The organism is Novosphingobium sp. JCM 18896, from assembly GCF_025938095.1.
In the GTDB taxonomy this organism is placed as follows: Bacteria; Pseudomonadota; Alphaproteobacteria; order Sphingomonadales; family Sphingomonadaceae; genus Novosphingobium.
In genome coordinates, this window is record NZ_JAPCZF010000004.1 from 217,362 (window position 1) to 326,245 (window position 108,884).

The window sequence follows — 108,884 nt, forward strand, 5'->3', positions numbered from 1 at the left end:
GCGGGCGGCATTGCGCCCGACTGGCGCGCGATCTCGCGGCCCCTGTGGAACAGGATCAGGGTCGGGATCGAGCGAATGCCGTAGCGGCCCGCGATCGCCTGCTCGGCCTCGGTGTCGAGCTTGCCGAGCCGCATCGCCGGTTCGAGCTCACCCGCCGCCTGGGCGAAGGCCGGCGCCATCTGCCGGCAGGGACCGCACCAGGCGGCCCAGAAATCGACGAGCAGCGGCAGGTCGCTCTTGCTCGCATGGGCATCGAAATTGGCAGCGGTCAGAACCACCGGCGCGGCCTGGAACAGCGCGCTCTTGCAGCGCCCGCAGGTGCCGCCGGTGCCCAGCTTGGCGGCCGGTACCCGGTTCAGGGTCGCACAGCTCGGACAGGCCACGATCTTGGAATCGCTCATCGATCACCTCCGCTGCCGAGATAGGCACGCAGTGCGCGCAAAGAAGTCCCGAAGGTTTTTTCCACAAGATGCGTTGAGTCGGGGAACCGTTTCGTCGCGCATGACGTTCGGTTCATCGAAGGAGCTTCGGCATGATCTTCGCGCTTATCCTGTTTGGCTGCGCCGACGACGGCACCCAGTGCCATAAGCTGGCGACGACGCCCAAGCATTACGAAGCGCGCGTGCTTTGCGAGGCCGATGCCGAAATGGCGCTGCAGAGCGACATCGCATTGAGCGCCGACTATCCGACGGTCGAGGCACGCTGTCAGCCGATCGGCGCCAATGTGGCGCTGAGTTCGGGTGAGCCGCGCGAAGACCAGCCGGTCGCTTCGCTGCGTCTCGCCTCGTTCCAGTCCGGCCAGCCGGGTCAGCCGCGCCCGCGGTAGGAGGCGACGCCCTGGTCGGGCACCCATAGTCCTGCTGGCGGCGCGTCCGACTGCCAGAACACGTCGATCGGAATGCCGCCGCGCGGATACCAGTAGCCGCCGATGCGCAGCCACTTGGGCTTCATCTCGTCGAACAGCCGCTGGCCGATGCCGACGGTGACGTCCTCGTGGAAGCCGCAATGGTTGCGGAACGAGCCGAGGAACAGCTTGAGGCTCTTCGATTCGACGATCGTCTCGCCCGGCGCATAGTCGAGCACGAGATGGGCGAAGTCGGGTTGGCCGGTGACCGGGCACAGCGAGGTGAATTCGGGCGCGGCGAAGCGCACGAGATAGAGGCTGCCCACGCGCGGATTCGGCACATAGTCGAGCACGGCCGCCTCGGGCGAGGCGGGCAGGGCGGATTGCTGACCCAGGTGCAACGGAGTCGAATTTTGTGGCGTATCGCTCATCCTAGCCTCTTGCCGTCATCGCGCCGCTCGCACAAGTCGCCGGCCAGGCCGCAAGGGTTCACCCAGCGTTCACGCGCGCGGGACTTGGGCAGAGACACGGGATCGCATCGGGGAACATGACCAAGACAGCAAAGAGAACATCGGGTAGATTCGCGCGCCGGGCGGCGCTGCCCGCGCTGCTGCTCGCTCCGGTCGCGCTGATAACGGTCGCACAGGCCCAAACCCCGGGATCGGTGCAGGACTTCCAGCTTCCCGCCGCCCGCCCTTCGCCGACCGCGACCGCCGCCGGCCCGGTCGACAGCGAGCACCCGACTGCCGAGGCCACGCGTCCGGCGCCCGAGGCGGCAGCGCCCGTGACCACGCCGCCCACGATCGTCGTGCCGCCCGCAACCACCGCACCGACGCGCGAGGCCACGAGCCCGCGCGCGATCGAGCGACCGAGCCCGGGCGTGGGCGCCGGGATCGAACTGCGCCGCCCACCCGCAGGAAGCGCGACGCCGACCCCGGCACCGCCAGGTGTCGAGCGTCCCGAGATCACCACGGTACCGCTTCCCGCTCCCAGCGCGAGCGCACCCGCGGTCGAATCTCCGGCTCCCGCGGAGAGTGCAACCGTCGCGACGGGCTCGACGCCGTGGCCCTGGATCGCGGGCGGTGCCGTGCTGGCGCTGCTCGCTGGCGCCTGGTTCTATCGACACCGTTCGGCTCGCCCGGCCGAGGCAGAGGACTTCGAGGAGCCCCAGGTGCCGAGCGAGGCGTCGGCCGCCGCGCCCGCGCGGCCCGAGCCGAGCCCGCCCGCCGTGCTGCCGCGCCCGCAGGAGCTCAACAAGGCGCCGCCGCCGCCTGCGCCAGAGCCCGCACCGCCGGCGATAGCCGCGGGGCCGCTCGAGATGGAGTTCGAGGCGCGCCATCTCAGCCGCGCGATGGTCAACGCCGCGCTCGCCTATCGCCTGACCCTGACCAACCGCGCCGATACAGAGACCGGGCCGCTACGGCTGGCCGGCGACATCGTCTCTGCCCACGCTTCGCTCTCGGCCGAGGAACAATTGTTGCCGGTCGACGCGGCCCTGGCGACCTTGCACGAGGCGACCAATCTGGCGCCGGGCGAGTCGATCTCGCTGGCGGGCGAATTGCGCATGCCGATCGCCTCGATCCTGCCGATTCATCGCGGCGGTGCTCGGGTCTTCGTGCCCTTGGCACGCTTCCGCGCGGAAGCCGGGAACGGGACCGTCGCCATGCGCGTCTTCGTCGTGGGCCAGGCCAGCGAGCAGCCGGGCGGGGCGCTGAAGCCTTTCCCGCTCGATCGTGGACCGGGGGTCGATCGCGGCCTGGGGCAGAGAGAGCTCGGTGTCCCGGTATGATTGGCCCGCATGATCGGGCTCGACGCCAGCCCACCCACGGAGTAGTCGCAGCGGAATAACAAAGGGAACGCAATGGACAGCCTGGTCTCGACCGAGTGGCTCGCCCATGAGATGGGCGCGAGCGATCTGAGGATCGTCGATGCAAGCTATCATCTGGCCGACGCCGCGCGCGACGCGCGCGCGGATTACGAGGCCGGCCACATTCCCGGTGCGGTGTTCCTGAACCTGGCCGAACTCGTCGATCCCGCCTCGCCGGTCGACAACACGCTGCCCCCGGCCGAGAAGTTCGCCAGCCGCATGCAGGAACTCGGCCTCGGCGACGGCAGCCGGATCGTCCTTTACGACGACAGCGCGATCAAGACCTCGGCGCGCGCTTGGTACATGCTGCGCCAGGTGTTCGGTGCGCACCACGTCGCCGTGCTCGACGGCGGCCTCGCCAAGTGGAAGGCCGAGGGCCGGGCGATCGAGACCGGTCGCAACACCTTGCGCGCACGCCACTTCACCGCCTGGTCTGACAGCAAGCGGCTGCGCACCAAGGACGACGTGCTCGCCAACCTGCGCCATGCCGAAGAGCAAGTGGTCGACGCCCGCGGCGCGCCGCGTTTCACCGGCGAGGAGCAGGAGAGCCGCCCGGGCCTCGCCTCGGGCCACATCCCCGGCTCGCGCAACGTGCCCTACAAGGCGCTGTTCAACGCCGACGGCACCTACAAGGACAAGGCCGCGCTGACCGCGGTGTTCGAGGAGGCCGGCGTCGATCTCGACAAGCCCGTGATCGCCACTTGCGGCAGCGGCATGACCGCCTGCGCCGTGGCTTTCGCGCTCCATCTGCTCGGTAGGGACAAGGTGTCGCTCTACGACGGCTCCTGGAGCGAATGGGGTGCCGATCCCGAAACGCCGAAAGCGCTGGGACCGGCCTAAGGCGCGTGAAGCGCCATCCAGGCCTGCTCTTCCGTCACCCCGGACTTGATCCGGGGTCCCGCTTATCGCGGCAAGCGATACGCTCGGACCAATAGCGGGACCCCGGATCAAGTCCGGGGTGACGAAGAATGCGATAAGCCCTGCAACCTGGCTCGATCGGCGAACTGCCGCTATCAACAAGTGATGGATGATCTCTTCGCCGATCGCGCGGTTCGCAACCAGACCCTGGCGCGTGCCGACATCGAGCGACTGGCCGGACGGCCCCAGATCTTGATCGACTGCGATCTGGAGGAGGCAGATCTCTCGGGCCTCGACCTTGCCGGCTGGCGGTTCGAGCGATGCAATGTGCGACGAGCCGATCTCAGCCGTGCCCGCCTCGAAGACACGGCCTGGCAATCGTGCCGCGGCGCTTTCGCCAATTTCACCGGCTCCGACCTGGGCGCCGCGACCGTCGTCGCGAGCGATTTCAACAACGTCTCGTTCAAGCGCGCCAACCTGCAGGCGGCCACGTTCGATCAATGCAAGCTGACCGGGGCCGATCTGTTCGAGGTTAAGGGCCTCGAAATCCACTTCGCCGAGACGCTGCTCGTCAACGCCAAGCTCGCCGGCCGTTCATTCCGCAAGGTCACGCTGAACCGCATCGACTTTTCGCAGGCCGATCTGCGCAAATGCGATTTTCGCCAGACCACCTTCGTCGAATGCAGCCTGCGCGAAGCCAATATGGACGGCGCACGCTTCGACGGCGCCGACCTGCGCGGCGCCGATCTCGGCGGGCTGCAACTGTTCGACGCGACGATGTTCCGCGGTGCGACGATCTCGCGGGACCAGGCCGCCCAACTCCTTGGCCAGCTCGGCCTGAACGTGCGCTAGAGGCCGATCGTTCCTCGCCGCGCTCAAACGTCGAGGCGGTAGCGGAACAGGCGGCTCGGGCCGTCTTCGGGAACGACGTAGAGATCGCGACCGTCGATCGTCATGCCTTCGCCCGTCAGCGGTCCGCCGCGACCGAACGGACGGACCGGGCCGATGGCGCCCGCCCGCAAGGTCCGCCGCAGTCGCATCGACGGCCAGTCGATCCAGTCGACGGTGCCGCTCCACAAGCTCAGATTGCCCGCCGCGACCAGCTGATCGCCGACGAACTTGATGTCCTGGTGATGCGTCGGCGACGGATTGGCCAGCTTGCGCACCCGTCCGGGCGCGGCGAGATCAATGACATAGAACATCCGGCTGTCCCAGTTGCCCGCGACCAGGATATGTCCCGAGGCCGCGACGCAGCCGAGATGATCGGCGACGCGGATCTTGCGGCTTAGGCGCAGACTGTCGGCATCGAGCTCGATCAGCACGGCCGAGCTGTCGGGCCGCATCTCGGCCACCGGAATCCACAGCGACCGACCCGAGCGCGAAATGCCGCCCGGATGATAGCGCGCGCCATCGGTCAGTTCGATGCGCCGTAGGAGCTTGCCGCTGGTCCGGTCGAACAGGTGCAGGTAGCCTTTGCGGTTCGCCTGATCGACCGAGGTCAGCCATATCCGCCGCGCGTCGAGCTCAAGCCCCTGGACGTGGAAGACCTCGCCGTCGAGCTTGAGCGTGCCTTGCAGGCGGGCGTTCTCGATACCGCTGCCCGCCCAATCCGCGTCTGGTCTGTCGGGCGCCGCCGCGACCGATAGACTCCACAGCACCAGCAAGAGTGCCGTCGCACCGAATTTCAGAGGGTTGCGCGTCATCGGTCGTGCCCTTCGCCGATCGTTTCGGTCCTCGCGCGATGGCGCAGTTCTGTGTCAGGATGATTGCTGCGATGCAGCATTGGGGGCGGGAAGCGCCGCGATTTCGGAGCCAAGTCCTTGCCCTGCCGCGCGTCGCGGCGGTAAGGCTCGGCCAATGGCAAAAGGTCCGAACGACAAGCAGAACATCGCCACCCGCCTCGTGTCCGCCGGGCGGCGGCCCGAATGGACGGGGCCTGTGGTCAATCCGCCGATCTGGCGCGCCTCGACGCATCTCTATCCCGACATGGCCGCGCTCAAGGACGGGCCGCGCCGCAACGAGGACGGGCGTTTTTTCTACGGCCGCCGCGGCGCGCCGACGCAGTGGGCCCTGGCCGAGGCGCTGACCGAGATCGAGCCCGGCGCCGCGGGCACGATCCTCTATCCCTCGGGCGTCGCCGCGCTCGCCGGGGCGCTGATGGCCGTGCTCAAGGCCGGCGACGTGTTGCTGATCACCGACAACGCCTATGACCCGACGCGCGCGATGGGGCTGGGCCTGCTGACCGACTTCGGCGTCGAGACGCGGTTCTTCGATCCGCTCGATCCGGCCTCGCTCGAAGCTGCGATCTGCGAACGCAGTCGCGCGGTGCTGCTCGAGGCGCCGGGCAGCCTGACGATGGAAGTGCAGGACGTGCCCGCGCTCGCCACGATCGCGCGGCGGCACGGGCTCGTCTCGGTGTTCGACAACACCTGGGCCAGCCCGCTCGGCTTCCCCGCGCTCGAACGCGGCGTCGACATCACCGTCATGTCGCTGTCGAAGCACGTCGGCGGCCATTCGGACCTGATGATGGGCGCCGCATCGGCCGGCGAGAAATATTACGCGCTGCTGCGCAAGCGCGCGCAGCAGCTGGGTCAGGTCGTTTCGCCCGACGACGCCGCGCTCGCGCTGCGCGGGCTGCGCACCCTGGGAATCCGGCTCAAGCAGGAAACCTCAAGTGCGCTTCAGATCGCCGAATGGCTGCGCGCGCGGCCCGAAGTTGCGCAGGTGCTCTGCCCGATACTGCCTGGCGCGCCGGGGCACGAGATCTGGGCGCGCGACTTCACCGGCGGCTGCGGGCTGTTCAGCTTCGTGTTCAAGGGCGGGGACGCTCAGGCGCGCGCGCGCTTCGTCGACGCGCTGACCTTGTTCGGCATCGGCTATTCGTGGGGCGGCTATGAGAGCCTGGTCGTGCCCGTCGATCCCGCACCGATCCGCGCGGTCACGCCCTGGCCGCCCGCGGGCTGGGATCCGGCCGACCGCTTCGGCCTGCGCCTGGCGATCGGGCTCGAGGATCCGCGCGACCTCATCGCCGATCTCGAACGCGGCTTCGCGGCCCTATGACCTGGGAAGCCGGCCTTTCCGAAGTCGTCCGGCATCTCGACTCGATCGGCTTCGACGTCGGCTCTTCGCGTATTTCGATATATCGGGCGATCCTGATCGTCCTCGTCGTCGCCGGGGTCTTCGTCGCCGGCCGTCTTGCCAGCGGGGTGTCGCGGCGGATCATCCACCGCATCACGCCACTCGACGCGGCCGAGCGGCTGATCGGCGAGAAGATCGTCTCGATCATCGTCTGGGTCATCGCGATCCTCGTCGGGATCGACCTGCTCGGCATCAACCTGACCGCGCTGACCGTGTTCTCGGGCGCCTTCGGCCTCGCCATCGGTTTCGGTCTGCAGAAGACCTTCGGCAACCTGATCGCCGGAATCATCCTGCTGATGGACCGCTCGATCAAGCCGGGCGACGTCATCGCGGTCAACGACGGCGTTTCGAACACGGTCGGCCAGGTCAAGAAGATCGGCATCCGTGCGGTCTCGGTGATCACGCGCGACAAGAAGGAATACCTGATCCCGAACGAGAACCTGATGATCAATCAGGTCGAGAACTGGTCCTATTCGAGCCGCGACGTGCGCGTGAAGGTGCCCGTCAGCGTGACCTACGACACCGACATCGCCTTCGCCGAGGCGCTGATGCTCCAGGCCGCGCGCGAGACCGACCGCGTGCTCGACAATCCTGCGCCCTCGGTCTGGCTGCACACGCTCGGCGAGAACGGCATCCAGTTCGAGATCCAGATCTGGATCGACGATCCCGAGGAGGGCATCGGCAACGTCCGCTCGGACGTGCTCAAGCGGCTCTGGGCCCTGTTCCGCGAGAACGGCCTGCGCGTGCCGGCGCCGCAGCGCGACATTCGCCTGCGCGACTGGCCCAACGATCCGCTGCAGGTCGACCGGTAGCATCCGGCGCCGCGCGGCCTGGCAGAGGGGCTGCAGAACACCCCCCGAGGCGCGCTAAAGTTCTCCTAGCCCCATCCCAATGCAATCTGACTGGTACGGCTGGCCATTCGTCGCCAAATGCGCCTCCATGAGCGAATCCCCGTCATCATCGGCCGCCAAGCCCGGAACCGTCCATCTGGTCGGCGCCGGCCCCGGCGATCCCGACCTGCTGACCCTGCGCGCCGCGCGGTTGATCGGCGGTGCCAAGCTGATCGTGCACGACGGGCTGGTCGATCCGGCGATCCTGGCGCTCGCGCATCCCGCCGCCAAGCTGGTCTCGGTTGCCAAGAGCCGCGCACGCCACACGATGAAGCAGGAGGCGATCAACGCCCTGCTCGTCGCCGAGGCGCTGGCCGGTCACGACGTGGTCCGGCTCAAGGGCGGCGATCCCTTCGTCTTCGGTCGCGGCGGCGAAGAGGCCGAGGCCTGCCGCGAGGCCGGCGTGCCGGTCGAGATCGTCCCCGGCATCACCGCCGCGACCGGCGCTTCAGCCGCCGCGCAGATCCCGCTGACCCACCGCGACAGCGCCTCGATCGTCAGCTTCGTCGCCGGCCAGTGCAAGGGCCTGACCGAGCAGGACTGGTCGGGCCTCGCCGGCAAGGGCCGCACCCTGGTGATCTACATGGGCGTCGCCACCAGCGAGGCGATTTCCGAGAAGCTGATGGCCGATGGCCTCGCCCCCGACGTGCCCGTCGCGGTGATCGAGAATGCCAGCCGGCCCGAAATGCGCGTTTTGCGTGGACCGCTTGCGGGTTTGCCCTCGCTCGTTGAAACGCATCGGGTTAAGAGCCCCGCCCTCATCGTCATCGGCGACGTCACCGCCGAACCAGAACAAGAACTGCGCAAGATCGCGCGGGAGGTAGCAAAGTGAAGATTCTAACGGGCAACGACCTGAAATCAGGCGCGGTCATCTGGTGGGACGGCCAGGGCTGGTCGCTCCATGTCGACGACGCGGTCGACGCCAGCGAACACGCCGACGAGATTCTCGCGCGCGAGGAAGCCGCACGCCACGTCAACTCGTCCTACGTGGTCGACGCCACGCAGACGCCCGAAGGCGTCCGCCCGAACCACATCAAGGAGCGCATCCGCGCGCTGGGCCCCACCGTGCGCCCCGACCTGACCCTCAAGCCCGCCGATCCCTCGGCGATCAACTGGGTGATCTGAGATGTACAAGTACGACAGCTACGACCAGGCCATGGTCGACACCCGCGTCGAGGAATTCCGCGACCAGACCCGTCGCCGCATCGAGGGCACGCTGGCCGAGGAGAACTTCCGCCCGCTGCGCCTGCAAAACGGCCTCTATCTCCAACTGCACGCCTACATGCTGCGCGTCGCCGTGCCCTACGGCACCCTGAGCTCGGCGCAGATGCGCATGCTCGGCGACATCGCCGACAAGTACGACCGCGGCTATGGCCACTTCACCACCCGCCAGAACATCCAGTACAACTGGATCAAGCTGGACGAGGCGCCCGACATCCTGGCCGACCTCGCCAAGGTGGAAATGCACGCCATCCAGACCAGCGGCAACTGCATCCGCAACATCAGTTCGGACCAGTATGCCGGCGCCGCGAAGGACGAGCTGATCGACCCGCGCCCCTATGCCGAGCTGCTGCGCCAGTGGTCGAGCTTCCACCCCGAATTCCTGCACCTGCCGCGCAAGTTCAAGATCGCGGTGATCGCCTCGAAGACCGATCGCGCGGCCATGCGCCTGCACGACATCGGCATCGAGATCGTCAAGAACGATGCGGGCGAGATCGGCTGCGCCTTCTACGTCGGCGGCGGCATGGGCCGCACCCCGATGATCGCGCCGCTGATCAATCCGTTCGTGCCGCTCGACCAGCTGATTACCTATTCGGAGGCGTGCCTGCGCGTCTACAACCGCTACGGCCGGCGCGACAACAAGTACAAGGCGCGCATCAAGATCCTGGTCCACGAAATGGGCAAGGACGAGTACACGCGCCAGGTTGAGGAAGAGTTCGCGCACCTGCTCACGCAGGGCATCGAACCGCCGATCGCCGAGCTCGAGCGGATCATTCCCTACTTCGCCGATCCGGCCTTCGACGCCGCGGCTTCGGACGATCTCGACCTGTCCGATCCCGACTTCGCGGTCTGGGTGAAGAACAACACCGTCGCGCACAAGGCGAAGGGCTACGTCATCGCCGTCGTCAGCCTGAAGCCCGTTGGCGGCATCCCCGGTGACGCCAGCGCCGACCAGATCCGCCTGATGGCCGACCTGGCGAAGGACTACAGCTTCGACGAGCTGCGCGTGACCCATGCGCAGAACATCGTCTTCCCGCACGTCAGGAAGTCCGATCTCTACACGCTGTGGCAGAAGCTCGACGCGGCCGACCTGTCGACCGCGAATCTCGATGGCATCGGCGACATCATCGCCTGCCCGGGGCTCGACTATTGCAGCCTGGCCAACGCGCGCTCGATTCCGGTCGCGCAGAAGATCTCGGAGCGCTTCGCCGGCAAGCAGGAAGAGCTGGGCGAGCTCAAGCTCAAGATCTCGGGCTGCATCAACGCCTGCGGCCACCACCACGCCGGCCACATCGGCATCCTGGGTGTCGACCGCAAGGGCGTCGAGAACTACCAGCTGCTGCTCGGCGGCTCGGAAGGCGCGGACACCTCGCTCGGCACGATCACCGGCCCCGGCTTCTCCGAGGACGGCATCGTCGATGCGGTCGAGAAGGCCACCAACGTCTACCTGGCGAACAAGGAAGGCGAGGAACGCTTCCTCGATACCTACCGCCGCATCGGCATGGCCCCGTTCAAGGAAGCTATTTATGGTTGAGACCCAGTTCCGCTTCCGCGACGACGAGCCCGTGGGTGACCCGGCCGTGACGGTCGACGCTTTCGGCGAGCAGACCAATGCCGCCGCCGTGCGTCTGGAAACCGGCGAGGACGCGCGCGTGCTGCTGCCGTTCCTCGATCGCATTCGCCTCGTCGAAGTCGAATTCCCTGGCTTCATGGACGGCCGCGGCTACTCGGCCGCGCGCATCCTGCGCGAGGCCGGCTACGACGGTGAGCTGCGCGCGATCGGCTCGGTCTTCGTCGACCAGCTCGGTCACCTGCGCCGCTGCGGCTTCGACAGCTTCGCACCGAACACCCCGCTCGATCCCGTCGATGCGGAGAATGCTTTCAACCGCTGGCCCGACGTCTATCAGGCGACTGGTGACGGCCGCCAGCCCATCTGGGCCAAGAGGCATGGCTGACGTACAAGTGCGCGCCGTAGACCGTATCGACACGGGCCCGCGTTTCACCGAGGCGGATGCGATCCGCCTCAACCGCATGTTCCGTGGCACCGAGACGCTGGAAATGCTTTCCAGCGTGCTCAAGAGCGGTGCCGCGGGCGATGTCGCCGTGGTGTCGAGCTTCGGCGCCGAGAGCGCGGTGCTGTTGCACCTCGTCTCGCGGATCGATCCGGGCATCCCCGTGCTGTTCCTCGAGACCGGCAAGCACTTCCCCGAGACGCTGGCCTATCGCGACGAGCTGATCGCCCGGCTGGGCCTGACCAACGTGATCAACCTCACGCCCGACGAGGCCGATCTGGCCAAGAAGGACGAGAGCGGGCTGCGCTGGTCCTACGACCCCGACGGCTGCTGCGAGATCCGCAAGGTCAAGCCGCTGGCCAAGGCGCTGGCCGGCTACGACGCGACGATCACCGGTCGCAAGGCGTTCCAGGCGGCGACCCGCGCCAACCTGCCGCGCTTCGAGATCGACGTGACCGACGCCCAGGGCCGGCTCAAGATCAACCCGCTGATCGACTGGACCGCCGAGGACCTCGCCGCCTACATCGCCGAGCACGATCTGCCGCCGCACCCGTTGGTGGCCGAGGGTTATCCCTCGATCGGCTGCTCGCCCTGCACGACCAAGGTCGCGCCGGGCGAAGACCCGCGCTCGGGCCGCTGGAAGGGCTGGGACAAGACCGAATGCGGCATCCACGTCCCCGGCAAGCCCGACGCCGACGACGGCGAACTGCCTCCGGGCTACGATCCGGTGTTCTGATTATCGCCGGGCTTCGGTCGCCATTCTGACCGCGAGCCCGGCGAGCACCGTTCCCATCAGCCAGCGCTGAACCGTCGCCCAGGTTGGGCGCCGCGTGAGGAACCCGGCGATCGATGCGGCCGAGACCGCGATCGCGGCATTGACCATCACGCTGATGACGATCTGCGTCGAGCCGAGCGCCAGCGCCTGGCTCAGCACCGAGCCGCGCGCGGGATCGATGAACTGCGGCAGCAGCGACAGATACATCACCGCGATCTTCGGATTGAGCAGGTTGGTCAGGAACCCCATCAGGAACAGCTTGCGCGGTCCGTCGACCGGCAGTTCGCGGACCTCGAACGGCGAGCGGCCGCCAGGGCGCAGCGCCTGCCAGGCCAGCCACAGCAGATAGGCCGCGCCGGCCATGCGGATCGCGTCGTAGGCATAGGGCACGGCCAGCACGAGCGTGGTGATGCCGAAGGCCGCGCAGAGCATGTAGAACAGGAAGCCCAGCGCCACGCCGCCCAGCGAGATCAGCCCGGCCAGGCGGCCCTGGCAGATCGACCGCGAAATCAGGTAGACCATGTTCGGCCCCGGCGTGAGCACCATGCCGAGCGCGATCAGGGCGAAGGCGATCAGATTGGCGGTGCTCGGCATCGGCGGTCTCCAGCAGGCTCGGCGCGAAGACCTACCCCCGAAAACCTACCAGAGCACGCCGTATTTGTCCGCCTGCAATGGCGGGCGTGGCTCGTCGCCGATCGCCTGGAGCAGATCGATCTCGATCGTGCGGCACATCGCCGACAGCGGCAGGTCGTGGACCTGGTTGTCGAACGGCTCGGCCAGATCGTCGCCGATCGCCAGCACCGCGAGGAACATCAGCCCCGCCACGGTCGATCCCAGCGGCGTCGCGAGCCCCAGGGTCTCGACCAGGCCGAACGGCAGCAGGATGCAGAACAGGTGGGTGAACAGGGTCGGGAAGAAGCGGTAGTGCACCGGCAGCGGCGTGTTCTTGATCCGCTCCATGCCGCCCTGGGCATTGGCGATGTCGACCAGCACCGCCTCGATCTGCGCCTGCTGGATCGAATCGATCCAGCCCTCGGCGCGCGCATCGGCGACCCGCCGGCCGGTGCCGTCGAGCAGGCCGTTGGCGACGTTGGCGCGGGCCAGCGCCAGGTCCTCGACCGGATCGTCGATGAAGCGGACGACCTCCTCGTCCATCGGCTGGCGGCGAAGCTGGCAGCGCAGCGCGTTGACATAGGCGATCTGGCGCCGGACGATCTCGCGCTTGAGCGGCACCGCCGCGGCATCGGGCATGAAATTGCGCACGCTGCGCGCCAGGCTGCGGCTGGCATTGATCATCAGCCCCCACAGCGATCGCCCCTCCCACCATCGCTGGTAGGCCGAATTGCTGCGAAACCCGAGAAACAGCGCCAGCACCGAACCGAACAGGGTCAGCGGCAGTTCGGGCGCGGTGAAGCTCGGGCGGAAATAGGCGATGGTCACGAACACGTCCCAGACGAACAGGATCGTGAGCGGCCGCCAGACCTCGCGGACGATCTGCTTGAGGCTGGGTGTCGCCTTGACGATCATGTCATCGCGCCTCCTTGGCATGATCCGAAGCGTTGGACACCGCGATGGCGCCGGCGCTGATCGGACGCAGGTGGAACCACTCCTCGTGGTCGATGGCAACGAGAAAACAGAGCGTGAGGAAGCCGAAAATCAGCATGGCGATGTTGGAACGCGCCGAGGCCGAAAGAGCTTCATCGGCGTCTTCACGCGGGTTGCGATCGGGCTTGGACATTTGTTGCTCCTGCGAAATTGAGGGGCAAAGCTAGGAATAGAAGGCTGATTTTATTCGTCTTGTTCGTAAGAAAATTTTGCTGCGACGCAACATTGGGGTGAGGCGTGACTGAGCGACGGCCAGTGACGTCGGCGCGCACACGGTCGAATATCCGCCGGGCAAGCGTCGTGCGGAATTGCGCAGGCGCATGCTTCGCTTCGCTCGCAATGATGGGACGAGTGGGATAGTCAGGCGCCGATGGGGCTGTTTTCACCCGAAGAGTGGCAGATCGTCGCGCTGTCGCTGCGCGTCAGCGGCGTCGCGATCCTGCTCGCCTTGCCGCCGGCCTTCGCGCTGGCATGGCTGCTCGCGCGCGGGCGCTTCCCGGGCAAGGTCCTGCTCGACGCGCTGGTCCATCTGCCGTTGGTCCTGCCGCCGGTGGTGACCGGCTGGATGCTGCTGCTGGCCTTCGGCGCGAACGGGCCGGCGGGGCGCTTCTTCGCCGAGACCCTGGGGCTGACCTTCATGTTCCGCTGGACCGGCGCCGCGCTGGCCGCCGCGGTCATGGCGCTGCCCTTGATGGTGCGCGCGATGCGGCTGTCGATCGAGGCGGTCGATCGCCGGCTCGAGGGCGCCGCGCGGACGCTGGGGGCGGGGCCTTGGCGCACCTTCTTCACCGTCACCCTGCCGCTGACCATGCCCGGCGTGCTTGCGGGTCTCGTGCTCGGCTTCGCGCGCTCGATCGGCGAATTCGGCGCGACGATCACCTTCGTCTCGAACATCCCCGGTGAGACGCAGACCCTGCCGCTGGCGATCTATGCGGCGCTGCAGGTGCCCGGCGGCGAGGCTGCGGTGACGCGGCTGGCGGTGATCTCGGTGCTGCTGTCGCTGGCGGCGCTGGTCGCCTCGGAGATTCTGGCACGGCGCAGCGGGCGGGGGCCGGGCCATGTCCTTTGAGATCGACGTCGCGATCGAGCGTGGCGAAGCGCGGATCGTGGCGAATTACACCGTGCCCAAGGGCCTGATCGCGCTGTTCGGCCCCTCGGGCGCGGGCAAGACCTCGATCCTCGACGCCGTTGCGGGGCTGCTGCGCCCGGTGCGCGGGCGTATCGCGGTCGGCGAGACCGTGCTGTTCGACAGCGAGCGCCGGATCGACCTGCCGCCCGAGCGCCGCGCCTGCGGCTACGTCTTCCAGGACGGCCGGCTGTTCCCGCACAAGTCGGTGCGCGACAATCTGCTCTACGGCTGGCGGCTCGCGCCCGCCGACCAGCGCTGGATGGGGCTCGACGAGGCGGTCGACTTCCTCGGCATCGGTCACCTGCTGGGCCGGATGCCGCGCACGCTCTCGGGCGGCGAGGCGCAGCGCGTGGCGATCGGCCGGGCCCTGCTGCGCGGGCCGAAATTCCTGCTGATGGACGAGCCGCTGTCCTCGCTCGACATGCCGCGGCGCGAGGAGATCATGCAGGTGATCCTGCGTGTGCGCGATGAACTGCGCCTGCCGATCCTCTACGTCAGCCACGACCGCGCCGAGGTCGAACGGCTGGCCGACACGGTGATCCCGATCGGGGGATAGGTTCGCCAGGTTCGTCCTTGTCCGACCTCTTTCTCGTCACCCCCGCGAAAGCGGGGGCCCATCTCCAGAGCTGTCGTTTCACGCAACGGCCGTGTGTGCCGCGGCCTTAGGAGATGGATCCCCGCCTTCGCGGGGATGACGGAGTTTGGTCGGAGACACGTCGATTGTCGATATATTGCGCCTACCCGCCTCAAACCGCCTTCATCAGCCCCGGTACCTGCAACAGCAGTTCGCGCGCGAGGAAGCCCAGCGGGCCGATCTCAACCGCGCAGCGGCGGCCGGCCTCGCCGTGGAGCCACGAGGCCCAGAGCGCGGCCTCGAGCGGCGGCGCGCCGCGCGCGGCCAGCCCCGCGGCGATGCCGGCGAGGACGTCGCCCGAGCCGCCCGTCGCGAGGCCGACGCCGCCGCCGGCATAGGCGAACAGCGCGCCATCGCGGTCGGCGACGAAGCTGGTCGAGCCCTTGAGCGTCACCACCGCGCCGAAGGTTCTCGCCGCACGGCGCACAGCGGCGGAGCGATCGGCCTCGATCTCGGCGGCATCGCAGGCGAGCATCGCCGCCATCTCGCCGATGTGCGGGGTCAGGATCGCCGGATTCTTGCGCGCCGCCAGCGCCGGCGCGCGCGACGGCAGCTCCATCAGCGCCGCGGCATCGACCACCAGCGCGAGATCGTCGTCGGCTTCGAGCAGCCGGTCCAGCGCCGCGCCCGCCGCCTTGGCGCCGCTCATCGCCGGGCCGACGACCACGGCATCGCTGCGCGCGATGAAGTCGTCGAGCCCTTCGTGCAGACAGGCGATCTCGCCTTCGTGGTCCTCGTCGATCGGGAAGACCGCGATCTCGGGCATGGCGATCCCGAGCGCCAGCGCCGTGCTGCGCGCGGTCGCGACCTGGACCTTGCCCGCGCCGGCGCGCAACGCCGCCTCGGCGGTCAGCAGCAGGCCGCCGGGCACGCGCGCGCAGCCGCCGATGATGAAGACGCGGCCGCGCGCGTTCTTGTCGGCGTGGTGGTCGGGATCGGGCAGGGGATGGTCGCGCAGCCAGTTGCTGTCGAGCGGCGTCGCGGCGGGCGCGATCGGTTCACCCACGCGCCGCGACCATCTGGTCGGGCTCGGCCGTGACGGGGGTATCGTCCTCTTCGAGCGGAGCCGTGACGTTGTAGCGCGACAGCATCAGCCCGCCGTCGCGCCCAGCCGCGGGATCGAAGCTGTATTCGGTGATCGCGCAGTTGGCGACATCGCCCTGCTTGTCGATCGCGAGGATCTCGGCCTCGGTCAGGTTCTCGATGACGTAGCGCAGGCACAGCACGACGACCTGGTGTGCGACGATCATCACGCGGCGGCCGCCATAGTGAAGCGAGACCGTGTCCATCAGCGCGCGCAGGCGGAAGATCACGTCGGTCCAGGCCTCGCCGCCGGGCGGGCGGTGGTAGAACTTGCCGAGCAGCTTGCGGAACTCGGCCTGGTCGGGCTGGAACTCGTGGATGCCCGCCACGGTCAGCCCGTCGAGCACACCGAATTCCTTCTCGCGCAGCCGCTCGTCGAGGCAGATCTTCTCGTCGGCGGGGCAGCCGCCGGCCGCACGGAAGATCTCCGCGGTCTGGACCGCGCGGACATAGGGACTGGCGAGCAGGATCTCGGGGCGCTGCTCCTCGTGCCACGAGGCGAACCAGCGGCCGAGCGCCTGTGCCTGCTCGCGGCCGAGATCGGACAGCGGCACGTCGACGTCGCGACTGGTCAGGGCGATGCGCGCGAGACCGGCCTCGGTGGCCGCATCGCGCGCGACGTTGCCCGCGCTCTGGCCGTGGCGCACGATCCACAAGGTGGAGGGCCAGCGCGGGGTCATGCCTGTCGGTTTCGAAGTTGGGTCATGCGAGGGAAACGGCCGCCGCAGCGGCCGGTTCCGCCGGTCACGCGGCCGCTATGACCTTGACGATCTGCGGGGCGGGCATGTTCGTCACCTGCTTGTCGAGTTCGCCGAGCAGCGCCGCCTGGGTTTCCTTGTGGTAGTGCTTGCGCATCTCGCCGAGCGTGTTGGGGTCGGCGACGATCAGCAGGCTCTCGATCTCGCGCTGGAGCACCTGGCCGTTGAGTCAGCCGGCCACCCCGGCGGCATGGGCGAACTTGGCCATGGGCTCGGTCGCGGCATTGTCGGCCAGGTCCTGGTGGCGCACGCCCGCGCTGTAGTTGGTTTCCGCGATCTCAGGTTCGCCCTGGAATTCGAGCACGGGCTCGGCGGCGGTGCCGGTGTTGCGCATCAGCAGGAAGCGCTCACCGTCGACGATGGCGACGTGGGTCTCGGCGGGCAGTTTCATGGGCGATCTCCTCTTGTCCAAGGGACACAACGGCGCGGCGAAGGCCGGGTGCCGACGCCGCCCACGAAGCGCGCGCCATTCCGGACGAACCGTCGATCGGCGAATCGTCAGGGCCGGTCTGCGCGGCTCCGGTCGCTGCGCGCGAGCCGCGTGTCGCCGCCGAGCCGGTCGCGCGCGTAGACGTCGTCGCGGAAGGCGATGCGGCCGCCTTCGGGCATGGCGGTCAGGTAGGTGATGTAGACCGGCACCAGTTCGGGCAATGCCAGTCGCTGCTCGGGATCGCCGCGCGGGCGGCGCGGCAGCGGGCGGTTCATCAGCCAGCGGCCGAGCCGCGGCGCATCTTCCAGCCGCACGCAGCCCGAGGAGAATTGCCGCGCGTCCTTGCGCAGCAGGTCCTTGTCGGGGGTGTCGTGCAGGTAGATGCCCTGTTCGTTGGGGAACATGAACTTCACCGTCCCCATGAAATTGCTGCCACCGGGAAGCTGGCGCACGCGCGGCGGCGCGCCGTCGCCGGCCTCGACCGCGCGCCAGTCGATCCGCGTCGGGTCGATCGGCCGGGCCTGATCGGTCCAGTCGGACATGACCTGATAGCCACCGCTGCTCAGATAGCCGGGGCCCTTGGTGTTGACGTTCCAGGCGACGCGGCTGCGAACCAGGTCGGGCGGCACGTTCCAATAGGGATTGATCACGGCATAGCGGATGTAGCCGGCCATCGTCGGCGTCTGCATCGCTTCCTCGGGCTTGCCGACGACGACCCGCATGGTCGCCGCGGGGCGACCGTCCTGATACATCCACAGGCGCGCGCTGGCCGTATCAACCAGCACGTAGCGGCGCGCCGGATTGGCGGGGATCGCACGCAGCCGATCGAGGTTCAGCGCGATCTGGCTGCGTTGCTGTTCGCTCAGGTTGTCATCGTCGAGCGCCTTGCGCAGCGGCGCATAGAGCGGGTGCATCCAGGCCATCGTGCGGACGTGGGTCTCGAGCGAGCCCGCGCGGGCCGCGGTCTGCAGCGCGCTGGTGGCCGTGGGCAGGGCAGGGCGCAGCGCCTCGCTTTCGTAGATCATCGCCGCGCGCTTGCCCGAGCGCAGCGCCTTCACATAGGCGACATAGCTATTGGATGCGGCGATCTCGGCCTTGGCGACATCCTCCGCCGAACCGCCACGCGCGGCATCGAGTGCGCGTTCGAGCGCCGAGGCCTTGACCTTGCCCGGGCGGATGCGGTCGCGCTCGGCGCTTTGCAACTGGTCGAGAAGCAGCCGTGCCGCCGGAGCCGCGCCGTCCGCCGCGACCCAAAGCGGCCGATTGCCGCGCGCCGCATAGAAGCCGCGCAAGTCCGAACCCGCGCGCTCGGCGATCTCGGCGCGCAGCGCGGCCGATGCGCTCGGTGCGGTGGGGGCGGGCTTGGCCAGGAGCGGGGCGGCGCCGGTCGGAACCAGCGCCGCCGCGCCCAGCACGAGCAGAATCCCGCGCGTCACGCTCAGCCGCGTTCGCCGCGACGGTAGGGGCGCTCGATCGTGCGGGCGGCGCCCGGCTCGCCCTCGTAGTAGCGGCCTTCGCGGATATAGCCGTCGGCGCAGCCGTCGTTGTTGGCATCGGCCCAGACCGCGCCGGCAAGGCCGCCCACGGCCGCGCCGACCAGCGCGCCGCCGAGAACGCTGATGCCGCCGGTCACCGCGCCGAGCGCCGCGCCGCCGGCACCGCCCACGGCCGCGCCGGTCAGCGCCGTCCCGCCGACCGAGCGGCAGTCGCGCGGAGCGGCCGCGGCGGCGGTGTAGTCGGGCGCGGTGGGGACAGGTTCGGCGCTCGCGAGCGCGCTGTCATTGGTCGAGGCACAGGCGGCCAGCGGCAGGGAGGCTGCGGCCAGAAGCATCAAAACGGAAGGTTTCACGGTCCATCTCCTTCAGGCTTCGCGCGGCCAGCCTTTCGCCGTTCCGCCGAAACGTTTCCCCCGCGAGGCAAACGCCGGAACTTCGGCGCTGTTCCGAAGGGTGCCACGGCTCGGCGCGCGTGAAATTCGGTTAACCGTGTGGGGAAACTCACAGACCCGCCGCCTGGGCGCGGCCTAGACGGGCTGCGGCTCAACGATTGCGACCCGTTGATAGAGCCGCAACCTCGAGCCCCCGCTTCGGCGGGGGCATCTTTTTGCAAAAAGGATGGGCTTTTCGCGAAAGGGCTGGGAACCGGGCGAAAAGCGGCTAAGGGCGCGGCAGCAAGGGGACCGCGCATGGATTTCGACGATCAGCTCCGCCGCTATTTCGCCACGACCGACCTGACCACCGTCCCGCCCGAGGCGCTGGCGACCGGGGTCGAGAAGATGCGCGTCGACTTCGGCATGGAAAAGGACCGCGCGCGGCGCTTCGCGCTGTGGACCCTGCTGCACATGTTCGGCGCCGCGCCCGATCTCGACGTCGCCTTCGAGGAGGCCGCCGACCGCGACGCGGCGCGCGATTTCATGGAGATGATGGAGCGCGCGGCGGGGGAATAACCTTTCCTCACATCGCCTGACAAAACCACGGTCATCCCCGCGAAGGCGGGGATCCATCACCTGGGCCTTCGTATTGCACCGCCGTGCCTTCCGAGAGCATCGGAGTTGGATCCCCGCCTTCGCGGGGATGACGGATAGAGGCTAGGACAACGTAGGGGCGGCTATGCCCATCACCTCGATCGCATCCTCGCGGTCGTTGAACTCGACGAACTCCCCCGCCTCCGCACCGATCATCGCGCGGGCGAGCGGGGCGGTCCAGCTGACCAGACCCGCCGCCGGATCGGCCTCGTCGTCGCCGACGATCGAAAGTTCGCGCGTCTTGCCGGCGAGCTTGAAGGTCACCGTCGTGCCGATCTCGACCGTATCGCCATCGGGCGTGGGCGCGAGCTCGGCGGTGATCTGGCGGGTCTGCCAATAGCGCAGGTCGCGCTTGGCCGCTTTGATCTCGCTCTCCTCGGCACTCTCGGCCTCAAGCTGCGCGATCCGGGCTTCGAGTTCCACCACCCTCTCGCCGATCAGCCGCAGCCCGCGCGGCGTGACCAGGTTGGGGCCGGGCGGGATCGGGATCTCGAACTTGGGTTCCAGATGTTCTTCGTCGCCTTCGCGGCGAAACGCTACGCTCATCGCATGTCTCCTATGCGTTGAACGCTTCGATCGCCTCGTTGGCTTCCAGCCACTTGGCCTCGGCCTCGCCGATCGAGTCCTCGACCTGGGCGCGACGCTTCATCAGGTCGGTCATGGTCAGCTTGGCCAAGGTCTTGTCGGCCGAAGCCGGATCGAACATCGCCTGGTCGATCAGCTTGCGCTGCGCCGCCAGCTTTTCGAGCTCGGTCTCGAGCGCCTTGGCCTGCTTGCGCAGCGCCTGGCTCTTCTCGCGCGCTTCGGCATTGGCCTTGCGCTGGTCCTTCTTGTTGACCCCGCGCGACGCTTCGCCGCCGCCGTCCTTCTTGAGCGAGGCCGGCTCCTTGGCGAGTACGAAGGCGATGTAGTCGTCGATCGAGCCGTCGAACTCCTTGGCAACGCCGCTGTCGACCAGCACCAGCCGGTCGGCGGTCATCTCGAGCATGTGGCGATCGTGGCTGACGATCACGACGGCGCCCGAATAGTCGTTGAGCGCCTGGATCAGCGCCTCGCGCGCGTCGACGTCGAGGTGGTTGGTCGGTTCGTCGAGGATCAGCATGTGCGGCGCGTCGCGCGTGATCAGCGCCAGCGCCAGCCGCGCGCGCTCGCCGCCCGACAGCTTGCCGACCTCGGTCGTGGCCTTGTTGCCCGAGAAGCCGAAGCGACCGAGCTGGCCTCGCACCGCCGATTGCGTCGCGCCCTTCATCAGCTGGGTCATGTGCTGCAGCGGCGTCTCGCTGCGATCGAGTTCCTCGACCTGGTACTGGGTGAAGTAGCCGACGCGCATCTTGCCGCTGGCGTTCATCGCCCCGTCCATCGGCTTGAGCTGCGCGGCCAGCAGCCGGGCCAGCGTGGTCTTGCCGTTGCCGTTGCGGCCGAGCAGGGCGATGCGATCGTCGGGATCGAGCCGCAGGTTGAGCTTGGTCAGCACCGGCGTCTCGCTGTAGCCCACGCTTGCCATGTCGAGCGTGATCAGCGGCGGGCGCAGTTCGTCGGGATCGGGGAACTCGAAGGACAGCGAGGGATCGTCGATCAGTTCGGCGATCGGCTGGAGCTTGGCCAGCGCCTTCTGGCGTGACTGCGCCTGCTTGGCGGTCGAGGCGCGGGCCGAATTCTTGGCGATATAGGCCTGCAGGTGCTCGCGCTGCGCCTGCTGCTTGGCCTTGGCCGATGCGAGCTGCGCCTGGCGTTCCGCGCGCTGGCGCTCGAAGGCGTCGTAGCCGCCTGGATAGAGCGTCAGCTTGCCGCCCGACAGGTGGAGGATGTTGTCGACCACGTTGTTGAGGAAGTCGCGCTCGTGGCTAACCAGCACGATCGTCGCGGGATAGGACTTGAGGAAGTCCTCGAGCCACAGCACGGCTTCGAGATCGAGGTGGTTCGACGGTTCGTCGAGCAGCAGCAGGTCGGGCTGCGAGAACAGCAGCGCGGCCAGGGCCACGCGCATGCGCCAGCCGCCCGAAAAGCTTTCGAGCGGGCGGTGCTGCGCCTCTTCGTCGAAGCCGAGGCCGACGAGGATGCGCGCCGCGCGCGACGGTGCCGAATGCGCGTCGATCGCTATCAGCCGCTCGTGGATCTCGCCGAGGTGGTGCGGATCCTCGCAGGTCTCGCTCTCGATCATCAGCGCCGCGCGCTCGGTATCGGCGGCGAGCACGGTCTCGAACGGGGTGGCATCGCCGCCCGGGGCTTCCTGCGCGATGTAGCCGAGCCGGCTGCCTCGGGGCATCGAGACCACGCCGCTGTCGGGCTCGAGCATGCCGGCGATCACGCGCACCAAGGTGGACTTGCCCGCGCCGTTGCGGCCGATCAGGCCGACGCGACCCCGCGGCGGCAGCTTGGCGGTGGCGTCGTCGATGATCGTGCGTCCGCCGAGGCGAACCGTGATGCCGGAAAGGTTAAGCATGGCGCGCGCCTAGCAGGCGGCGCGCGCGACCGGAAGCGGGGAAGATACTAGCGGAAGAACACCAGCCACAGGATCAGGATGACGGGGATCGGAACGCCGACCAGCCAGAGAAGCAGAGCCTTGCCCATGATGTAACTCCTTGATTTCGGTTTGGCAGGGAAACCACCGGCCTCGCCGAAGGTTGCTGAGGTCTCGTGCCGAACATGCAGGATTTGCCGCGATGGACCGTCTCTTCACCCGCTTCTCGACCCTGATCTCGGCGGCGGCCGGCCAGCCGCTGGCCTTCGTCCTGGCCTTTTCGATCGTCGTCGTCTGGGGGGCGAGCGGGCCGCTGTTCGCCTATTCCGACACCTGGCAGCTCGTGGTGAACACGGGCACGACGATCGTCACCTTCCTGATGGTCTTCCTGATCCAGAACAGCCAGAACCGCGATGCCGCGGCGATGCAGGCCAAGCTCGACGAGCTGATCCGCGCGGTCGAGAACGCGCGCGACCAGTTCATCGCCATCGAGCACCTGACCGACAAGGAGGTCGAGGATATCCGCAAGGCGCTGGAGCAGGAGGTCACCTGCGAGGACAGCGAGCGCAAGGCTGCGACCCATTCGCTGGAACACCTGCTCAAGCGCCACTGACGCGCTAGTGTCACGCCGATGCGGCAGGTCGGGCGCGAAAGGAACGCGCGATGAACCCGCCCAGCAGCCCCGCCGACCTCGAACGCATCAAGGAAGAGATCAGCGACGATTTCGACGAGGAGCTCGAGCTCGAACTCGAAGACGCGCGCCTCGAGGACGTCGCCGGGATCGACGATTTCGAGGAAGGGCTGGAACTGCCGCGCGGCCGCCGGCTCGATCGCCGCGCCTATTTCCGCGAGCTGTTCCGCCTGCAGCACGAACTCGTCCGCCTGCAGGACTGGGTCGTCCACCAGGGCCTGCGTGTCGTGGTGATCTTCGAAGGCCGCGATTCGGCGGGGAAGGGCGGGGCGATCAAGCGCATCACCCAGCGGCTCAACCCGCGCGTCTGCCGTGTCGCGGCGCTGCCGGCGCCAAACGAGCGCGAGCGTACGCAGTGGTATTTCCAGCGCTACGTCCAGCACCTGCCCGCCGCGGGCGAAATCGTGCTGTTCGACCGCTCGTGGTACAACCGCGCCGGCGTCGAGCGCGTGATGGGCTTCTGCAGCGAGGACGAGGTCGAGGAGTTCTTCCGCTCGGTCCCCGAATTCGAGCGCATGCTCGTGCGCTCGGGCATCGTCCTGATCAAATACTGGTTCTCGATCACCGACGAGGAACAGCAGTTCCGCTTCGCGTTGCGCATCCATGATCCGCTCAAGCAGTGGAAGCTCTCGCCGATGGACGTCGAATCGCGCCGCATGTGGGAGGACTACACGCGCGCCAAGGAAGCCATGCTCGAACGCACGCACATCCCCGAGGCGCCGTGGTGGGTGGTCGCCGCCGACGACAAGAAGCGCGCGCGGCTCAACTGCATCGCGCATCTGCTGTCGCAGTTCGACTTCAACGACGTGCCCAAGGCACCGGTGATGCTGCCCGATCGGGTGCGGCACGACGACTACATCCGCCATCCCGTGCCGGACGAGATGTACGTGCCGGCGAAGTTCTGATGGGTCGCTAACGGAGCCAATTCTCTGGCGCCATTTCCTGCTGCGAGGCGTTGGTTTCCTGAACCCGGGAGATTTGCACGCCATGCCGGCCATCAGGACGCTGCTCGTCGAAGACGAAAAGGACATCCAGTTCATCGTCAAACTCGCGCTCGAACGCAGCGGTCGGTTTGAGGTCACGACCTTCGACAATGGCGACGAGGCGCTGGCGCATCTGTCGACCACGCCCGACCGCTACGATCTCGCCCTGACCAATTTTCGCCTGCCCGGAATGCACGGATTGGAATTCATCCATAGGATGCAGAGCATCCCGCCCTTTGCCGATCTGCCGGCGATCGGCATCTCCGCCGCGCTGCTCGATCGCGAGCTGACGGCCTATACCGACGCAGGTGTTCTCGGGGTGATTTCCAAGCCTTTCGACATTCACGGACTGCCCCAGCAGGTGCTCGACCTTTATACTAAGCAAGGCGGCTAACGGCTGTCGTCGGCAACTTTTTCGATGTATCCTGCGTTTCTTCGAACAGACCGCGATCTTGATCGAGCGAGGGTGCCATGCAGGATCGGACTGCCAATGCTGCCCAGCCCGCCAGGATACTCGTCCTGGAGGATGACGTTCTCAACGCGATGCTGATGGAGGAGGCGCTCCAGGCGGCTGGTCACGAGGTCGTCGGCCCGGCGCTGACGATACCGCGCGCGATGAAGCTGCTCGACGACGGCGCGGTCGATGCCGCGGTGATCGACCTGCAGATCGAGGACGACGTCTCGTTCGACGTCGGTCGCCGGCTCGACGAGTTGCAGATCCCTTGGGCGATCACCACGGGCCACGCCCCCAACGCGATCGCGCCGCGGTTCTCGCATGTGCGGGTCCTGCCCAAGCCCTTCACCGTGGCCTCGCTGCTCAAATTCGTCGATGCCACCTTGCAGAGCCGGCCGGGCTGACACCGGGCATCGAAGATCGTACCGGTTTGATCGTGACCTGCGATAAAATCCCTTGTCACCGGGGCGATAGGCGTGCTTGGACGCCGCACCGGAGTCGTCGGGGGAAGCCATGGCCGATCTGTATCTATCGCTGGGCGCTGCCGTGGACGGCGTGAGCTTCGTCAACGTCCAAGCGCCCGACACGCCGATCAATCCGATGCCGATGTTCGTCCCGGCCGCTTCTGCGCCGGTCTCCGTCGGTGATGAAGACGCGGTCGAGCTCGCGGTGCTGCAGGGTCAGATCGTCACTTTGGTCGGCTTCGATTCCGTCGGCGGCATCTTCACCATCTGAACCGGCTTCGGCGTCGCCCGTCAGCGCCTGATGAAGCCCATCCAGCGTAGCAGCGCATAGGTTCCAGCCGCGGCGGCAAGCGCCAGCAACACGGCGATCAGCGTTCCGCCTGGGCCTTGCAGGCCCATGCCGCCGGTGTTCATGCCGAACACGCCGGTGACCAAGGTCGTCGGCAGCATCAGCGCGGTCATGATCGACAGCAGGTAGAGGTTCTGGTTGGTCCGCTGTTCCTGCTGGATGTCGATCTCGTCGCGCAGCACGCGAAGCTGGCCCTGGATCGACATGATGTCGCCGTCGAGGCCGAGGAGGCGTTGCGACAGGTTCTCCATCACCGGCTGGAGCGTGGGCGGCACGTCGCTGTCGCGCTCGAGCCGCTGGAACACGCTGCGCATGCCGTCGAGCAGGCGATGGATCTGCGCGAGGCGGCGGCGCAAGGTGATCAGTTCGCGGCTGGTCGGCGTATGGTGACCGTCGAGGAAGGCGTCTTCCGCGGCCTGGACCTCGCGTTCGAGCGAGCGGGCGATGTCGCCGATGTTCTGGGCGATGGCGCCGACCATCAGGTCGAGCGCGGCGGCCGGGCTTTCGGGATGGGCGCCGGCCTCGATGCGGCGACGGGCGATGTCGGCCGAGCGCACGGGGTGGAGCCGGGTGGTGATGACCAGGTCCGCGCACAGCGCGATGCGCACGGCGCCGATGCGGTCGGTCTGGGTGCGTTCGAAATCGCGCTCGAAGTCGTGGATGACGCAGCCGACGCAGTCGTTCTGCGCGACCGAGCGCTGGTGCTGGTCCGAGGACAGCAACAGCTCGCGCACTTCGGGCGGAATTGCCGCCGACTGTTCGAGCCAGCGGCGCGTGCGCAGGTCGGCGAGGCTCAGGTGCAGCCAGCGGAAGCCAGTGCCTGAGCCGCCGGCATCGCCGTCGTCGCACCCAGCCAGTTCGCGCGCACCCTCGGCCGTGAAGGCCATGCCCCAGATGAGGGCGGGGCCGAGGGGGTTTTCCGCCAAGCCGGTTACATCAGCGCCGAAAACAGCGCGTAGAGCCCGCCCGAGAGCAGGATCGAGATCGGCAGGGTCAGCACCCAAGCCATCAGCAGGTTGCGCACCGTGCTCATCTGCAGACCCGAATTGTTCGCGGCCATCGTGCCGGCGACGCCCGAGGACAGGACGTGGGTGGTCGAGACCGGCAGGCCGAGGTGGTCGGCGCCGAAGATCGTGCCCATCGCGACGAGTTCGGCCGAGGCGCCCTGGGCATAGGTTAGGTGCGACTTGCCGATCTTCTCGCCGACGGTGACGACGATGCGCTTCCAGCCGACCATCGTGCCGAGGCCGAGCGCGAAGGCCACGGCGATCTTGACCCACAGCGGGATGAAGCGCGTCGCCTGGTCGAGGTCCTTCTTGTAGCTTTCGAGCACTTCGGCCTGCGGTTCGGCGATCGCGGCGGCCTTGTCCTTGCCCAGCCGCTTGATCGCCTCGGAGGCGAGGTACATGTCGTTGCGCATGTTGTTGACCGCGGCGCCGGGCACCTTGGCCAGCGAGCCGTAGGCCTGGACCTGGCCGTCGATGTCGCGGATCAGCGTGGCCAGCGCGGGCTTGGTCTCGGGGCGATAGGTCTTCTCGGCGATGTAGCGCGTCACCGCCGCGCGCGCGGCGACCGGGTCGGTGCCGGGCGTCGAGGCAGGAGCGGGGGCGGGATCGAGCAGCGCGCTGGCCGCGGCCGAGTTGATGTGGAACTCGCTGACGTACTGCGCCGGCACCGCGCGGTTGAGCGCATAGGCGGTGGGGACCACGCCGATCAGGATCAGCATGATCAGACCCATGCCCTTCTGGCCATCGTTCGATCCGTGCGCGAAGCTGACGCCGGTGCAGGTGAAGATCAGCAGCCCGCGGATCCACCACGGCGGCGGCAGGCCGTCCTTGGGCGCCTCGTAGAGCGCCTTGTTGCGGATCAGCACCTTCATTGTCAGCAGCAGCAGCGCGGCGACGCCGAAGCCGATCAGCGGCGAGACCAGCAGCGCCTGGCCGATCTCGGTGGCCTTGGTCCAGTCGACCCCGGCCGTGCCCGAGCGTCCGTGAAGCATGGCATTGGCCACGCCGACGCCGATGATCGAGCCGATCAGCGTGTGCGAGGAGGAGGCGGGAATGCCGAAGAACCAGGTCGCGAGGTTCCACATGATCGCCGCGATCAGCAGCGCGAAGACCATGGCGAAGCCCGAGTTCGAGCCGACCTGGAGGATCAGCTCGACCGGTAGCAGCGAGATGATGCCGAAGGCGACCGCGCCGGTCGACAGCAGCACGCCGAGGAAGTTGAAGAAGCCCGACCAGACCACGGCGACGTGCGCGGGCAGGGCATTGGTGTAGATCACCGTCGCCACGGCGTTGGCCGTGTCGTGGAAGCCGTTCACGAATTCGAAGCCGAGCGCGATCAGCAGCGCGACGAACAGCAGGATGAAGGGCAGGATCACCGTCGTGTCGACGCCGGCGGCGCTGGCATCGCCATAGACGCTCCAGACGACATAGAGCAGGGCGGCGAGGATCGCCGCGCCGAAGCCGACGAAACCGGCGCGGCCGAGGCCGCGGTCGAGGTCCGGACGGCCGGTATCGGCCCCGTCTGTGGCGATGCCTGCGGAAATGGTTGCCATGGTCGATTCGTCCCTTCGACCAAGGGCCTAGAAACGGACTGTTACACTCGCATGTCCATGGCTGGATCCGTAGTCCTTGCGGGCTTGGCTTCAGGATGCGTTTACCATCTTGCGGCTATGAAAAGCGTCATGTCGCACCCGATCACCCCACGCCGTGACGAACGTCGTCCCGTGAGGATGGCGGCCACCTGCCGCACGCAGAGCGGGATGCGCGACAACGGCTATATTTCCGATATATCGCAAAATGGTTGCCGCCTGACCACGAGCACGCTCGCGGTGCGCGTTGGTACGCGCATCGTCATCCGGCCGCAGGGGCTCGAGGGCGTCAGCGGCACGGTCCGCTGGATCGAGGGTGCCCATGCCGGCATCCAGTTCGATGCGCCGCTCTATGGCCCCGTGGTCGATCATCTCAGCCAGCTCCACGCCGCCAATCAGCCCGTCGGCATCTCGTCCTACTGATCCGATCGGCCGCACGGCGCGCCCACCAAAGAATTGGCACAACAAGCTGCTGGTCAAGCCCGCGGCCAACTGCAACACTCCCGGCAAATGCGGCGCCGAAGCGCGCCCGACGGGAGATCGAATCAGTGACAGCCATGAGTTCCGAAACGGCGCAGGACGCGCCAAACCATCCGCTCGCCGTGCGCATGGGCGTGATCGCCTGGCTTTCGCACAACGTGCTGATCGGCTCGATCTTCGGCACGGCGGGCATCCTGCTCAAGCCGATGCAGGAACGGCTGCAGGTAACGCCCGAGCTGGCCTCGGCCGGCGTGCCGATGGTGATCCTCGGCTCGGCGATCCTGGCCTCGGTCGCCGGCGTGCTCGCCTCGCGCTTCTCGCTGCGCAGCCTGATCGCGGGCAGCGCGGTCGCCTCGGCGCTGGCCTGGCTGCTGCTGGCCTTCACCACGAGCTTCGTCGCCTATCTGGTCGCCTTCGGCCTGCTGCTCGGCCCGGCGATGTCGCTGGCCGGCGCGGTCGTGCCGCCGACCCTGGTCACGCGCTGGTTCAACCGCAACCGCGGGCTCGCCATCGGCCTCGTCCATCTGCCCGTGATCGTGACGATCATGCCCGTCGCGGGGAACTGGATCGTCGAGCATCATGGCGTCGAGACGCTGTTCCTCGCGCTCGCGGCGCTGTCGGGGCTGGTGCTGCTGCCGGCGGCGCTGCTGGTGATCGACCATCCGCCGGGCAAGACGGCCAAGCAGGCGGTCAGCACCGGCGATCCCGCCGTCGCCGATACCGGGCTCGGCCTTGCGCAACTTCTCAAGCATCCGGTGTTCTGGGGGCTGGCGATCGCCGCGGGCTCGATCAACACCAGCTCGGTGCTGCTCGGCGTCCATCTCGTGTCGATGGGCGAATCCTGGGGCTTCACGCGCGACCATTCGGCGCTGCTCGCCTCGATCATGTCGATGGTCGGTATCGCGGGTTCGATCCTGTTCGGCCTGGTCTCCGACCGCATCGGCGGCGGGCGCACGCTGGCGCTGATCACCTTCGATGCCGGCCTGCTGTGGCTGGCGCTGCTGCTGGGGCTGCCGTTCCCCGTCGTCGCGGTCATCGTCGGCCTGATCGGCATGCACGGATCGGGCGCGATCCCGGCGCTCAGCCGCGCGATCCCCGATGCCCTGGGCGCGGCGAGCTTCAGCCGCGCCTATGGCCTGGCGACGACCTTGACCCTGCCGCTGATGGTCATCGGCGTGGTGGGAACGGGCACCGTCTACCGCCTCAACCAGAGCTACGCGATCACGATCCTGGTCATGGTCGCCTATTTCGCCGTGTCGGTGCTGTTGGCGCTCTGGGCCTCGCGCAAGCGCGCGGCGCCGGCAATGGCAGCGCCCGCCGCGGTCTAGAATCCGCGCTGGACGGTCTCCATCGGCTGCCCGGTGACCGGGTAGCCGTAGTCCTCGGGGATCGTCAGCCAGCGCTCGCCGTCGCGGTCGACCTGGCGCGGGGTGATCAGCCGCACGGGGATCGCCTCGGCCTGCGCACGGGCTTCGGCGAAGCTCGCGAACAGCGCCAGCCGGTCGAGATTGCGCCGCGTCGGGAAGATCACCTTGATGTCACCTTCGTCGGCGAGGCGCAGGGCCTCGGCGGCGCTGGCCCAGAACAGGCGGGTGTTCTCGGTGGCATCGACGGTGACGTCGACCGCGCCGGTGCCCAGGTCGGCGAGGAAGAAGCGCGTGTCGAACGAGCCGTCGCGCATCGGGCACCAGTGCGCGAAGGGCACGAGCCGGTCGAGATCGAGCGTCCAGCCGAAGCGATCGAGCACCGGCGCGAGTTCGCCCGTCTCGAGCAACAGTGCGCGCGCGGCCACGGCGTCGGCCACGCTGACGGTCTGCTGGACTGCAATGGCCAGGCCTGTCTCTTCCAGCGTCTCACGCATGCCGGCGACGCGCGAGGCGGCAATCTCAAGATCGGCCTGCGGTGCGAGCTGCGCGGCGAGCACACGATCGGCCTCGTCGACGCGCCCGCCGGGGAACACCGCGGCGCCGCCGGCGAAGCGCATCTCCTTGGCGCGCTGGACCATCAGCAGCTGCGGCGGCCCGCCTTCGGGGCAATGGCGAAAGATCACGACGGTGGCGGCCGGGATTACCTTTGGCGGAGCTTCGGCGATGCCGTCGGATTGCGCGTTCATCGGGGCATTCTCCGGCGCTGAGGCAGGTGTGGCAAGGAAAAAGCGGTGATGTGAACCTGGCGCATGCTGTCGGAAAACCTTACAGGTGGCGCGTGGTTGCCAGCGCGTTCAACACCGAAAACCGCGCAAATTCGCCGTTTCCGAGAATTGGCACGCCTCGTGCTATGTATGGGATACCCCAACGTAGTCTCGAATATGAGGCGGGGCCGGATCTAGTCTCCCCGGCTCCGCCTCCTCCCCTCCGAGGCCGGGTTTTCCAAAATCGCCACCCTCATCCAAGCTCTGCTAGCGTCTTACGGACGCAAGCTTCGCTATCCTTCTCCCGCCAGCGGGAAAAGGTGCGCTACCCAAACCCTCTCCCGCTGGCGGGAGAGGCGCGAGACTTGCTGAGCGCAGCGAAGCTAGTCGCAGCGGTGAGGGTGGAGGGCCTCAGCCCTCGGCGAACAGGCCCTGCAGTTCGCCGGCCTCGAACATCTCCATCATGATGTCGCTGCCGCCGACGAACTCGCCCTTGACGTAGAGCTGGGGGATCGTCGGCCACTCCGAGTATTCCTTGATACCCGAGCGGATTTCCATGTCCTGCAGCACGTCGACGCTCTCGTAGGTCACGTTGAGGTGATCGAGGATCGCGACGGCGCGGCTCGAGAAGCCGCACTGCGGGAACAGCGGCGTGCCCTTCATGAAGAGGACGACGGGGTTGGACTGGACGATTTCGGCGATGCGGCTCTGGGCGTCGGACATGATGAATTGGGACCCTGGTTATGCGGTTCCTAGTTGGGAACCTCGGTCTTGAGTTGCAAGGCGTGGAGCTCGCCGCCCATGCGGCCGCCGAGCGCCTCGTAGACCAGCTTGTGGCGCTGGACGAGCGGCTTGCCGCGGAAGCTTTCGGAGACGACACGCGCCGCATAGTGATCGCCGTCACCCGCGAGGTCGGTGATCTCGACCTCGGCATCGGGCAGGGCGGCGCGGATCAGCGCCTCGATCTCGGCGGCGGCCATCGCCATCGGTTCAGGCCTCGCCCATCAGCGCGCGGCGCGCCTCGACCGCCTTGTCGGCGAGCGCGGTGCGGACTTCGGCTTCGCTGGCATCGACGCCGGCCGAGACCAGATCGCCGAGCAGCTTGCGGATGACGTCCTCGTCGCCGGCTTCCTCGAAGTCGGCCTGGACGACGCCCTTGGCGTAGGATTCGGTTTCGGCCGCCGAGAGACCCATGCGCTCTGCCGCCCACTGGCCCAGCAACCGGTTGCGGCGGGCCTGGATGCGGAACTGCATTTCCTCGTCGTGGGCGAACTTGGCTTCTTCCCCGCGTTCGCGATCTTCGAAGGTCGTCATCTCGGCTCCTTAGGTCGGTTCACCGCCGCCCCTAGGGCGGCGGGCTTGCGCATTCAATACCACTTGGCAATACCACTTGGCGATCGCCAGCGGCTGGTGATCAGGCGGCCTGGCGTCCGGGATGAGCCAGGAACGGCAGGTCGCTGTCCGCGCGCTGTTCGTAGGAACCGATGGCATCGGCCTGCGCCAGGGTCAGGCCGACCTCGTCGAGCCCGTTCAGCAGGCAGTGCTTGCGGAACGGATCGACCTCGAAGGTGAAGCGGTCCTGGAACGGCGTGGTGACGCTCTGCGTCTCGAGATCGACGTCGATCGGATCGGTCTTGGCGACCTCCATCAGGCGGTCGATCGCTTCCTGCGGCAGGACCACGGCGAGGATGCCGTTCTTGAAGGCGTTGCCCGAGAAGATGTCCGAGAAGCTCGGCGCCAGCACGCAGTTCACGCCCATGTCGAGCAGGGCCCAGGCGGCGTGCTCGCGGCTCGATCCGCAGCCGAAATTGTCGCCCGCGATCAAGATCGGCGCGCCGGCATATTCCGGGTCCTCGAAGACGTTGCCGGGTTCCTTGCGCACGGCCTCGAAGGCGCCCTTGCCGAGGCCTTCGCGCGTGATCGTCTTGAGCCAGTGCGCGGGAATGACGACGTCGGTGTCGACGTTCTTGCGGCCGAAGGGGATCGCGCGGCCGTGGACGTGATTGATCGGCTCCATCAATCGGTCTCCGGCGTCTCGCTCGTGGGCTTGGGCAGCGCCTTCTGGTTCCGTTCCTTGCGGCGCGAGGCGTAGAGCAGCGCCGCGGTCAGCGCGGCCGAGCCGATCGCGGCACCCGCGAGCGCGGCCTTGCCCGTCCAGCTCGATTTGTCGGTCTTGTCGGTCATGAGGCCTCCTATGTGCATCCCGGCGCGCGCATGCAAGCACTCTAGGGCAGGAATTCCCGCAATTCGAGCCAGCGTTCGCGCTTCGCTTCGAAGCGCATGGCCGCATAGGCCGGGCTGCTCGACGGCAGATCGACCAAGCGGACTGTCGCGTCGGCCAGCAGCTTGCGTCCGATCTTCGCCGAGGTGGCGCCGTTGAAAGCGACCGCACGCAGCGCGGGCAGGCCGGCGACGAGATCGGCCAGCGGCGCGTGCCGGGCCTCGCGGATCGCGGCGTCGAGGCTGCCCTTGCGCACGGCCGAGGCGATCGTGTCCCACAGCCCGATGCCGTGTGCGCGCAAGGTGCCGCGCCGCTCCTCGTACTCGAGCGCGGGCAGATCCTCGCGCCCGATCACCGCGCCGGTGAGCCGCCAGAACTGGTTCTGCGGATGGGCATAGTACCGCTGCTCGCGCAGCGAAGCCTCGCCCGGCAGGGTGCCGAGGATCAGCACGCGCGTATCGGGAAAGACGAAAGGCGCGAAAGCGGACTTGCGCGCCTCTGTCAGGTTTTCGGCCGGATCAGGCGGGTTCGCCAACGAGCGTCCGCACGTCGGTCAGCTTGCCCGTCACCGCCGCCGCCGCGGCCATGGCCGGCGAGACCAGGTGCGTGCGCGCGCCCGGGCCCTGGCGGCCGGTGAAGTTGCGGTTGCTGGTCGAGGCGCAGCGTTCGCCGGCGGGGACCTTGTCGGGGTTCATCGCCAGGCAGGCCGAGCAGCCGGGCTCGCGCCATTCGAGGCCGGCCTCGGTGATGATCTTGTCGAGCCCTTCGGCCTCGGCCTGCTGCTTGACCAGGCCCGAGCCGGGAACGACGATCGCCCACTTGACGTTGTCGGCCTTCTTGCGGCCGCGCAGCACTTCGGCGGCGGCGCGGATGTCCTCGATGCGGCTGTTGGTGCACGAACCGATGAACACGTTCTGGACCTCGATGTCGGTCATCTTGGTGCCCGGCTGCAGCCCCATGTAGTCGAGGCTGACCTGCGCCGCCTGCTGCTTCGAGGCATCGGCGAAGCTCTCGGGCGCGGGAACCACGCCGCCGATCGGCACCACGTCCTCGGGGCTGGTGCCCCAGGTCACGGTTGGCTGGATGTCGGCGGCGTCGATGTGCACCGACTTGTCGAACTTGGCGCCGGGATCGGTCTTGAGGCTGGTCCACCAGGCCACGGCCTTGTCCCAGTCGGCGCCCTTGGGCGCATAGGGGCGGCCCTTCACATAGGCGAAGGTCTTGTCGTCGGGGGCGACCAGGCCGGCGCGGGCGCCGCCCTCGATCGACATGTTGCAGACGGTCAGGCGGCCCTCGATCGACATGTCCTCGAAGGTCGAGCCGCAGAACTCGATGACGTGGCCGGTGCCGCCGGCCGTGCCGATCACGCCGATGACATGGAGCACGACGTCCTTGGGCGTGACGCCCGGCGCCAGCTTGCCGTCGACGCGGACCTCGAAGGTCTTCGACTGCGACAGGATCAGCGTCTGGGTGGCGAGGACGTGCTCGACCTCGGTCGTGCCGATGCCGAAGGCCAGCGCGCCGAGGCCGCCGTGGCACGAAGTGTGGCTGTCGCCGCAGACGATCGTCGCGCCTGGTAGCGAGAAGCCCTGCTCGGGGCCGACGACGTGGACGATGCCCTGTTCGACGTCGACTTCGCTGATGTAGCGCACGCCGAATTCGGGCGCGTTCTTCGCCAGGGTCTTGAGCTGGTTGGCGCTCTCGGCATCGGCGATCGGAATGCGGTTGCCCTGCGCATCCTGGCGCGGGGTCGTCGGCAGGTTGTGATCGGGCACGGCGAGCGTGAGATCGGGGCGGCGCACCGGGCGGCCGGCGACGCGGAGCGCCTCGAAGGCCTGCGGGCTGGTCACTTCGTGGACGAGGTGACGGTCGATGTAGACGAGGCAGGTGCCGTCGTCCCGGCGTTCGACGACGTGGGCGTCCCAGATCTTCTCGTAGAGCGTGCGCGGTGCAGTGGTCATGACGGGCAGCTAGGCCCGTCGCACAAGCATTTCAAGCGTCTTGCAGATGCGCGAAAGCGCGGCGGTCCTTGCGGGCCGCCGCGCTCCCGGAGATGCCCCGAGGGGCAAGGCGACTTAGCCGCGGCGACCGTCCCAGTCGCGACGCTCCATGCGGAGCGCGACGCGGACCGAGTTCACGCGCTGCTGCAGATTGCTAACTTCGCTGCGATCGAGGCCGTTGCGCGCATACTGCGCATAGAGGCGCTTCACGTCGGTCGCCTGGCGGCGCAGGCCCTGGGCCTCGCGCGGCGAGATCGTGCGGCGCTGGGTGGCGCGGGTGATCGCCGTGTCGAGCGAATTGATGTCCTGGCGGATCTCGTTGTTGCGCGCCGGCGTCAGGCGCCAGGCGTCGTTGCGGACGTCATGGCGGGGGCCGCCATAGGGCTGGGCCTGGGCCGCACCGGCCATCGACAGGGCAGCGGCGGCAATCGCGAGGGGGGCGGCGAACTTCTTGAAGGTATTCATGGTCTTTCTCCGTTTCTCCCGGGGGGGCGGGGAGGTGTTCAGGAAACACCTGAAAGGCCAAAAAGGCTCGTTTCAAACTGTCGCAAATGGTCGCCAGGTGCCGCGGACATGGCCAACCGATGAACTTCGGATTAAAGGGCGAAGCCATGTCCAGCCTGGCCGCCGTCCTGATCGTCCTCGCCACCGTAGCCGCGATGGAATTCGTGGCCTGGGCCAGCCACAAGTACGTGATGCACGGCTTCGGCTGGGGCTGGCACCGCGATCACCACGAACCGCACGACAAGCTGCTCGAGAAGAACGACCTCTATGCCCTGGTCGGCGCGGCCATGAGCATCGCGATGTTCGCGCTGGGCAGCCCGCTGGTCATGGGCGCGGGAGCCTGGGAGCCGGGCACATGGATCGGCCTCGGCGTGCTGGTCTACGGGGTGATCTATACGCTGATCCACGACGGCCTGGTCCACCAGCGGTATTTCCGCTGGGTACCGCGCGGCGGCTATGCCAAGCGGCTGGTCCAGGCGCACAAGCTGCACCATGCGACCACCTGCAAGGAAGGCGGCGTCAGCTTCGGCTTCGTGATCGCGCGCGATCCCGCGGCGCTCAAGCGTGAGCTGCGCGAACAGCGCCAGGCCGGCGTGGCCGTGCTGCGCGAGGCGATCGAGGACTGAAGGTTCGGCTTTTCCGTCCTTGGCCTCCCCACTTTCGTCGCCCCTGCGTAGGCAGGGGCCCAACCAAGCTCTCTTCCTGATGCGAACGGCGCGGTGTTGCGACGTCAGCTGGGCCCCTGCCTACGCAGGGGCGACGGTGAAGAGGTGGTCACGACCTTGGGAAGGGTCAGCCAGGCTGACCGGGATCGAGGCGATCGAGCCAGGCCTGCGCCTGCTTGGGTTCGCCGACCGCTTCGGGGCCGACCGGACCGCGCGCCGCGAGGAATTCGCGGTGGAGGTCGAACGGCGGCATGGCGAGCTGATCGCGCGCCTTGTCGATCTCCTCAGCCAGTTCGTCGAGCTCGGCGAGGACGGGGGCCGCGCGCTTCTGCGCCGCCTTGTCGCGCTGATGGCCGAACAGCCCCCATTTGCCCGCGGCGGTCGCCTGCAGCGCCGCGACGAGCGCGGTTAGATATTCGGCTTCCGCTTCGCAGCGGCGATCATCGAGACGGGCGAGACGGTCGGCTTTGGCCATCGCCGTGCCTTATCGGGCCTTGGATCGGCGTGCAAATCGCGCGGGGCCGGCGCGAAAATGTCCCTTTCCTGCGCTGTCGCCGGCTTCGCTGGCTAGGCACCCGCGCGGCGCCGACCGATGCTGCGGTCAAACAGGATGCGAAAGGGAAGAGGCATGGAACGGCAGAAGGAACAGGATCTCACCGGCAAGGTCGTGATCGTCACGGGCGCGAGCCGCGGCGTGGGGCGGCAGGCGGCGCTCTATTTCGCGCAGCGCGGCGCCAAGGTGGTGCTGGCGGCGCGGACGGTCGATCCCGATCCCAGCCTGCCGGGCAGCCTCGGCGAGGCGTTGCAGGCGATCGAGGCCATGGGCGGCGAGGCGCTGGTCGTGCAGACCGATCTCGCGAACCAGGCCGACCTGCGCCGGCTCGTCGACACGACGGTCGAACGCTTCGGCGGCATCGACGTGCTGGTAAACAACGCCGCCTCGACCGTCGGCTCGGTCTGGCAGAAGAAGTTCCTCGACCTCAGCTTCGACGAGTGGAGCAACGACTTCGACATCAACCTCCACGCGCCGTTCATCCTGATGCAGCTCGTCACGCCGATCATGGCGGCGCGCGGCGGCGGGCGCATCGTCAACGTCACCACCGGCAGCGGCGAGGTGTTCCGCATGCCCGAGGAGCACGTACCCCCGGCCGAGGTGGTCGGCCGCAATCTCGTCGTGCCCAGCTATTTCGCGAGCAAGCGCGCGCTTGACCGGCTCGGCAACGTGATCGCGCCCGAACTGCGCAAGCACGGGGTCTACGTCATCGGCATGCATCCGGGCTGGGTCGCCACCGAGATCGTCAGCGCCCGGCTCGAGGCGCAGGGCTTCGACCCCAAGGAGGGCGACAACCGCCCGGTGCCGCCCAGCGTGCCCGCGCGGATGATCGTCTATTTCGCGAGCTGCGCGAATCCCGAGGAATATACCGGCCGCCTGTTCTGGGCCGAGCGCGAGATGGCCGGCCTCGGCGTGCCGGCCGACGTGACTGAGACGGAACGGACCGCCGAAGACCGTCTCATCGTCACCACGAAAGTCTAGAGCCTGCCTGCGATCGTGATAGAATCGGTGCCGCGCCGACCGAACGGCGCCGGGACAGGCAGGATGACGACAGGGCAGATCGGCAGCGATCCGGCAATGGCCCAGCGCAAGCGCGAGCTGGCGAAGTGGGTCAATATCGAGAAGTCGATCGTCGATCAGGTCGATCGCTTCACCGCCGAACATCGCCTCGACTTCGCCGGCGGCGCGGTCGAGGTGCGGCAGTTTTCGTGGTCGAAGCCGGTCGAAAGCGTCTGGACCACCGAGAACCACTGCTACCTGCTGCACCTGTCGCTCGACGGGAAGGGGCCGTCGAACGTCGTCACCAATCTCAGGTCGGGGCGCAACGCGGCGAGCAGCATGGGCGCGCTGGCGCTGGTGCCGCCGGGGCAGGCGCTGTCCTGCCTGAGCGATGCGGGGTCGTCGCGCGCGATCCGCTGCCTGCTCGACGCAAGACTGCTCGAGAGCTTCCTCGCGGACCTGCCCGAATGGCACGACGGCCTGCTGCACGAGGCCTTCAGCCTGTCGGGCGGGCAGATCGAATGGCTGATCCGGCGCATGTACCGCGAACTGTCTTCGCCCGACTTCGGCACCGACGCGATGCTCGCGACCTTCGCGCAGCAGCTCGCGGTCGAAATCGTCCGCAAGTTCGAGCTGCGCAGCGTCGCCGACTTCCGCCGCGGGGGCATGGCGCCCTGGCGTCTGCAACGGCTGCGTGACCGGCTCTATGCCGACGATCCGCTGCCCGATCTCGCCGAGCTGGCCGAGCTCTGCGACATGACCGTGCGCCACCTGGCCCGTGCCTTCCGCACCGAGACCGGCCAGACACTCGGCAAGTACCGCGAGACGGTGATGGTCGAGCGTGCGACGCCGATGCTCCGCGAAGGCGCCTCCGTGGCCGAGGTCGCGGGCCGCCTCGGCTTTTCGAGCCCCGGTGGTTTCCGCTCGGCCTTCCGCCGCGCGACGGGCATGCTGCCGAGCGAGATCAAGGCGGCGAATTGAACGCTCCGGATCGGATTTGAGCCGGAATGATTCCTTCTGCCGTCACCCCGGACTTGATCCGGGGTCCCGCTATCGATCCCAGCGTATCGCTTGCCGCAAAAAGCGGGACCCCGGATCAAGCCCGGGGTGACGAAGAGTGGTGAGAGGCGCCCCTATCACCCGGCGCCGCAGCACTTCTTGTACTTCTTGCCCGATCCGCAGGTGCAGGGATCGTTGCGGCCGATCTTCGTAGGCCGCGGCGTATCGGCCGAACCGGCGGCCGCGCCGCGGTGTTCGCGGCGCCAGGCGTTGAGCCGCAGCGTCCATTCGGGGATCAGCGCGGGCGCCTCCAGGGTCAGCCGGTCGATCTCGGCGCGGTCGAGATCGCACTCGTCGCGGGCGATGCGGACGAGCGTGTCCATTCCCGCCATCGCCGCCACGGCCTCGGCGTCGCCGCTTTCGGCGATGGCGCCCCAGGCCAGCGGGCGCAGGTTCACCGCCGCGGCGAAGCCTTCGATCCACAGCTCCCACATCACCTCGTCGTGCCGCGCGTCGATCTCGAAGAACGGCGCGTGGCGGCCCGTGTCGAGCGCCTGGCGCAGCCGGTCGTGGTGGTCGAGCACCAGCTCTGCGTACCAGCGCGCCTCGTCGTCATCGACGAAGGGCGTCGCGGTGCCGTCGGCGCTCCACACCAGCGGCAGCCATTCGTCGGGCAGCACTTGGTCGGGGCAGACGATCACGCCGGCCAGATAGCCGTCGAGATCGCTGAGCAGCATGGCCTCGCTCTCCTCGGGCAGGTTCGCGAGGGCGCCGTCGAGGCGACGGAGGCGGGGGGACGATATACGCATGGCTCGCCCCCTAGGGCGATCACAGCCTCAGGTGAAGCGGGCGCGTCAGCCCCAGCCGCGGCGCGTGCCCTGTTCCCAGGCGCCGGCCGGGGCATAGGGCAGGCCGATGTCGTGCAGGGTTAGCACGCCGGGCTTGGCCGCGACGATCTGCGGGATCGCGTTGATCGTCGCGTAGGAGGTGGTCGCGGTCGGGCTCCAGGCGCCGTCGACCGGCGAATCCGCGGGATTGCTGAAATGCATGTGCAGGTCGACGCTGGGCGCGCCGTCGACGACGAGGTGATATTCCTTGTCGTCGATGTCCCAGTCCTCGGCGATCTTCTTGGTCAGGTACCAGGTGATCTGCGCACGCACGCGCGTCTCGCCCTTGATCTTGCCGTTCCAGCCCGCGCGGACCGCGGCGTTGGTGCCCTTTTCCATCAGGAACCAGCCGAGGTCGACCCTCTCGGCGGCCGTCGCGTAGTCGCAGTAGAAATCGACCTCGTCGAGTTCGAGGCCCAGACCTTCGGCGACTCTTTCGGCGGCGTCCTTGAACATGACCAGCCAGGTCTTGGCCGCCTCGATCACCTCGTCGGTGACGCCGTGCTGGCCCATGCGGAAGAAGTTCCAGGTCTCGGGCGATTCGTAGCCCGAGCAGTCCGCGGATTCGTAGATCGACACGCAATCGACCCGCGCGCAGACCGCGGTGATCGCCGTGGCCAGCGAGTTGATCCAGCCGGGGTTGATGCCGGTGATGTAGAGCGAGGCCTGGCCGCGCTCGCCCGCCGCCTGGAGCCGATCCTTGACCGCGCCGCGGATGCCGCCGACGTGGAAGAACAGGTTGGTCGAGAGCACGTTGATGCCGGCTTCGAGCAGCTTGGCCACCTCGTCGACGTCGCCGGTAAAGGCCGTGTAGATCACCGCGTGCGGCTTTGCCGCGATGATGTCGTCGATCGAGTTGGTGGCCTTGATCCCGGTGTCGGGCCGGCCGCAGAGCGCGCCGGCGTCCTGGCCGACCTTCTCGGGCGAATGGGCATAGACGCCGACGAGTTCGAGCCTGGGATTGTCGAGGATCCCCTGCATCGCGAGCTTGCCGACCTTGCCCGTGTTCCACTGGACGACGCGCAGCTTTTCCATCCGACTCTCCCGTTCTTTGCTTGGGGAGGATTACGGACCGGGCGGGGATCGCGGGTCAATCCCCGCTTGGGGACTCTGATGTCCCTGCCACCCTCACTGCTGCGACTAGGTTCGCCTCCGGCTCACCAAGTCTCGCTGCCTCTCCCGCCAGCGGGAGAGGGTTTGACGAGCTCTTACCTTCTCCCGCTGGCGGGAGAAGGATAGCGCAGCTTGCTCCGTCAGGAGCTAGCGAAGCTTGGATGAGGGTGGCGCGGCACACGCTACTCCGCGCGCGTCGCGATCCAGGTGCCGGTGCACAGCAGCACGCCGGTGACCACGGCGGCCCAGTGCCAGCCGATCGTCAGCCAGGAGACCAGCGCGCTCAGCGCCATCACCGCCAGGGCGGAAACCTTGGCCTTGCGCGAGATCGCCTTGCGGTCGCGCCATTGCTGCAGTGCCGGGCCATAGCGCGGATGGGCATAGAGCCGCTCGGCCCATTCGGGGCGGCTGCGCGCGAAGCAGAACACCGCGAGCAGCAGGAACGGTACGGTCGGCAGGACGGGCAGGAAGGCGCCCACCGTACCCAGTGCGACGCAGAGCAGTCCGGCGGCCAGGTAGAGGTGCCTGGCCATGCCCGGCTCAGCCCGCCGCGTAGCGCGCGGCGGTTTCCCGGATCAGCGCGATCATGTTGGGTACGCCCTGGGTGCGGTTCGACGATAGCTGGTTCTTGAGGCCGAAGGGTTCGAGCAGCGCGGCGATGTCGGTCTCGGCGATGTCCTGCGCCGGGCGGTCCTGCACCGCCGATAGCACCAGCGCGACGATGCCCTTGGTGATCCCGGCATTGCTGTCGGCGAGGAAGTGCAAACGGCCGTCGTCGAGCTGCGTCGGATAGACCCAGACAGAGGCCGAGCAGCCGCGAACCTTGGTCGCATCGGTCTTCAGCGGGTCGGGCATGGGATCGAGCTCCCGTCCGAGTTCGACCAGCATGGTGTAGCGATCGTCCCCTTCGAGGAAGCTGTATTCTTCGAATATGTCGTCGAGCGTGCGCATGGCGGGTCATCTAGTCGAAGCGCGCGGGTGCACAAGCCCCGCGCGCTCGATCATAATGGTCTCCGGGCCCGCTCAGGGCCGCTCGCTCGCCCGGGTTTCGACGCGCTGGGTGTCGCGCAGCGCCTCGATCTGCGTGGAGATGTCATAGCCGCGGTCGGTGACGATACGTTCGAGCACGCGCACGCGCTCTTCGAGTTCGCGGATGTGGGTCGCATATTGCGCGGCCTTCTCCGCGGTCTCCATCGTCGCACCCTTGAGCTGCATCTCGGCCAGCTTGGTCTGGTGTTTCGACCAGACGATGAAGCCAACCATGATGAAAGGCGCGAGCGGGATCAGGATTTCCAGGTTCATCGGTGATTCCCCCGTTCCGCCGCTCAGCGCAGCCCGTCGATTTCGCGCGAAAGGCGCGGGTTCGACGTGGAATAGTAGGTCTCGACGTCGCCGAGCGGGCTGTCGGCACGCCAGTGACCACGGCTGCCGTCGAGGCCCGAGCGTGGGCTATAGTGGTCGTCCAGCCCCGCCGGCGCGGGATTGGCCACGAAGCCGATCAGCAGATAGACGAGCAGCAGCGAACCGACGCCGGCGAGGAACAGCACGGCGGTGGCGATGCGGATCCACAGCACGTCGATGCCGGTATAGTCGGCCAGGCCCGCGCAGACGCCCATGAGCTTGCCGTCGCGCTTGTTGAGGTAGAATTTGCGTCGCATGACTTGCCTTTCACGCTTGCGTTGACGGGGCTCAGTTCGACGTGTCGCCGAGCTTGCGCTTGAGGGCTTCGAGTTCGCGATCGACCTTGTCGTTGCTCTCGAGCGCGGCGATCTCGTCGGCGAGCGAGGGCTGGGCCTTGCTGCCGAGATCGAACGAGTCGGCACGACCTTCGGCATAGTCGACGCGGCGTTCGAGCTGGTCGAACCGCGCCATAGCGGCGTCGACGCGCTCGCTCGACATCAGGGTGCGCATGCGCACGCGATGTTCGGCGCTTTCGAGCCGGGCCACGATCGAACGCTGGCGCTGGCGCGCCTCGCGCAGGCGGTTCTGCAGCTTGTCGATATCGTCCTCATAGGCGCGCACCGACTCGTCGAGCGTGGCGATGTCGCGCTCGAGCTGGCCGACGAGATCGGCCGCCTTCTGGCGTTCGAGCAGGGCTGCGCGCGCCAGGTCCTCGCGGTCCTTGGACAGCGCGAGCTGCGCCTTCTCGGTCCAGTCGGCCTGGAAATGCTCGAGCTTGGCGATGTGCCGGCGCATTTCCTTCTGCTCCGCCAGCGAGCGTGCTGCGCTCGAGCGGACCTCGACCAGGGTTTCCTCCATCTCGAGGATGATCAGGCGGATCATCTTGGCCGGGTCCTCGGCCTTGTCGAGCATGTCGGTGATATTGGCGGCGATGATGTCCCGCGTGCGCGAGAAGATGCCCATGCGGCGTACTCCGGTTTGAGACTTGGGATAGAGCCGAACGCGATCGATTTCCATATCGATGCGCGAAGGCGGCGGGCCGAGCCGCGGCGGCAGCGGCCTGACGGCGGCGGCTTCGGGCTGGGGGGCGGTATAGGCGCCGATGTCGGCCCCGATGTCGCTGGCCCCAATATTGTTGGGGGTGGGGGTCTGGTGTTCGATCACGGTCTGGCCTCTCGTTGCAGGGTAAATTGCGGAATGTTGGGGCAGCGCGATCCGGCGTCCCGCTGCGGCGGCGGCTCGCAGTGGGCGGCCGACGGCGGCGCAGCCGTTGCGGTTAGCGCGGCCAGGGCGAGGAGGACTTGCGGGATCATCGCGGGATCCTTTGTGGGTGGTCAGAGCAGCGGCGAGAACAGCGCGAAGACGCTCATCGCGCTGATGCTGGCGAAGATCGCGCGGTCGAGCAGGCTCAGCGCCGGGAAGGCGGCGGAGCGGGGCAGGGTGTGCTGAGGGCTCATGATTGCATCCTTCTTGGAGTGACTGCCCAAGGAATAGCAACGGCCGTGCCAGTTTGATTTTATGACTTTAAATCAACGCCATGTGCAAAAAGTATATGGTGCTGTCCGCTAAATGAATTGCCATGAATTGGTGAAATACGCTAATTATTGGGAATGGAGCGCGAGGTTCAGTTCATCGGTGAATCGATCGCCTTTCTCGACGCGCTCGAGCGGGCGAGCCGGGCGGCGGCGCTCAATCGGCCGGTGCTGGTGATCGGCGAGCGCGGCACCGGCAAGGAACTGATCGCCGAGCGCCTGCATCGCCTGTCGCCGCGCTGGGGCGAGGCGATGATCGTGCTCAACTGCGCGGCGCTGCCCGAAACCCTGATCGAGGCCGAACTGTTCGGACATGAGGCGGGCGCCTTCACCGGCGCGACGCGGGCGCGGGCTGGGCGCTTCGAGGAAGCCGATGGCGGCACCCTGTTCCTCGACGAGCTGGCGACCCTGTCGGCCGCGGCGCAGGAGCGGCTGCTGCGCGCGATCGAATATGGCGAGGTCACGCGCATCGGTGCCTCGCGGCCGTTGCGGGTCGACGTGCGCATCGTCGCTGCGACCAACGAGAACCTGCCCGCGCTCGCCGAGCAGGGGCGGTTTCGTGCCGATCTGCTCGACCGGCTGAGCTTCGAGGTGATCACCCTGCCGCCCTTGCGTGCGCGCGGCGAGGACGTGCTGCTGCTGGCTGAGCACTACGGCCGCCGCATGGCGACCGAGGCCGGCTGGGACGGCTGGCCGGGGTTTGCGCCAGAGGCGCGGGCGGCGCTGGCTGCGCATGTCTGGCCCGGCAACGTGCGCGAACTGCGCAACGTCGTCGAGCGTGCGGTCTATCGCTGGGATTCCTTCGAGGGTCCGGTCGCGGACATCGTCTTCGATCCGTTCGAGAGCCCCTGGCAGCCGCGCGGCGCCGTGGAGCCGGTGGCGGCGAAGGTGGGGCCGGCGGCGGCTGCGACTCCGCTGCCGTCCGAGCGGGGCGACCTGCGTGTCGCGGTCGATGCCTACGAGCGCGGTCTGATCGAGGCGGCGTTGACGCGCCATCGCTGGAACCAGCGCAGCACCGCGCCCGAGCTGGGCCTGAGCTACGATCAACTACGCCATGCGATGAAGCGGCACGGACTTATCCAGCGCGCCTGATCGTGCTTGCATTGGGGCGGCTTTGCGCCTATCTGCAGCTCATCCCGACATTGTTAGCAAGGTCAGGGCCGGCACCGGAAGGTGGCGGCGCCCTAAGGCCTTGCTCGCATTCCGGGCTTTTGGAGTTTTCATGGCGGATATCGCGCGCATTACCGAAGTGATCGAACCCGAGGTCAAGGCCCTGGGATTCGAACTCGTGCGCGTGGTCTATTTCCGCGGTGGCGAGATCGGCCCGCTGGGCGAGGCCGACGAATATACGCTGCAGATCATGGCCGAGCGGCCCGAGACTGGCCAGCTCGTGCTCGACGACTGCGCCGCGCTGTCGCATCGCATCTCCGACCGCATCGACGAACTCGAAGCCGCCGGCGAAATGCTGATCGACGATGCTTACCGACTCGAGGTCAGCTCGCCGGGCATCGACCGTCCGTTGACCCGCGCGAAGGACTTCGCCGATTGGATCGGTCACGAGGCCAAGGTCCAGCTGGCCGTTCCGGTTGCCGACAACCGCAAGGCGCTCCAGGGTGACCTCGTCGGCATCGAGGGTGACGTGATTGCCTTCGACGACCGCAAGAGCGGCCGCGTCAGCTTTGCCTTTGCCGATGTCCAGTCCGCCAAGCTGGTCTTGACCGACCGATTGATTGCCGCCACGCGCCCGCTCGAAACCGAAGGCGCCGAAGAGATTTTCGAGGAACAGGAAGACTCATAATGGCCAGTGCGATGTCCGCAAACCGCGCCGAACTGCTCGCGATCGCGAACTCGGTCGCCACCGAGAAGATGATCGACAAGTCGATCGTCATCGAGGCGATGGAAGAGGCGATCCAGAAGTCCGCGCGCAACCGCTACGGTGCCGAGAACGACATCCGCGCCAAGCTCGACCAGCGCACCGGCGACCTGCGTCTGTGGCGCGTCGTCGAAGTGGTCGAGGAGGTCGAGGACTACTTCAAGCAGGTCGATCTCAAGGCCGCCGAGAAGCTCGACAAGAACGCCAAGCTGGGCGACTTCATCGTCGATCCGCTGCCGCCGGTCGATCTCGGCCGCATCGACGCGCAGTCAGCCAAGCAGGTGATCTTCCAGAAGGTCCGCGATGCCGAGCGCGAGCGCCAGTACGAGGAATTCAAGGATCGTGCGGGTGAGATCATCACCGGCGTGATCAAGTCGGTCGAATTCGGCCACGTCATCGTCAACCTCGGCCGCGCCGAGGGCGTCATCCGCCGCGATCAGCAGATCCCGCGTGAAGCCGCCCGCGTCGGTGAGCGCGTGCGCGCGCTGATCCTCAAGGTCGAGCGCCAGAACCGCGGTCCGCAGATCTTCCTGAGCCGCGCGCACCCCGAGTTCATGAAGAAGCTCTTCGCGCAGGAAGTGCCCGAGATCTACGACAACGTCATCGAGATCAAGGCCGCCGCCCGCGATCCGGGCTCGCGCGCCAAGATCGGCGTGATTAGCCGCGACTCGTCGATCGACCCGGTCGGCGCCTGCGTCGGCATGAAGGGCAGCCGCGTCCAGGCCGTCGTGCAGGAGCTGCAGGGCGAGAAGATCGACATCATCCCCTGGAGCGAGGACACCGCGACCTTCGTCGTCAACGCGCTCCAGCCCGCCACGGTCAGCCGCGTCGTCATCGACGAGGAAGAGAGCCGCATCGAGGTGGTGGTGCCCGACGATCAGCTGTCGCTGGCGATCGGTCGCCGCGGCCAGAACGTGCGTCTGGCCTCGCAGCTGACCGCCTCGGCGATCGACATCATGACCGAGGCCGAGGCTTCGGAGAAGCGCCAGAAGGAATTCGCCGAGCGCTCGAAGATGTTCGAGGAAGAGCTCGACGTCGACGAGACCCTGTCGCAGCTGCTGGTGGCCGAAGGCTTCAGCGAGCTCGAGGAAGTCGCCTACATCGAACTGTCCGAGCTGGCGACGATCGAAGGCTTCGACGAGGAACTGGCCGAAGAGCTGCAGAGCCGCGCCAGCGAAGCGCTCGAGCGCCGCGAGGAAGCGCACCGTCAGGAGCGTCGCGGTCTGGGCGTCGAGGACGCCCTGGCCGAGCTGCCGCACCTGACCGAGGCGATGCTGGTCACGCTCGGCAAGGCCGGCATCAAGACGCTCGACGACCTGGCCGACCTCGCCACCGACGAGCTCATCGCCAAGAAGCGCCAGGAGCAGCGCCGCCGCGACAATTCGCCGCCGCGCCGCGACAGCCGCCGCGAGGAAGACAAGGGCGGCGTGCTCGGCGAGTACGGCCTGAACGAAGAGCAGGGCAACGAGATCATCATGGCCGCGCGTGCGCACTGGTTCGACGACGAACCCGAAGGCGACAATGGGCCGGCAACCGAGGAGGCCGCCGATGCGGAATCCTCACAATGAGCGCCTAGGCTCCGACAGGTCAGCGGCTGAGCCGGAGAGGAAATGCATCCTTTCCGGCGAGCACGCGGCGCGGGATGCGCTGATCCGTCTGGCGATCTCGCCGGACGGATTGGTGCTGCCCGATGCGCTGGCGCGCGCGCCCGGGCGCGGCGCCTGGATCGGCGTTTCGCGCGCAGACCTTGAAATCGCACTGACCAAGGGCAAACTTAAGGGAGCGCTGGCGCGCGCCTTCAAGGGTGCTGCGCTGACCATTCCCGAAGACCTGGCCGAACGGATCGAAGCCGCGCTCCTGCGCACCTTCACCGATCGCCTGGGGCTGGAGATGCGCGCGGGCAAGCTGCTCGTCGGCTCCGATCGCATCGCCGAGAACGCGCGGCAAGGCAAGGTCGCCTGGCTCGCGCACGCGGCCGACGCGGCCGAGGACGGCTCGCGCAAGCTCGACCAGGCCTGGCGCGTGGGCGAGGAGGCCGAGGGCAGTGGTCTGCGTGGCGTCACCTTGCCACTGGACCGGGCGGCTCTGTCTGTGGCATTGGGCCGCGACAACGTCGTCCACCTGGCGCTGACCGACAAGAAGGCGGCCGAAAGGCTATCGGACCCGCTGCAGCGCCTGCTTCGTTACCTCGGGACCGCCGGTATGACGGTGGCCGAAGCGACTGGCACAGATGAAGGCTTGCAACCGGCGGATTCCGCCGCGCCGCTGGCCATGACGACGAATTTGGACCGAAGGGCATAAGTACACGTATGAGCGATACCGACAACAAACCGACGCTGGGCCGCAAGCCGCTGGGACTGAAGCGTTCGGTCGAAGCGGGCGAGGTCAAGCAGACCTTCAGCCACGGCCGCACCAACAAGGTCGTGGTCGAGGTCAAGCGCCGCAAGCTGATCGGCAAGCCCGGTGCCCCCGAGACGGCCGCGCCCGAAGTCGCTGCGCCGCCGCCGCCCCCGCCGCCGGTCCAGCAGGCCCCGCAGCCCGCGCCGCGGCCGACCAATGTCGCGCCGACCGGTGAGACGCGCCAGGAACTGCAGCAGCGCCTGCTGCGCGAGGCCGAGGAAGCTCGTATGGCTTCGCTCGAGGCGGCCAGCCGCCGCGAGGAGGAAGAGCGCGTGCGCGCCGCCGACGAAGAGCGTCGTCGCGCCGAAGCGAACCAGGCCAAGGCGGCCGAACCCGTCGTCGAGAGCCCGCCTGCGCCCGAGGCCGCTCCCGCCGTCGAGGCTCCCGCCGCGCCCGCAGTCCAGCCCGAAGCCGCCGTCGAGGCGCCTGCCGCCACCGCGGCTGCACCCGCGAGCAGCGCGCCCGCGACGACTGCTGCAGCGCCCGCGCAGGCCGCCGCGCCCGCACCGCGCCGCTTCACCCCCGTCGTCGCCCCCAAGCGTCCAGAGCCGCCGGCCAAGAAGCCGGCCCATGCCCGTGACAAGACCGGTGCCGGCGATCGTCGCCAGTCGGGCAAGCTCACCGTCACGCGCGCGCTGAACGAGGACGAGGGCGCCCGCGCCCGCTCGCTCGCTGCGCTCAAGCGTGCCCGCGAGAAGGAACGTCGTGCGCATTACGCCGGCCAGTCGCAGCCGCGCGAGAAGCAGGTGCGCGACGTGGTCGTGCCCGAGACGATCACCGTCGGCGAACTCGCCAACCGCATGGCCGAGAAGGGCGCGGACCTGGTGAAGGCGCTGTTCAAGATGGGCGTCATGGTCACCGTCAACCAGACGATCGACCAGGATACGGCGGAGCTGCTGGTCGAGGAATTCGGCCACAACATCACGCGCGTTTCCGAGAGCGACGTCGACATCGACCATGCGGCCGACGTCGATGCCGAGGACACGCTGCAGACCCGTCCGCCCGTGGTCACGATCATGGGCCACGTCGACCACGGCAAGACCAGCCTGCTCGACGCGCTGCGCGGCACCGACGTGGTGCGCGGCGAGGCCGGCGGCATCACGCAGCACATCGGCGCCTATCAGATCAAGACCAAGGGCGGTGACCTGATCACCTTCCTCGACACCCCGGGCCACGAGGCCTTCACCGAAATGCGCATGCGCGGTGCCAATGCCACCGACATCGTCATCCTGGTGGTCGCGGGTGACGACGGCCTGATGCCGCAGACGATCGAGGCGATCAACCACACCAAGGCGGCCGGCGTGCCGATGATCGTGGCGATCACCAAGAGCGACAAGCCCGAGTTCAAGGCCCAGAAGATTCGCGAGCGCCTGCTCGAGCACGAGATCGTCGTCGAGGCGATGTCGGGCGACGTGCAGGACGTCGAGGTCTCGGCCAAGACCGGCGCGGGCCTCGACGAACTGATCGAGAAGATCCTGCTTCAGGCCGAACTTCTCGAGCTCAAGGCCAATCCCGACCGCGCGGCCGAGGCCACCGTGGTCGAAGCCAAGCTCGACAAGGGCAAGGGCCCGCTGGCGACCGTGCTGGTCAATCGCGGCACGCTCAAGGTCGGCGACATCTTCGTGGTCGGTACCCAGTCGGGCCGCGTCCGTGCGATGCACGACGACAAGGGCCGCCAGATCAAGCAGGCACCGCCCTCGCTGCCGGTCGAGGTCCTCGGTCTCGGCGGCGTGCCGATGGCCGGCGATACGCTGACCGTCGTCGAGAACGAGGCGCGTGCGCGCGAAGTCGCGGGCTACCGTCAGGAGCAGGCGACCGCGAAGCGCACGACTGCGGCGCCGGCCAGCCTCGAGAACATGTTCTCGGCGCTCAAGGACAAGCAGACGGTTCTGGAATACCCGATCGTCGTCAAGGCCGACGTTCAGGGTTCGGCCGAGGCCATCGTCAATGCGCTCAACAAGATCTCGAACGACGAGATCAAGGTGCGCGTGCTGCATTCGGGCGTCGGTGCGATCACCGAGAGCGACGTGTCGCTGGCGCAGGCCGCCGGTGCGCCGGTCGTCGGCTTCAACGTCCGTCCGAACGCCAAGGCGCGCGAGATGGTCGAGCGCTTCAAGGTGCCGATGAAGTACTTCGACGTGATCTACCAGCTCACCGAGGAAGTCGCCAAGGAAATGGCGGGTATCTGGGGGCCGGAGCGCATCGAAACCGTGGTCGGCCGCGCCGAGATCAAAGAGATCTTCCCGGCCGGCAAGAAGGACAAGGCGGCGGGTCTGCTCGTCACCGACGGCTATATCCGCAAGGGCCTCTACGCCCGCGTCACCCGCGACGACGTCATCGTCTCGAAGACGACGATCGCCTCGCTGCGACGCTTCAAGGACGACGTGGCCGAAGTCCGCGCCGGTCTGGAATGCGGTGTGGTCCTCCAGGATACGAACGACATCAAGCCGGGCGACATCCTCGAGACCTTCGACGTCGAGATGCGCGAACGTACGCTTTGAACGAGAACGGACGCTGTAGCGTTTCTGTATCGCAAGCATGAAGACTATCGCTTTCCTGCCGCAACTTGCGGCGGAAAGGCGGTGGTATCATGTGATTATAGAAAATGTGGTGATTCTGGTTCTCGGCGTCGCGACCTTCATGGTCGGTCTCGTCGGTTTGGTGATCAAGCTCATAGAGCTGGGTCGCAAGTGAACTGGTGAGGGAGCCGGCACTGGAATGCCGGCTCCCAATACGATTTGAGCCCGGATGCTGGAACATCCGGGCTCAGGCGATGATCATGTGAACACGTCAAATGTAGTGATGTGTGTAATCTATCACACGGCCGGAAATTTTCAAGATAGGCGAAGCATGATGGATATGTGCGGATCGCTTATCCTTCGGAGCTTCTACTACATCGAGGAATCGGCAAGGCAGGTTTTGAAATGAAGCGGCGCGACGCCACTTTCCTGTCAGTCTGCCTCGCGACGGTGGTCGGCATTCTCGTTGTCGGCCTCGTCATTGCCTTGGGAGTCAGGCGAAGCGCATTCGATCAAGGCGTGAAGGCTTGTGTTGCAGCCATATCCCAGCACGATCCGCGGCACGATGCCTTGGTCGACTTAGGTCGCGGCGAGGCGCGGTTTTTCTTCGACATGAAAAATGAATGGGACTGGATGCAGCGAGTTGCGGAAGGCGCGATACCTTTCCGTGATGCTGCAGGACGTGTGTCGCGGCAATGTTGGCAAGATGATCCGAAGGTGTGGCGTGAGCTGCCTTTTCAAGTTTTTTCCGTCCACATGCTCGTTCGGAAAGGTGACCACTATACGGGTGCGGCCGATCCTGTCAATTCGCCCCGAACTGCTTGTGGACAGGCAGAGGAAGACTACATCCGCGCCTACAACGCCGAGATGGCGCGCCTAAATCCCCGCTCGATCGTCCGGTACTGCAAGTGATGCCCCGCTACCTCGCCTTGTTCGACAGCCTTCGCGTCGGTGCCAAGCGCCTGACCATGGCTGAATTGCGTGCGGCGCTTGAAGCTGAAGGTTTCTCGAATATCGAGACCGTCGTCTCCGGCGGAAACCTGCTGCTCGATCACGACGAGCGCCCGGACGAAGGGCTCGAGGAAAAGCTGCGCCTGATCATGCGCCAGCGCTTCGGCATGCAGTCGCCGGTGCTGGTCCGCTCGCGGGCCTCGCTGGCCGCGGCCATCGCGGAAAATCCGTTCGCGGGCGCCTATGAGGATGCGATCGTCCACACGCTGTTCCTCGACGGGGCGGTCGATGCCGATGCCTTCGCGCGGATGGAGAACGGACGCCAGGGTGCGGAACGGCTGGCATTCGGTGACCGGGCACTCCATATCGACTATTTTTCCAGCGTCGCCGAGGGCAAGCAGGTGGCATCATTCATCGAACGCCGGCTCGGCCAGCGGGGCACCGCCCGGAGCCTGCAGACGATGAAGCGCATGCTGGCCAAGATGTCAGACGCCGCGATCGCAACAGATTGAAGACGAAAGTTCGAACAGGATGGCCCGCCCCACTACCACGCCCGAAACCCGCAGCGTCCGGCTTCTCAAGGTCGGCGAGCAGGTGCGGCACGTCATCTCCGACCTGCTGACGCGGCAGGAGGTGCACGACGACGTGCTCTCCGCCCACGCGGTCAGCGTCACCGAAGTGCGCATGTCGCCCGACCTGCGCCACGCCTCGGTCTATGCCAAGCCGCTGCTCGGCGCCGACGAGGAGGTCGTGCTCAAGGCGCTGCGCACCAACACCGCCTTCTTCCAGCGCGAGGTCGCGCAGCGGCTCAAGCTCAAGTACGCGGCGAAGATCAAGTTCCTGCCCGACGAGAGCTTCGACGAGGCCAGCCGTATCGACGCGTTGCTGTCAGATCCGCGCGTGGTGCGCGATCTCGAGGCGGGCGAGGGCGATTGATTTCGGATCGGGTAAGACGTATCTTACTACTGTGACCGCGCAGACCAAGCTTTCGGCCAAGGGCCAAGTCGTCATCCCCAAGGATGTCCGCGATCGATTGGGTTGGCTGCAGGGCAGCGAGCTTGAAGTAATCGTGACGGGCGAAGGCGTCATTTTGCGCAAGCCTCGCCGTGCAGGCTCGCTAAGTGCGGACGAGGCTTTGGCGCGCATTCATTCTCGGCGCCCGCACGAAGGGCCGGCCGTTCCTGTGGAGGAATTGAGCTTTTCGCAGGAAGCCTATCGCAAGTGGCTTGAACGCGGCGAATGATCGCGCTCGACACCAACGTCGTCGTGCGCCTGATCGTTCGCGACGATGAAGGTCAGTATGCGAGCGCGAGGCAACTGCTCGATGAGGAATGCCGCCTCATCTGGACGGTGGTGGTCGAAACAGGATGGATTCTGGAGGCCGTCTATCGTTGGCCGCGGGAGGCCATTGCCCAGGCTTTCGAGGATTTGATGGCGATCGAGACGATCATCGTTCCTGATGACGACGCGATGCGCTGGGCCATCGGCCGCTTTGCCCATGGCGCCGATTTCGCCGACATGATGCATCTGGCTTCGTGCGATCCGATCGCTCGGGAATTCGTTTCATTCGACAAGCGTCTGGCGAAGCAGGCTGGCGACAAGACTCCGATCCAGGTGCGATTGCTGGGATAAGATGGCCAAGCTCTATTTCTACTATGCCAGCATGAACGCGGGTAAATCCTCGACCTTGCTCCAGGCCAATTTCAACTATCGCGAGCGCGGCATGGCGACGATGCTGTGGACCGCGGCCTTCGACGATCGCGGCGGCGACGCGGCGATCGCCAGCCGCATCGGCCTTGCCGCCGATGCCCATCGCTACGAGCCGGAGACCGACCTCTGGGCGCGCATCACCGCGGCCCATGCCGTACAGCCGCTGGCCTGCGTGTTCGTCGACGAGGCGCAGTGGCTGTCGGTCGCGCAGGTTTGGCAGCTCGCGCGGCTGGCCGACGAGGCGAATATTCCGGTGTTGTGTTACGGCCTGCGCACCGACTTTCAGGGCGAGCTGTTTCCCGGCTCGGGCGCGCTGCTCGGCATTGCCGATGCGCTGATCGAGCTCAAGGCGGTCTGCCATTGCGGCCGCAAGGCGACGATGAACCTGCGCGTCGACCAGGACGGCGCTGCCGTGCGCGAGGGGGCGCAGATCGAGGTCGGCGGCAACGACCGCTACGTGGCGCTGTGTCGTCGGCATTTCGGCGAGGCCTTGGGACGGAATAGCGCATGATCGAGACCGTGATCCAGGCGGCGGCGCTGATCGTGCCGCTGATTGTCGCCATCGTCTTCCACGAGGTCGCGCACGGCTGGGTCGCGCGCGCGCTCGGCGATCCGACCGCGGCCGAGATGAAGCGGCTGAGCCTCAATCCGCTGCGCCACGTCGATCCGGTCGGCACGATCATCCTTCCGGGCTTCCTCGCGCTGGTGAAGGCGCCGGTGCTCGGCTGGGCCAAGCCGGTGCCGGTCAACAAGTGGCGGCTGCGCAATCCGCGCACCGGCATGATGATCGTCGCGGCGGCGGGGCCCGCGACCAACTTCGTGCTCGCGGCGATCGGCGCGGTCCTGCTGGGGCTGATTGTCGGCGTCTATGGCCGCGAAACGTCCGAATTCGTCGTGACGAACCTGATCAACTTCCTGCAGATCAACGTCTTCCTCGCGTTGTTCAACCTGCTGCCGCTGCCGCCGTTCGACGGTTCGCACATCGTCGAGGGGCTGCTGCCGCCGGCTGCTGCGGAGAAGTTCGATCGGCTGCGGCCTTACGGCTTCGGGCTGATCATCCTGCTGCTGATCGTGCTGCCCTCGTTCGTCCCCAGCCTGTCCATCGTCGAGAGCGTCGTGGTCCCGCCCGTGCAGTGGGCGGTCGGGCACTATCTGGCACTGGCCGAGGCCGTTGCGCATCTGTGATTTTTATCCGGGTTTAATGTTGACATTTATATCCGGGTTAAATTATCGGCGCGGGCAGGAGGAATTTGTCATGCCCGTTACCGCTTTCGTCGAGAACGCGATCTTCGCCCGCGGCTCTGCCGAGGACGTCGCCAGCCAGCTCCGCGGCTTGCCGCCATTGGAGCGGGCTTCGGATGTGCTCGTGTTCGATGACGAGAGCGGCAGGCAGATCGACCTGCCGGTCCGCGAAGTCGAGGCGCCGCGTGGGCGCGGACGGCCGTCGCTGGGCGTCTCGGCGCGCGAGGTGACCCTGCTGCCGCGCCATTGGGAATGGCTGGCGGGGCAGCCGGGCGGCGCCTCGGCGACCTTGCGCCGGTTGATCGAGGAGGCGCGCAAGCGGGCGCGTTCGGCGCGCGAGTGCCTCGATGCCGCCTATCGCTTCCTCACCGTCATGGCCGGCGACCGGCCCGGCTACGAAGAGGCGATGCGTGCGCTCTATGCCGGCGATCGCGTACGGTTCGATGAACTCGCGGAGGGCTGGCCCGAAGCGGTGCGCGACCACGGCGCGGCGCTGGCCTGGCCCGAGGCCGCGTGATGCCGCACGGCTGGATCATTCTCGACAAGCCGCTCGAACTCGGCTCGACCCAGGCGGTGGCGGCGGTGAAGCGCAACCTGCGCCAGGCGGGGCTCGGCAAGGTCAAGGTCGGCCACGGCGGCACGCTCGACCCGCTGGCGACGGGCGTACTGCCGATCGCGCTGGGCGAGGCGACCAAGCTGGCGGGGCGCATGCTTGATGCCAGCAAGGTCTATGCCTTCACCCTGCGCTTCGGGGCGGAGACCGACACGCTCGATCTCGAGGGCAAGGTCATTGCCGAGAGCCCGCACCGCCCAAACCAAGCCGAGATCGAAGCCGCGCTGCCGCGCTTCACCGGCCCGATCGAGCAGGTGCCGCCCGCCTATTCGGCGCTGATGGTCGACGGCGAGCGCGCCTACGACCTCGCGCGCAAGGGCGAGGCGGTCGAGCTCAAGTCGCGCCACGTCACGATCCACGAACTGCGCCTCCTCTCCACCGAGGACGAGGCGGCGACCTTCGAGGCATATGTCTCCAAGGGCACCTACATCCGCAGTCTCGCGCGCGATCTCGCGCGGGCGCTGGGTACGGTCGGGCACGTGACGATGCTGCGCCGGCTGCGCGCCGGACCGTTCGACCTGTCCCAGGCGATTTCGCTGGACAAATTGAACGAGATCGGCAAGGGCGCCCCCCTTGAGAACGTGATCTTGCCGCTGGAGGCAGGGCTGGTCGACATCCCGGCTCTAGACCTCGGCTCGGAACAGGCAAGCATGGTCCGCCAGGGCCGGGTTCTGTCCGAGCTGGCTTTTGACGATGGGCTCTACTGGGCGCGGATCGGGGATCGTCCCCTGGCGCTGGTGGAACTTTCGGGCGGCGACGCCCGCGTGGTCAGAGGCTTCAACCTTCCCGATGTCGCGGAGTAAATGACATGTCGGTTACCGCCGAGAAGAAGCAGGAAATCATCCAGGACAACGCCCGCGCGAAGGGTGACACCGGTTCGCCGGAAGTACAGGTCGCGATCCTGACGAGCCGTATCGTCACGCTGACCGAGCACTTCAAGGCGCACCACAAGGACAACCACTCGCGCCGCGGTCTGCTGATGATGGTCAACAAGCGCCGTTCGCTGCTCGACTACCTGAAGAAGAAGGACGTCGCGCGCTACAACGCACTCATTCAGAAGCTTGGCCTGCGCAAGTAAGCAGAGTTTTGAAGCGGCCCCTAGCGGGCCGCTTCTTGTATCAGCCCCGTGCGCAATTCGGCGGCGGGGCGGGAAAGGGGCCAGCAGCGCCCCAACCGGACCGGGACGGTACACCCGGCAGCAAACCCCGCCGGCAATAGGGCAGGCGGGTTGAAGGAAACTACATGTTCGACACGAAAACCGTATCGGTGGAGTGGGGCGGAAAGACCCTCACTCTGGAAACCGGCCGCATTGCCCGTCAGGCTGACGGCGCGGTCCTCGCCACCTATGGCGAAACCGTGGTGCTTTGCGCCGTGACCGCCGCCAAGTCGGTCAAGGAAGGCCAGGACTTCTTCCCCCTGACCGTCCACTACCAGGAAAAGTTCTTCGCCGCGGGTCGCATCCCCGGTGGCTTCTTCAAGCGCGAACGCGGCGCCACCGAGAAGGAGACCTTGGTCTCCCGCCTGATCGACCGTCCGGTCCGTCCGCTGTTCCCCGAAGGCTTCTACAACGAGATCAACGTCATCGCTCAGGTGCTGAGCTATGACGGCGAGGTCGAGCCCGACATCGTCGCGATGATCGCCGCTTCGGCCGCGCTGACCATCTCGGGCGTGCCCTTCATGGGCCCGATCGGCGCCGCGCGCGTCGGCTACAAGGACGGCGAATACACGCTGAACCCGAAGCAGGACGACGCGATCAAGAACGGCGAGCTCGACCTCGTCGTCGCCGCCACCCAGGACGCGGTGATGATGGTCGAATCCGAAGCCAAGGAGCTTTCGGAAGAGGTCATGCTCGGCGCGGTCATCTTCGCGCACGACGAGATCAAGAAGGTCATCGGCGCGATCATCCAGCTGGCCGAGAAGGCCGCCAAGGATCCGTGGGAAGTTCAGATCTCCGACAACTCGGCGATCAAGAAGCAGCTCAAGGACCTGATCGGCAAGGACATCGCGGCAGCCTACAAGCTGACCAACAAGTCCGAGCGTTCGAACGCGCTCAACGCCGCGCGCGACAAGGCCAAGGCCGCTTTCGCGGACCAGGACGCGCAGACCCAGATGGTCGCGATCAAGACCGTCAAGAAGGTCGAGGCCGACGTCGTCCGCACCGCCATCCTCAAGGACGGCACGCGCATCGACGGCCGCAAGACCACCCAGGTCCGCCCGATCGAGGCGACCGTGGGCCTGCTGCCGCGCACGCATGGTTCGGCGCTGTTCACGCGTGGTGAGACGCAGTCGATCTGCACCACCACCCTGGGCACCAAGGACGCCGAGCAGATGATCGACGGGCTGGAGGGTCTCTCCTACTCGAACTTCATGCTGCACTATAACTTCCCGCCCTACTCGGTCGGCGAAGTCGGTCGTTTCGGCGCCCCGTCGCGTCGCGACACCGGCCACGGCAAGCTCGCCTGGCGCGCGCTGCAGGCGGTGCTGCCGACCAAGGAAGAGTTCCCCTACACGATCCGCGTGGTGTCCGACATCACCGAGTCGAACGGTTCGTCGTCGATGGCGACGGTCTGCGGCGGCGCTCTGGCCATGATGGACGCGGGCGTTCCGCTCAAGCGTCCGGTCTCGGGTATCGCCATGGGCCTGATCCTCGAAGGCAAGGAATTCACCGTGCTGTCCGACATCCTGGGTGATGAAGATCACCTCGGCGACATGGACTTCAAGGTGGCCGGCACCTCCGAAGGCATCACCACGATGCAGATGGACATCAAGGTCGCGGGCATCACGCGCGAGATCTTCGAAGCCGCTCTGAACCAGGCCAAGGACGGTCGCGCCCACATCCTGGGCGAGATGACCAAGGCCCTGGGCACCGCGCGCACCGAGCTGTCGGCGCACGCACCGCGCATCGAGACGCTGCAGATCGACAAGTCGAAGATCCGCGAAGTCATCGGTACGGGCGGCAAGGTCATCCGCGAGATCGTCGCCGAGACCGGCGCCAAGGTCGACATCGACGACGAAGGCCTGATCAAGATCTCGTCTTCGGACCTCAACCAGATCGAGGCCGCCAAGAACTGGATCCTCGGCATCGTCGAGGAAGCCGAGGTCGGCAAGATCTACAACGGCAAGGTCGTCAACATCGTCGACTTCGGCGCCTTCGTGAACTTCATGGGCGGCAAGGACGGTCTCGTCCACGTCTCCGAGATGAAGAACGAGCGTGTCGAGAAGCCGACCGACGTCGTCAAGGAAGGCCAGGAGGTCAAGGTCAAGGTCCTCGAGATCGACAACCGCGGCAAGGTCCGCCTGTCGATGCGCGTCGTCGACCAGGAGACTGGCGAAGAGCTCGAGGACACGCGTCCCGCCCGCGAGCCGCGCGAACCGCGCGGTGATCGTGGCGACCGCGGCGATCGCCGCGGTCCGCGCAGCGGCGGTGGCGGCCGTGGCGGTGACCGCGATCGCGGCCCCCGTCGTGACGGCGGCGACCGTCCTCGTCGCGACCGCGACGGTGAAGGTGGCGGCAACCCCGACCACATGCCGGCTTTCCTGAAGGACGACTAAGTCCCGTCAGAACCGAAAACGAGAAGGGGGTCGCGGCAACGCGGCCCCTTTTTCGTTTGGGACGGGCAAGATCCTCCCTATCTCTTTTCCGTCGCCCCTGCGAAGGCAGGGGCCCAACCAAGCTCTCACCCGGAAGCTGAAGGTGCGTGTTGGCGAGGTCAGCTGGGCCCCTGCCTTCGCAGGGGCGACGAGGTTGTATGGGGTGGCCAGCATAGCTTTCCGTCGTCGTCCCGGCGTGAAACCTTGAACCCGCGCACCCGGCCACTGATATTCTCACCGTGTACCTATCGGCATCCCCTCGCGAGCGCGTGGTGTCGGCGCTGGCTTCCGGCACGGTTGTGGCCTTCGTCATCTATGCGCTGATCATGGGACTGGCCTACAATGTCGCGACACAAGGCCGCGATGCCCTGATCTCGGTCTTCTCCGATCAACCGCCACCGCCACCACCCCCCAAGCCGCAGCCCAAGCCCGAGCAGCGCAAGGCCGAGCGCCCGGCGGCCAAGGAGGAGGCCAGCCCGCGCAATCTCAGAAATAAGGCGACGCCGGTGGTCGCGCCGCCGGTGGTGCCGCTGATCGTGCCGCCGCCGATCGTGGCCGCGACCCAGGCCGGCACCGGTCAGGCGGCGCAGACCGGCGCCTCGGATCGGCTGGGGCCGGGGCGGGGCGCGGGCGGTTTCGGCAATGGCACGGGCGGTGGCGGCCAGGGCGGCGACGGTGGCGGTGGCGTGCCCGCGGTCGGCCCGCGCCAGATCCGGGGCAAGCTGTCGTTCAACGATCTGCCCGACGGCCTGCTGGCGCCGGGCAGCGAGGCTTCGGTCGGCGTACGCTACGTCGTCGAGGTCGACGGCCACGTCAGCAATTGCCGCGCCACCGAATCGAGCGGCTATCCGCAGATCGACTGGACCGCTTGCCGGCTGATCGAGCAGCGCTTCCGCTACAAGCCCGCGCGTGACCGCGAGGGCAATCCCGTGCGCTCGGCGGTGGTCGAGACGCATAGCTGGTATATCCGCGAGGAGGATTAGGGGGCGGGGGGTGCACCCGATCCTCCCCTGCAAGGGGAGGGGGACCGCGCGCGAAGCGCGTGGTGGAGGGGTGTCACCCTCTCCGAGATGGGGACACCCCTCCGTCATCCCTGCGGGATGCCACCTCCCCTTGCAGGGGGAGGAACCACCATTTCCCCTTGCACCCCCAGCCTCCCGCTGGAATTCTCACCGCCGTTCAGGTCAGGGGAGATGACACGATGCGCCGCATGGCTTGGCTCGCAGGTACCCTGCTCGGCGCGATCGCGCTGCCCCAGGCGGCGGGGGCGAGCGGCGATTTCGGCTGCGATCCGGCCTGGCGCCTGTTCAACCGCGAGTTCAATCGCTGCTCCAACACCGCGCTGCTCTCGCCGGGCAACGACACGCGCGTGAACCTGCTGTTCCTGGCGCGCGACCGGCAGGCGGCGCCGGCGACAGGCTTCGCCTATCCGGGCGAAAGCCTCGCCGAGCCCGGCCTCGGCCACAACTTCTTCTCATGGCGGATGCTGCGCGGATCGCTCTATCCGCAGCCCGAAGCGGCGGACGACGACAATCCGCATTACGGTTCGCGCTGCATCAGCCTCGCCTCGGGCACCTCGGCGTTCAACGCCGCGCTGGCCGCCAATCGCAGCGTTCCCGCAGCCGAGCGCACCGCCCTGACCGCGGCGCGCGCCAGGACCGGGCTCTATTGCACCGAGGAGGCCAGCGGCTATGTCGCGCCGACCGGCATCGCCAGCGCGCCGGGACGCGAGTTCGCCGGCTATCTCGATGCGGCCGAGGGCTTCTACATCGAGGACTTCGCCCGCGCGCGCGACGGCTTCACGCGGCTGCGCGGATCGAAGGATCCGTGGCTGGCCGAGACCGCGGCCTATATGGTCGCGCGCACCGAGCTCAACGCGGCGCAGGTCGGCGCCTTCGACGAATATGGTTCCTATGACGCCGGCAAGGTCGACAAGGCCGCGCTCGGCCGCGCGCGCGGCGCCTTTGACGACTATCTCAAGCGCTATGCCCAGGGGCGTTACGCCGCTTCGGCGCAGGGGCTGATCCGCCGGACCCTGTGGCTCGGCGGCGATGCCGTCGGGCTGGCGCGCGAATACGAGCGCATGCTCGCGGCGACATCGGCGGCGACGCCGGCCGTCGCCGATCTGGTCCAGGAGGTCGACAACAAGCTGCTGACCACCGAGGGCGGCCGGGCGATCGACGGGCCGCTGATGCTGGCCACCGCCGATCTGATGATGATGCGCGAGTCCTACGAGGGCGGTCCGCAGCCGATCGCGCTCGCGCAGATCGTCGCGCAGGAGAAGAGCTTCGCCGGCCGCGCCGATCTCTACGGTTACGTCCTCGCGGCCCACGCCTTCTACGTCGAGAAGAACCCGGCCAAGGTGCTGCAGCTGCTGCCCGACGATGCGCGCAAGCCCGCCTATGGCCCGCTGGCCTTCAGCCGCCAGGTGCTGCGCGGCATGGCGCTCGCCGCGAAAGGCGATCGCAACGAGGCGGGGTTCTGGCGCGAGCTGCTCGGCGGCGCCAAGGGGCCTTACCAGCGCCCCGTGGTCGAGCTGGCGCTGGCGATGAACCTCGAGCGGACCGGCCGGCTGGCCGAGGTGTTCGGCCCTGCCTCGCCGATCGGCGAGACCGTGCTGCGCGAGATCCTGCTGCAGAACGTCGCGGGGGCGGACCTGCTCCGTTCACAGGCGCGCGATGCCAGGCGTCCGGTGCACGAGCGCGACCTCGCGCTGTTCACCCTGCTCCACAAGGAGCTAGCCTATGGCGACTATGCGGCCTTCGTCAGCGACAGCGCTATGCTCGGTGCTTCGGCGAGCAGCGAGGGCGGGCTGTGGGACCTGCTGGTGCAGGACCGCGTGCCCGCCGGGCTGTTCCGCAAGGCGACCTGGTCCGACGGCTATGCCTGCCCGGCGCTGTCGGCCACCGCGGCGAGCCTCGTGCAGAACCCGCGCGACGTGAAGGCGCGGCTGTGCCTCGGCGATTTCTACCGGCTCAACGGTTTCGACGATTTCGGCGTCTTCGCCGACGACGCCATGCGGCCCAAGCGCGACGAGCTCGGCGGCACGCCCAGCCTGTTCGTCGGCAAGCCCACGCCGCGCGGCGATTTCTATGCGCAGATCATCGCCGATTCCAAGGTCGGCGGCGAGGACAAGGCCTATGCGCTGTTCCGCGCGATCAACTGCTACGCGCCAAGCGGCGGCAACGCCTGCGGCAATGCCGACGTGCCCGAGAGCCAGCGCCGCGCCTGGTTCCAGCGGCTGAAGAAGGACTACCCGGCCAGCCCCTGGGCGCAGAAGCTGCGCTACTATTGGTGAGGCTGCGGCGGTGGCTGGCGGCAGCGCTCGGGTTGGTGCTGCTGGCCGGATGTGGCGGGGAAAAGGCGGCGCGCGTCGACCCGGCCGACTACGACGCGGTGTTCCTCTGGGCGGGGGTGCCTTCGTCGTCGGTGCCCCGGTCGGCCAGGACGGTCTACCTGCTCGCGGGCGAGGTGCGCGCCGACGATCCGGGCCGCTTCGTGTCCTTGCGCCCGGCGACGCCGAAGGGCAGCGGCGCGGCGCTGTGGTACACGGTCCGGGTCGAGCGGCTCGACTGGTCGGAGGCGGTCTATGCGCGCGTCCTCGCCGATCTCGCGCGCTGGCGGGCGGCGGGGAACCGGGTGGTCGGGCTGCAGATCGATTTCGACGCCAGGACGCGCGGCCTGGCCGACTATGCGCGCTTCCTCGCGGGTCTACGCCGGAGAATGCGGCACGAATACCAGCTGTCAATCACGGGGCTGATGGACTGGAGCGCACAGGGCCATCCGGCCGCGCTGGCGCAGCTGGCGGGCACGGTCGACGAGGTGGTTATCCAGACATATCAGGGCCGTAGCACGATCCCCGGCTACCAGGCCTATATGGCCTCGCTGGCGAAACTGCCGCTGCCCTATCGTGTCGGTGTGGTCGAGGACGGGGAATGGCAGGCTCCGCAAGACCTTGAAAACGATCCCGAATTCCGCGGTTACGTGGTGTTTCTGCTGCCGCCCAGCCGTCAGGCACCCGGAGTTCAGGCAACCGCCAGGCGCAACTGATCGTCACGCCCACCCCGCCGCTCGGCGGTCCGCACGCAGTTCTTGCCCGCCTGCTTGGCCAGATACAGCGCGGCATCGGCCATCGGCACGACGTCGGCCGGGCTGGTCGAGGTCTCGGGCACCGAGGCGATGCCGAACGAAGCGCTGATCGGCACGCCATGCGCATCGGACAGCCCCTCGACCCGCGCGCGCAGTCCTTCGGCCTTGATTTCCGCGCCTTCGAGGCTGCAGCCGGGCAGGATCACCATCAGTTCCTCGCCGCCATAGCGCGCGACGACGTCCGACGGACGCAGCCCGCCAATGAGCTGGGCCGCAACGTCGCGCAGCACGGCATCGCCCTTGGCATGGCCGTTCTGGTCGTTGAGCCGCTTGAAGTTGTCGAGGTCGATCATGATGACCGAGGTCGAGCTACCCGTGCGCTCGGCCAGGCTGACGTAGCGGTCGAGCGCGTCTTCCATGTAACGGCGGTTGTAGAGCCCGGTCAGCGGATCGCGCAGCGACTGCGTGCGCAGCTTCTCGCGCAGCGCGATGTTCGACAGCGCCAGCGACATCGAGTCCGCCATGGCGCTGGCGAGGCGACGTACGTCGTCGAGCAGGGCGCCGGCGTTGTCGGCTTCGACGGCCAGCATGATCAGGCCATAGACCTGGCCGCGCGCCATCATCGGCACTTCGATCGTCGCGGCTTCGCCGATATGATGCATGCAGCACAAGGTCCGCGCGGCGGGGTCGTTGACGTGCGGCTTGCCGCGCTTGAGCGCCCAGCAATTGCCCGGCAGCAGGGCTTCGCTCGGGGCGAAACCCTCGGAGGTGTTCCAGCTCTTGGCCAGATCGAGGCGGTCGCGCGAATTGTTGAAGACGTAGAGCGCGCCGGCGAAATTGGGCAGCAGGCGCGTGGCCGTGGCCATCAGCACGGCGCCGGCATCGTCGTGATCCTCGGCCGCCTGCAGCATGTCGGTCATGGCGAAGAGCTCTTCGACCTGGGCATGCGCTTCGCGCGCGGCATCGGCCATGGCGCTGCGCTCGTCGAGTTCGCCGAGGCTCTTGCTGGCCAGGATCGTCGACAGCGCGAGGATCGTCAGGATCATGAGCATCGCGGCGATGGTCGCGATGCGCGGGAAGCCGGCGGTCTGGTAGGCGGCCACACCGAGTGCGGCGCAGATGATCAGCTGCATGCCGATGAAAGGCAGGGTCCAACCATGGACTCCGCCCTCGGTCACCTTCCTGATCGATCCCAAAGCCATATCGGCACCCGCCTGAGCAATTCCCGGGCGCGATATAGCAGTGCGGAAGTTAAGAATTACCCCACGCCTAGTTAACTCGGACGTAAGCACATTCCATGGCAGGGCTTAACGCTTCACGCGCACGGCACCCAGAAAATCGCGCTTTCCGATGACCACGCCCTGGCTGCGCAGCACGGCATAGGCCGTGGTTGCGTGGAAGAAGAAGTTCGGCAGCGAGAAGCTCAGCAGGAAGTCCTCGCCGCGATATTCCATGCGGCCGGCGCTGAAATCGAACACGACATCGCGATCCGCCGCCGCGTCGACTTCGCCGGGCTCCACCGCCTTGAGTATCGTGATCGCCTTGCTCACGGCTTCGCGCAGCGGTGCGAAATCGGTCGGCGGTGTCGAGGTGTCGGGGCCCGTGCGCCCGCTGCGAAGCGCCTCGATCGCGCCCGCCGAACTGAGCACGCAATATTGGATCTGCTTGCCGAAGTTCCACATGTCGGGTGCGAGTTTGGCGTCGGTCAGCGCTTCCGGCGGCAGGCCGTGCTCGCGGCAATGGGCCTCGGCCTTGTCGATCAATCGGCCGACCGAGGGCAGGATCTGCAGGAAAACGCCGACCGTGGCGGCGTGAAGCGGGCTGGACATGCGAAAGCTCTCCCCGAGTAACGGGGAGAGGCTAGGCCAGCATCTTCGGTGGAGCAAACCGGCTAATCGGCTTGGCTAACGAAACCTTGCCGATGCGCGCGCGGTTCAGGCCGCTTCGCGGGCCGAGCCGGGTTCTTTGATGATGAGATTGCGGCCCGCGGCCTTGGCCGCATAGAGCGCGTCGTCGGCCGCCTTCATCGCCTCGCGTGGGCTGGGATGGGCGAAGACGTCGGCGATGCCGCCCGAGAAGGTGATCCGGCCGAACGGAATGTCGGTCGCGCGGTTGACCAGGCGGCGTTCGGCCATGGCATCGCGGGCTTCGTCGAGCACGGCCCAGGCCTCTTCGATCGACTTGCCGCGGAACAGGATGACGAATTCCTCGCCGCCGTGGCGGGCAACGTGGCAGTTCTCGTTCGAGATCTTCGCGAGCGTCTGCGCGACGGCGCGGATGACCCGGTCGCCGGCCTCGTGGCCATGCGTGTCGTTGACGCGCTTGAAGTGATCGATGTCGCAGATCGCGACGCAGAGCTGTTCGCCAAGATCGAGGGCGGTGCCGGTCTCGCGCTCGAGCACGCTCTCGAAGGCGCGGCGATTGGGCAGGCCGGTGAGGTGATCGAGCTCGGCGCTGCGGCGCGCTTCGTCGAGGCTGCGCTGGAGCGCGCGAGTCTGCATCTCGGAGCGGTTCATCTCCTTCTCGATCTCGCGGGTGCGGTCGAGCATCATGCGCGCGATGTTGGCCAGTTCGGTGATGACGACGCCGGCCTTCGAGACCTGTTCGAGCTCGCTGACGTGCTGCTCGAGCGCCGAATTGTATTCGTTGGCCGCGCTCTTGGCCGCGACCGTGGTCTGGCCGAATTCCTGGATCGACTGTTCGAGCTTGGCCATCATCGCGTCGAGCTGGGCCACGCCGTCGTTGCGGCCGGTGGCGCGACAGGCGTCTTCGAGCCAGAGCATGTTGACCGGCTGGCGCGAGATCACGCGCTCCTCGAGCAGGCAGGCGAGCTTCGGATCGGCGCCCGTGAGCACGTCATGCGCGATCGCGAGCGTGAACGAGTTCACTTCGAGGTGATGCGTCAGCAGGAAGCTGCCGATGTCGGTGAGCAACTGGCGACGCCTACGCTCGCGCGGGTCTTCCTGCTCGGCGGGCGCCGACGTTTCGTCGGTAGCCTCGACGGCCTGGATTTCCTCTTCCCCGTGGGGTCCGGCGCCCAGCCCGAGCCAGCGCAGGATGCCCTTCGATTTCGCCTCATGATCGCTCATGCGCTGGTTAACGACGATTTTTCCATAAATTTAAGGCGTCGAACGCGGTTTGGGCGATGTTTTTTTGCCCGATTGGCCGATCGAAAAATGGCTCGATCAGGCTTCGAGCGGCGGCAGTTCCTCGCCCGGTTGGAAGCACAGGATCGGAATTTCGCGATCGGTTGCGGCCTGATAGTCGCGATAGGGCGGGTAGAGATCGGCCATGAAGCGCCAGATTGCCGCGCGTTCGTCCCCTGCCGGTTCGCGCCAGCCACAGCGGAAGGCCTGGCCGCCGATCTGGATGGTCACTGCGTCGGCCGCCCTGACGTTGTGATACCAGGCGGGGTGGACGTCGGCGCCGCCCTTGGATGCAACGATCACCACCTCGCCGCCGGTGTCGCCGTAGATGAGCGGAGTCACCCGGCGTTCGCCGCTCTTGCGGCCGCGGGTTTCGAGCAGCAGCGTCGTGGTGAAGCGGTGCCCGCCGAGATGGCGATAGTCGAGGATGTGGCCCTCGCGTCCGCCCGAGGACAAATAGGTGTTGCGATGCTGCGCCACGAATTCGAGCGTCGCGCGCTCGACCACGGTCATTTCTACTTTGTCGTCGCTCATGCCTTTCTCTCCTCCGGTCTGCCGTCAGACTGTCAGAGATGGTGCCTTGCGAAAACGCGAAATGCTTGTCGGAGGCGGAACAGGCAAAGCAAAGGCGGCCGAACGAGAGTCCGGCCCCCTGCTGATTTCGGCAAGAATGCCTGTGGTCGCTGGGACTTAGCGCACCCGCGGGCCACCGAAGGGCAGCGGCGGAGGAGGACGGCGCGCGCCACGCGGAAGCTGTGCCTGATAGGCGCGGCCGCAGTGCTCGACGCAATAGGGGAAGCCGGGGTTCACCTTCTCGCCGCAGAAATGGAAGTCGGGCTCGCCCGGGTGACCCATCGGCCAGCGGCAGATGCGGTCGTTGAGATCGAGCAGGCTGGTCTTGTCGGCGATCTCGGCGCTGGGCTTGGCGGGAACCAGGCGGCGCGGCGGCGCCGGCGGGATCGGCGCCTGCTGATCGCCGGGACCCTGACGCAGGAAGCCGCCGGGGCCGACCGAGACGATGCGCGGGGTCGGTGCCGTCGGGGCCGGGGTTCCCGCAGCTGCAGCCGGAGCCGCTGGGGCGGCGGCGGGCGCGGGGCGCGAAGGCGCCGGCGCCGGCGTCGGACGCGGTGCGGCTTCGGCGCGCGGCGTTTCGGCCGCGGGTTTGGCCGGCTTGGCGGCCGGTGCCGCAGGAGCCTCCGCCTTCTCGTTCGGCTTGACCGGGGAAGGGCGCGCCTTGAGGCCGAGGCGATGCGCCTTGCCGATCACCGCATTGCGGCTCACGCCGCCGAGCTCGTCGGCGATCTGGCTGGCGGTGGAGCCGCCTTCCCACATCTTGGTCAGCTTCTCGATGCGTTCGTCGGTCCAGCTCATGCCTATTCCACTCGATCCATTCCGTGACGAGGCCCGCCACATTGAGAGGCGCGCTTGCCACGGCAAAGCGCACCCGATAGTCGCCGTACCATGGCCGATCAACCCCACCGCACCGAAGCCGCCGGCACGCACGATGCCATACCGGGACTGCGCAAGTTTCCGCCGCAGGGAGAAGCCGTGATCCACCAGGTGAACTGGCTGGGGCTCAAGACGCTCTATATGAAGGAGGTGCGGCGCTTCTTCAAGGTGCAGACCCAGACGATCTGGGCGCCCGCGGTGACGACCCTGCTGTTCCTGGTGATCTTCACCGTGGCCATGGGGCGCGGTGACCGTCAGGTGCTCGGCGTCAACTTCGCGACCTTCGTCGCGCCGGGGCTGATCGTCATGGGCATGATGCAGAACGCCTTCGCCAATGCCAGCTTTTCGTTCCTGTCGGGCAAGCTGCAGGGCACGATCATCGATTTCCTGATGCCGCCTCTGACCGAAGCCGAACTGATGGGCGCGATGATCACCGCCTCGATCACCCGTGCGGTGCTGGTCGGGCTCGCGCTGGCGCTGATGATGGCGCTCTGGCCCGACGTGGCGCTGCACATGGCGCATCCCTGGGCCGTCGTCTGGTTCGGCTTCATGGGGGCCATGTTCCTGTCGCTACTCGGTTTTCTGTCCTCGATCTGGGCGGACAAGTTCGATCACAACGCCGCGATCACCAGCTTCGTCATCGCGCCGCTGTCGCTGCTTTCGGGCACCTTCTACGTGATCGACAACCTCGCCCCGGCGTTCCAGACGGTCAGCCGGCTCAACCCGTTCTTCTACGTGATCTCGGGCTTCCGCTTCGGCTTCCTCGGCCAGAGCGACATCGGCAGCACCAACATGGCCGTGCTGCACAGCGCCATCGGGCTGGGCGTGCTGAACCTCGTGCTGGGCGTGGTGACCTATCTGGTGCTGCGCTCGGGCTGGAAGCTCAAGAGCTGAGCGCCACCGCGTTCTGCTTAGGCGGGACTCAGTGGGTCAGGCCGCGGCGAAGCTGGTAGCGCTCGCCGTTGAAGTCCTCGAACAACTGCTGCAGCGACGGGTGATCGACCGGACCGCTGGCGCCGTCGGCGAGCAGGTTCTGCTGGCTGACGTAGGCGACGTAGCTCGAATCGCCGTTCTCGGCGAGCAGGTGGTAGTATGGCTGCTCGCGCGCGGGACGCGATTCGGCAGGGATCGCCTGGTACCATTCCTCGCTGTTGGCGAAGACCGGATCGATGTCGAAGATCACCCCGCGGAAGTCGTAGAGCTTGTGGCGCACGACATCCCCGATCGCGAAGCGGGCCCGCGTCTGGAGCGGGGCTTCGATCAGGCGGCCCGCTTGGGGCGAGAAGAAATTGGCACGTTCCATGGGCAAGATATAGGTTCTGTGCATAAGTGTAACAAGGAAGGCCAAAAAACGTTCCACGGATTTCGCATGTCGGGGCTTGGCAAGCGCCACCTTCTCGGCTAACCGCCCGCTTCCGACCGGGCAGCCCCACTGCGGGCGCTCTGAAACACTTCGCGGAGAGGTGGCAGAGTGGTCGAATGCGCCGCACTCGAAATGCGGTGTACGGGTAACCGTACCGTGGGTTCGAATCCCACCCTCTCCGCCATCACCTCTTCCGCAGGGGTCCGCAGCAGTCCGGTAAGATTGTGTTTTTGCTCGAAAAATTGACTTTTAGCTGATCGATTCGGCCATAGCCGTTCGCCACGTTCCGGTCCGGAATATGGTACGCGGCATGGTAACGGCATCGGAAAAACATGGTCTGGAGATGAGCCATGCTCAGCGACGCTAAAGTCCGGAATGAAAAGCCAAAATCCAAGTCTACGAGCTCACTGACGGCGAACAGCTATATGTTTTCGTAACGGTGGCCGGCGGCAAGAAATGGCGCGGAAACTATACATATAAAAAAGCAGAAGACCCTTTGCTTTGGCGTATACCCGGCGCTCGACATCGTCGAAGCCCGGCGCAAGCGCGACAAGGCTAAGGGCCATTCTCGACGAGGGGCGCGATCCTGGAGTGGTCAAGAACCTCAAGATCGAGGAGAATCGGGAGGCTGCCCGCAGTACTTTCGAGAAGGTCGCCCGCTTCTGGCATGCCCATGCCAAGTCGCAGTGGTCGTCAAGGCACGCCGCGGACGTCATCGGCAGCCTGGAGCGCGACGTGTTTCCGATGATCGGCAAGCTGCCGATCTACGACATCAATCTCGCCCCAACTCTCGGCATCGACGTCGGTGCCGCCGTCGATCAGCACGCGGAATCGCGCGGGTTCGCCGTCCTGCGGTGCGCCGAGGCGAGGTGGAGATCGCGCGCGTGGAAGCGACACGGTAACCGCGTACGCGGCCCTGCGGATCGATGACGTAGAACCCCGGCCAGCCCTGGTTGCCGAACTGTCGCCAGAGCGCATAGTCGCTGTCGAGCAGTACGGGGTAGTCGATGCCGTGGTCGGCCAGCGCCTGACGCACCTTGGCCGGGGCCTTCTCGAAACCGAACTCGGGCGTGTGGACGCCGATCACCACCAGGCGATCGCGGTACTTCGCCTGCCAGGCACGCAGGTAAGGCAGCGGCCGCAGCGAGTTGATGCACGAGTAGGTCCAGAAGTTGATCAGGACCACCTTGCCGCGCAGCGACTGCGGCGTCGGCCGGCCGTTCAGCCAGGTCCTGCCGGCGAGCAGGAGCGGGATCGGATCGCCGGGCGTGTCGGCGATACTGCTGCCGTCGAGACCGATCGGCGCGCCCGGACTGGCGAGGCATATCGCGGTGGTCGCGACGCCGGCGAGCAGGGCGATCGCCGCGAAACCCAGCGAGCGGCGCTTGATCGACATGAGGCTATCCTTTCCGACGTGGCGGGGCGTGTTCCCGGCGCTCGAGCGGACATAGGAGTGCCGGAGGCCGGAAGCGCGTTAGGCTCTGCGCGGCGGCGTTAGGTTCGCGAAGCCCACAGCTAACAGGCCATCACAGCGCATAACGAGCCCGGGCCCGTCCACCGGCCTATCTGCCTGACGTTCCGCCCTCGCGGCCCCAGGAGATGCATTTTGGACGATAGCCTCACCACGTCACGCCGCCAGTTCGTCGCCGCCGCAGCCCTGACTGGGGCGGCTGGCCTGATCCCCGGCGCGGGCCGTGCGCAGGTCGCCCTGCCGGCGATCCGCCCGTTCAAGGTCGCCGTTCCCGCGACCGAAATCGCCGACATGAAACGTCGCGTCGCCGCGATGCGCTGGCCCGAGCGTGAGACCGTCGCCGACGACAGCCAGGGCGTGCGCACCGACCGGCTGCAGCCGTTGATGCGTTACTGGGCGGGGGGCTACGACTGGCGCAAGCTCGAGGCGAAGCTCAACGCCCTGCCGATGTTCCTGACCGAGATCGACGGGCTCGACATCCACTTCATCCACGTCCGTTCGCGTCATGAAAACGCGATGCCGATGATCATGACGCACGGCTGGCCGGGCTCGATCCTCGAATTCCTCAAGGTTATCGGCCCGCTGACCGATCCCGTCGCGCACGGGGGCCGTGCGGAGGACGCGTTCCATCTCGTCGTGCCCTCGATCCCCGGCTTCGGTTTCTCGGCCAAGCCTGCCGGTAAGGGCTGGGGTTCGGACCGCGTGGGCCGCGCTTGGGGCACCTTGATGCGGCGGCTCGGCTACGAGCGCTACGTCTCGCAGGGCGGCGACTGCGGTTCGGTGATCTCGCAGCGGATGGCGCTGCAAAAGGTGCCCGGTCTGATCGGCGTGCACCTCAACATGCCTGGGACCGTTCCCGCCGAGATCGCCGCGATCCTCAAGGCCGGCGGGTCCGCACCGGCCACGCTTTCGGCCCCGGAACGCGCTGCCTTCGATGCGCTCGAAACCTTCTATCGCGACAGTTCGGGCTACGCCGAGATGATGGTCACGCGGCCGCAGACGATCGGCTATGCGCTGGTGGATTCGCCGCTGGGCCTTGCCGCCTGGATCTACGACAAGTTCGCCACCTGGACCTACAGCGGCGGCGACCCCGAGCGCGTGCTGACGCGCGACGAGATGCTCGACGATATCTCGCTCTACTGGCTGACCCGCACCGGCGCCTCGGCCGCGCGGATCTATTGGGAAGATCACAGCAACAATTTCAACGCGATCGACATCGCCGAACTGCCCGTCGCCGTGACGGTCTTCCCCGGCGAGATCTACCGCGCTCCGCGGAGCTGGGCGGAGCGCTGCTATCACAACCTCACCTATTTCAGCGAAGCGACGAACGGCGGCCATTTCGCCGCCTGGGAGCAGCCGGCGATCTTCACCGAGGAAGTCCGCGCCGCATTCCGGCCGCTGCGCTGAGCATCCCGATCCGAACCCAAGGAGACCCATGATGACCCAGACTCCCAAGACCCTCTATACCGCCCATGTCCACGTCACCGGTGGCCGCGAAGGCGCCGCGCGCAGTTCGGACGGCCGGCTCGACATCCAGCTTGCCGCGCCCGGCAGCGCCGGTGCGGGCACCAATCCCGAACAGCTCTTCGCCGCCGGCTGGTCCGCCTGCTTCGAAGGCGCGATGGGCATCGCTGCCAAGCAGCAGGGCGTCACCTTGCCGGCCGACCTGGCGATCGACGCCGAAGTCGATCTGCGGCTCGGCGATGACGGCTATACGCTGGCCGCGCGGCTCAAGGTCTGTCTGCCGGGGCTCGATCGCGACCAGGCGCAGGCGGTGATTGACGCGGCTTCGCGAACCTGTCCCTATTCGAAGGCGGTCGCCGGCAACATCGACGCCGCCGTCATCCTCGTCTGATCCCCAATCCCAACGGAAGGAGCTTCCCATGAAGAAGACTGCTCTCGGCGCGTTCGCGCTCGCCGCCGCGCTGATCGCCCCCGCCGTCCAGGCGCAGGCACCGGCCGCCCCATCGTCCACCGGCAAACCCACGATCGTCCTGGTCCACGGCGCCTTCGCCGATTCATCGAGCTGGAACGGCGTGATCAGCATCCTCCAGCGTGACGGCTATAGCGTGGTCGCCGCGGCCAATCCGCTGCGCTCGGTGCACGGCGACGCCCGGGCGGTAGGCGACGTGCTGACCAGCATCGCCGCGCCGGTCGTGCTCGTCGGCCATTCCTACGGCGGTTCGGTGATCAGCGAGGCGGCCGAAGGCCATGCCAACGTCAAGGCGCTGGTCTATGTCGCGGCTTTCGCGCCCGACACCGGCGAGACCGCTGCAGGCCTCAGCGGCAAGTTCCCCGGCGCCACCTTGGGGCCGGCGCTGGCACCGCCCGTGCCGCTCTCGGGCGGTGGCAACGATCTCTACATCCAGCAGCCGCGCTCCCACGACCAGTTTGCCGCCGACGTGCCAGAGGCCGAGGCCAAGCTTATGGCCGCGGGACAGCGGCCGATCACCGACGTCGCGCTTAACGAGGCGGCGACCAGCGCGGCCTGGAAGCACGTGCCCGCCTGGTTCGTCTATGGCGACAAGGACAAGAACATCCCCCCGCAGGCGCTCGGCTTCATGGCCGCACGCGCCCGCTCGCGGCAGACCGAGGTGATCAAGGGCGCCTCGCATGTCGTGATGGTCTCGAACCCGGCGGCGGTCGCGGCGCTGATCGAGAAGGCCGCGGTCGCCAAGTGAGGCGGGCCGCAAGGCAAAACGAAGGGCGGCGTGTCTGGGGGCGCGCCGCCCTTCGTCGTTTCAGAAGTCGGTGGACTGGCTGACCGGAAGCCAGGCTTCCATTTCGCGCCGGCGCAGGTCCTCGCTGGCGGCGAAGGCCGCGAGCGCATCGGAGCCGAGGATCAGATGGGCGGGCAGGTCGTCGCGGCGCGAGAGGTCGACGATGACCTGGGCGATCCTGGCGGGATCGCCGACCTCGTTGCCGGTATGCACGGCCAGCCGGCGGTGCGCTGCGCCGACCGAGCCGTCGTAGTCGGCGGGGATCGGGCTGTCGTCCTCGGTGGCGCCGGTGCCCCAGTCGGTGCGGATGCCGCCGGGCTCGACCGCGATCGCGCGAACGCCGAAGCCCGCGGTCTCCTTGGCCAGGATTTCCGTGAAGCCCGAGACCGCCCATTTGGCGGACTGGTAGGCGGACAGGCCCGGCGTGGTCACGCGCCCGCCGACCGAAGAGACGTTGATCACGTGGCCCGAACGCTGACGACGCATGACCGGCAGGACCGCGCGCACCAGATTGACCACGCCGTAGAAATTGGTGTCGACCTGGTTGCGGAAGTCGCGCGCCTCGATCAATTCGAACGGCGCGAGGTGGGCATAGCCGGCGTTGTTCACCAGCACGTCGATCCGGCCGAAGGCCGCGACCGCGAAGTCCGCCGCCTCCTGCGCGGCGTCGGCATCGGTCACGTCGAGCGCGAACAGGCGTAGGGTGTTTTCGTGCTCGGCCAGAAGTCGCACGAGGGTACTCGTGTCGCGCGCGGTCGCGACCACGCTGTCACCCGCGGCGAGCGCCGCGCGCACGACTTCGAGCCCCAGTCCCCGGCCGCTGCCGGTGACCAGCCAAACTTTCGACATCGCTATTTCCTTTCCTTGGGGAGTTGCCCGCCCGGTCCGATCATGACGCGTAGCGGGTGAAAACGTAGTCGTGGTCCTTCACCAGGCCCTGGTGGCAGGCGAAGCAGGTTTCGTGCTGCGCACGATCGACGGGCTTGCCGTTGACGAAGCGGCCGAAGCCCCAGCCACCGGTGGCGGCATAGCGTTTGGCGTCCTTGACCATGACCTGGACAGTCGTCGCCGCGCCGGGGATCGAGGCCGGACCGAATTCGGGCGAAGGCACGTGCTTCCAGGCGAGTTTCACCAGTACAGTGCCGTCGGGGAAGGGCAGCTTGCCCTCGCGATAGGCTTCGATAGCCGTAGGGTTGCCCAGGGTGACGCGCAATTCGTCGAGCGGCGCGGCCTCCTGCGCCGGCGCGATCAGCTCCCAGCTGCGATAGCCTTGGGGCAAGGTCACGCCGTAGATCGGCGAAGCCAGCGGCGCGTCATGCGCATCCTCCGCCGCGGCCGAGGCGGTCAGGCCCGTGACTAGCACGGCGCTGAGGCCCAAACCGGCGACGGCGGCGCGCAGGCGGGTGATCGCGCGAGGCATCACAGTGCATCCACGTCGATCACGGCCTGCGCGAAGGCGGCCGGCGCTTCCTGCGGCAGGTTGTGGCCCACGCCGCCGGTGATCAGGCGGTGCGCGTACTTGCCGGTGAACTTCGCGGCATAGTTGGCCGGATCGGGATGCGGCGCGCCGTTGGCGTCGCCTTCCATCGTGATCGTGGGGATCGCGATGGTCGGGCCCGCCGCCAGCCGCGCCTCGAGCGCGTCGTATCGCGCTTCGCCTTCGGCCAGACCCAGCCGCCAGCGGTAGTTGTGGATGACGATGTCGACGTGATCGGGATTGACGAAAGAAGCTGCCGAGCGTGCGAAGGTCGCGTCGTCGAAGGCCCACTTCGGCGAGGCCTGTTCCCAGATCTGACGGTTGAAGGCATTGGTGTTGGCGGCATAGCCGGCGCGGCCGCGCTCCGTGGCGAAGTAGAACTGGTACCACCACTGGAGTTCGGCCTTGGGTGGCAGCGGCTTGGCATTGGCCGCCTGGCTGCCGATCAGATAGCCGCTGACCGAGACCAGCGCCTTGCACCGTTCGGGCCACAGCGCGGCCATGATGTCGGCGGTGCGCGCGCCCCAGTCGAAGCCTGCGACCACGGCCTGGCGGATGCCGAGCGCGTCCATCAGCGCGATGCCGTCCGCGGCGATCGCCGCCTGCTGACCGTTGCGGGGCCTCGCCGCGTCGCGGAAGCGCGTGCTGCCGTGGCCGCGCAGGTGCGGCACGATCACGCGATAGCCCCTGGTCGCCAGCATTGGCGCCACTTCGGCAAAGGCGTGGATGTCGTAGGGCCAGCCGTGAAACAGCAGCACCGGCTTGCCGCGGGCGGGCCCCATCTCGACGTAACCGATCGAGAGCGGCCCGGCGTCGATCTGCTTGAGGCCGGTGAACGGCGCTGGCGTCGCAGCGGCGACCGCCGATCCGGCGGGGGCCAGGGCAGCGGCGGTGACAAGCGTCGCCAGGCCGAGGAAATCGCGGCGCGGCAGGGCGGGGGCGTCGAAGGCGGTCATCTCGGGTCATCCTTCCGGTCGTGGTCTCGGCCCGACATCGAATAGGCCGAGCCGGTCTGAAGCGCCCGTTATGGCTTGTGAGATCGCGTATCGTGCCGGCTAACAGCACCTAACTGGCCGCGCGCACGCGAAGGGGCATTGTCGGGTGATCGCCGATGACCAGGAAACCGCCGTGCCGCCAAGTCCGTCCGAATGCACAGTCGTGCCGCAGCCCGTCATTGACCTGTACCCCGCGAGCGAGGAAAGCTCATACCAATGGATACTAGGGCGCGGGCGCCCAGCGCGCGATACCGCCAGGCCCAAGGCCCGGCGGGGCGCTAGTCGGAAGGCATCGGATTGTGGAGGACAGGCCTGCTCTTCCCCCGATCGGAGAAGTCGCCTTCGGCCCCTTCTGCCTGAATTCGCGCGAACGCTCGCTCACGCGCGACGGCGCGCGCGTCGAGATCGGCGGGCGCTCGCTCGACCTGCTGACCGCGCTGGTCGAGCAACCCGGTAAGGTCTTGTCGAAGCGCGAACTCCTGCAGCGCGTCTGGCCCGACGTCATCGTCGAGGACGGCAGCCTGCGCTTCCACATGGTGGGCCTGCGCCGCGCGCTGGGCGATGGCGAGGGCGGTGCGCGCTACATCGCGACGCAGGTCGGCGTCGGCTATGCCTTCGTCGCACCTGTCCAATCGCAGGGTACGCCGGCTTCGGCCGAACCGCAGCTGTCGCGCGAGACTTCGCCGGCGCGCAAGCCGGTCAACCTGCCGCCGCGGCTGTCGAAGCTTATCGGCCGCGAATCCGATCTGGTGCTGCTCGAAGCGCGCGTGGTCGAGACGCCGCTCTTCACGATCCTCGGCTCGGGCGGCGTCGGCAAGACCTCGCTGGCGATCGAGCTCGGGCATCGGCTGGTCGACCGGTTCGACGGCCAGGTCGTGTTCGTCGACTTCGGAATGCTCGAAAACCCGGCGCTCGTGCCCTCGATGATAGCCGGCGCCATGGGGGTGGGCGTGCTCAGCGAGGAGCCGCTGGCGGTGATCCTCGGGCACTTGCGCGACCTGTCGTTCCTGCTCGTCCTCGACAATTGCGAGCACATCGTCGAGCCCGTCGCGCGGGTCATCGAGCGCATCCTCGAAGAGTGTCCCGGCGTGCGGATAGTCGCCACCTCGCGCGAGCCGCTCCGAGTCCGCGAGGAGCACGTCCATCGGCTCCATGCACTCGACTATCCCGTGGATACGGGCGGTCTCTCGCGCGACGAACTTCTGGCCTATCCGGCCGTCCAGCTATTCTGGGAACGCGCCTCGGCCGCCGACAGCACGATGATGCTCGACGCCGAGGCCGCGCAACTGATCGCCGACATGTGCCGTCAGCTCGACGGCATGGCCCTGCCGATCGAGCTCGCCGCCGTTCGGGCCGCGACGCATGGCCTTTCCGCGACCGCGCGTCAGCTCGGCGAGCGTTTCAGTCTGGCCTGGGCGGGGCGCCGTACCGCGCAACCGCGCCAACAGACGCTGCAAGCCATGCTCGACTGGAGCCACGCTCTGCTCTCGGAGGCCGAGCGGCTGGTGCTCGCGCGGCTCTCGGTCTTCGTCGGTCCCTTTTCGATCGACGCGGCGATCGCCGTGGTCGGCGATGCGGCCATGGGCGCCGACGCTATCGTTGTTGTGCTCGACGAACTCGTTGCCAAGTCGCTGGTGGCGCCCAATCGCCTGCGCAACGGCACCTATCGCCTGCTCGAGATGACTCGTGCCTATGCGCGCGAGAAGCTCGCGGCGCAGGGCGTGGAGGCCGCCAAGGCCGTCGCCTGCCGTCATGCCGCCTTCTATCTGAGCGAGCTCGAAGCGATCCCCGAGGAGGGCGCGAACGCGCTTCGCGACATCGCGCCGCTGCGCCAGCAACTGGGCAATATCCGCAGCGCGCTCGACTGGTGCTTCGGCGAAAGTGGCAATCGTGCGATGGCCGTGCGCTTCGCCGCGGCGAGCGTGCCGGTGTTCCTCAACCTTTCGCATCTGATCGAATGTCGCGGTTGGTCTATGCGGGCGCTCGACTTGATCGAGAATTCGCGGCGCGGGACCGCGACCGAATTCGAACTGCAGGGCGCGCTCGGCCTCTCGCTGATGTTCACGCGCGGCAACAGCCAGGCGGCGGGAGCCGCGCTCGCCCGCGCGCTCGATATCGCGACCGCGCTCGGGGATCGCTGGAACGAGCTGCGCATGCTCGGCCGGCTCCACATCTTCCACGAACGCATCGGCGACTATGCCATCGCCGTCGACCATGCCGAACGAGCCGTGCGCGTTGCCGAGGAGATCGGCGAGCCCGAGGCCCTGGGCATCGCCTATTCGCTGTCGGGCATCTCGCAGCACCTGGCCGGCGATCAGGCGCGCGCGCGCCGCGAACTGGAGCTGTCGCTGGCGAACAGTCCCCCCTCGCAGCGCAACCGCACGATCCACTACGGCTTCGATCATCGCAACCGCTCGGGCATCGCCCTGGCACGCGTCTTATGGTTGTCAGGGCAGGCTGACCAGGGGCGCCAGGTTGCCGAGCAGACCCTGCGCGAGGCCGAGCGGCTCGATCATCCGGTGACTCATTGCATCGCGCTGATCTGGTCGCTGACGGTCCACCTCTGGAGGGAAGACTTCGCTTCGGCCGAAACCGCGCTCGCGGCCTTTGCCGATTGCGCCGAGGCCAATGCGCTGGAGCCCTACATCGCCGCGGCTGAGGGCTTCCGCGGCGAGCTGGCGATCGCGCGCGGGGTCACTGGCGAGGCGATCGATGCGCTTCGAACCAGCCTATCGGGTATGCGCGCGGCGCGTTACGAGCTGCAGACGACCTTGTTCTCGCTGGCGCTGGCGCGCGCGCTGAGGCTCGACGCGCGTCGTGAAGAGGCGCGCGAAGTCATCGACGCGACAGAGGTCATCTGCATCGCGCGTGGCGAGCTTTTCGCCATGCCCGAACTCATGCGGATCAAGGCCGAGATCCTGCGCGACGCCGGCGATCACGCCGCGAGCGAGGCGATGCTGCGAGAGGCGCGGGATCTGGCGCGGGCGCAGGGTGCGCTGGCTTGGGAACTGCGCGTCGCGACGGCGCTGGCATCCAACACTGAGATTTCATGACCAAGGCCCCGAGTTACGACGCCGAACTCGCGGCTATTCTTCCCGGCCTCGACGGCTTCGTGCCGCGCGGCATGACACTGGCCGACCTTCCGCGGTTTCGCGCGCTCAGCGCGCAGAGCCGCGAGGACCTGATCGGCGACGTCGCGGTCGATTGCATCGACATGTCGATCGCGGGCCATGATGGTGCGGAGCTGACCGTCTCGGTCATCACGCGGCGCGGAAGGACGGGGCGCGGGCCGAGCATCTACTGCATCCACGGCGGCGGGATGGTCATGGGCACGCGCTTTTCGGGCATGGCCCCGGCGGTGCAATGGGCGATCGAACACGATGCGGTCTGCGTCACCATCGAATATCGGCTGGCACCCGAGTTCCCGGCACCGATTGGCCTCGAAGATTGCTATGCCGGGCTGTGCTGGATGGCCGAGCAGGCCGAGGCGCTCGGTCTGGATCGTGAGCGGATCGTCGTCTTCGGTGGCAGCGGCGGTGGCGGGCTCGCTGCGGGTGTAGCGTTGCTCTCGCGCGATCGCGCAGGTCCGCGACTTCTCGGGCAATTGCTGCAATGCCCGATGCTCGACGACCGCGACCGGACGTCCTCGACGATTGCCAACGATGGCATCGGGGTGTGGGACCGCGTGAGCAATCGTACCGCCTGGCAAGCGCTCCTCGGCGAGCGTTACGGGGCCGCCGACATCGATCCGGCAATCGCACCGTCGCGTGCGATGGATTTGTCCGGGCTCCCGCCGACCTTCATCGACGTAGCCTCCGAAGAGGTCTTCCGCGACGAAGCGGTCGACTATGCACGCCGGATCTGGGCGGCGGGTGGCGCCTGCGAATTGCACGTCTGGAGCGGCGCCTTCCACGGATTTTACGACATCGCGCCGCAGACGAGGATCGCAAAGGAGTGCCTTGCGGCGCGGGATGCGTGGCTGGCGCGTCTGCTGACGCGATAGCTTAGAACGCCGACAAAGCTGTCCTTGGAGCCCCGGGTCCAAGATACCTGCTAGCGGTCATTCGACTTGCGATGCCAGGGCCACGCTGCAGCCGATCGAGTAATATTGTCCGACTTCTAAGCTCTAGGAAAACAACTTCGCAGTAAAATTTGTCCTTTTTCCAAAGATATGTCGACAGAGATCCAAATTTTACTAGCAATTTTCGATTGCAATTGATGAAAAATAAAGTAATAGATAGGGGTTGGAAGTCAATATTCGGGGGAATCATGAATAATTTTATGATCGCGCACTTCGGCGCATTCATGATGACAGCCTTGAGCATGAATCCTGCTCAAGCAGCCGACGACCCGGCACTTCCAGAACGTTTCAAGGCCTGCATGCGAGAGAGCGCTTTCGATACCACGAACACGCGGGTCTACGTCAAGTGCAACGACGCTGCGGCATCCGATTATTACGGACGGATATGGTTGAGTTTCTCGGCGCCAGAACTGGATGAATCTTATGTTGACAGTATGACAAGGTCCGAGAAGAGAGATTTTTTTGAGCGGGTTGCCAGCTTATTTGTTCGGAGGAGCAAGTCCGGTTCTCTGGTGGCTCGGATAGGTGTAAGCCAAAATGGTGGTCCTTCTACCGAGATAGCGGTAATCGAACTCGCTAGATTTTCACGCTCAAGTGGCGGATCCAGGGGCTTCGCGATCAATGAAAGCGGCGCCATCCTTAACTCGTTCCTCGGGCCCACTTTCATTGGCAGTTCAACTGTCACGGCAGTCCGGATCGATTTGCAGTTCCTTTCGCTGAAAACGAATAAGACTGCTATCGTGGACACATTCTTCAAAGCACGCGATGCGGCTGCGAAAGTTGCGTTGATCCGGAGCGTCGCTGACATTCCACAGGAAGCGCGTGACGCGCTGGTGCAGGTGGAGAATGCGATAGCTGCCACATATGATGCCCAGACCGAACGGCCACAGCCGATCTGGCTCACTTTTGATCGTCTATCGGCAAATGCCGTGCGTAAGACCGTGACTTTCCTCGATACTGCAAAAAAGCAGCCGGGTTTTCTATTTGTGGCAGTTTCCCGGTTGCCCACGATCCTCACGGAAGCGCCTGGTCCCGGGGAGAAGCTCGTTTACGGTGATGGGCGCTACTCGAGCGAAGTGGCCAATCGCATTCTTAATCAGCAAGTTAAAGGCAAGACCTTGCGTGAATATGTGCGTGAGAAGATGCCCAGCGACTACGAGGCCCTAGCCACCGGTGCGGATCCTGTTGCCTTTCTAGCGGCAGCTAAAGCGCTCAAGGCCGTTGTGGAAGGCAGTGACCTGGGTCTCAACGCAAGCGACCAAACCGCGGCGAAGTGGGCATTTCTCGCTCCTTCTGCACTGATGACCAATCCGGATGTGCGCAGAGCTTACATACTTGCCGGTGAGGAACACGACGGTACGCTTAAAGCGTATGGTCTGGGCTTGCCGCGAATAGATCCGCCTGCATTGACGTCGGCTGAAAAAGAAATTGTTGATGAGGGTGAGGCCTCGGCTGACCGTGCTCACGATGCAGAAGTCTTAGCGAACAACGCTGCTGAACGAGCTTCACTTGCCGCTGCCGAAACATTTCAGCCGGATATCGCGGGCAAACCTTCGCTCCGCCGTACGGAGCATCGGTCTGGCCTCTGGGATTATCGTGGTGAACCCAAGGTTGACGGTGCGACGTTTTATGGCGAGGTTGCAGCTTATCGATGGAATTCCACGGCAGCAATGGCGGCTGGTGCGGCGTCGGAAAGCTTTACAGGGGAGAAGTACCTCGGAATGCTGAGTACGGCAGGCAACGAACTCCGCCGTGCAGGCTACGGCAAAGTCAGCTTCGACGGTGATGCGGCCAAGGCCGGCATTGATTTCTACGCAGGTGAATTCTCAAGTGGGGCAATCAGCGGGTTTGGCCGTATGGTGTGGGCCGATGGGAGCGAATATCGCGGCCGCTTTGCGAGTGGTGCTCCTACCGGAGCTGGGCTCTACAAGAGTATCGATGGTGAAAACTACTTCGTTGAATATCTCAGTGGGGAGCGCAGACCTACCGCAATTCATCTCACTGGAAATGGGAAGCAGATCGCGGGAAGTTGGGCGGGTGATACCTTTAAAGCGCGTTAGGGCGATGCGGTGCTCAAAAACGAAGTGCGGACAGAGGGCATTCTCAGAACGCCAACATAGCCGATATTTCTGTGCCGTTCCGTTCGGGATGAAGGTAGTCCTTCGTCCATCATCGGCCGCGGTGGGATTATTTTTAGCCTCATGACGCTCGACTGCGAGATGTCGCTCAAGAGAAAGGATTGATGTAGCCTCGACGCGTGGCGAGCGTAACTGCATGGGTCCGGTCATGAACGCCGAGTTTCGTGAAGATCGCCTTCAACTGAGCTTTTATGGTGTCGTTCGAGAGGTTTAATCGCCAGGCGATCTGCTTGTTGGCGTGCCCCTCGGAAACGAGCCTGAGGATTTCGACCTCGCGATCGGTCAGCATGTCGTCGAGAGCATGGGTGGCAATGGCATGAGCGATGTCGGCAGAGATCGCTCGTCGGCCTGAATGAACGGATCGGATGGCGTCGATCAGCTCGAGACGAATTCCATTCTTGAGTAGATAACCGGCGGCGCCCGCTCTCATGGCGCGCGCTGCGTTCGCATCTCCGGGGTAGGTCGTCAGCACCAAGATGCGCGCGTCCGGCGCAAGGCTGCGTATCTCGGCGATCGCCTCGACGCCGCCCATGCCTGGCATCTGTACATCCATCAGCGTCAGATCGGGCGAAAGCTCGCGGAACTTCTCGATCGCCTCGATACCGTTCGACGCTTCGCCGACGGGCTCCATGTCGGCCTGCCGGCTGAGCAGCGCGGCGATGCCGTCGCGCACCATCGGATGATCGTCGACGATGAGGACGCGGATGGGCGGCGGCATCATGATCTCCCCGGTCGGGTAGTGCGGCGATCGTAGGCGATCGTACCCGGGATTGTCAGCAGGACTTCGGTCCCGCGATCGTTCTGGCGCCGGATCACGAGGCGGCCGCGCAGCCGCCTGGCGCGTTCCGCCATGCCGATCAGCCCATAGTGGCCCGCCTTGCCGCCGGCCGCCGCGATTTGCGCGTCTATTCCGCGGCCGTTGTCCGCGAAGCGGATCCGCAGGTTCGGCAGGTAGTGGATTTCGACCGTCACCTCGGTGGCGTCGGCATGACGTCGGATATTGAAAAGCGCTTCGCTTGCGATCCGCGAAATTTCGTCGAGCGTCGCCGGATCGAGACGTCGCGCCGCGGCGTCCGAGGAAATCGACACGCTGACGGCGGCGCCGAATTCCAGACGAGCGATAAGGTCGCAGAGCATCTGCTCGAGATCGCCATCCTGCTGCGTGCGCAGTTCGCGCACCCTGTCGCGCCCTTCGGCGATGACCTTGTCGGCCGTATCGATCGCGGTGATCAGCGAGGCGCGTTCGGGGGCGCCCTCCGGCAGATCGTCGGCGGCCAATTGAAAGCGAAGCGTCAGGGCCTGGACCGATTGCAGCAGGGTGTCGTGGAGTTCGCGGGCGATCCGCTCGCGTTCCTCGGCCCTCTCGGTCATCCGCATGCGGATGCGTTCGGCAACGCTGCGCAACCGCATCGAATAGGCAAACCACAGCAGCGCGAGCAGCGCGGCCGCACATAGCAGCTTGAAGGGCCAGCTCTGCACGAAAGTGGGCTCGATTTCGAAGTTCAGCGTGGCGCCCTTGCGGTTCCAGACGCCGTCGCTGTTTCGCGCGATCACCTGGAAGCGATACCGACCGGGGCTCAGGTTGGCGTAGGAAGCCGTCCGTCGAGCCCCCGCATCGACCCAGGCATCGTCGACGCCTTCGAGCCGGTAGCGGAAGTGCACGCGCTGCGGCACGGTGAAGCTCAAACCCGCATAGGCTATGTCGATCACGCGCGAGCCCTTGGGGAGGACGACATCGATCGGATCGCGCCATGTCCGCCCGCCGCTTGCGAGCGATCGGATCGTCACCGGTGGCGGGAGACTGTTCGGCTGGAGGTGTACAGGGTCGAAGAAGGCGGCGCCCTGGCGGTTGAGAAACCAGATTCTGCCATCGCCGCCAACGCCGCTTTGCGGGCCCGAAAAGCCGCCTTGTTGAACGGTGCTGGCCAGCCCGTCCAAGGCGTCGAACTTGGTGTAGGGCAGCGGCGCGCGCGGATCGTCGAAAGCGCGATCGAAATCGGCCGTGGCGACCTTGTATACGCCGGTGCGGCTGAACAGCCAGGTCGTCCCGTCGGCAGTCTGCTGGAGTGTCCGGATCCAGGTGATCCAGGGAAGGCGTTTCTCGTCGAGATGGCGCAGGATATTTCCGCGCCTGCGCACGAGGCCGGTGCTGCCGCTGATGAACAGGTCGTCCGAGCCCGGGCGATTTCCGGGCATCATCGCCCAGGGGGTGCCGACGCCCGTTGCCGCCAGGCCAATCCTCTCGAGCCGATCGCCATGCAGAATGGCGATGTCGGGCGGAACGATCAGGGCGAGATCGCCCTGCGCCGTCGTGGTCAGGTCCCAGATCTTGAGCTTGGCGAGCGCGCCTTCGGCCCGATGCCAGCCGGATGTGTCGCGCCACAGGAGGCCGCCGCCGGCGAGCCCGAGCCAGAGGCGGCTGCTACCGTCTTCGGCGCAGGAAATCTTCGCCTCGCCGCCCGGATAGCCTGGGGATCTGTCCGCTCGATCGCCGTGCACGCGTATCACCTGGCCGGGCTCGACGACCCAGACGCCCCCCGCACGAGCGGGGCAGATCGAGATCTCGTCGGTGCTCAACGTCAGAACCTGCCTGGCGGCGGCCTGCGGAGAAACGCGGAACAGCGTCCGGCGTGACCCGATGTAGATGGTCCCGTCGCTGGCGCGAGCCATCGCGAGCCCATGTTCGGGATCGGCCGGGACCAGGGTGTCCTGCTGGGCCGCGGCCCGGCGAAATTGATCTATGCCGCTTTCCGTCGTGATCCAGACATTGCCCTCGCGATCGATGAGCGACGCATAGGTCGTGTCGGACGTGAGGCCGTTTGCGGCACCAAATCGCTGGAGCCGCGCGCCGGGTGTGCCGGGCCGGGCCAGCGGATCGGCGATGTGGAACATGCCCGCCGCCGCGGTCGTGCCCCAAAGCCCACCACTGCCGTCGAAGCTTATGGCGGCGCGGACCACGCCTGGCACGGGCGGAAAGGCGATGCCCGGGCGCGCGGGCGCGCCGCGAGCGTCGAACAGCATGCGCGTGCCGTTGGCATCTGAGGCCCATAGCGCGCCACTGTGATCGAGCGCGATCTTGGGGCGTCCCGAGAGCCGCACGGGCACGGTTCGAAACCGTGTCGCACGCGGGGGCAGGAACGCCAACGCGCCGCTTTCACCATCCTCTGCGCTCAGTGCGGCCCACAGCCCGCCGTCGCGTGCCATGATCAGGTCCATGATGTAGCCGCTCGGCAGTCCCAGGGCGTCGTCCATGGACTCCCAGCGAGAACCGCGCAGCCGCTGCAGCCGCTTGTCGAGGCCCATCGAAGACGCCCAGACCGTGCCGTCGGGCATCTGGGCGAAGGCTGCCAGACCGCGCGGCGGATCGGGCATGTGCATGTCCTGCAGGGCACCATTGCGGTAGACGGCCACCCCACCTGTATCGCGCAGGCCGATCCAGAGCTCGCCGCGGGCGCTGACCATGAGCGCCGATGGCGACGCGTGCCGCTTGCCGGACCGTTCAGGCCAGTCGATCCGCTCGAAGGTCGCCCCGTCGAAGCGATAGAGCGCATCGCCGGCGAGCCACAGGTAGCCGTCCGGGGTCTGCGCGATCCTCAGGAGCCCGTCGGGGGCGCCGTCGTCAGCGGCGGCGCGGACGTGCTTGTAAGCCTCGAAACCCGGCGAGGGCATCTGCGCTATGCCGCCTGAGCTCCCGAGCAGCGAGACCGACGAAAGCGCGAGCGGGCCAATTCTGGTCAGGCACGACCGGATCATTCGACTGGCCTCTATCGCATCGCCGGAGGCGCTCGCCGCCCTGCCGTGCAACGCGTATCGCCAATGCCCGCGGCCGCGACAATCACCAATCGTCGCGGCGTCAGGTCCGCGCAGAGCCGAACGCACGCAGGATCGGGCGCGGGCTGGGGTCATTCCCCGCGCGTTGCGGCCTTTTCAATCACTGCCGCCACCGCGGCCGGCTGCGAGATGTAGACCGCATGGCTGGCGGCGACCTCGGTCGCGATCGTCCCCGAGCGCTTGTACATCTGCCGCTGCAAGTCGGGATTGAGCGACCGATCCTGCGTGGCGATGACGGCATAGCTGGGCCTCCGCTTCCACGCCGGCGTCGTGACCTTGGCCGAGGCGGCGCGGATCGAGAGCGGCACCTGCGATCGCGACATGCGCGCCGCAACGTCCGCGGAGAGATCGGCCGCGAAGTCGGCGCGGAAGGCTGCTGGTGCGATGAACAGGAAACCGTCGGCCGTCGGCGTCACCGCGGTCGAGGCGGGCGGCATGCTCTCGCCCAGCGAGGCGAGACTTTCGCCGCTATCGGGCTGGAAGGCCGCGACATAGACCAGCGCGCTGACGTGGGCATTGTTGCCCGCCTCGGTGATGATGACCCCGCCATAGCTGTGGCCGACGAGCACAGTCGGGCCATCCTGCATGTCGAGCACGCGGTTGGTCGCCGCGATGTCTTCCTCGAGCGAGGTCTCGGGCTGCTGGACGATGGTGACGCGGTAGCCGTCGCGCTCGAGGATCTGCGCGACCGCATTCCAGCCTGAGCCGTCGGCGAAGGCGCCGTGGACGAGGACGACGTTGCGCACCGGCGGGGCGGCTTGGGCTTGCGAGACGGTAGCGGCGCCCAGGAGGGCACCGATCACTAGGCGTAGGGACAATCGGGTCATGAGCGGCGCTCCTGGTCAGGGGTGGATCGAGGAAAAGACGATCTCGGCGAAACCCGCCTTCGTCGTTTCGCGGTTCCAGTTGCGTTGCAGTTCGCAAACAAGCTGGATCCAGGTGATGGGTCTGGCGCCCGCCTGGACGATCCGCTCCAGCCCGGTGCGATGCGCAGTAGCTGACGTGCCGCCGACCGCATCCACGACCGGATAGACCTCGAAGCCCTCGCGCAGGGCGTCGAGGGCCGGGAAGGTCAGGCAGACCTCTGTCCATAGTGCCACCATGATAAGCTTGCGGCGTCCGGTCGCCTTGACCGCGGCGACGAAATCCTCGTCCTCCCAGGCGTTGATAGCGGTCCGGTCGATCGCTTCGACGTCGTCGAGCACGGCGGTCAGTTGATGAATCGTGGGCGTGTTGAGGCCAGTCGCCACGTTGACGGTCGAAAGCACCACTGGCAGGCCATAGAGCTGCGCCGCCTTGGCGACCGCGACGACGTTGGCGATCAGCTCGCGGCGTTCCATCGAGACGATCGAAGCGACCTGGACCGGCTGAAAATCGATGATTACCAGCGCCGCGTTCTGCGGCGTCAGCAGGTCGTCGGCGATCGGATCGCGGATGGCGTTCGGGGAGGTCATGGCGGAACCCTTCAGCGGACTTCGGTGTAGTGGGTGTCGGTCGGGCCCTGGCCCGTGATGTAGACCACCGCCGGCTCGTCGCGCGTCAGCGCGAAGTGCGGTACCGCGGCGGGCTCCGTGTAGAAGCTGCCCGGTGGCAGCAGCTTGACCTGGGCCTCTTCGGCAGCCGCGCCATAGCCGAAGAACCATTTGCCGCTGACCACGATCGCGGTTCTGTCGTCGCGATGCGTATGGGCGGCGATCCGGGTGTGCGGCGGCACGCGGATCTCGATCGTATAAGGGCCCGCGGCGCTCGGATCGCCATTGAGAACGGTCGTGCGGATCCCGGTGACACCGGAGGTGCCGGGGCCACCGCCGCCCTTGGTGAGCGCGGCAATGTCAGCGGGCGACAGGCGGGCCTGCGGCGTCCCGGCGGAGGCGGGGACGCCGAACAGCGCGACCGCGAGCGCCGCGGCACAGCTAAGCCGGCCCGTCATTGCCCGCTCTTCAGAAAGGTCACCACCCGCGTGACCGTGCCCGCGGGGTTCTCCTCCATGATCCAGTGCCCGGAATCGGGCACGACGCCTTCGGTCACGTTCGTTGCGGCGGCGCGCATGACCGTGGCCATCATCGGGCCGAACGACTTCTCGCCGCCGAGCGCGAGGATCGGCATCTTCAGCTTGTTGCCTGCCGCGAGCCAGGCGCGATTGTCGGCGGTGTCCTGGTCGAAGGCGGCGAACTGCGCGAAGCCGGAGTGCATCGCGCCGGGGCGCGCGTAGAGCGCGGCATAGTGCTGGCGCGAGGCCTCGTCGAAACGCGCCGGATTGGCCGAGAACTCGTTCCAGAAGCGATCGAGGTAGATCCGCTCGCGTCCCGCGACGAGCCGCTCCATATCCTTGCCGCCGAAGCGGAAGTGCCAGAGCAGCGGCATCTTCAGCACTTCATCCCAGGGGCCCACACCCGGCACCGGCGCATCGATCACCACGAGGTGGCCGATCCGGTCGGGCTGCTGCGTGGCGAGCGCGAAGGCGACCATGTTGCCGATATCGTGCGCGACGACGTCGTAACGCTCGATGCCGAGGGCGGCGAGCAGGCCTTGCATGTCGCGACCCTGGGTCATCTTGTCGAAGCCGCCGGCCGGATGCGACGAGAGCCCCATGCCTCGCAGGTCGGGAACGACGACGGTGTGATCGTCCTTCAGCGCCGCCGCGAGCGGGGACCACATGTCACCCGTTTCGCCATAGCCGTGGAGGAGCAGAACGGCAGGCCCTTTGCCGCCCACGCGAACATGGAGCGTCACGCCGTTAGCGGTGATGTCGCGTGACTGGAATTGCGCGGGGTAAGACGGAACTTCGGCGGCTATGGGTGCCGCGAGGAACAGCGCGGTTGCCCAAAGAGCGGATTTGAACATCGTTTCTCCTTTGGGCTGCGGGGCCCTGGTCATTGCGGTGTCCAATTTGCCCCGCAGGCCAGTCCGCTCTCAATCCCCGGTCGGGCCTCCAGGTTTACCCGAATGGGTATTTCTAGTGGGCATGTCGGTATTGGCGGCTACCGCGACTTTGGCGCCGTTCGGGCGCTCCTTTGAACTCCTTGAAGGCAACCGTCAGTCCGCTCTTGCCTTTCCGGAGACCCGGGTGTCAGGAAGCGCGATGTCACCGCACACTCGCGCCATGATTGCCGCCGCAGCTTTCGCCTATGCCACCGGCCAAACAGTCGCTGGCGTTCACGACCATGCGGCGGGCCGGGACCTGCGGATCGGAGCTGAAGCGCGTGGTGCTCACCTCCAAGGCTATGACGGCGATCGCTCAGCCAAGTTCGGCGGTACGCTTCCCGAACTCTACGATGGCGGTGACAAGGCCTTCGTGACCCTTGAGATCGATGGCCTGAACGCGAAAGGGTATGATCGGGGTTCGTCGAGCCACTATTCGCTGACGATTACCGACCAGATCGTCCAGCTATACGACCATGGGCAGGCGGAGTGGTTCAACTACAGTATCCAGTCCGCCTGAGCGCTGGCCTGCAAGCAACTCCTGCGATTGTGGCGGCGACGATGGCGGTGCCGACTTAGCGGACTCGAGCCCGAAAGCCTTGTCGTTGAAAGCGGCTGCACGTTCAAAGACGAGGCCGCCTAGACAGCGGGGATCGCGGCATGTTTCGCGCGGCGCCAGCGCGTGTAACCCATTGCGGCCAGAACGATCATCGCGGCGTAGAGGCCACCGGTCAGCCATAGTCCCTTGATCGCGAACATCCCGACATAGCAGGCATCGACAACGATCCACAGCAGCCAACTCGCGGCATGGCGGCGCGCCGTCCAATACTGGGCGACGAGGCTGAAGCTGCTGAGCGTCGCATCCATCCACGGCAGGGCGGCGTCGGTGTAGCGACTGATGATCCATCCAATGGCCAGGGCGCCGGCTGCGCCAATCGCGAGGCCAGCGCAGGCCTGCCCCGGCGTCAGCGTCTCGACGACGATTTCGCCGTTCTCTTCCTTGCCGCGGGCCCAGACGATCCAGCCATAGAGGATCGCAATGCCGAACAGCGCCTGCAGCACCATGTCGGAATAGAGCCGCACATCGAGGAAGATCTTGAAATAGAGCGCGCAGGCCAGGAGGTTGACCGGCCAGCACAGCACCCAGCGCCTGGCGGTGAGCCAAATCCCGAGGAAGCTGACCGCGACCGCGATGATCTCGAGCGTGGACATCAACTCGAGGCTCCGCTTGCGAGGTCGCGTAGAAAGGTTCGGCCTTCCGGCCCCAAGAACCAGTCCGCGTGGTCGACGAGATAGTCCTGCCAGGCGACCTGCGCCTGTGCGTCGTCGCCGACGATGCCGGCGAAATAGTCGGCTTCGGACAGCGCGAATTCGATGTGGATCAGCGGCAGCAGTCGAAGAACACCGGCGACGTCATCTTCGGTCAGCGCGATGACCGAGCGGTAACCGGCGAGGATCGCCAGCGCGGTCTCGACGTCGGCGGCGCTGCCGCCGGCGAGTTCGAGCCAGGGGATCGCCGTCCGTTCGATCGCGGTCGCCAGATCGTGCAGCGCGCAGGTCGGCGCCGCCAGGCCGAAGTCGAAAATGGCGCTCGCCGTGCCGTCTTCGGACCACAGGATGTTGGACGGGTGCCAGTCGTTGTGCGTCCACAGGCGCGGTTGGCGCTCCAGCAGGTCGGCAAGCCCATCGGCGAGCGCCGCGAACAGCCGCGCCAGTTCTGCGCGCCATGGCTTGCCTGCCAGGAATTCCTCGAGCGCCGGCCGCGCGGCGACATAGGCTTCGGCTGCAGCGATCGGATCGTGCGCCGGCAGGATGGTCAGGCTCGAGACGAGTGGCCAGGCTCCGCGCTCGCCGGCCGTGAAGCCGCACGCGGCCTGGTGCAGCCGGGCCAGTGCCACGCCCGCCGCATGCGCATGGCCGGCGGACAGGAACGGCGTCCAGCTCTGCCGGTCGCGATAGAGATCGAGGCCCGGCGCCTTGCGATGGAGTTCATAGGTCCAGTCGCCGTGGCTGACGGCGGTCACACCTTCCGCCGATGCCAGGACCTCGGGCACCGTGAGTCCCGCGGATCGCAGGTGTGCGATGAAGGCGTGCTCCTCGACCAGCGCCGCGACGCTCCGCAGTCGGCTGTGATGGCGCTTGAGTACGAAGTCGCCGCATTCGGCCGCCACCAGCGTCGCCGCCGAGAACGGGCGCGGCGAATGCCAGCACAGGCGTTCCACCCGGCCGGCTTCGGGAAATAGCGCCAGCACGGCCTCGGCCTCGTCTGCCGTGATCACGGGCCAGGTCGGCGCTTCCATCGCCATGCCCATGCCATGCACCAGGTGGCGGGCAGGGGGCGCGGCGCCGCTCATGGTCAGAAGGCGCGCGACAGTGTCGCCACGAAGGCGCGGCCACTGCCGATGTAATAGCTGGGCGCCGAACCGGCGATCACCGTGCCGTTGCGCCCGATCGTGTCCTGCGCATTGTTGGCGATCGCATAGACGCCCGACAGCACCTTCGGATTGGTCACGTTGATCGCGTTGAGCCGCAGGTCCAGCGGCTTATCGTCGACCAGGCCGGCCAGGTGCAGGCCGATCGACAGGTCGAGCGTCGCATAGCCCTTGATGCTCTCGTCGTTCATGAACGTGGCATACTGGCGGCCGACATATTTGAGCGCGGTGCTGCCGAACAGGCGGCCGCGATCATAGGTCGTACCGAAGCCGAACTGGAAGCGCGGTGCCGATACGGCGCGCTTGCCTCTGGTCGGCAGGAGATCGCCCTCCACCGGCAGATCGTCGTTCAGCCGCGTGTGCAGGTATTCGCCCGAAAGATAGAGGCTCATGCCGCGGGCCGGACGCCAGTCGATCTCGCCGTCGAGCCCGTAGGACGTCTGGCTGCCGGCATTGATCGTCGAATTGACCAGGGCGCCGCCGCTGTTGACCACCGTTGCGACCTGACGGTTGCGGAAGCGGTAATGGAAGCCGGTGACCGAGTACGACAGGCTGGGGCCGATGTAGCGATAGCCGATCTCCTGCGAGACCGAATATTCGTTCTTCAGCGCCCCCGCACCCTGGCCGACGAGCACGCCGCCGTAGTAGCTGTCGTAGAGCGCGAACTCGTTGGGCGTGCGGAAGTTGGTGGTGACGTTGGCGAAGAGCTGCTGCCGGTCGTCGAGCTGATAGTGCACGGCCGCGCGGGGCAGGGCAGCGAAAGCGTCGAACTGCACTTTCGACTGGGGCCCTGGCAGGTAGTTGCGTCCATTGCGCAGCAGGTGAACGCCCTTGAATCCCACGTCGATGCCCAGCCTGGGGGCGACGGCGATGCTGTCGGTCAGGAAGAAGCCCTTGGTCACGGTGACCGTGCGCTGGTTCTCATAGGCGAGCAGGCGGCCGTCGGCGGTGCGGATGGCCTTGTCCTGATAGCCCCAGGCATCGAGCGGACGGCCCTGCGCATCGATCGAGGTATAGGACTGGGTCACCCGGTCGGTGCCGTAGTCGAACCACAGCCCGGCGGTGATCCGGTGCGCGCCCGCTTCGTAGGTCAGCTTGGCGACTTCGCCGAAGCGGCGCTGCTGGCCGGTCCAGTTGCCCAGCACCGTCGCCACGCCGTTTACCGCGCCGGGCAGCGCGATCGGCTGGGTCAGTTCCTCGTTGCCGAGGAAGTTGCCGGTCTCGGCCAGCTGCGTGCCGTAGGGCGAATTGCCGTGGCCGAACTGGATATAGGTCGTGCTGTCGAAAGCGACCTTGTCGCTGATTTTCAGGTGCACCGGCGCCGCGACATAGAAATTGCGGAAGGGGCCGCGGTAGAGCTTCCAGTAAGCGGTATCGCCCGGGGTGTAGCGCTGCGTGAAGTTGAAATCGCGGCCGACCGCCTGCCAATCGGCCAGGGTCGGCGCGGGATAGGTCGAGGTGATGGCGTCGTTGTACGAAAAGGCGATCGAGGCGCGGTTGCCGTCACCCCATTCGCGCAGCAGCTTGCCGTCGACGTGCTGGCGCTTGTCGAAGCCGGCGCCGCGCCAGTTGTCGGCGCGGTTGTTCGAATAGGAAACGAAGGCCTTGAGCCCGGTCCGGCCGATCTCGCCGGTATCGAACCGCACGAAGCCGCGCCGCTCGTTGTAGGAACCCAGTGACAGGTTGACCAGGCCGCCCATCGCGGCCTTGGGATCGTCGAGCGTCAGCGACAGCAGCCCGCCCACCGCCGCGACGACGGGCGCATCCATATCGACGGCACCCTGGGCGAGCCTGATCTGGCGCACGTTCTCGGCATCGGCGAATTGCGAGGGATAGGCATAGAAATAGCCAATGTCGTTCTGCGGCGCGCCTTCCATCAGCACGCCGATCGCATCCTGGCCGATACCGCGCAGGGTGATCCCCGAACTGGCAGACAGACCATAGGGATCGCTCGTCGAGACATTGGCGCCCGGCAGCAGGTTGACGAGCTGGAAGGCGTTCAAAGTCGGCGCCTGCTTGGTGATGAAGTCCGCCGAGATGGCGCTGACCGCCTTGGGTTCGGTCTGATCGGGCAGGAGGCCTTGCGGATCGGGATAGCCGACAACCTGGATATTGGCGGGATCGTCGTTGTCGGCTTCATCGGCGTGTGCCGGGGGGGCGGACAGCAGGACCGGCAATGCGAGCGCGGACAGGGTAAGGCGGGTAACGGTAAAGGGCACTGTTTGACGTCCACTCCATGGAGGGACAACGGCATGCCGCCAGCCCTCCCTACGCCGGTATCAGCCGGATCAGGTTCAGCGGGTCGCGGCCTGCTGGCCACATCTCAGCCGCGCATGAGCGGCTCCCCGGGGATGCGGCTCCCTAGGCGCGGCGAGGCGGAGTGGGAAGTGCTATTTGTCCGATGCTTTGACGGTGGGGTGCTAGCGACGGAATTGGCCAGACTATGTCGTCTTGGGTAGGCCGCGCCCGCCGATATTGCGGACGTTGAGCGAGCCTTTGTTTTTTCTTGAAACCCGCCTTTCGTTCACGAAGCAGGCTTTTCGGATCGAGCGACGGTCCTTCGGTCTGGGGCGAGGTTCGGTCAGCGCTCGCAGCACGGTCGACAGTGCCGCAGCTTCCTAGGGATTAGCACCGACTTTCTGGCGTTCGGAAGCGGTCGCTCGAATGTCCTTCCAGCCGCGGACGTTGCGACTGGTTTCGGTACGGAACGCTTCTAGCTGCGCTTCCAGCCTCGTCCGCTCGTCGGGGTGCCGTGCGGACACGTCGTGCGCCTCGTTGTCGTCCGCCAGCGAATAGAGCGCGGGACGTGCGGCCCCGCCGCGGGGAGGTGAGATCAGGGTTCTGTCGACTACGGGGTCCCGGAACTTGAACGCGCGGTCGCGGACGGCCTCGTACTGGCCGCTCCAGGTCGAAACATAGAACAGGTTATCGTGGAGCGATTGGCCGCCGCTCAGGATAGGGGCCATGTCGGCGCCGTCGATGACGCGGTCCTGGGGTAAACCTATTCCGAGGTTGGACAGGAGGGTTGGCAGGATGTCGATGTTCATCGCCATCTCGTCGCTCGTCGTGCCGGGAGTGGTTCGGCCCGGCCAGATCACGATCGCGGGAACGCGCATGCCGCCCTCGAAGGTCTCGGTCTTGCGGCCACGCAGGGGGCCGACGCTGCCATCGAAGTCGCCGCCATTGTCGCTGGTGACGATCACGATCGTATTCTCGTCCAAGCCATGTTCGTGCAGCTTCGCCATGATCCGACCGACCTGATGGTCGAGATCCTCGACCACGTCGCCGTAGGTGCCGCCGGCCGAGACGTCCTTGTGTCGCGGATTGGCGACGTGCGGCCAGTGCGGCGCGCTGAACGGCACATAGGCGAAGAACGGTCGCGCGGCGTTGCGATCGAGGAAGCCGATGGCCTCGTCGGCGATCCGTTCGTTGATCGTCGCCTGGTCCATCTGCGCCGCCGGGGTGACGATCTCGTCCCCGCGCCAGACGTTGGTCGGGTTCATGTCGTTGCTGTAGAGCAGGCCGAAATAGTCCTGGAAGCCGAAGTCGGTCGGCCGGTGGCCGGGAATGTCGCCGAGGTGCCACTTGCCGAAGGCGCCGGTGCGATAACCGGCGCGTTGGAGCACTTCGGGGAGCAGGATCTCGTCGCGTGGCAGCGCGTTCGCCCAGCCGCGGCTCGCGCGCAGCGCTGCCGTGGGCGTGCCGGTGGGCATGTAGACGTGGTTCGCGGCGTGGGCACGCGTCGGGTAGCGGCCGGTGAGGAGCGCGGCGCGCGACGGCGTGCAGACGGGCGAGCTCGAATAGAACTGGTTGAACTTGAGCCCGCGCGCCGCGATGGCATCGACGTTCGGCGTCTTGATCAGGCGATTGCCGTAGCTCGACAGGTCGCCCGCACCGAGATCGTCGAACAGGATCAGCAGGATGTTCGGTTGCTTGCCCCGCAACGGCTTCACGCCGTCGAGGTAGGCGGCCTTGTGCGCCAGATGTTCGGGCGCAGGTTCCACGTTGAGCGCGGCGGCGCGGCGGATGAGGTCGTTCGGCCGTAGCTGCAGGGCACTCGTGGCGCTGCCTCGGGACGGAACTTCGATCGTCCGCGTTTCGCTGGCGAGCCCCGCGCTCGTCACGGTGATACGGATGGGGCCCGCGGGAAGCTGCACGATGCGGAAGCTGCCGTCCGCCCGCGAAATGTCGCCACGCTGGAGATCGTCTACCAGCACCCGCGCGCCGGCCAGCGGCTTGCCGTCGGGGCCGGTGAGGCGTCCTTCGATTTCGCCGGCATGAGCCGCACCGGGCAGTGCGATCGCCGCGGTGCCGAGAAGCAGGGGGCCAAGAGCGCGCATGGGGGAACTCCATCGTGAGCGCGGCGCCAAAGGGCACCGTCGAAGCGGGTTTTCGAGATCGTGCGGGGGGCGGGGTGCCTGGCGTGGTCGCCTGGGCAAGGGCGCAGGCTAAGGGATCGATCGCGCCACTGGCAAGCCGTCGTCGGGACAAGCTTCGCTTTCGTGGCGTTTAGAAAAACTCAATTGTCCTATAAATCTACTATATCGATAGACATTCGTGTCCATCAGGACGGGACCACCCGACTGACCAGCTTAAAAGCGTTCAGGAAGGGTTTGTTTTCTCATGTTTCTGCAAAATGACTGGCGTGCCGGTGTCTCCGGCGCGGTGCTTGCCGTTGCGCTCCTTTTGCCGGCCTCGGCGATGGCCGACGAGGCTGCGGCCAGCGAGGCTGCGTCCGAAATCACGGCGGATGATACGGGCGGCGAGATCGTCGTTCAGGGTATCCGCGCCAGCCTCGATCGCTCGCTCGACGTCAAGCGGGCCGCGGCCAGCGTCGTCGATGCGATCAGTGCCGAAGACGTCGGCAAGTTCCCCGACGTCAACATCGCGGAATCGGTCCAGCGCATCAGCGGCGTCCAGATCAACCGCACCCGTGGCGAGGGCCGCACGGTCAACATCCGCGGGCTGCCGGCCAACTTCACGCTGACCACCTTCAACGGCCATGTGCTGCCCAACGCCAACGGCGATTCCGCCGGCAGCCGCGTCTTCGACTTCATGGTCCTGCCCCCCGAATTCGTCCGGACGCTGTCGGTCTACAAGTCGACGACGGCGGATCTGGAAGAAGGCGGCCTTGCCGGCACGGTCGACATCCACACGCCGCGGCCGTTCGAGATCGGCAAGCGCGTGCTCTCGGCCTCGGTCCAGGGCGAGTACGAGACCAATTCGGGGAAGATCGCGCCGCGCGCCTCGGCCTTCTTCTCAGACACCTTCGCCGATGATCGGCTCGGTATTTCGGTCGGCATTTCCTACACCCGCCGCAAGCCCGCGACCCACGCTGCGAGCGTCGGCTACACGACCTCGACCGAAGCGAGCGGCATTCCTGCGGGCAGCGGACCCGACGATCTCAACGGCAACGGCGTGATCGAACCCAGCCTGCGGGTGCGCTTCCCGAACCAGGTCAACTACCACATGTTCGAAGAGGACAACGAGCGCATCGCCGGCATCGCCTCGCTCCAGTTCAAGGCGAGCGATGCGCTCACGCTGTCGGTCGACGGCTTCTACAGCGAGCTCAACGTCAAGGCGAACACCAACGAATTCCTGCAGATCTTCGCCAACGCCAACCGCGTGATCAGCGCGACCACGCAGGTGCTCGACGGCCTGCCTACCACGACGCGGCTGCGCGTCGCCGACGTCGACATGCGCGGCGGCAGCCGGACCGAGGACCGCAAGTCCCGGCTCTACTCGCTGACCGGCAATGCCAAGTACGAAGCCGACGGCTGGACGGCTTCGCTCGAGGGCAGCTATGCCTCGTCGAAGCAGGAGCTCGATCAGCTCAACATCGCCGACATCACCACGGGCGACGCGGAATTCGTGTCGAACCCCGGCGACACCTTGTGGAGCATGATTTTCCGCAACGGTTTCGACCAGGCGCGTTTCGATCCGAACACCTATCGCGTCGCCAGCCTGAACGGACCGCTCAACCAGAAGGCGTCGGACCACGTCTGGCAGCTCAAGGGCGACCTCGCGCGCGAGTTCGGCGATCAGGGCCTGACGGCGCTGCGCTTTGGCGTGCGCTATCTCGACCGCAAGGTCTACCAGGACAATTCGCGCCTCACCGTCACCGCCGCCGGTGTCTCGGCGCTCTATGGCGGATTGCCGGCCGGCACCATCGCGGGATCGTTCAGCGCCGCGCCGTTCATGCGCGTGGTCAGCCCCGGCAAGGGCGCCTACCTTGGTTCCTATAGCGGCGATGCCGTCTTCGCGGGATCGTGGCTGGCCTCCAACACGCTGGCCTTCGTCTCGCGCTTCAGCGATGCCCAGCTGATCGCCGCATCGCCTGGCAGCCTGACCAACGATGCGACGGGCATCACCGACGTCCAGGAGAAGACGCTGGCCGGCTATGGCCGCGCCGACTTCGCCGTCGGTACGCTCAGCGGCAATATCGGCCTGCGCGCCGTGCGCACGCAGCAGTCGACGATTGGCGTCAGCCCGGATCTCGCGGGCATCACGATTCAGCCGGATGCGGGCAACATCACGCGTGTGCCGGCATCGGCGCCGCTCGCGATAAAGCGCTCCTATTGGGACTTCCTGCCGAGCTTCAACCTCAAGTGGCAGCCGACCGAGGACCTGCTGTTCCGCCTTTCGGCCTCGCGCACGGTTTCGCGCCCGAACCTCGGCGACATTTCGCCGACCACGACGGTGAACGGCCCGGCGCGCACGGTGACGCAGAACAATCCGCTGCTCGATCCCTTCCGCTCGAACAATATCGACCTGACCGCCGAATGGTATTTCAGCAAGGACGGCGTGCTCGGCACCTCGCTGTTCTACAAGGACCTGCGCTCGCTGATCCGCCGCGATACGACGGTGCAGAGCCTGCCGATCACCTATCTCTACTCGAACGGCACGCAGCAGGCCGCGACGGTGGACTTCACGGTCAGCAAGCTGGTCAACGGCAAGGGCGTCAAGGTGAAGGGGTTCGAGGCCTATTACCAGCAGGCCTTCACCTTCCTGCCCAAGCCCTTCGATGGTCTGGGCGCGGTGCTCAACTACACCTTCATCGATAACAGCGATCCGCAGCAGCTGACCGCGGCCTCGAAGCACAATTTCAATCTGACGGGCTTCTACGAGAAGGGGCCGATCGGTGTGCGCTTGTCCTATTCGTGGCGCAGCGGCTTCCTGTCGACCGCGGCCGTGGCGCCGGCGATGAGCCAGTACACGCTGTCCTACGGCACGCTCGACGGCAGCATCAACGTCAAGGTCACCGACCAGATCTCGGTCGTGCTCGAAGCGGTCAACATCCTCGATACCGACGAGCGCGTGCGGTTCGTCGGCAGCAACCTGCCGCAGTCCTATCTCGATGCGGGCAAGCGCCTGTTCGGCGGCGTGCGGTTCGCGTGGTGAGCAGGCTCGATCGCCGCGGCTTCCTGCGCTCGGGCGTCGCCGCGGCGGCGCTCTGGGCCGGGGCCAGCGCCGTCGCGGTCGCTGCGCCGGCGCGGCAGCGGCGGCCGAACGTCGTCCTGGTACTGCTCGACGACATGGGGATCGGCGATGCGGGGGCCTATAACCCCTGGTCGGCGATCCAGACGCCGAACATCGACCGGCTCGCGCGCGAAGGCATGCGCTTCACCGACATGCATTCGTCCTCGGCGGTCTGCACGCCGAGCCGGTACAGCCTGCTCACCGGGCGCTACTGCTGGCGCTCGCGGTTGAAGAAAGGCGTGCTCGACGGGACGGGCACCAATCTGATCGAGCCAGGCCGGCTGACTCTGCCGGGCCTGCTCAAGCGCGCGGGCTACCACACCGCCGGCATCGGCAAGTGGCATCTCGGGCTCGGCAGCGGCGAGGCGGCGGACTATGCCAAGCCGCTGCGGCCGGGGCCGCGCGACCACGGCTTCGACTACTATTTCGGCATTCCCTCGTCGCTCGACTTTCCGCCGTATCTCTATTTCGAGAACGATCGCGTGGTCGAGGCGCCGACCGCGCATACCGACGGCAGCGCAGCGCCGCGCGGCGTGTTCTGGCGCGCCGGCGCGATCGCGCCCGGCTTCCGCATGGAGGAAGTCGTGCCGACCCTGACCGACAAGGCCGTCGGCGTGGTCCGGCAGGCCGCGATGGCTGGCAATCCGTTCTTCCTCTATTTCCCGCTGCCTTCGCCGCACACACCGTGGGTGCCGCTGCCCGAGTACCGCGGCAAGTCGCAGGCCGGTGACTATGGCGACTATGTCGTCGAGACCGATGCGATGATCGGCCGCCTGCTCGACGAGATCGACGCGCGCGGTATCGCCGAAGAGACGATCGTCATCGTCACCAGCGACAACGGCGCCGACTGGAAGCCCGAGGACGCGGCGCGCTTCGCCCATCGTGCCAACCAGGCCTGGCGCGGCGAGAAGGCCGATGCCTGGGAAGCGGGGCACCGCATTCCTTTCGTCATCCGCTGGCCCGGCCGCGTGGCACCAGGATCGGTGTCGAACGAGACGGGATCGCTGACCGACGTCATGGCGACCCTGGCCGGAGCGATCGGACTGGCGCTGCCCGACGATGCCGCCGAGGACAGTTTCGACCTGACGCCCGCGCTCGAGCAACGCGGTGCGCCCCCCATCCGTCCCAACATCGTCGACCATTCGCTCGACGGTCTGTTCACGATCCGTGAGGGCAATTGGAAGCTGATCGTCGGGCTCGGCTCGGGCGGCTTCACTTTGCCCAAGACGGTGGTGCCGGCCGCCGGCGGGCCGCAAGGGCAGCTCTACGACCTCGCTGCCGATCCGCGCGAGGAGGACAACCTCTACGACCGGCGACCCGATATCGTCGCGCGCCTCTCGGCGACGCTGGATCGTCTCCAGCGCGAAGGCCGCAGCCGGCCGCGCCGGACCGGTTGATCGCATCGCACCCAGAACTTCCGTCTCCCCCGAACAAACGAAGGCTCATCCCCCATGACCAGAAGCATCCGCCTGCTCCTCAGCGCCGCTGCCATCGCGACCGCCGGAATCGGTCTGGCTCCTGCCGCGCTGGCGAAATCGGTAAGCGCCGCGCAGCCGGCCCGGGCCGCCCGCCCGAACATCCTGCTGATCGTGCTCGACGACGTCGGCTTTTCCGATCTCGGCGCCTTCGGTTCGGAAATCCGCACGCCCAACATCGACGCGCTCGCCGCGAAGGGGCTGCGCTACAACCACTTCGACACCAAGGCGATCTGCTCGCCGACGCGGGCTTCGCTGCTTACCGGGCGCAACAACCAGACAGTCAACATGGAGGATCTCGCTGCGGGCCAGGCGCCCGATCCGACGCAGAGCACCGCCTCGCGCGGCGAACTGCCGCGCAATGCCGAGATGGTCCCGCAGGCGCTCAAGGCCGTCGGCTATCAGACCTTCGCCATCGGCAAATGGCACCTCGCGCCCGGCTATGACGCCAAGCCCGGCAACACCAAGGCCTCCTGGCCGCTGCAGCGCGGGTTCGACAGCTTCTACGGCTATCTCAGCGGCTGGACCGACCAGTACAAACCGGATCTCGTCAAGGACAACGAGCAGATCGCCAGCCCGAAGACGCCCGGTTACCATCTGACCACGGACCTCGCCGAACATGCCATCGCTGCCTTCGGCGCGCGCGACACCGCGCCCGAGGGCAAGCCCAAGTTCGTCTATTTCGCGCCGACCACGGCGCATGCGCCGATCCAGGTCGCGCCCGCCTACATCGATGCCTACGAGGGTGCCTATGCGAAGGGCTGGGATGCGATCCGCACCGAGCGCTTCGAGCGGTTGAAGGCGCAGGGCATCATCCCGGCGAATACCGAACTTCCCGCCCGCGCGGAGGGCGACAAGGCCTGGGCCGATCTGAGCGACCAAGAGAAGACGGTCTTCGCGCGCTTCATGGCGACCTATGCCGGCTTCATCACCCATGCCGACGAGCAGATCGGCCGGATCGTCGCCCATCTCAAGCAGACCGGCCAATACGACGACACGCTGATCGTGCTGCTGTCCGACAACGGCGGTGCGCCCGAAGGCAACGAAACCGGCGGCTTCAAATATCCCTACAGCTATCGCGCCTATGCGCGCCAGGACGGAACCAGTGTCGCCGACATGGCGCGCGAGCTCGACAAGCTCGGCGGGCCAGAGACGCAGGCGCTCTACCAGCGGCCCTGGGCCGCGGCGAGCTCGGCGCCGTTCCACCGCTACAAGCTCTGGCCGTTCGCGGGTGGCTCGCGGACGCCGCTGATCGTGTCCTGGCCCGATCGCATCAAGGCGCAGGGCGAACTGCGCGGCCAGATGGTCGACGTGATCGACGTCGGGCCGACCCTGCTCGAAGCTGCGGGCACTGCGTTCCGCGATCAGATCGACGGCGTTCGCCAGATTCCGGTCGCGGGCCGGTCGATCTCGGCGAGCTTCACCTCGAAGACCGCAGGCGCCCGCAAGGTCCAGTTCTTCGAGCTGCGCGGCAACCGTGCGATCACTTCGGGGCGTTGGAAGGCCGTCGCGATCCATCGTTTCGACACGGACTTCGCCCAGGACAAATGGTTCCTGTTCGATACCGCGACCGACTTCGCCGAAGCGCGCGACGTGGCGGCACGCTACCCCAAGAAGCTGCGTGAGCTGCAGAACCTGTGGTGGAGCGAAGCGCGCAAGTACAGCGATCCGCCCTTGGCCGAGCCTTCGAAGGCGATCCGCTCGATGCGCCAGTTCGACGACGAATTGGGAGACTGAGCCATGGCACGTCTGCGGCGAATGTTCCTGGCCGGTGCCGCCCTGGCGCTGGCCGGGGTGACGGGCGAGGCCGGGGCCGGTGAGATCGTCGGCACGGTCACCGGGCCCGACGGCAAGCCGGTGTCGGGTGCGAAGGTCATGGTCGAGGAACTGCAGCGCGGCAACGTCACCGGCAAGGACGGCCGCTTCCGCATCGCCGCCGTGCCCGGCGGGCCGATCAAGGTCTCGATTACGGCGAGCGGCCTTGCGAGCGACTTCTCGACGGTCGAGGTTCTCGAAGACGCCGCCGCGCAACTCGCGGTGACCTTGCGCAAGAACGATCTGATCCGCCGCTCGGCCGCGCTCGTCGCCGAGCCCCAGCCCGAGCATCTGGCGCAGAAGGCGGCCTATCTCGCCGGGCTGTCCAAGCCCAAGGGGAAGGTGCCCAACATCGTCCTGATCCTGTTCGACGACCTGGGCTACGGCGACCTGTCGTCGTTCGGCAATCGGCTGATCAAGACCCCGAACATCGACGGCCTGGCCGCGCGCGGGATGAAGCTCACCGCGTCCTATGCGAGTTCGCCGGTCTGCTCGCCTTCGCGCGCCGGACTGCTGACCGGGCGCTATCCGCTACGTTCTGGTCTCGCGACGCACGTCCTGATGCCCACGGGTTCGAACGAGGCCGCCTATCGGCGCAGCCGCGGCCTCGCCAACGCGCTGCCCGCGGACGAGATCCTGCTGCCGGAAGTGCTCCAGCGCACGGGCTATCGCACGGGCCTGTTCGGCAAATGGCACCTCGGCGATACGCCGGGCCATCGCCCGACCGACATGGGCTTCGCCGAATTCTTCGGCCTGCTCTATCCGAACGATACCGAGCCGACCGACCTGTGGCGCGGCACGCAGGTCGAGACGCCTGCGGCCCGCTTCGACCAGACGACGATCACCGAAAGGATCGCCGACGAGACGATCGCCTTCATCGATCGAAATACCGACAAGCCGTTCTTCGCCTTTGCCTCGTTCACCGCGCCGCATCGCCCGCACTTCGCCAATCCGCACCACAAGGGTCTATCCGAAGGCGGGCTCTACGGTGACGTGGTCGAGGATCTCGACGACAATGTCGGGCGGATCCTGACGGCGCTGCGCGAGCGCAAGCTCGACGACGACACCATCGTCATCGTCACCAGCGACAACGGCGGTGATTTCCTCGCCAGCGTCGGGGATCTGCGCGGCCGCAAGGGTGATACGTTCGAAGGCGGCATGCGCGTGCCCGCCTTCATCGTCTGGCCCGGCCTGACGAAGCCCGGCTCGGTCAGCGACGAGATGACGATGAACATCGACCTGTTTCCCTCGATCCTCTCGGCGCTCGGCATTCCGCTTCCCCGCGACCGGGCGATCGACGGCAAGGACATCGCACCGATCCTGGCTGGCGCGAAATCACCGCATGACCATCTCTACTACACGGCCTCCTGGGCCGGTCGGCTCGAGGCGGTGCGCGATGCCGGCTTCAAATTGCGCGATCCGGTGAGCGACGACGATCTGATCGCTCGTCAGCGCGCGACCGGGGGGCAGGGCGGGCTCTACAATCTCGCTGCCGACAACGAATCCCACGACGTGACGACCAGGCATCCCGCCGAGCGGCAGAAACTGCAAGGCGCACTCGATGCGATGCGCAGAGCCGTGGCGGGCAATCCGCGCGGTTGGGTCGGCGAGGGACGCTAAGTCCATGCCCTAAGGCATGATCCACTTGCCCGGCGGCGCCTTCGTCATGGGTTCCGACCGCTTCTATCCCGAAGAGGCGCCGGTGCGGCGCGTGCGCGTCGATCCGTTCTGGATCGACGAGACACCCGTCGCCAATGCCCAGTTCGCGGCATTCGTCGCGGCGACGGGACACGTCACGCTGGCCGAGACCGCTCCCGATCCCAAGGACTATCCGGGCATGGATCCGGCGCTGGCGCAGCCGGGCTCGGCCGAAGTCACGTGCCATTTTTGGCGGGCGCGCCGGGAAAAATCAATCGCTGGGGGCGGCTTGGCCGCGGAATTGGATCGGGTTTGAAGCCAATTTGAGATCTCGTGCCGACGACGCCGCACACTTGCGATGTGGACGGTCGGCGAAAGTCATGGAGTTTCTTGTCCGGCGATCAGTCCACGGAGGCGATTGCGCTCGATTAGCGGGCATTCGCCATCTGCTTCACCTCGTGCGGCCGTTCCATGCCGCGATGCTTCGCCAGGCAAATCGCTCCCGGCGCGACAAGCCGGTGTGCCGATTTCGGTCTGGACCGTTCGCTCGGCGCGTGGATACTCCGATCAAACGATAGGGAGAGGCCGGTGGCCGAATCTGATTTCCGGGCGCTCGATCGCGTGCCGTTCTGCGTGACCGAGCCGACGAGGATTCCCGCGCAGCGCTACTACGATCCGGAGTTCTTCGCCCTGGAGAACGAGCGCCTTTGGCCGCACGTCTGGCAGATGGCCTGCCGCCTCGAGGAAATCCCGGAGGTGGGCGACTGGGTGGAGTACACGGTGCTCCAACGCTCGGTCGTCATCGTGCGAACCGGAGAAGGCATCAAAGCCTATCACAACGCCTGCCGCCATCGCGGGGTGAAGCTCGCCAACGGATCGGGCAACTGCGCTCACCGTGGTCTCACTTGTCCGTTTCATGGCTGGCGCTGGAACATGGACGGCGAGAACACCTTCGTTTTCGGGCGCGATATATTTCGGGAGGCAGATCTCGACCCCGAAGACCTGCGTCTCGTGTCCTGCCGGGTGGAGACCTGGGGCGGCTGCGCTTTCATCAACTTCGATGATGATGCCGCGCCGCTGGTCGAAACGCTGGGAGAGGTCACCGCGAGGTTGGATTCCCGGCTGAAGGGGGAATTGAAGGTCGATTGGTGGCATTCCGCCGTGCTGCCGGTGAACTGGAAGCTCGCCATGGAGGCCTTCATGGAAGGCTACCATGTGATGGCGACCCATCCGCAGCTGCACGCCGTCTCGCCGGCCGAGAACCGGATGTACGGCGTCGATGGTCCCGACATGCCGCCCATGTCGCCCAGCGCCTCGGGGCAGGCCTATGTCGAGATGATGGTGAAGCACATCGCCAATCTCCACGAAGGCATGGGCGGAATGATCACGCCCTGGGAGGTCAGTCTCGCCGAGGAAGTCTACGCCGATCTCGGCGAACTGCCGCAAGAGGTCCCGGCCGCGGCGGCGCTGTTCTATACGACGCTGCGCAGCCGCATTCAGGCCTATGCCAAGGAAACCGGCCGTCCCCACTTCGATCTCGTCGAGACCGCGGCGAAAGTGCCGTTCAAGGCCGTAGAGTACATCTTCCCGAACTATTTCCTGCTGCCGATGTTCAGCGGCATGTCGTCCTATCGCGTCCGGCCCCTGACCGAGGAGACCTGCCTGTTTGAGATCTGGTCTCTCTCCCACTATCCGCAGGACGAAGAGCGTTCGGCGCCGGTCGCTCCCAAGCCGACGACCCACGACGATCCGACCTATCCCGAGATACCGCGACAGGACTACGCCAATTTGCCGCAGCAGCAGCTCGGCCTGCATGCCCAAGGCTTCGAATTCATGCGGCTGTCACCGAAGATAGAGGGTATGATCAGCAATTATCAGCGGCTTATCGACGGCTTCCTTGCCCGTCGGGACCCCGAGGACCTTACCAAGGCGACGGCGTTGACCTGCAGCGGCTTCGACGCTCCGCTGATCGACATCGGGTTCTAGCGATGTCGGCCTGATTAATCTCGCCGTTGGAAAGAGCACGATTTACTGGGGCCGGTGTGACCCGAGAGGCTTGGGGACCTCGCATCTGTGTTCGAAATCTGAGAATGGCACTCTATGCACCTTGCCGGGATTGTGTTCGACAACGGCCGCAACTTCCTGGAGAGCTTATGGGCCGCGGCCGTGATCTCTTCGATCGCCGCCGGCCTTATCGTGTTTCGCGGAAGCAAGCCATTTCCGGCCGCTCAAGGCTGACGCCGCCGACATTGCCGCCGTTCGAGCGCTCCTCCGAGCTCCCTGAAATCAGCCGTCAGTCCCCGCTTGCCGTTCCGGATGGAGATATCGGCGGCGTCACCGGATGCGAGCACGTTTCCATTCCTGATATCAGCACCTACTGCGCTAAAAACGACCTTCGTATTCCTCGGAGCGCATATGGATAGAATGACGGCCATGGAGGTCTTTTGCCGAGTGGTCGAGGCCGGATCCTTCTCGGCCGCCGCACGCGATCTCAATGTGGGCCAGCCCGCCGTTTCCAAATCCGTCGCCCAGTTGGAGGACCGGCTCGGCGTGCGGTTGCTTCTACGCTCGGCGAGAGGGTTGGCGCCCACCGAAGCGGGTATGAGTTTCTACGCGCGCGCGAAGCGATCCATCGAAGAAGCCGATGAAGCGGAGGTTGCGGCGCGTGGCGAAGGATCGGGGCTGGCCGGCCGCCTTCGCGTCGCCGCGGCGGTGACATTCACGCGGATCAATATCGCCCCTCGCTTGCCGGCATTTCTGGCCGCTCATCCCGAGCTGGAAATCGATATGATGCTGGATGATCGAGATATCGATCTCGTCGAGGAGGGTATCGACATCTCCTTGCGAATGGGCAAACTCAGCGACAGTGCGCTGACCGCCCGAAAACTTGGCGAGAGCAGCCGCCATATCGTGGCGACGCCAGCCTATCTGGCGCGAGCGGGCACACCTGCAACGCCGGCCGATCTCCTGTCTCACGAAGCGGTCATCTACTCGCGGCGCGGCGGCGGGGACGTCTGGACTTTCTCACGAGGGGGTGCGGAGACGTCGGTCACAGTCAAAGGCCGCGTTCGCGCGAGCGCCGCCGAAGTCGTCCGGGAAGCCGTGCTTGCGGATGGCGGCATCGCCATGATGAGCGCCTGGATGTGTCCATGCGAACTGGAGCGGGGCGAGCTGGTCGTGCTTTTGCCGGAGTGGGAGCTGCCAAGGATCGACCTTTGGGCGCTGTTTCCCACGGGGCGGATGAGTAGCGCCAAGGCGCGCGCTTTTGCCGACTTCGTCGAAAACGCGCTCAGGACGCCGATCTGCCATTCCGCCGGGGAATAGATTGTATCTCTCCGGGCCGTCTGCCGGGACGGCACCAATCGATGCACATCGCCACCGAACACAAAGGTGGAGTGCATCATGGGAAAGCTTCAGAACAAGATTGCCGTCATCACAGGGGCGAGCAGCGGCATCGGTCTTTCGATCGCGGAGAGTTTCGTGCGGGAGGGCGCCCACGTCGTCCTGTTCGGACGGCGTCAGGAGGCGCTTGATGCCGCGCAGGCAGCCATCGGGAGCAACGTCACGCTGGTTCGCGGCGACGTCGCCAACTCCGGCGACGTCGACAGGCTCTATGCGGAAGCGAGCAGGCTCGGTCCGATAGATATCGTTGTCGCCAATGCCGGCATCGTCGAGGTCCATCCGGTCACCGAACTGACTCTCGATCTCTACCACCGTCACTTCGACACCAACGTACTCGGCCCGTTGCTGACCGTGCAGAAGGCGCTGCCGCACTTGCGCGACGGCGGGTCGGTAATTCTTACCGGATCCATTCTCGCGGCCAAGGCGGCGAAGGGGTACTCGCTCTATTCGGCGACGAAGGCGGCGATCCGCTCCTTCGCGCGCAGTTGGGCGCTTGAGCTCAGGATGCGCGGCATCAGGGTAAATGTTCTGACGCCGGGGCCGATCGATACGCCGATCATGGACAGCCAGGCGGCGCAGCTCGGGGTCCGCGGAGAAGAGATCCGGTCGACCTATGCCGGGATGATCCCGCTCGGCCGGCTCGGCAAGCCGGAGGAATTGGCATCGGCTGCGCTCTTCCTCGCCTCCGATGACAGCAGCTTCGTGACCGGCATCAGCCTCGAGGTCGATGGCGGTATGGCCCAGGTCTGAAGCCCCGCCGCTCCGCGACAGGCTGGAAGCGATCCGCTCAACTCCGTGACCGCGCGTCCTTCTTCGGCGGCGGTCATCGCAGCTACGTCGGCGACCCATTTCGCGCAACCAGCCGGGCAGCCTGACGAGCTCTTTCTGACGATATATTTGAAAGGAAATACCATGAAACTCCCCGAAAAACTGGCAGAGTTCCGCCGCAATTTCGAAGCCGGTGGCCCGCCCTACAATGCCCCCGCGCATATCCACCCGCCGATGCATCGCGCGACCGCTGAACTGATCGTGTCGGGCGCTGCGGACAAGGCGCTCAAGGTCGGCGACAGGGCCCCGACGTTCGCTCTCAATGATCCGGAGGGTAACCCCGTATCGTCCGCCGATCTGCTCGCGCAGGGGCCGCTTGTCGTCACCTTCTACCGCGGTGTCTGGTGCCCCTATTGCAACATGGACCTTCAAGCGCTGCAGGAGGCGCTGCCGAAGATCCGGGGGCTGGGTGCGGACCTCGTCGCCATCTCCCCGCAGACGGCGCCCAACAGCCGGCGGTCGCAGCGCGAGAACCACCTGGATTTCCCGATCCTCTCCGACAAGGGCAACGAGGTCGCCGACGCGTTCCAACTGCGCTTCGAGCTCCCGGACTATCTGCAGGAGCTCTACAAGACCGTGTTCAGCAATGACCTTGCGGTCGCCAACGGCGAACCGAGCTGGACGCTGCCGATGCCGGCTCGCTACGTGATCGGCCAGGACGGTGTGATCCACTATGCCGAGGTCAACCCGGACTACACGACCCGTCCGGATCCCGAAGAGCTGTATCCGGTCCTCGAGAAGCTGGCGAAGGTGCGGGCGTAAATCGTTCGATCAACAGCGGTGATATCCAGGGTGGCCGTCGCGTAAGCGACGGTCGCCTTTCTGATGCTACGAGAGACTGCTCACGACCTTCCAGCCGGCCGACCGTGACAGTCGCGAGGATTTTGACTACCGGCCTTGTAGCCAATTTCGATAGCCTCAGGTGAGCACGGAACAGCAGGGTGACCGGTCCTGTGCTCGGCCCGGCTTCATGAAACCGTCTACATTCCGATGACGGATAGATCCAGAACTGAGGTAATGCGCGAGGTCGTTAACGTGGGCTCCCTAAGCCCACCAACCGGCTGTCGTTAGTTCAATAGCGACCCGGAATTAGCGGCAGCCACCCGCAAATTTCTGCTGGGCGTGCGGATCGACGTGTAGAGCATTCTGGTGCGGTGCAGTTCCCGCGACTATTCGCCAGGCGACGCCAGTCGCTTCGATCTCAGATAGGTCAGCTCCGCTCCCGTCAGAGCCCAGGCGAAAATCCGCTACCGCAGCTCGGCGCGCAGTTCTCGCACCCCGCGACCAAGGCGCTGGCGGAGGAGGGTGCGCAGCGTTGCGCCGTCTATATAGCCAACATCGGCCGCGATTTGGTCGAGCGCTTCTCTGCTGCCTTGAATGAGTGACCGCGCACGTTCGACGCGCAGATCCTGAAAGTAGGCGAGGGGGGATTTGCCGAGCACGGCCTGGCATCTGCGTTGCAGCGATCGCGGGCTGGTCGCCAATGCGCAGGCGGCATCCTGCAGCGAAAAGCCCTCGCGAAGATGCGACCGCGCCCATTCTTCGAAACGCAAGACTAGCGGATCGCTTTGCGCGAGGTGATTGGGGACGATGTAAGCCGCCTGCGATGAGCGGATATCGGCGAGCAGGTAGCGGGACACGAGCTCGGCCAGTTGCGGGCTCGCTTGCCTGACGAGCCAGAGCGCGAGATCGAGATGTCCCATCGCAGACCCTGCCGTCACGCCGACTTCGGTGGGCACCAGCATGCGCGTCTCATCGAGTTTTACCGTCGGAAATCGCTGGCGAAAGAGCGGCGAGACCGACCAGGTCGTCGTCGCTTCCAGCCCTGCCAATATCCCGCTTTCGGCGACGATGAAGGTGCCGATGCAGGCTGCGGCGATCCGGATCCCGTTCACGGAAAACTTGCCGATCAGGGTGACGGCATCGCGCACGTCGGCACGCTGCAGGGGCAGGAGAGTGTCGGGCGTGACCGTCTTCAGCGCA

General features: G+C 66.7%; 117 protein-coding genes, 1 tRNA gene, 1 pseudogene and 1 riboswitch (2 of these 120 cut by a window edge). Of the genes and pseudogenes, 64 read left to right on the forward strand and 55 right to left on the reverse strand.

Features of this window, described 5'->3' with window-relative positions; all coding sequences use genetic code 11:
- Window positions 1–401, reverse strand: the 5' portion of a protein-coding gene (gene trxC, locus OLX23_RS15615) for a thioredoxin TrxC (RefSeq protein ID WP_264445941.1). It extends 49 nt beyond the left edge of the window; 401 of the gene's 450 nt are visible here — the first part of the coding sequence; it begins with the start codon at window positions 399–401; its stop codon lies off the left edge, out of view.
- Between the two features lie 131 nt (window positions 402–532).
- Here trxC and OLX23_RS15620 point away from each other — a divergent pair, with 131 nt between their 5' ends.
- The gene (locus tag OLX23_RS15620) at window positions 533–826 is read left to right on the forward strand and encodes a hypothetical protein (protein WP_264445942.1); all 294 of its coding nucleotides are present in this window, start codon (window positions 533–535) and stop codon (window positions 824–826) included.
- On the opposite strand, the gene queF is transcribed toward OLX23_RS15620, so the two are convergent.
- On the reverse strand, window positions 808–1,275 hold the full coding sequence (gene queF, locus OLX23_RS15625) for a preQ(1) synthase (RefSeq protein WP_264445943.1): 468 nt from the start codon (window positions 1,273–1,275) through the stop codon (window positions 808–810). The two genes, OLX23_RS15620 and queF, sit on opposite strands and share 19 nt — an antisense overlap.
- Before the next feature lie 116 nt (window positions 1,276–1,391).
- Between queF and OLX23_RS15630 the strand changes: the two genes are divergently transcribed.
- The 3 genes from OLX23_RS15630 (at window position 1,392) to OLX23_RS15640 (ending at window position 4,421) form a co-directional block, all read left to right on the forward strand.
- Window positions 1,392–2,633 (forward strand): hypothetical protein, encoded by a 1,242-nt coding sequence (locus OLX23_RS15630; RefSeq protein WP_264445944.1) that lies wholly within the window; start codon window positions 1,392–1,394, stop codon window positions 2,631–2,633.
- A gap of 72 nt (window positions 2,634–2,705) precedes the next feature.
- The gene (gene sseA, locus OLX23_RS15635) at window positions 2,706–3,551 is read left to right on the forward strand and encodes a 3-mercaptopyruvate sulfurtransferase (RefSeq protein WP_264445945.1); all 846 of its coding nucleotides are present in this window, start codon (window positions 2,706–2,708) and stop codon (window positions 3,549–3,551) included.
- 183 nt (window positions 3,552–3,734) lie between these two features.
- Window positions 3,735–4,421: a pentapeptide repeat-containing protein gene (locus tag OLX23_RS15640; RefSeq protein WP_264445946.1), complete on the forward strand. Its 687-nt coding sequence runs from the start codon at window positions 3,735–3,737 to the stop codon at window positions 4,419–4,421.
- A gap of 23 nt (window positions 4,422–4,444) precedes the next feature.
- Here the strand turns inward: OLX23_RS15640 and OLX23_RS15645 are convergent, their stop codons facing one another.
- Window positions 4,445–5,272 carry a DUF6454 family protein gene (locus OLX23_RS15645; RefSeq protein ID WP_264445947.1) on the reverse strand — a complete coding sequence of 276 codons (828 nt, stop codon included), beginning with the start codon at window positions 5,270–5,272 and terminating at the stop codon, window positions 4,445–4,447.
- Window positions 5,273–5,426: 154 nt separating this feature from the next.
- Here OLX23_RS15645 and metC point away from each other — a divergent pair, with 154 nt between their 5' ends.
- The 7 genes from metC (at window position 5,427) to OLX23_RS15680 (ending at window position 11,566) form a co-directional block, all read left to right on the forward strand.
- Window positions 5,427–6,629 (forward strand): cystathionine beta-lyase, encoded by a 1,203-nt coding sequence (metC, locus tag OLX23_RS15650; protein ID WP_264445948.1) that lies wholly within the window; start codon window positions 5,427–5,429, stop codon window positions 6,627–6,629.
- Window positions 6,626–7,519: a mechanosensitive ion channel family protein gene (locus OLX23_RS15655; protein WP_319641324.1), complete on the forward strand. Its 894-nt coding sequence runs from the start codon at window positions 6,626–6,628 to the stop codon at window positions 7,517–7,519. Before metC ends, OLX23_RS15655 begins: the two co-directional genes overlap by 4 nt.
- A 127-nt stretch (window positions 7,520–7,646) precedes the next feature.
- A complete protein-coding gene (cobA, locus tag OLX23_RS15660) occupies window positions 7,647–8,429 on the forward strand; it encodes a uroporphyrinogen-III C-methyltransferase (protein ID WP_264445949.1) in 783 nt (260 codons plus the stop codon).
- On the forward strand, window positions 8,426–8,722 hold the full coding sequence (locus OLX23_RS15665; protein ID WP_264445950.1) for a DUF2849 domain-containing protein: 297 nt from the start codon (window positions 8,426–8,428) through the stop codon (window positions 8,720–8,722). The genes cobA and OLX23_RS15665 overlap by 4 nt, the downstream gene beginning before the upstream one ends.
- 1 nt (window position 8,723) lies before the next feature.
- Window positions 8,724–10,352 carry a nitrite/sulfite reductase gene (locus OLX23_RS15670; protein WP_264445951.1) on the forward strand — a complete coding sequence of 543 codons (1,629 nt, stop codon included), beginning with the start codon at window positions 8,724–8,726 and terminating at the stop codon, window positions 10,350–10,352.
- Window positions 10,345–10,773 (forward strand): DUF934 domain-containing protein, encoded by a 429-nt coding sequence (locus tag OLX23_RS15675; RefSeq protein ID WP_264445952.1) that lies wholly within the window; start codon window positions 10,345–10,347, stop codon window positions 10,771–10,773. The genes OLX23_RS15670 and OLX23_RS15675 overlap by 8 nt, the downstream gene beginning before the upstream one ends.
- Window positions 10,766–11,566: a phosphoadenylyl-sulfate reductase gene (locus OLX23_RS15680; RefSeq protein ID WP_264445953.1), complete on the forward strand. Its 801-nt coding sequence runs from the start codon at window positions 10,766–10,768 to the stop codon at window positions 11,564–11,566. The genes OLX23_RS15675 and OLX23_RS15680 overlap by 8 nt, the downstream gene beginning before the upstream one ends.
- Here OLX23_RS15680 and OLX23_RS15685 read toward each other — a convergent pair whose 3' ends face one another.
- From OLX23_RS15685 to OLX23_RS15695, 3 genes are read right to left on the reverse strand one after another with little or no spacing between them, the layout of a single operon-like run.
- Window positions 11,567–12,199: a LysE family translocator gene (locus tag OLX23_RS15685; RefSeq protein ID WP_264445954.1), complete on the reverse strand. Its 633-nt coding sequence runs from the start codon at window positions 12,197–12,199 to the stop codon at window positions 11,567–11,569. It lies immediately after the preceding gene.
- A gap of 45 nt (window positions 12,200–12,244) precedes the next feature.
- Window positions 12,245–13,132, reverse strand: a complete 888-nt coding sequence (locus tag OLX23_RS15690; RefSeq protein ID WP_264445955.1) for a bestrophin family protein — start codon at window positions 13,130–13,132, stop codon at window positions 12,245–12,247.
- A 1-nt stretch (window position 13,133) separates the two neighbouring features.
- Window positions 13,134–13,343: a hypothetical protein gene (locus OLX23_RS15695; protein WP_264445956.1), complete on the reverse strand. Its 210-nt coding sequence runs from the start codon at window positions 13,341–13,343 to the stop codon at window positions 13,134–13,136.
- A 237-nt stretch (window positions 13,344–13,580) separates the two neighbouring features.
- On the opposite strand from OLX23_RS15695, the gene modB reads away from it, so the two are divergent.
- Window positions 13,581–14,279, forward strand: coding sequence for a molybdate ABC transporter permease subunit (gene modB / locus OLX23_RS15700; protein ID WP_264445957.1), 699 nt, complete (start codon window positions 13,581–13,583; stop codon window positions 14,277–14,279).
- Window positions 14,269–14,895, forward strand: a complete 627-nt coding sequence (locus OLX23_RS15705) for a molybdenum ABC transporter ATP-binding protein (protein WP_264445958.1) — start codon at window positions 14,269–14,271, stop codon at window positions 14,893–14,895. Before modB ends, OLX23_RS15705 begins: the two co-directional genes overlap by 11 nt.
- A 190-nt stretch (window positions 14,896–15,085) precedes the next feature.
- On the opposite strand, the gene OLX23_RS15710 is transcribed toward OLX23_RS15705, so the two are convergent.
- The 6 genes from OLX23_RS15710 to OLX23_RS15735 form a co-directional block, all read right to left on the reverse strand.
- Window positions 15,086–15,979, reverse strand: coding sequence for an NAD(P)H-hydrate dehydratase (locus OLX23_RS15710; RefSeq protein ID WP_264445959.1), 894 nt, complete (start codon window positions 15,977–15,979; stop codon window positions 15,086–15,088).
- Window positions 15,972–16,736, reverse strand: a complete 765-nt coding sequence (locus OLX23_RS15715) for a histidine phosphatase family protein (protein WP_264445960.1) — start codon at window positions 16,734–16,736, stop codon at window positions 15,972–15,974. Before OLX23_RS15715 ends, OLX23_RS15710 begins: the two co-directional genes overlap by 8 nt.
- A 64-nt stretch (window positions 16,737–16,800) precedes the next feature.
- Window positions 16,801–16,971: a host attachment family protein gene (locus tag OLX23_RS15720; protein ID WP_264445961.1), complete on the reverse strand. Its 171-nt coding sequence runs from the start codon at window positions 16,969–16,971 to the stop codon at window positions 16,801–16,803.
- Between the two features lie 12 nt (window positions 16,972–16,983).
- Window positions 16,984–17,205, reverse strand: coding sequence for a hypothetical protein (locus OLX23_RS15725; protein WP_264445962.1), 222 nt, complete (start codon window positions 17,203–17,205; stop codon window positions 16,984–16,986).
- A gap of 107 nt (window positions 17,206–17,312) precedes the next feature.
- On the reverse strand, window positions 17,313–18,680 hold the full coding sequence (locus OLX23_RS15730; RefSeq protein ID WP_264445963.1) for a L,D-transpeptidase family protein: 1,368 nt from the start codon (window positions 18,678–18,680) through the stop codon (window positions 17,313–17,315).
- Between the two features lie 2 nt (window positions 18,681–18,682).
- On the reverse strand, window positions 18,683–19,093 hold the full coding sequence (locus OLX23_RS15735) for a hypothetical protein (RefSeq protein ID WP_264445964.1): 411 nt from the start codon (window positions 19,091–19,093) through the stop codon (window positions 18,683–18,685).
- Window positions 19,094–19,429: 336 nt separating this feature from the next.
- On the opposite strand from OLX23_RS15735, the gene OLX23_RS15740 reads away from it, so the two are divergent.
- Window positions 19,430–19,690 (forward strand): hypothetical protein, encoded by a 261-nt coding sequence (locus tag OLX23_RS15740; RefSeq protein WP_264445965.1) that lies wholly within the window; start codon window positions 19,430–19,432, stop codon window positions 19,688–19,690.
- A gap of 141 nt (window positions 19,691–19,831) precedes the next feature.
- Here OLX23_RS15740 and OLX23_RS15745 read toward each other — a convergent pair whose 3' ends face one another.
- Complete coding sequence (locus OLX23_RS15745) at window positions 19,832–20,314, reverse strand: GreA/GreB family elongation factor (RefSeq protein ID WP_264445966.1); 483 nt, start codon at window positions 20,312–20,314, stop codon at window positions 19,832–19,834.
- Window positions 20,315–20,324: 10 nt separating this feature from the next.
- On the reverse strand, window positions 20,325–22,211 hold the full coding sequence (locus tag OLX23_RS15750; protein WP_264445967.1) for an ABC-F family ATP-binding cassette domain-containing protein: 1,887 nt from the start codon (window positions 22,209–22,211) through the stop codon (window positions 20,325–20,327).
- A gap of 220 nt (window positions 22,212–22,431) precedes the next feature.
- On the opposite strand from OLX23_RS15750, the gene OLX23_RS15755 reads away from it, so the two are divergent.
- From OLX23_RS15755 to OLX23_RS15775, 5 genes are all read left to right on the forward strand, one after another.
- Complete coding sequence (locus OLX23_RS15755) at window positions 22,432–22,842, forward strand: low affinity iron permease family protein (RefSeq protein WP_264445968.1); 411 nt, start codon at window positions 22,432–22,434, stop codon at window positions 22,840–22,842.
- Window positions 22,843–22,892: 50 nt separating this feature from the next.
- A complete protein-coding gene (gene ppk2 / locus OLX23_RS15760; RefSeq protein WP_264445969.1) occupies window positions 22,893–23,825 on the forward strand; it encodes a polyphosphate kinase 2 in 933 nt (310 codons plus the stop codon).
- 82 nt (window positions 23,826–23,907) lie between these two features.
- Window positions 23,908–24,297: a response regulator gene (locus tag OLX23_RS15765; RefSeq protein ID WP_264445970.1), complete on the forward strand. Its 390-nt coding sequence runs from the start codon at window positions 23,908–23,910 to the stop codon at window positions 24,295–24,297.
- A 77-nt stretch (window positions 24,298–24,374) separates the two neighbouring features.
- Window positions 24,375–24,761: a response regulator gene (locus tag OLX23_RS15770; RefSeq protein WP_264445971.1), complete on the forward strand. Its 387-nt coding sequence runs from the start codon at window positions 24,375–24,377 to the stop codon at window positions 24,759–24,761.
- A gap of 76 nt (window positions 24,762–24,837) precedes the next feature.
- Window positions 24,838–25,092 (forward strand): hypothetical protein, encoded by a 255-nt coding sequence (locus OLX23_RS15775; protein WP_264445972.1) that lies wholly within the window; start codon window positions 24,838–24,840, stop codon window positions 25,090–25,092.
- 20 nt (window positions 25,093–25,112) lie between these two features.
- Here OLX23_RS15775 and OLX23_RS15780 read toward each other — a convergent pair whose 3' ends face one another.
- Both OLX23_RS15780 and OLX23_RS15785 read right to left on the reverse strand, forming a co-directional pair.
- Window positions 25,113–26,096 (reverse strand): CorA family divalent cation transporter, encoded by a 984-nt coding sequence (locus OLX23_RS15780; RefSeq protein ID WP_264445973.1) that lies wholly within the window; start codon window positions 26,094–26,096, stop codon window positions 25,113–25,115.
- 5 nt (window positions 26,097–26,101) lie between these two features.
- Window positions 26,102–27,730 carry an inorganic phosphate transporter gene (locus OLX23_RS15785; protein ID WP_264445974.1) on the reverse strand — a complete coding sequence of 543 codons (1,629 nt, stop codon included), beginning with the start codon at window positions 27,728–27,730 and terminating at the stop codon, window positions 26,102–26,104.
- Window positions 27,731–27,859: 129 nt separating this feature from the next.
- Between OLX23_RS15785 and OLX23_RS15790 the strand changes: the two genes are divergently transcribed.
- Both OLX23_RS15790 and OLX23_RS15795 read left to right on the forward strand, forming a co-directional pair.
- Window positions 27,860–28,189 (forward strand): PilZ domain-containing protein, encoded by a 330-nt coding sequence (locus tag OLX23_RS15790; protein ID WP_264445975.1) that lies wholly within the window; start codon window positions 27,860–27,862, stop codon window positions 28,187–28,189.
- A 134-nt stretch (window positions 28,190–28,323) separates the two neighbouring features.
- Window positions 28,324–29,574, forward strand: coding sequence for an MFS transporter (locus OLX23_RS15795; protein ID WP_264445976.1), 1,251 nt, complete (start codon window positions 28,324–28,326; stop codon window positions 29,572–29,574).
- Here the strand turns inward: OLX23_RS15795 and OLX23_RS15800 are convergent.
- From OLX23_RS15800 to OLX23_RS15840, 9 genes are all read right to left on the reverse strand, one after another.
- The gene (locus OLX23_RS15800; protein ID WP_264445977.1) at window positions 29,571–30,359 is read right to left on the reverse strand and encodes an NUDIX hydrolase; all 789 of its coding nucleotides are present in this window, start codon (window positions 30,357–30,359) and stop codon (window positions 29,571–29,573) included. The two genes, OLX23_RS15795 and OLX23_RS15800, sit on opposite strands and share 4 nt — an antisense overlap.
- Window positions 30,360–30,788: 429 nt before the next feature.
- A complete protein-coding gene (grxD, locus tag OLX23_RS15805) occupies window positions 30,789–31,100 on the reverse strand; it encodes a Grx4 family monothiol glutaredoxin (protein ID WP_264445978.1) in 312 nt (103 codons plus the stop codon).
- A 29-nt stretch (window positions 31,101–31,129) separates the two neighbouring features.
- Window positions 31,130–31,363, reverse strand: a complete 234-nt coding sequence (locus tag OLX23_RS15810) for a BolA family protein (protein WP_264445979.1) — start codon at window positions 31,361–31,363, stop codon at window positions 31,130–31,132.
- Between the two features lie 4 nt (window positions 31,364–31,367).
- Entirely contained in the window at window positions 31,368–31,691 is a 324-nt protein-coding gene (locus OLX23_RS15815; RefSeq protein ID WP_264445980.1) for a DUF1476 domain-containing protein, read from the reverse strand.
- A 100-nt stretch (window positions 31,692–31,791) separates the two neighbouring features.
- Window positions 31,792–32,394 carry a 3-isopropylmalate dehydratase small subunit gene (leuD, locus tag OLX23_RS15820; protein ID WP_264445981.1) on the reverse strand — a complete coding sequence of 201 codons (603 nt, stop codon included), beginning with the start codon at window positions 32,392–32,394 and terminating at the stop codon, window positions 31,792–31,794.
- Window positions 32,394–32,561 (reverse strand): hypothetical protein, encoded by a 168-nt coding sequence (locus OLX23_RS15825; RefSeq protein WP_264445982.1) that lies wholly within the window; start codon window positions 32,559–32,561, stop codon window positions 32,394–32,396. Before OLX23_RS15825 ends, leuD begins: the two co-directional genes overlap by 1 nt.
- Before the next feature lie 41 nt (window positions 32,562–32,602).
- Window positions 32,603–33,133 carry a DNA-deoxyinosine glycosylase gene (locus OLX23_RS15830; protein WP_264445983.1) on the reverse strand — a complete coding sequence of 177 codons (531 nt, stop codon included), beginning with the start codon at window positions 33,131–33,133 and terminating at the stop codon, window positions 32,603–32,605.
- The gene (gene leuC / locus OLX23_RS15835) at window positions 33,117–34,559 is read right to left on the reverse strand and encodes a 3-isopropylmalate dehydratase large subunit (protein WP_264445984.1); all 1,443 of its coding nucleotides are present in this window, start codon (window positions 34,557–34,559) and stop codon (window positions 33,117–33,119) included. Before leuC ends, OLX23_RS15830 begins: the two co-directional genes overlap by 17 nt.
- Window positions 34,560–34,673: 114 nt before the next feature.
- Complete coding sequence (locus OLX23_RS15840) at window positions 34,674–35,063, reverse strand: hypothetical protein (RefSeq protein ID WP_264445985.1); 390 nt, start codon at window positions 35,061–35,063, stop codon at window positions 34,674–34,676.
- A 146-nt stretch (window positions 35,064–35,209) separates the two neighbouring features.
- On the opposite strand from OLX23_RS15840, the gene OLX23_RS15845 reads away from it, so the two are divergent.
- On the forward strand, window positions 35,210–35,728 hold the full coding sequence (locus OLX23_RS15845; RefSeq protein ID WP_264445986.1) for a sterol desaturase family protein: 519 nt from the start codon (window positions 35,210–35,212) through the stop codon (window positions 35,726–35,728).
- A gap of 166 nt (window positions 35,729–35,894) precedes the next feature.
- Here OLX23_RS15845 and OLX23_RS15850 read toward each other — a convergent pair whose 3' ends face one another.
- Window positions 35,895–36,242 carry a hypothetical protein gene (locus OLX23_RS15850; RefSeq protein ID WP_264445987.1) on the reverse strand — a complete coding sequence of 116 codons (348 nt, stop codon included), beginning with the start codon at window positions 36,240–36,242 and terminating at the stop codon, window positions 35,895–35,897.
- Window positions 36,243–36,395: 153 nt separating this feature from the next.
- On the opposite strand from OLX23_RS15850, the gene OLX23_RS15855 reads away from it, so the two are divergent.
- Complete coding sequence (locus tag OLX23_RS15855; protein ID WP_264445988.1) at window positions 36,396–37,301, forward strand: SDR family NAD(P)-dependent oxidoreductase; 906 nt, start codon at window positions 36,396–36,398, stop codon at window positions 37,299–37,301.
- A 63-nt stretch (window positions 37,302–37,364) separates the two neighbouring features.
- Window positions 37,365–38,300, forward strand: coding sequence for a helix-turn-helix domain-containing protein (locus OLX23_RS15860; protein WP_264445989.1), 936 nt, complete (start codon window positions 37,365–37,367; stop codon window positions 38,298–38,300).
- Between the two features lie 155 nt (window positions 38,301–38,455).
- Here OLX23_RS15860 and OLX23_RS15865 read toward each other — a convergent pair whose 3' ends face one another.
- From OLX23_RS15865 to OLX23_RS15900, 8 genes are all read right to left on the reverse strand, one after another.
- The gene (locus OLX23_RS15865) at window positions 38,456–39,127 is read right to left on the reverse strand and encodes a UPF0149 family protein (protein WP_264445990.1); all 672 of its coding nucleotides are present in this window, start codon (window positions 39,125–39,127) and stop codon (window positions 38,456–38,458) included.
- A gap of 45 nt (window positions 39,128–39,172) precedes the next feature.
- Window positions 39,173–40,240: a hypothetical protein gene (locus OLX23_RS15870; RefSeq protein WP_264445991.1), complete on the reverse strand. Its 1,068-nt coding sequence runs from the start codon at window positions 40,238–40,240 to the stop codon at window positions 39,173–39,175.
- A gap of 260 nt (window positions 40,241–40,500) precedes the next feature.
- On the reverse strand, window positions 40,501–40,851 hold the full coding sequence (locus OLX23_RS15875; protein WP_264445992.1) for a YbaN family protein: 351 nt from the start codon (window positions 40,849–40,851) through the stop codon (window positions 40,501–40,503).
- Window positions 40,852–40,858: 7 nt separating this feature from the next.
- Complete coding sequence (locus OLX23_RS15880; protein ID WP_264445993.1) at window positions 40,859–41,269, reverse strand: SufE family protein; 411 nt, start codon at window positions 41,267–41,269, stop codon at window positions 40,859–40,861.
- A 72-nt stretch (window positions 41,270–41,341) separates the two neighbouring features.
- A complete protein-coding gene (locus tag OLX23_RS15885; protein WP_264445994.1) occupies window positions 41,342–41,620 on the reverse strand; it encodes a hypothetical protein in 279 nt (92 codons plus the stop codon).
- Between the two features lie 23 nt (window positions 41,621–41,643).
- Window positions 41,644–41,976 (reverse strand): PspC domain-containing protein, encoded by a 333-nt coding sequence (locus tag OLX23_RS15890; protein WP_264445995.1) that lies wholly within the window; start codon window positions 41,974–41,976, stop codon window positions 41,644–41,646.
- 31 nt (window positions 41,977–42,007) lie between these two features.
- A complete protein-coding gene (pspA, locus tag OLX23_RS15895; protein ID WP_413629906.1) occupies window positions 42,008–42,742 on the reverse strand; it encodes a phage shock protein PspA in 735 nt (244 codons plus the stop codon).
- A 311-nt stretch (window positions 42,743–43,053) separates the two neighbouring features.
- Window positions 43,054–43,176 (reverse strand): hypothetical protein, encoded by a 123-nt coding sequence (locus OLX23_RS15900; protein WP_264445996.1) that lies wholly within the window; start codon window positions 43,174–43,176, stop codon window positions 43,054–43,056.
- A 153-nt stretch (window positions 43,177–43,329) separates the two neighbouring features.
- On the opposite strand from OLX23_RS15900, the gene pspF reads away from it, so the two are divergent.
- The 20 genes from pspF to OLX23_RS16000 all read left to right on the forward strand — a co-directional run bounded on the left by pspF (window position 43,330) and on the right by OLX23_RS16000 (window position 62,200).
- Window positions 43,330–44,343, forward strand: coding sequence for a phage shock protein operon transcriptional activator (gene pspF / locus OLX23_RS15905; protein ID WP_264445997.1), 1,014 nt, complete (start codon window positions 43,330–43,332; stop codon window positions 44,341–44,343).
- Window positions 44,344–44,473: 130 nt separating this feature from the next.
- Window positions 44,474–45,049 (forward strand): ribosome maturation protein RimP, encoded by a 576-nt coding sequence (gene rimP / locus OLX23_RS15910; RefSeq protein ID WP_264445998.1) that lies wholly within the window; start codon window positions 44,474–44,476, stop codon window positions 45,047–45,049.
- A complete protein-coding gene (gene nusA, locus OLX23_RS15915) occupies window positions 45,049–46,692 on the forward strand; it encodes a transcription termination factor NusA (RefSeq protein ID WP_264445999.1) in 1,644 nt (547 codons plus the stop codon). Before rimP ends, nusA begins: the two co-directional genes overlap by 1 nt.
- Window positions 46,673–47,425, forward strand: coding sequence for a DUF448 domain-containing protein (locus tag OLX23_RS15920; RefSeq protein ID WP_264446000.1), 753 nt, complete (start codon window positions 46,673–46,675; stop codon window positions 47,423–47,425). Before nusA ends, OLX23_RS15920 begins: the two co-directional genes overlap by 20 nt.
- Before the next feature lie 8 nt (window positions 47,426–47,433).
- Complete coding sequence (gene infB / locus OLX23_RS15925; protein ID WP_264446001.1) at window positions 47,434–50,025, forward strand: translation initiation factor IF-2; 2,592 nt, start codon at window positions 47,434–47,436, stop codon at window positions 50,023–50,025.
- A gap of 37 nt (window positions 50,026–50,062) precedes the next feature.
- Entirely contained in the window at window positions 50,063–50,218 is a 156-nt protein-coding gene (locus tag OLX23_RS15930; protein ID WP_264446002.1) for a hypothetical protein, read from the forward strand.
- 230 nt (window positions 50,219–50,448) lie between these two features.
- The gene (locus OLX23_RS15935) at window positions 50,449–50,955 is read left to right on the forward strand and encodes a hypothetical protein (protein ID WP_264446003.1); all 507 of its coding nucleotides are present in this window, start codon (window positions 50,449–50,451) and stop codon (window positions 50,953–50,955) included.
- Complete coding sequence (locus OLX23_RS15940; RefSeq protein ID WP_264446004.1) at window positions 50,955–51,506, forward strand: DUF1697 domain-containing protein; 552 nt, start codon at window positions 50,955–50,957, stop codon at window positions 51,504–51,506. Before OLX23_RS15935 ends, OLX23_RS15940 begins: the two co-directional genes overlap by 1 nt.
- 19 nt (window positions 51,507–51,525) lie before the next feature.
- Window positions 51,526–51,930 (forward strand): 30S ribosome-binding factor RbfA, encoded by a 405-nt coding sequence (gene rbfA, locus OLX23_RS15945; protein WP_264446005.1) that lies wholly within the window; start codon window positions 51,526–51,528, stop codon window positions 51,928–51,930.
- Between the two features lie 31 nt (window positions 51,931–51,961).
- Window positions 51,962–52,237 carry an AbrB/MazE/SpoVT family DNA-binding domain-containing protein gene (locus tag OLX23_RS15950; protein ID WP_264446006.1) on the forward strand — a complete coding sequence of 92 codons (276 nt, stop codon included), beginning with the start codon at window positions 51,962–51,964 and terminating at the stop codon, window positions 52,235–52,237.
- Window positions 52,234–52,626 carry a type II toxin-antitoxin system VapC family toxin gene (locus OLX23_RS15955; protein WP_264446007.1) on the forward strand — a complete coding sequence of 131 codons (393 nt, stop codon included), beginning with the start codon at window positions 52,234–52,236 and terminating at the stop codon, window positions 52,624–52,626. Before OLX23_RS15950 ends, OLX23_RS15955 begins: the two co-directional genes overlap by 4 nt.
- A 1-nt stretch (window position 52,627) precedes the next feature.
- On the forward strand, window positions 52,628–53,215 hold the full coding sequence (locus OLX23_RS15960) for a thymidine kinase (RefSeq protein ID WP_264446008.1): 588 nt from the start codon (window positions 52,628–52,630) through the stop codon (window positions 53,213–53,215).
- Window positions 53,212–53,889, forward strand: coding sequence for a site-2 protease family protein (locus tag OLX23_RS15965; protein ID WP_264446009.1), 678 nt, complete (start codon window positions 53,212–53,214; stop codon window positions 53,887–53,889). The genes OLX23_RS15960 and OLX23_RS15965 overlap by 4 nt, the downstream gene beginning before the upstream one ends.
- A 70-nt stretch (window positions 53,890–53,959) precedes the next feature.
- Entirely contained in the window at window positions 53,960–54,463 is a 504-nt protein-coding gene (locus OLX23_RS15970) for a DUF2239 family protein (RefSeq protein ID WP_264446010.1), read from the forward strand.
- Window positions 54,463–55,362 (forward strand): tRNA pseudouridine(55) synthase TruB, encoded by a 900-nt coding sequence (gene truB / locus OLX23_RS15975; protein ID WP_264446011.1) that lies wholly within the window; start codon window positions 54,463–54,465, stop codon window positions 55,360–55,362. Before OLX23_RS15970 ends, truB begins: the two co-directional genes overlap by 1 nt.
- A gap of 5 nt (window positions 55,363–55,367) precedes the next feature.
- On the forward strand, window positions 55,368–55,637 hold the full coding sequence (gene rpsO, locus OLX23_RS15980; protein WP_264446012.1) for a 30S ribosomal protein S15: 270 nt from the start codon (window positions 55,368–55,370) through the stop codon (window positions 55,635–55,637).
- Window positions 55,638–55,801: 164 nt separating this feature from the next.
- Window positions 55,802–58,111, forward strand: a complete 2,310-nt coding sequence (gene pnp / locus OLX23_RS15985) for a polyribonucleotide nucleotidyltransferase (RefSeq protein ID WP_264446013.1) — start codon at window positions 55,802–55,804, stop codon at window positions 58,109–58,111.
- Between the two features lie 311 nt (window positions 58,112–58,422).
- Window positions 58,423–59,133: an energy transducer TonB gene (locus tag OLX23_RS15990; protein ID WP_264446014.1), complete on the forward strand. Its 711-nt coding sequence runs from the start codon at window positions 58,423–58,425 to the stop codon at window positions 59,131–59,133.
- Window positions 59,134–59,360: 227 nt separating this feature from the next.
- Window positions 59,361–61,448, forward strand: a complete 2,088-nt coding sequence (locus OLX23_RS15995; RefSeq protein WP_264446015.1) for a hypothetical protein — start codon at window positions 59,361–59,363, stop codon at window positions 61,446–61,448.
- Complete coding sequence (locus OLX23_RS16000; protein WP_264446016.1) at window positions 61,445–62,200, forward strand: DUF3142 domain-containing protein; 756 nt, start codon at window positions 61,445–61,447, stop codon at window positions 62,198–62,200. Before OLX23_RS15995 ends, OLX23_RS16000 begins: the two co-directional genes overlap by 4 nt.
- Here OLX23_RS16000 and OLX23_RS16005 read toward each other — a convergent pair.
- The 5 genes from OLX23_RS16005 to OLX23_RS16025 form a co-directional block, all read right to left on the reverse strand.
- Window positions 62,176–63,417, reverse strand: a complete 1,242-nt coding sequence (locus OLX23_RS16005) for a sensor domain-containing diguanylate cyclase (protein WP_264446017.1) — start codon at window positions 63,415–63,417, stop codon at window positions 62,176–62,178. The genes OLX23_RS16000 and OLX23_RS16005 overlap by 25 nt on opposite strands.
- 129 nt (window positions 63,418–63,546) lie before the next feature.
- Entirely contained in the window at window positions 63,547–64,068 is a 522-nt protein-coding gene (locus OLX23_RS16010; protein WP_264446018.1) for a DUF1993 family protein, read from the reverse strand.
- A gap of 105 nt (window positions 64,069–64,173) precedes the next feature.
- The gene (locus OLX23_RS16015) at window positions 64,174–65,328 is read right to left on the reverse strand and encodes a sensor domain-containing diguanylate cyclase (protein ID WP_264446019.1); all 1,155 of its coding nucleotides are present in this window, start codon (window positions 65,326–65,328) and stop codon (window positions 64,174–64,176) included.
- A 96-nt stretch (window positions 65,329–65,424) separates the two neighbouring features.
- Entirely contained in the window at window positions 65,425–65,919 is a 495-nt protein-coding gene (locus OLX23_RS16020) for a nitroreductase family deazaflavin-dependent oxidoreductase (protein WP_264446020.1), read from the reverse strand.
- 156 nt (window positions 65,920–66,075) lie between these two features.
- Window positions 66,076–66,756: a GcrA family cell cycle regulator gene (locus OLX23_RS16025; protein ID WP_264446021.1), complete on the reverse strand. Its 681-nt coding sequence runs from the start codon at window positions 66,754–66,756 to the stop codon at window positions 66,076–66,078.
- Between the two features lie 90 nt (window positions 66,757–66,846).
- On the opposite strand from OLX23_RS16025, the gene OLX23_RS16030 reads away from it, so the two are divergent.
- On the forward strand, window positions 66,847–67,728 hold the full coding sequence (locus OLX23_RS16030) for an ABC transporter permease (protein WP_264446022.1): 882 nt from the start codon (window positions 66,847–66,849) through the stop codon (window positions 67,726–67,728).
- Between the two features lie 28 nt (window positions 67,729–67,756).
- Here the strand turns inward: OLX23_RS16030 and hspQ are convergent, their stop codons facing one another.
- The gene (gene hspQ / locus OLX23_RS16035; RefSeq protein ID WP_264446023.1) at window positions 67,757–68,137 is read right to left on the reverse strand and encodes a heat shock protein HspQ; all 381 of its coding nucleotides are present in this window, start codon (window positions 68,135–68,137) and stop codon (window positions 67,757–67,759) included.
- A 154-nt stretch (window positions 68,138–68,291) separates the two neighbouring features.
- Here hspQ and OLX23_RS16040 point away from each other — a divergent pair.
- Together OLX23_RS16040 and OLX23_RS25820 are read left to right on the forward strand one after the other, a co-directional pair.
- A tRNA-Ser gene (locus OLX23_RS16040) sits at window positions 68,292–68,381 on the forward strand.
- Between the two features lie 407 nt (window positions 68,382–68,788).
- Window positions 68,789–68,917 (forward strand): annotated as a pseudogene (locus OLX23_RS25820) (hypothetical protein); the annotation flags it as partial.
- Window positions 68,918–68,969: 52 nt separating this feature from the next.
- On the opposite strand, the gene OLX23_RS16045 reads toward OLX23_RS25820, so the two are convergent.
- On the reverse strand, window positions 68,970–69,593 hold the full coding sequence (locus tag OLX23_RS16045; protein WP_264446024.1) for a redoxin domain-containing protein: 624 nt from the start codon (window positions 69,591–69,593) through the stop codon (window positions 68,970–68,972).
- A 210-nt stretch (window positions 69,594–69,803) separates the two neighbouring features.
- On the opposite strand from OLX23_RS16045, the gene OLX23_RS16050 reads away from it, so the two are divergent.
- The 3 genes from OLX23_RS16050 to OLX23_RS16060 are packed head-to-tail and all read left to right on the forward strand — an operon-like array spanning window position 69,804 to window position 72,349.
- Window positions 69,804–71,075: an epoxide hydrolase family protein gene (locus OLX23_RS16050; protein WP_264446025.1), complete on the forward strand. Its 1,272-nt coding sequence runs from the start codon at window positions 69,804–69,806 to the stop codon at window positions 71,073–71,075.
- Window positions 71,076–71,103: 28 nt separating this feature from the next.
- Entirely contained in the window at window positions 71,104–71,523 is a 420-nt protein-coding gene (locus OLX23_RS16055; protein ID WP_413629897.1) for an organic hydroperoxide resistance protein, read from the forward strand.
- Window positions 71,524–71,551: 28 nt separating this feature from the next.
- Entirely contained in the window at window positions 71,552–72,349 is a 798-nt protein-coding gene (locus OLX23_RS16060; protein WP_264446026.1) for an alpha/beta fold hydrolase, read from the forward strand.
- Between the two features lie 60 nt (window positions 72,350–72,409).
- On the opposite strand, the gene OLX23_RS16065 is transcribed toward OLX23_RS16060, so the two are convergent.
- The 3 genes from OLX23_RS16065 to OLX23_RS16075 are packed head-to-tail and all read right to left on the reverse strand — an operon-like array spanning window position 72,410 to window position 74,821.
- Window positions 72,410–73,237 carry an SDR family NAD(P)-dependent oxidoreductase gene (locus tag OLX23_RS16065; RefSeq protein ID WP_264446027.1) on the reverse strand — a complete coding sequence of 276 codons (828 nt, stop codon included), beginning with the start codon at window positions 73,235–73,237 and terminating at the stop codon, window positions 72,410–72,412.
- A gap of 40 nt (window positions 73,238–73,277) precedes the next feature.
- Window positions 73,278–73,808: a cytochrome P460 family protein gene (locus tag OLX23_RS16070; RefSeq protein WP_264446028.1), complete on the reverse strand. Its 531-nt coding sequence runs from the start codon at window positions 73,806–73,808 to the stop codon at window positions 73,278–73,280.
- On the reverse strand, window positions 73,808–74,821 hold the full coding sequence (locus tag OLX23_RS16075) for an alpha/beta fold hydrolase (protein ID WP_264446029.1): 1,014 nt from the start codon (window positions 74,819–74,821) through the stop codon (window positions 73,808–73,810). The genes OLX23_RS16070 and OLX23_RS16075 overlap by 1 nt, the downstream gene beginning before the upstream one ends.
- A gap of 338 nt (window positions 74,822–75,159) precedes the next feature.
- Between OLX23_RS16075 and OLX23_RS16080 the strand changes: the two genes are divergently transcribed.
- The 3 genes from OLX23_RS16080 to OLX23_RS16090 all read left to right on the forward strand — a co-directional run bounded on the left by OLX23_RS16080 (window position 75,160) and on the right by OLX23_RS16090 (window position 81,001).
- Window positions 75,160–77,913 carry an ATP-binding protein gene (locus tag OLX23_RS16080; RefSeq protein WP_264446030.1) on the forward strand — a complete coding sequence of 918 codons (2,754 nt, stop codon included), beginning with the start codon at window positions 75,160–75,162 and terminating at the stop codon, window positions 77,911–77,913.
- A complete protein-coding gene (locus tag OLX23_RS16085; protein WP_264446031.1) occupies window positions 77,910–78,863 on the forward strand; it encodes an alpha/beta hydrolase in 954 nt (317 codons plus the stop codon). The genes OLX23_RS16080 and OLX23_RS16085 overlap by 4 nt, the downstream gene beginning before the upstream one ends.
- A 215-nt stretch (window positions 78,864–79,078) precedes the next feature.
- Window positions 79,079–81,001, forward strand: coding sequence for a hypothetical protein (locus OLX23_RS16090; RefSeq protein ID WP_264446032.1), 1,923 nt, complete (start codon window positions 79,079–79,081; stop codon window positions 80,999–81,001).
- Window positions 81,002–81,167: 166 nt separating this feature from the next.
- Here the strand turns inward: OLX23_RS16090 and OLX23_RS16095 are convergent, their stop codons facing one another.
- From OLX23_RS16095 to OLX23_RS16120, 6 genes are all read right to left on the reverse strand, one after another.
- Window positions 81,168–81,800: a response regulator transcription factor gene (locus OLX23_RS16095; RefSeq protein ID WP_264446033.1), complete on the reverse strand. Its 633-nt coding sequence runs from the start codon at window positions 81,798–81,800 to the stop codon at window positions 81,168–81,170.
- Window positions 81,797–84,832, reverse strand: a complete 3,036-nt coding sequence (locus tag OLX23_RS16100) for a sensor histidine kinase (protein WP_264446034.1) — start codon at window positions 84,830–84,832, stop codon at window positions 81,797–81,799. The genes OLX23_RS16095 and OLX23_RS16100 overlap by 4 nt, the downstream gene beginning before the upstream one ends.
- A 149-nt stretch (window positions 84,833–84,981) precedes the next feature.
- Entirely contained in the window at window positions 84,982–85,737 is a 756-nt protein-coding gene (locus tag OLX23_RS16105) for an alpha/beta fold hydrolase (protein ID WP_264446035.1), read from the reverse strand.
- A 15-nt stretch (window positions 85,738–85,752) separates the two neighbouring features.
- The gene (locus tag OLX23_RS16110) at window positions 85,753–86,364 is read right to left on the reverse strand and encodes an isochorismatase family protein (protein ID WP_264446036.1); all 612 of its coding nucleotides are present in this window, start codon (window positions 86,362–86,364) and stop codon (window positions 85,753–85,755) included.
- Window positions 86,365–86,375: 11 nt separating this feature from the next.
- Window positions 86,376–86,840: a cupin domain-containing protein gene (locus tag OLX23_RS16115; RefSeq protein ID WP_264446037.1), complete on the reverse strand. Its 465-nt coding sequence runs from the start codon at window positions 86,838–86,840 to the stop codon at window positions 86,376–86,378.
- Window positions 86,837–87,754, reverse strand: a complete 918-nt coding sequence (locus OLX23_RS16120) for an alpha/beta fold hydrolase (RefSeq protein ID WP_264446038.1) — start codon at window positions 87,752–87,754, stop codon at window positions 86,837–86,839. The genes OLX23_RS16115 and OLX23_RS16120 overlap by 4 nt, the downstream gene beginning before the upstream one ends.
- 121 nt (window positions 87,755–87,875) lie before the next feature.
- Between OLX23_RS16120 and OLX23_RS16125 the strand changes: the two genes are divergently transcribed.
- Window positions 87,876–88,352 (forward strand): hypothetical protein, encoded by a 477-nt coding sequence (locus tag OLX23_RS16125; protein ID WP_264446039.1) that lies wholly within the window; start codon window positions 87,876–87,878, stop codon window positions 88,350–88,352.
- Window positions 88,353–88,471: 119 nt separating this feature from the next.
- On the opposite strand, the gene pnuC is transcribed toward OLX23_RS16125, so the two are convergent.
- From pnuC to OLX23_RS16145, 4 genes are all read right to left on the reverse strand, one after another.
- Window positions 88,472–89,044, reverse strand: a complete 573-nt coding sequence (pnuC, locus tag OLX23_RS16130) for a nicotinamide riboside transporter PnuC (RefSeq protein ID WP_264446040.1) — start codon at window positions 89,042–89,044, stop codon at window positions 88,472–88,474.
- Window positions 89,044–90,186: a phosphotransferase enzyme family protein gene (locus OLX23_RS16135; RefSeq protein WP_264446041.1), complete on the reverse strand. Its 1,143-nt coding sequence runs from the start codon at window positions 90,184–90,186 to the stop codon at window positions 89,044–89,046. The genes pnuC and OLX23_RS16135 overlap by 1 nt, the downstream gene beginning before the upstream one ends.
- 2 nt (window positions 90,187–90,188) lie before the next feature.
- Window positions 90,189–92,483 carry a TonB-dependent receptor gene (locus OLX23_RS16140; RefSeq protein WP_413629898.1) on the reverse strand — a complete coding sequence of 765 codons (2,295 nt, stop codon included), beginning with the start codon at window positions 92,481–92,483 and terminating at the stop codon, window positions 90,189–90,191.
- A gap of 29 nt (window positions 92,484–92,512) precedes the next feature.
- A riboswitch (TPP riboswitch) is annotated at window positions 92,513–92,622 on the reverse strand.
- Window positions 92,623–92,882: 260 nt separating this feature from the next.
- Window positions 92,883–94,604 carry a sulfatase-like hydrolase/transferase gene (locus OLX23_RS16145; RefSeq protein ID WP_264446042.1) on the reverse strand — a complete coding sequence of 574 codons (1,722 nt, stop codon included), beginning with the start codon at window positions 94,602–94,604 and terminating at the stop codon, window positions 92,883–92,885.
- Window positions 94,605–94,887: 283 nt separating this feature from the next.
- On the opposite strand from OLX23_RS16145, the gene OLX23_RS16150 reads away from it, so the two are divergent.
- The 10 genes from OLX23_RS16150 (at window position 94,888) to OLX23_RS16195 (ending at window position 107,663) form a co-directional block, all read left to right on the forward strand.
- Window positions 94,888–97,665 carry a TonB-dependent receptor gene (locus OLX23_RS16150; protein ID WP_264446043.1) on the forward strand — a complete coding sequence of 926 codons (2,778 nt, stop codon included), beginning with the start codon at window positions 94,888–94,890 and terminating at the stop codon, window positions 97,663–97,665.
- The gene (locus tag OLX23_RS16155; RefSeq protein WP_264446044.1) at window positions 97,662–99,140 is read left to right on the forward strand and encodes a sulfatase family protein; all 1,479 of its coding nucleotides are present in this window, start codon (window positions 97,662–97,664) and stop codon (window positions 99,138–99,140) included. Before OLX23_RS16150 ends, OLX23_RS16155 begins: the two co-directional genes overlap by 4 nt.
- Before the next feature lie 54 nt (window positions 99,141–99,194).
- On the forward strand, window positions 99,195–100,955 hold the full coding sequence (locus tag OLX23_RS16160) for an arylsulfatase (protein ID WP_264446045.1): 1,761 nt from the start codon (window positions 99,195–99,197) through the stop codon (window positions 100,953–100,955).
- 3 nt (window positions 100,956–100,958) lie between these two features.
- Window positions 100,959–102,653: a sulfatase-like hydrolase/transferase gene (locus tag OLX23_RS16165; RefSeq protein ID WP_264446046.1), complete on the forward strand. Its 1,695-nt coding sequence runs from the start codon at window positions 100,959–100,961 to the stop codon at window positions 102,651–102,653.
- 16 nt (window positions 102,654–102,669) lie between these two features.
- Entirely contained in the window at window positions 102,670–102,987 is a 318-nt protein-coding gene (locus tag OLX23_RS16170; protein ID WP_264446047.1) for a formylglycine-generating enzyme family protein, read from the forward strand.
- Window positions 102,988–103,142: 155 nt separating this feature from the next.
- Window positions 103,143–104,657 (forward strand): aromatic ring-hydroxylating oxygenase subunit alpha, encoded by a 1,515-nt coding sequence (locus OLX23_RS16175; RefSeq protein ID WP_264446048.1) that lies wholly within the window; start codon window positions 103,143–103,145, stop codon window positions 104,655–104,657.
- A gap of 114 nt (window positions 104,658–104,771) precedes the next feature.
- Window positions 104,772–104,909, forward strand: a complete 138-nt coding sequence (locus OLX23_RS16180; protein WP_264446049.1) for a hypothetical protein — start codon at window positions 104,772–104,774, stop codon at window positions 104,907–104,909.
- Between the two features lie 186 nt (window positions 104,910–105,095).
- Entirely contained in the window at window positions 105,096–105,995 is a 900-nt protein-coding gene (locus OLX23_RS16185) for a LysR family transcriptional regulator (protein ID WP_264446050.1), read from the forward strand.
- 66 nt (window positions 105,996–106,061) lie between these two features.
- Window positions 106,062–106,823, forward strand: coding sequence for an SDR family oxidoreductase (locus OLX23_RS16190; RefSeq protein ID WP_319641328.1), 762 nt, complete (start codon window positions 106,062–106,064; stop codon window positions 106,821–106,823).
- 162 nt (window positions 106,824–106,985) lie between these two features.
- Window positions 106,986–107,663: a peroxiredoxin-like family protein gene (locus OLX23_RS16195; RefSeq protein WP_264446051.1), complete on the forward strand. Its 678-nt coding sequence runs from the start codon at window positions 106,986–106,988 to the stop codon at window positions 107,661–107,663.
- Window positions 107,664–108,148: 485 nt separating this feature from the next.
- Here OLX23_RS16195 and OLX23_RS16200 read toward each other — a convergent pair whose 3' ends face one another.
- On the reverse strand, window positions 108,149–108,884 hold the 3' portion of the coding sequence (locus OLX23_RS16200) for a GlxA family transcriptional regulator (protein WP_264446052.1). Its footprint extends 227 nt past the window's final position; 736 of the gene's 963 nt are visible here — the last part of the coding sequence; its start codon lies beyond the right edge, outside the window; the stop codon is at window positions 108,149–108,151.

What these genes read in the sequence shown, in the direction of transcription:
- OLX23_RS15620 (WP_264445942.1), top strand. Translation starts at nt 533, where the DNA reads ATGATCTTCGCGCTTATCCTGTTTGGCTGCGCCGACGACGGCACCCAG.
- queF (WP_264445943.1), bottom strand. Translation starts at nt 1,275, where the DNA reads ATGAGCGATACGCCACAAAATTCGACTCCGTTGCACCTGGGTCAGCAA.
- OLX23_RS15630 (WP_264445944.1), top strand. Translation starts at nt 1,392, where the DNA reads ATGACCAAGACAGCAAAGAGAACATCGGGTAGATTCGCGCGCCGGGCG.
- sseA (WP_264445945.1), top strand. Translation starts at nt 2,706, where the DNA reads ATGGACAGCCTGGTCTCGACCGAGTGGCTCGCCCATGAGATGGGCGCG.
- OLX23_RS15640 (WP_264445946.1), top strand. Translation starts at nt 3,735, where the DNA reads ATGGATGATCTCTTCGCCGATCGCGCGGTTCGCAACCAGACCCTGGCG.
- OLX23_RS15645 (WP_264445947.1), bottom strand. Translation starts at nt 5,272, where the DNA reads ATGACGCGCAACCCTCTGAAATTCGGTGCGACGGCACTCTTGCTGGTG.
- metC (WP_264445948.1), top strand. Translation starts at nt 5,427, where the DNA reads ATGGCAAAAGGTCCGAACGACAAGCAGAACATCGCCACCCGCCTCGTG.
- OLX23_RS15655 (WP_319641324.1), top strand. Translation starts at nt 6,626, where the DNA reads ATGACCTGGGAAGCCGGCCTTTCCGAAGTCGTCCGGCATCTCGACTCG.
- cobA (WP_264445949.1), top strand. Translation starts at nt 7,647, where the DNA reads ATGAGCGAATCCCCGTCATCATCGGCCGCCAAGCCCGGAACCGTCCAT.
- OLX23_RS15670 (WP_264445951.1), top strand. Translation starts at nt 8,724, where the DNA reads ATGTACAAGTACGACAGCTACGACCAGGCCATGGTCGACACCCGCGTC.
- OLX23_RS15675 (WP_264445952.1), top strand. Translation starts at nt 10,345, where the DNA reads ATGGTTGAGACCCAGTTCCGCTTCCGCGACGACGAGCCCGTGGGTGAC.
- OLX23_RS15680 (WP_264445953.1), top strand. Translation starts at nt 10,766, where the DNA reads ATGGCTGACGTACAAGTGCGCGCCGTAGACCGTATCGACACGGGCCCG.
- OLX23_RS15685 (WP_264445954.1), bottom strand. Translation starts at nt 12,199, where the DNA reads ATGCCGAGCACCGCCAATCTGATCGCCTTCGCCCTGATCGCGCTCGGC.
- OLX23_RS15690 (WP_264445955.1), bottom strand. Translation starts at nt 13,132, where the DNA reads ATGATCGTCAAGGCGACACCCAGCCTCAAGCAGATCGTCCGCGAGGTC.
- OLX23_RS15695 (WP_264445956.1), bottom strand. Translation starts at nt 13,343, where the DNA reads ATGTCCAAGCCCGATCGCAACCCGCGTGAAGACGCCGATGAAGCTCTT.
- modB (WP_264445957.1), top strand. Translation starts at nt 13,581, where the DNA reads ATGGGGCTGTTTTCACCCGAAGAGTGGCAGATCGTCGCGCTGTCGCTG.
- OLX23_RS15705 (WP_264445958.1), top strand. Translation starts at nt 14,269, where the DNA reads ATGTCCTTTGAGATCGACGTCGCGATCGAGCGTGGCGAAGCGCGGATC.
- OLX23_RS15715 (WP_264445960.1), bottom strand. Translation starts at nt 16,736, where the DNA reads ATGACCCCGCGCTGGCCCTCCACCTTGTGGATCGTGCGCCACGGCCAG.
- OLX23_RS15725 (WP_264445962.1), bottom strand. Translation starts at nt 17,205, where the DNA reads ATGAAACTGCCCGCCGAGACCCACGTCGCCATCGTCGACGGTGAGCGC.
- OLX23_RS15740 (WP_264445965.1), top strand. Translation starts at nt 19,430, where the DNA reads ATGGATTTCGACGATCAGCTCCGCCGCTATTTCGCCACGACCGACCTG.
- OLX23_RS15745 (WP_264445966.1), bottom strand. Translation starts at nt 20,314, where the DNA reads ATGAGCGTAGCGTTTCGCCGCGAAGGCGACGAAGAACATCTGGAACCC.
- OLX23_RS15750 (WP_264445967.1), bottom strand. Translation starts at nt 22,211, where the DNA reads ATGCTTAACCTTTCCGGCATCACGGTTCGCCTCGGCGGACGCACGATC.
- OLX23_RS15755 (WP_264445968.1), top strand. Translation starts at nt 22,432, where the DNA reads ATGGACCGTCTCTTCACCCGCTTCTCGACCCTGATCTCGGCGGCGGCC.
- ppk2 (WP_264445969.1), top strand. Translation starts at nt 22,893, where the DNA reads ATGAACCCGCCCAGCAGCCCCGCCGACCTCGAACGCATCAAGGAAGAG.
- OLX23_RS15765 (WP_264445970.1), top strand. Translation starts at nt 23,908, where the DNA reads ATGCCGGCCATCAGGACGCTGCTCGTCGAAGACGAAAAGGACATCCAG.
- OLX23_RS15770 (WP_264445971.1), top strand. Translation starts at nt 24,375, where the DNA reads ATGCAGGATCGGACTGCCAATGCTGCCCAGCCCGCCAGGATACTCGTC.
- OLX23_RS15785 (WP_264445974.1), bottom strand. Translation starts at nt 27,730, where the DNA reads ATGGCAACCATTTCCGCAGGCATCGCCACAGACGGGGCCGATACCGGC.
- OLX23_RS15790 (WP_264445975.1), top strand. Translation starts at nt 27,860, where the DNA reads ATGTCGCACCCGATCACCCCACGCCGTGACGAACGTCGTCCCGTGAGG.
- OLX23_RS15795 (WP_264445976.1), top strand. Translation starts at nt 28,324, where the DNA reads ATGAGTTCCGAAACGGCGCAGGACGCGCCAAACCATCCGCTCGCCGTG.
- OLX23_RS15800 (WP_264445977.1), bottom strand. Translation starts at nt 30,359, where the DNA reads ATGAACGCGCAATCCGACGGCATCGCCGAAGCTCCGCCAAAGGTAATC.
- grxD (WP_264445978.1), bottom strand. Translation starts at nt 31,100, where the DNA reads ATGTCCGACGCCCAGAGCCGCATCGCCGAAATCGTCCAGTCCAACCCC.
- OLX23_RS15810 (WP_264445979.1), bottom strand. Translation starts at nt 31,363, where the DNA reads ATGGCGATGGCCGCCGCCGAGATCGAGGCGCTGATCCGCGCCGCCCTG.
- OLX23_RS15815 (WP_264445980.1), bottom strand. Translation starts at nt 31,691, where the DNA reads ATGACGACCTTCGAAGATCGCGAACGCGGGGAAGAAGCCAAGTTCGCC.
- leuD (WP_264445981.1), bottom strand. Translation starts at nt 32,394, where the DNA reads ATGGAGCCGATCAATCACGTCCACGGCCGCGCGATCCCCTTCGGCCGC.
- OLX23_RS15825 (WP_264445982.1), bottom strand. Translation starts at nt 32,561, where the DNA reads ATGACCGACAAGACCGACAAATCGAGCTGGACGGGCAAGGCCGCGCTC.
- leuC (WP_264445984.1), bottom strand. Translation starts at nt 34,559, where the DNA reads ATGACCACTGCACCGCGCACGCTCTACGAGAAGATCTGGGACGCCCAC.
- OLX23_RS15840 (WP_264445985.1), bottom strand. Translation starts at nt 35,063, where the DNA reads ATGAATACCTTCAAGAAGTTCGCCGCCCCCCTCGCGATTGCCGCCGCT.
- OLX23_RS15845 (WP_264445986.1), top strand. Translation starts at nt 35,210, where the DNA reads ATGTCCAGCCTGGCCGCCGTCCTGATCGTCCTCGCCACCGTAGCCGCG.
- OLX23_RS15850 (WP_264445987.1), bottom strand. Translation starts at nt 36,242, where the DNA reads ATGGCCAAAGCCGACCGTCTCGCCCGTCTCGATGATCGCCGCTGCGAA.
- OLX23_RS15855 (WP_264445988.1), top strand. Translation starts at nt 36,396, where the DNA reads ATGGAACGGCAGAAGGAACAGGATCTCACCGGCAAGGTCGTGATCGTC.
- OLX23_RS15860 (WP_264445989.1), top strand. Translation starts at nt 37,365, where the DNA reads ATGACGACAGGGCAGATCGGCAGCGATCCGGCAATGGCCCAGCGCAAG.
- OLX23_RS15865 (WP_264445990.1), bottom strand. Translation starts at nt 39,127, where the DNA reads ATGCGTATATCGTCCCCCCGCCTCCGTCGCCTCGACGGCGCCCTCGCG.
- OLX23_RS15870 (WP_264445991.1), bottom strand. Translation starts at nt 40,240, where the DNA reads ATGGAAAAGCTGCGCGTCGTCCAGTGGAACACGGGCAAGGTCGGCAAG.
- OLX23_RS15875 (WP_264445992.1), bottom strand. Translation starts at nt 40,851, where the DNA reads ATGGCCAGGCACCTCTACCTGGCCGCCGGACTGCTCTGCGTCGCACTG.
- OLX23_RS15880 (WP_264445993.1), bottom strand. Translation starts at nt 41,269, where the DNA reads ATGCGCACGCTCGACGACATATTCGAAGAATACAGCTTCCTCGAAGGG.
- OLX23_RS15885 (WP_264445994.1), bottom strand. Translation starts at nt 41,620, where the DNA reads ATGAACCTGGAAATCCTGATCCCGCTCGCGCCTTTCATCATGGTTGGC.
- OLX23_RS15890 (WP_264445995.1), bottom strand. Translation starts at nt 41,976, where the DNA reads ATGCGACGCAAATTCTACCTCAACAAGCGCGACGGCAAGCTCATGGGC.
- OLX23_RS15900 (WP_264445996.1), bottom strand. Translation starts at nt 43,176, where the DNA reads ATGAGCCCTCAGCACACCCTGCCCCGCTCCGCCGCCTTCCCGGCGCTG.
- pspF (WP_264445997.1), top strand. Translation starts at nt 43,330, where the DNA reads ATGGAGCGCGAGGTTCAGTTCATCGGTGAATCGATCGCCTTTCTCGAC.
- rimP (WP_264445998.1), top strand. Translation starts at nt 44,474, where the DNA reads ATGGCGGATATCGCGCGCATTACCGAAGTGATCGAACCCGAGGTCAAG.
- nusA (WP_264445999.1), top strand. Translation starts at nt 45,049, where the DNA reads ATGGCCAGTGCGATGTCCGCAAACCGCGCCGAACTGCTCGCGATCGCG.
- OLX23_RS15920 (WP_264446000.1), top strand. Translation starts at nt 46,673, where the DNA reads ATGCGGAATCCTCACAATGAGCGCCTAGGCTCCGACAGGTCAGCGGCT.
- infB (WP_264446001.1), top strand. Translation starts at nt 47,434, where the DNA reads ATGAGCGATACCGACAACAAACCGACGCTGGGCCGCAAGCCGCTGGGA.
- OLX23_RS15930 (WP_264446002.1), top strand. Translation starts at nt 50,063, where the DNA reads ATGAAGACTATCGCTTTCCTGCCGCAACTTGCGGCGGAAAGGCGGTGG.
- OLX23_RS15935 (WP_264446003.1), top strand. Translation starts at nt 50,449, where the DNA reads ATGAAGCGGCGCGACGCCACTTTCCTGTCAGTCTGCCTCGCGACGGTG.
- OLX23_RS15940 (WP_264446004.1), top strand. Translation starts at nt 50,955, where the DNA reads ATGCCCCGCTACCTCGCCTTGTTCGACAGCCTTCGCGTCGGTGCCAAG.
- rbfA (WP_264446005.1), top strand. Translation starts at nt 51,526, where the DNA reads ATGGCCCGCCCCACTACCACGCCCGAAACCCGCAGCGTCCGGCTTCTC.
- OLX23_RS15955 (WP_264446007.1), top strand. Translation starts at nt 52,234, where the DNA reads ATGATCGCGCTCGACACCAACGTCGTCGTGCGCCTGATCGTTCGCGAC.
- OLX23_RS15960 (WP_264446008.1), top strand. Translation starts at nt 52,628, where the DNA reads ATGGCCAAGCTCTATTTCTACTATGCCAGCATGAACGCGGGTAAATCC.
- OLX23_RS15965 (WP_264446009.1), top strand. Translation starts at nt 53,212, where the DNA reads ATGATCGAGACCGTGATCCAGGCGGCGGCGCTGATCGTGCCGCTGATT.
- OLX23_RS15970 (WP_264446010.1), top strand. Translation starts at nt 53,960, where the DNA reads ATGCCCGTTACCGCTTTCGTCGAGAACGCGATCTTCGCCCGCGGCTCT.
- truB (WP_264446011.1), top strand. Translation starts at nt 54,463, where the DNA reads ATGCCGCACGGCTGGATCATTCTCGACAAGCCGCTCGAACTCGGCTCG.
- rpsO (WP_264446012.1), top strand. Translation starts at nt 55,368, where the DNA reads ATGTCGGTTACCGCCGAGAAGAAGCAGGAAATCATCCAGGACAACGCC.
- pnp (WP_264446013.1), top strand. Translation starts at nt 55,802, where the DNA reads ATGTTCGACACGAAAACCGTATCGGTGGAGTGGGGCGGAAAGACCCTC.
- OLX23_RS15995 (WP_264446015.1), top strand. Translation starts at nt 59,361, where the DNA reads ATGGCTTGGCTCGCAGGTACCCTGCTCGGCGCGATCGCGCTGCCCCAG.
- OLX23_RS16010 (WP_264446018.1), bottom strand. Translation starts at nt 64,068, where the DNA reads ATGTCCAGCCCGCTTCACGCCGCCACGGTCGGCGTTTTCCTGCAGATC.
- OLX23_RS16015 (WP_264446019.1), bottom strand. Translation starts at nt 65,328, where the DNA reads ATGAGCGATCATGAGGCGAAATCGAAGGGCATCCTGCGCTGGCTCGGG.
- OLX23_RS16020 (WP_264446020.1), bottom strand. Translation starts at nt 65,919, where the DNA reads ATGAGCGACGACAAAGTAGAAATGACCGTGGTCGAGCGCGCGACGCTC.
- OLX23_RS16025 (WP_264446021.1), bottom strand. Translation starts at nt 66,756, where the DNA reads ATGAGCTGGACCGACGAACGCATCGAGAAGCTGACCAAGATGTGGGAA.
- OLX23_RS16030 (WP_264446022.1), top strand. Translation starts at nt 66,847, where the DNA reads ATGGCCGATCAACCCCACCGCACCGAAGCCGCCGGCACGCACGATGCC.
- hspQ (WP_264446023.1), bottom strand. Translation starts at nt 68,137, where the DNA reads ATGGAACGTGCCAATTTCTTCTCGCCCCAAGCGGGCCGCCTGATCGAA.
- OLX23_RS16045 (WP_264446024.1), bottom strand. Translation starts at nt 69,593, where the DNA reads ATGTCGATCAAGCGCCGCTCGCTGGGTTTCGCGGCGATCGCCCTGCTC.
- OLX23_RS16055 (WP_413629897.1), top strand. Translation starts at nt 71,104, where the DNA reads ATGATGACCCAGACTCCCAAGACCCTCTATACCGCCCATGTCCACGTC.
- OLX23_RS16060 (WP_264446026.1), top strand. Translation starts at nt 71,552, where the DNA reads ATGAAGAAGACTGCTCTCGGCGCGTTCGCGCTCGCCGCCGCGCTGATC.
- OLX23_RS16065 (WP_264446027.1), bottom strand. Translation starts at nt 73,237, where the DNA reads ATGTCGAAAGTTTGGCTGGTCACCGGCAGCGGCCGGGGACTGGGGCTC.
- OLX23_RS16070 (WP_264446028.1), bottom strand. Translation starts at nt 73,808, where the DNA reads ATGCCTCGCGCGATCACCCGCCTGCGCGCCGCCGTCGCCGGTTTGGGC.
- OLX23_RS16075 (WP_264446029.1), bottom strand. Translation starts at nt 74,821, where the DNA reads ATGACCGCCTTCGACGCCCCCGCCCTGCCGCGCCGCGATTTCCTCGGC.
- OLX23_RS16085 (WP_264446031.1), top strand. Translation starts at nt 77,910, where the DNA reads ATGACCAAGGCCCCGAGTTACGACGCCGAACTCGCGGCTATTCTTCCC.
- OLX23_RS16090 (WP_264446032.1), top strand. Translation starts at nt 79,079, where the DNA reads ATGAAAAATAAAGTAATAGATAGGGGTTGGAAGTCAATATTCGGGGGA.
- OLX23_RS16095 (WP_264446033.1), bottom strand. Translation starts at nt 81,800, where the DNA reads ATGATGCCGCCGCCCATCCGCGTCCTCATCGTCGACGATCATCCGATG.
- OLX23_RS16100 (WP_264446034.1), bottom strand. Translation starts at nt 84,832, where the DNA reads ATGATCCGGTCGTGCCTGACCAGAATTGGCCCGCTCGCGCTTTCGTCG.
- OLX23_RS16105 (WP_264446035.1), bottom strand. Translation starts at nt 85,737, where the DNA reads ATGACCCGATTGTCCCTACGCCTAGTGATCGGTGCCCTCCTGGGCGCC.
- OLX23_RS16110 (WP_264446036.1), bottom strand. Translation starts at nt 86,364, where the DNA reads ATGACCTCCCCGAACGCCATCCGCGATCCGATCGCCGACGACCTGCTG.
- OLX23_RS16115 (WP_264446037.1), bottom strand. Translation starts at nt 86,840, where the DNA reads ATGACGGGCCGGCTTAGCTGTGCCGCGGCGCTCGCGGTCGCGCTGTTC.
- OLX23_RS16120 (WP_264446038.1), bottom strand. Translation starts at nt 87,754, where the DNA reads ATGTTCAAATCCGCTCTTTGGGCAACCGCGCTGTTCCTCGCGGCACCC.
- OLX23_RS16125 (WP_264446039.1), top strand. Translation starts at nt 87,876, where the DNA reads ATGTCGGTATTGGCGGCTACCGCGACTTTGGCGCCGTTCGGGCGCTCC.
- pnuC (WP_264446040.1), bottom strand. Translation starts at nt 89,044, where the DNA reads ATGTCCACGCTCGAGATCATCGCGGTCGCGGTCAGCTTCCTCGGGATT.
- OLX23_RS16135 (WP_264446041.1), bottom strand. Translation starts at nt 90,186, where the DNA reads ATGAGCGGCGCCGCGCCCCCTGCCCGCCACCTGGTGCATGGCATGGGC.
- OLX23_RS16145 (WP_264446042.1), bottom strand. Translation starts at nt 94,604, where the DNA reads ATGCGCGCTCTTGGCCCCCTGCTTCTCGGCACCGCGGCGATCGCACTG.
- OLX23_RS16150 (WP_264446043.1), top strand. Translation starts at nt 94,888, where the DNA reads ATGTTTCTGCAAAATGACTGGCGTGCCGGTGTCTCCGGCGCGGTGCTT.
- OLX23_RS16160 (WP_264446045.1), top strand. Translation starts at nt 99,195, where the DNA reads ATGACCAGAAGCATCCGCCTGCTCCTCAGCGCCGCTGCCATCGCGACC.
- OLX23_RS16165 (WP_264446046.1), top strand. Translation starts at nt 100,959, where the DNA reads ATGGCACGTCTGCGGCGAATGTTCCTGGCCGGTGCCGCCCTGGCGCTG.
- OLX23_RS16170 (WP_264446047.1), top strand. Translation starts at nt 102,670, where the DNA reads ATGATCCACTTGCCCGGCGGCGCCTTCGTCATGGGTTCCGACCGCTTC.
- OLX23_RS16175 (WP_264446048.1), top strand. Translation starts at nt 103,143, where the DNA reads ATGCCGCGATGCTTCGCCAGGCAAATCGCTCCCGGCGCGACAAGCCGG.
- OLX23_RS16180 (WP_264446049.1), top strand. Translation starts at nt 104,772, where the DNA reads ATGCACCTTGCCGGGATTGTGTTCGACAACGGCCGCAACTTCCTGGAG.
- OLX23_RS16185 (WP_264446050.1), top strand. Translation starts at nt 105,096, where the DNA reads ATGACGGCCATGGAGGTCTTTTGCCGAGTGGTCGAGGCCGGATCCTTC.
- OLX23_RS16195 (WP_264446051.1), top strand. Translation starts at nt 106,986, where the DNA reads ATGAAACTCCCCGAAAAACTGGCAGAGTTCCGCCGCAATTTCGAAGCC.